The following is a 115,343-nucleotide window of genomic DNA, read 5'->3' as shown; positions in this document are numbered from 1 at the left end:
TCGCCCGGTACTCCTCGTGCATCGCGTCGGCGCAGGCGGCGAGCAGATCGACGTCGTCGTCGTAGTACTCGTTGCGCATGCGGGCCGCCGAGCCGGGCGACAGCGCGGCGATGAAGCCGTCGGACGGCGCCAGGCCGGCGTCGGCCAGGGCCTCGAGCAGCAGCCGGATGTCGGCCCCGACGGCGCCGGCGCCGGTGTAGGTGAGCGGACCGGTGATCCTGGGATTGCCCACCGCGGCCCGGCCGGTGAGGATGCCCGAGTCGGGGTCCTCGTAGGCGGCGCGGAAGGCCGCGCGGTCGCGGCGGTCGGGGAAGGAGGTCAGCCGCAGCCTCCCGGGTGTCGAGCGCACGATGTCGGGATTCGCCCAGCGGTCCTCGTCGGTCATCGTGAGCCCGCCGAGACGGGAGAAGGAGTAGTTCCACCAGGCGCCGTAGTCGACGGGGCCCGAGGTGATGTGACCGTACTCGCCCTCGTTGACGATGTCGAGGCCGGTCTCGCGCTGGCGGGCGACGACGCGCCGGACGCCGTCGGCCAGGACCGCGGCGAACTCCTCGTCGCCGATGGCGCCGCGGGCGCGCCGGTCGTTCGCCGCGAGCAGCTCGTCGGTGCGGGGCAGGGAGCCCACGTGGGTGGTCGGGATGCGATGGGCCATACCGTTCCTCCGGACGATCGTGCTTACCCGCCCCAGGGTATCCGGCTCCGGGCGGGGGACGGGCGCGGCGCGGTTCGCCGTCGCCGAACGGGTCCCGGGCCGGCCCCGTCGACCAACGGCTCAGCGGACCAGCCGTCCGTCGGCGAGGCGGATGAGGCGGTCGAGCACCGCGCCGCCCGAGGCGTTCGAGCCGTTGTGCTCGTACTCGCTCGTGATCCACACGTGCATGTCGGGCAGCAGCGCGGCGGTCTCGAGGCTGTGGTGCAGCGGCACGTAGGCGTCGTGGGCGTAGACGGCGGCGGCGCACGGCACGTCCGCCTCGCCGAGGGCCCGCGGGTCGTAGAGCCTCGGCCAGGCGTGCTCGGCGATGAGGCGGGCGCTGTCCTTCCAGGGGCGCAGCGAGGAGTCCTCGTCGAACCACTCGGGGAGGACGTGCTCGCCGGTCAGCAGGGTGGGGTCGGCCCGGAAGGCCCCGGGCAGCGTCCGGGCGGCGGCCCAGTTCGTCACGACCCCGTCGGCGTAGCTCGACTCGTGGAGGACCGTGTAGAGCACGTCGCGTCCGCCGAAGGGCAGCAGCCCGGCCAGGTCGTGACGGAAGCCGCGCGAACCCGGGTCGCGCTCGAGCAGGTAGTGCAGCCTCTCGGCCCCGCCGGAGGCGCCGAGCAGGTGGCCGAGCGAGCGCAGGCGCGAGGGGCCCACGAGGTCGCCGCCCGGCGTGCGGATGGCCTCCTGGCCGGCCAGCCCGACGAGGCGCGCGACGCGGTCGCGGTCGGACGGGAAGCGCCGGTAGTACTCCTCCGACTTGCCGGCCATCGTCTCGTAGCAGGCGGCGTAGATCTCCTCGGCGCTGCGGCCGACGGCGGGCAGGCCGCCGGTGAAGTAGACCGCCCGGAGCGCATCGGGACGGCTCGACAGGTAGTGAAGGGCGGTGAAGCCGCCGAAGGACTGGCCGAGGACGGACCAGCGCTCGATGCCCAGGTGGGCGCGCAGGTCCTCGGCGTCGGCGACGATCTCGTCGGCGCGCAGATGGGTGAGGTACTCGGCCTGGTCGGCGGCCGAGCCGAGCGGCTCGCTCACGGGACTCGACAGGCCGGTGCCGCGCTGGTCGAGCAGCACGACCTGGTGGTCGGCGAGGGCCCGGCCGAGCCAGCCGGGCCAGACCGGGTCGAGGCTCGGGCGCGGCGACTCGCAGCCCGGGCCGCCCTGGAGGAACAGCAGGTGGGGCCGCTCGGTGCCCTCCGGGGTCGCGACGACGCGGGCGAAGATCTCGATGCCGCGCTCGTCGTCGGGGTCCGAGTGGTCGAGGGGGACGTTGATCCGGACCTCACGGGTCAGGAGACCGGGAATGCTGCGCTGCCACGTCATGGACCCATGCTAGAGGGCATCTGCTGAACTGGCTGCGGGTGTTGGCCTGGGCCTGAACATGAACCCATGCTGGAGGGCACCCGCGCGGGGCGGGGGCCGCGGCACCCTGGGATCAGTCGGAGTCCCGGCCGGCGGCGAGCCCCGCGACGAGGGGCCCGATGAGGTCCATGGGCAGGGGGAAGACGACCGTCGAGTTCTGGTCGGCGCCGAGCTCGAGCAGCGTCTGCAGATAGCGCAGCTGGAGGGACGCGGGGCTGGCGGAGAGCACATCCGCAGCCCGCCTGAGCTCGTCGGAGGCCTGCAGCTCGCCGCGGGCGTTGATGACCTTGGCGCGGCGCTCGCGCTCGGCCTCGGCCTCCCGGGCCATGGCGCGCTGCATCCCCTCGGGGATCTCCACGTCCTTGATCTCCACCACCGAGACGTCGACGCCCCAAGGGGTGGTCCGCACCTCGATGATCTCGCGCAGGTCGTGGTTGAGGCTCTCGCGGTGGGCCAGCAGGGTGTCCAGGTCGGCGCGCCCGAGCACCGAGCGCAGCGTGGTCTGGGCGATCTGGCTGGTGGCCACCGCGTAGTTCTCGACGTTCATCACCGCGTCCATCGGATCCGTGACGTTGAACAGCACGACCGCGTTGACCCGGGCGGGCACGTTGTCGCGCGTGATGACCTCCTGCGGGGGGATGGTCAGCGTCACCGTGCGGGTGTCCACGCGGACGAGCCTGTCGAGCCCCGGGACGATGAAGGCCAGCCCCGCCCCGTGGAGGGGCCGCACCTTGCCGAGCCGGAAGATGACGGCCCGCTCGTACTCGGGAACGATCCTCAGACAGGTCACGAGCAGGCCCGCGACGAGGACCGCCAGGGCGATCACGGTGAAGAACCACTGGGTGGCGCCCATGACTCAGTCCCTTTCCTTGTCGGCTGCGGAGGCGTAGCGGGTGCGCCCGCTCGACCAGTGCGAGGCGTAGCGCTCGATGAGACGGGAGGCCTCGTCGGCCGCGCGTTCGGACTGCACCTGCCCGTGCGCGCCGCGGGCCACGACGGCACGCCCGTCCTTCGAGTCGGAGGCGGTCCCGGCCTCCTCGGGCGCCGAGGCCTCGAACGGCAGGTCCTCCGGCGCGTTCGTCGGCGTGTTGCGCAGCGAGCGGACCATCGGCCAGGCCGCCACGACGACGAACACCGCCGAGGCGGCCAGGGCCACGCGCTGGGCCGCGCCGGAGGCGACGAACAGCATCGCCAGGGGCAGGGCCGTGCCGGCGGCCATGATCGCCAGCGACATGCCCCTGTGGAAGACCCCGGCCTCGGAGTGGGGCCAGGGATCCACCGGTTGGGTGATCTCGCGGGGGCCGAGGTGCGGGGCGCACCCGTCCTTGACGGGGCAGCGCCCGCAGATCTCGTCCTGGCCCCGGTAGCGGATGACCCGCTTGACGGGGTCGAAGCTGGCCGGCCACAGCCACTGGTCCTCGTGGCACTTCCACGCCCCGTGGTCCTCGTGGAAGACGAAGTTGCCCGTCCGCCAGTCGCGCGAGCGCCGGGCGCTGCGCCGGCCCAGGACGTCCAGGACCCACGCGAAGCCGACGAGCACGACCGCGTAGAGGCAGGACAGGTAGACCTGGATGGTCGTGTCCTCGGCACCCATCGCCGTCAGTCCTCCCCTGCGAGCTCGGCGTAGCCGTGGTCCTCCCCGCCCACCTCGACGAAGAGGCGCTCGACGGGCAGCTCGTCGACGGTGCGCCCGTCGTGGCGGTGGATCCAGCCCTGGACGGCCATGACGAGGAAGGGCACGACCCCGCCGACGATGAAGACGACGTCGCCGGGCATGCGCAGCCACTCGAGCACGACGTTGCGGTGCTCGGTGATGTAGTTGAGCGACCTCGCCTCGAAGTAGCCCGAGCCGACCGAGCGGTACAGCTGCAGGGCGCCGAGGGGCAGCAGGGTGACGAAGACCATCCAGGCCAGACCGATGTTGGAGCACCAGAAGGAGACCTTGGCGAGCCTCTCGTTCCACCTGTCCTGGGGGATGAGGTAGCGCAGGGCGAACATGGCCAGGGCCATCGCCATCATGCCGTAGACGCCCATCATCGAGCCGTGCGCGTGGTTGGCGGTCAGCGCCGTGCCGATCTCGTAGTAGGAGACGATCGGCAGGTTGATGATGAAGCCGAAGAGGCCTGCCCCGACGAAGTTCCAGAAGCCGACGGCGACCAGGAACATGACGCACCAGCGGTGCGGGAACGGGGTGCTCGACCTCGCCTCGCGCCGGGCGCCCAGCTGGGTGAAGGCCCACGCCTCGACGGTCAGGAAGGTGAGCGGGATCACCTCGGCGGCCGAGAAGACGGCGCCGACGGCCATGTTCGAGCTCGGGGTGCCCGAGAAGTAGACGTGGTGCATCGTGCCGAGCACGCCGCCGACCGAGTAGAGGATGACGTCCATGTAGATGATCCCCAGGGCGACCCTCTCACGCACCACGCCGAGCATGACGAAGATGTACGCGACCATGACGGTGGTGAACAGCTCGAGGAAGTCCTCGACCCACAGGTGGACGACCCAGAAGCGCCAGTACTCGGCGACGGAGATCTGCGTCGTCGTGCCGGCGAGCATGCCCACCGCGTAGAAGGCCGGGATCGACAGGGCCGAGAAGAAGAAGACCCAGGGCAGATTGCCGTGCGACTCGGTCCTGAGCCGACCCCGGATGGCACGCACGATGATGAAGACCCACAGGAACATGCCCCCGGTCAGCGCCGCCTGGAAGATCTTCGGCAGGTCCAGGTACTCCCACTGCTGGCCGAGCAGCGGCCCCTTGGCCCAGGAGACGCCGTAGATCGAGAGCATCTCGCCGCCCAGGGAGCCGAACACGACGACGCACACGGCGACGAAGAGCACGCCCACCCATCTGCTCTGGTGCCTGGGCTCGCGGCCCGAGATGAAGGGCGCGAGGAAGATGCCGCCGGCCAGGAAGGACGCCGCCGTCCACAGCAGCGAGAGCTGGACGTGCCAGGTGCGGGCCAGGTTGTAGGGGAACCAGCCGGCCAGGTCGAAGCCGAAGAAGCTGGTGAGATCGGCGCGGTAGTGCTCGGCCGCCGCGCCGACGATCGTCTGGAGCAAGAAGAGTGCCGAGATGGCCGCCCAGAACCAGGCGGTGACGCGTTGGGACCTCGTGAGACCGACCCTGGCCGGTGGGACGAACAGGATGGCGGGCGCGTCGGAGGCGTGCCAGCCGATCCTGGCGCTCCAGCGCCCGTAGATGGCGAACATCACGCCGATGCCGCCGATGAGCACGAGCAGGGACAGCGCGGACCACAGCACCATGTCGGCGGTGGGGCTGTTCCCGACATTCTTCTCGGCGGGCCAGTTGTTCGAGTAGGAGTAGTCGTGGCCCGGCCGCTGGGCCGCCGAGCCCCACGCCGTCCAGGCGAAGAAGCTCACCAGCTGGTGGACCTGCTGCGGATCGGTGATGTCGTTGGCGAGCAGGCCGAGGTTGTGGGAGTCCTGCCCGAAGTAGTCGGCGTAGTGGTCGGTCAGCGTCCGGTAGGCGTCGGCCTGGTAGTCCGAGAGCCGGAGCGTCCCGCTCGCCTCGTCGAGGCGGTTGGTGCGCCAGTCCTCGATGTTGGCCGCCGTCGGGTCGGCGTCCCCCGCGTCCCGGTGGCGCTGCAGCGTGTCGTCGCTGGCGCGGCGCAGGTAGTCGGCGGTGAAGTCGGGGCCGAGGTAGCCGCCGTGACCCATGACCGAGCCGTACTGCATGAGGCCGCGGTTCTGGAACAGCTGCTGGCCGGCCGAGATGTCGTCGTGGGTGAACAGCACCTGGCCGGAGGAGTCGGTGACCCGGTCGGGGATGGGGATCGAGTCCGTGTACGTGCGCCAGGCGAGGACGCCCAGGACGGTGAAGCCGAGGAGCATCACGAGGGCGACGCCCTGGACCCAGCCTCCGCTCACCACCATGGGGCGTCGCGGCGCGGTCCCCTGTCCGACAGCTCTGCGCGAAGAAGACATGGCAGCCATGATAATTACCATGGCCGCTTCCATGTTTATTTCTCACCTGATTTCTCCCTGACCTCTTGTTTTTATTCCGAGGGCGAACACCGGTCGTCCGGGGACGACCCGGCCCCTCCCGGGAGGGGCCCCGGCGGGCGCCCCATAGACTTGCCCCCGTGCCGCACATCGATCTCGACTACCGCATCGCCCGGCAGACCCTGGCCAACGGGCTGCGCGTCGTCGTCAACCACGATCCCGGCGCCCCGGCCGAGGCGCTGAACATCTGGTACGCCGTCGGCTCGGGTGACGAGCCCCCGGGGGCGACCGGCTTCGCGCACCTCTTCGAGCACCTCATGTTCGCCGGCTCGGAGCACGTCGCCGCGAGCGAGCACCTGGCCCTCATGGAGTCGGTCGGCGGCAGCGCCAACGCGACGACGAGCTTCGACCGCACCAACTACTTCGAGACCGTCCCGGTGGGCGCGCTCGAGCTGGCGCTGTGGCTCGAGGCCGACCGGATGAGCACGCTCGCGGTCACCGGGACCGGCTTCCGGACCCAGGTCGAGGTGGTCGAGGAGGAGAAGCGCCAGCGTTACGACAACGTGCCCTACGGCGACCAGCTCGAGCTGCTGCTCGGACTCAACTTCCCGTCCGGGCACCCGTACGGGCACCCGACGATCGGCTCGACGGCCGATCTGGACGCCGCCGCCCTGTCGGACGTGCAGGACTTCCACCGGCGCTGGTACCAGCCGTCCAACGCCGTCCTGACGCTCTGCGGCCCGGTCGTGCCGGACCGCGCGTTCGCCCTCGTCGAGAGGTACTTCGGCGGTCTGGACTCCGAGCCCGCGCAACCGGCCCGGCCCACTGCCGCCCTGCCCCGGCACGAGGGCGTCCCCACCGTCCGGGTGCGGCGCGCCGTGCCGAGCACGATGGTGCACCTGTGCTGGCGCAGTCCCGACGCCAACTCCCCCGAGCGCTTCGCCGTCGAGCAGGCCCTGGCCGTGCTGGCCTCGGGCCAGTCCAGCCGGCTGCCGAACCTGCTCGTGCGCGAGCGCGAGAGCGCCGACGCCGTCAGCTCCGGCGACTTCGGCCTGGCCCGCGGCGTCTCGATGGCCTCGCTCAGCGCCCGGGTGCGACGCGGCCACGACCCGCAGGAGCTCGTCGCGACGATCCTCGAGCAGCTCGTCCGCCTCGGCGAGCAGGGTCCCGACGAGGCCGAGCTGACCCGCGTCAACGCCGTCTTCGACCGCGAGTGGCTCGCCCGCCTGGCCGGGGTCGAGGCCCGCGCCGACGAGATCAGCGGCTTCGCCAGCCTGTCCGACGACCCGGACCTGGTCAACACGCTGCTCGCCCGCATGCACGGGGTGACCGGCGAGCAGATCGCCGAGGCCGCCCGCAGCTGGCTGGCCCCCGAGCACCGAGCCGTGCTCGTCTACGAAGCGGAGGACACCCGATGAGTCCCCAGGCCCCGCGCCCGCAGGTCGACCCGACGAGCGACTGGCGCTTCCCGCTGCCGCGGGTCACCCGCCTCGACAACGGCATGAGCATCTGGGCGTACGACCTGCCCGGCCAGTACGTCATCACCGCCGAGATCGCCCTCGACGTGGCCCTCACCGACGAGCCGGTCGGCGGGGAGGGCGTCGCGCGGCTGGCCGTGCACTGCTGCGACGAGGGCTCGCTGGCCCACCCGGGCGAGGCGCTCGCCCGGCGCATCGAGGACATCGGCGCGCTCTTCGACGGCTCGGCCGGATGGTGGGGCACCCGGTGCGGCGTCGAGGTCGCCGCGCCCTACGCGCACGCCGGCCTCGAACTGCTCGACGAGATCGTCCGCACGCCCGCCTACGCCGACGCGGACGTCGCCCGCCACAAGGCCCTGCGCCTCACCGAGATCGCCCAGCAGCGGGCGAACTCGGCGGCGATGGCCGCGATCGGCCTGGCCCAGCGCACCTGGGTCGTCGGCAGCCGCCAGCGACTGGCCGCCGCCGGCACCTCCGAGTCGGTGCCGACGATCACCGCGGAGGACGTGCGGGCCTTCCACGACCGCTGGTGGCGTCCCGACGGCGCCGTCCTGATCCTCGCGGGCGCCCTGCCCGAGGGCCTCGTCGAGCACGCCGCCGAGGTCTTCGGCGCCTGGCCGGCGACGGGGGTGCGCAGCGGCGCGAGGGCCCCCTCGCCCGAGACGGAGCCCTGCCCCACCTACGTCATCGACCGTCCCGACGCCGTCGCCGCCGATCTGCGCGTCGGGCTCGTCGTGCCGGGCCGGGCCTGGCCGGACTGGGCGCCGATGCAGGTCGCGACGGGCGCCGTCGGCGGGCTGTTCGGCAGCCGGCTCAACATGGAGCTGCGCGAGCGCCGGGGTTACACCTACGGGGTGCAGGCCGGCCTGGCCGCCGGCCGGTTCAACGGAAGCTTCACCATCCAGGCGAGCTTCCGCACCGAGGTGGCGGCGCGGGCCTTCCGCGGCGTCTTCGAGCTGCTCGACCTGTCGCGTGCCCCGCTCGGGCGCTCCGAGGTCGACGACGCGATCCGCTACCTCGTGGGCGTCGCCCCGCTGCGCTACGACACCGCCGACGCGATCGCCGGCCAAGCCGGCGTGCTGGCCTCGCACCGCGTCGACCCGGACTGGGTCAACGTCCTGCACGACGGACTCGCGACGACCGACGCGGCCCATGCCACGGCGGCCTTCGAGGGCACCGTCGGCAGGGCCACCCACGAGGGGAGGATGCGCGCCGTGCTGTGCGGCGACGCCTCGAGGATCGTGCCCGAGCTGCGCGGCGACGGCTTCCAGGTCGAGGTCATCGACCCCGTCCTGTGACGACCCCACCGGTCCGGGTCAGCCGTTGAGCTTCTCGTAGGCCTCCCGGGTCTTGTCCTGGGCGGTCTGCATCTGGGCCTGGTACTCCCCCAGGTCGCCGTTCTTCAGCGCCTGGTCCGCCCTGCCGAAGGCGTCGCTCGCCTCCTGGAGCAGCTGCTTGGCCGCCTCCTCGTTCGACATCTGGCCGGTCCCCCCGCCCTGCTGCTCGGACGGCTGCCCCGCGGTGTCCTCGCCCGTGCTCGCGCCGGCATCGCCGGCGAAGACCGAGTCGAGAGCCTCCTGGAGAGTGTCCCCGATGCCGATGTGGGTGCCGAACCGGACGACGACGAAGCGCAGCACCGGGTAGGTGCCGGCCGAGGCCCCGGTGCCGGCGGACTTGCGCTGGGTGTAGATCGGCTCGACGTAGATGAGGCCGTTGCCCAGCGGCAGCGTGAGCAGATTGCCGTAGAGCGCGTCCGCCGAGCTCCCGGAGCCCTGGCCGATGAACGGGAGAAGCTTGTCGGCCACCTGCTGGTCGGAGACGATCGCGTTGTAGGTCTGGTTCGGGCCCGGCACCTGGGCCGTGTCGGACAGCTTGAGGACGCGCAGCGTGCCGTAGTCGGGGCTCGACGCGTCGGCCACGACCGACATGTAGGCCGCCATGTTCTCACGGTTCTTCGGCACGTAGACGGCCGTCTGGCTGAACACCGGGGACTCGTCGCCGGGCCACTTGATCGACAGGTAGTAGGGCGGCTCGTAGGCGCCGCTGGAGTCGCGCGGGTCGGCCGGGACCTCCCACAGATCCGACTGGTTGTACCAGCTGTCGGGGTTCTCCATGTGGTAGCGCCCGAGGATCTGGCGCTGCACCTTGAACATGTCCTGCGGATAGCGCAGATGACTCATGAGGTCGGAGGAGATCTCGCCGCGGTCCTTGAGCAGACCGGGGTAGACCTTCATCCAGGTCTGGAGGATCGGGTCGTCGGCGTCCCAGGCGTAGAGGTCGACCGTGCCGTCGTAGGCGTCCACGACCGCCTTGACGGAGTTGCGCATGTAGTTGACCTGGGTGTCCTCGCCGGAGGTCTGCCGGGCCGAGTCGGCGATGGTGTCCTGCAGGGTGACGTGCTGGGAGTTCGGGTAGTCGGCGCTCGTCGTGTAGGCGTCGACGATCCACACGACCCGCCCGTCGACGACGGCCGGATACGGGTCCTGGTCGACGGTCAGCCAGGGGGCGACCTGGGCGATGCGCTCGCGCGGCGTGCGGTTGTACAGGATGCGCGAGGCGCTGTTCACATTGCTCGACAGCAGGAGGTTCAGGTCGGTGAAGGTCGTGGCGTACATGGCGCGCGTCACGTGGTTGCCGATCGCCACTCCCCCGGCGCCGGTGTACGTGGAGTGCTGCTCGCCGCCGGACTCGGAGCCGCCCGGGGTGTCGAGCTCGATGGGCGCTGCGCCGGGCTCGTTGCCGGCGACGACCCACTGGTTCTCGGCCTCGCCGTAGTAGATGCGCGACTCGTCGACGTCGAGCCGGCCCTGGGGCGGGATGTCGCCCTCGGTCCACACCGGCTCCCCGTTGGACGAGCTGCGGTTGCCGTAGGACGCGACGACGCCGTAGCCGTGCGTATAGACGGTGTGCGTGTTGATCCAGCTCTGATCGGGCAGCCCGGCGATGTTGATCTCGCGGGCCGCGATGATCGTGTCGGTCGTCTTCCCGTCGATGGCGTAGCGGTCGACGTCGAGCACACCGGGGAACTGGTAGTAGCCGCGCACCTGCTGCAGCTGCTCGTAGGTCTCGGCGATCAGCGCCGGATCCATGAGCCGGATGCCCGGCAGGGCCTCCGCGTCGGACTTGAGCTGACCGGCGCTCACATTGGTCTCCGCCGAGTAGTCCGAGACCGTCACGTCGTCGACGTCGTAGGCGGCCCGGGTCGCCTCGATCTGCCGCTCGATGTAACTGCGCTCCTGGCTGACCTCGCTGGGGCGCACGGTGAACTGCTGGATGGCGACCGGGTAGATCGCCTGGATGATGAGGCTCGAGACGATCATGAGGACGATCGCCGTGCCGGGCACACGCCACAGCTTGAGCCTCACGTTGGCGAAGAACATGAGCGCGCAGATCCACGCGATGATCGCCACGATGAGGCGGGCGGTGATGCGCGCGTGGTCGTCGGTGTAGCCGATACCGGTGAACAGGGCGTCGTTGTCGCTGATCGCGAACTCGTAGCGCGACAGCAGCCGCTGGAAGCCGTAGACGACCATGATGAGGCCGAGCAGCACCGACAGGTGCACCTGGGCGGCCGCGTTGAGTGGGTTCCGCAGCTCGACCGTCGGCGGGTGGGCGCCGCCCTCGTCCCCGGAGCCGTGCCGGCGCACCGCCACCGGCGTGGCGTACAGGGAGCCGGTGACGACGTGGACGGCCGCCGCGGCGAGCGTGCCGATGACGAGGGCGGCCAGGACGGCGGAGAAGACGTCCTGGAGGAAGGGCAGCGTGAAGACGTAGAAGGAGGCGTCCATGCCGAAGTAGGCGTCGGACTGGCCGAAGGGGGTGCGGTGGAGGAAGGCCAGGGTCTCGTCGGTGTGCGACACGGCCAACGAGCCGGCGCCCAGCGCGACGAGCAGGGACGGGACGGCGACGATGACGGCCGTGCGCCGGGCCAGGGCCGAGCGGTAGTGGTCGAGGGTCGGCGAGTCGCTCACGGGGCGCTGGGGCCGGCTGCGCCAGGCGAGGGCCATGTTGAGCGCGCAGGCGCCGCCCAGCAGCACGCCCTGCGCCGCGGCGAGGACCGCGCCGGTGACCACCCGGGTGGTGAAGACCTGCCCGAAGTGCAGATTGCGGAACCACAGCCAGTCGGTGACGACCTCGCTGACGATCCACCACACGACGACGAGCACCACGAGGATGGCGAGGGTCGCGCCCAGGGCCGTGTGGCGGCGCGGCTGCTTCCTGACCTGCGATGCGCTGCTCATGACTGGTCGGTGTCCTCCCACTCGAAGGTGCGCACGAGTGCGCCGGACAGGGCCGGGACGAGCCCGTCCCCGGCCAGGAGCTCGTCGGGGTGGCTGGCCAGGCGGGCCACGCCGTAGGTGGTCCCGTCGCGCAGGGCGCCCATGACGACGCGGATGTCCTCGCGGGCCGGATGGGCGGCCACGAACTCGGCCGCCTCGTCCGGGTCGTCGGGGATGCGGTCCTCGACGCCGGCCGGCAGGAAGGAGCGCTCGGTGCACACCGCGCAGCCGGCCACCGTGTCGGGCCAGGCGATGGCGGCCAGCCCGGCCAGGACGTCCTGGCCGGGGTGGAAGTCGTCCTGCTCGATCGAGGACAGCTGGTCGGGGGCGGTCACCGTGAGCTGGCCGGCCAGGACTGGCTCGGCCTCCAGGAGCCGGGCGGTCGGGGCCAGCGCGAAGAGCCGGGACGGCTGGTCCCAGCCGGAGGCGCCCACGTAGCGCTCGATCTCGACGAGGGCGGCCGCGAGCAGCTCGTGGGCCGCGGCGAGACCGCCGTCGGGCGCCCCGGGACCGGTCTGGGACTGGGGACTCATCGGACAACTCCTCTGCTCTTGGGACGGGGATCCGGACGGGACCGGCGGCACGGGGGGATCAGCAGCGCGGCACCGTCTCGGGGTGGCCCTGGGCCAGGGCGTCCAGGGACGAGACCGCGTCGGACAGCTTCGCCACCCGCACGAGCTCCATGTCCGTGGCGACGCCCGCCGCATCGGAGCAGTTGGCCGCCGGGACGAGGAAGATCTGCGCCCCGTCCTGCTCGGCTCCGCGCATCTTCTCCGCCACCGCGGGGACGGCGCCGACGGTGCCGTTGGCTTCGATGGTGCCGGTGCCGGCGACGACACGCGAGGCCATGAGGTCCTCGCTGCGCAGCTTCGCATAGATGGCCAGCGAAAGCACGAGGCCGGAGCTCTCGTCGGCGACCCTGCCGGGCACGTTGAACTCGATGCGCGGCGCGTAGCGGTAGCCGGGGCGCATCGTGATGCCCACGCGCGGCACGGTGCGGTCGGTCGAGCTGGCCTGGGTGGTGACGGGGACGACCATCGAGGAGCCGCCCCGCACGATGCCGAAGGTCGCGGTGGCGCCGACGGCCAGCGACCGGACGATGCCGTTGACCTCGTCGGAGGTGGTCACGGGGGTGTCGTTGACGGTCTCGATGATGTCGCCGGTCTGCAGCAGCTCGTAGGCGGGCCCGCCGGTGGAGACCGAGTCGACGAGAGGGTTCTCCTGGACGGGGATGCCCGCCGCACCGAGCGCCGCGACGGTGGCGCCCTGCTCGGCCTCGTTCATCGACTGGGCCTCGTCGTTGGCCAGGTCCGAGTCGCTGCGCCCGACCGGGTAGGCCCAGTCGCGTGGCACGACGTCGTGGGAGCCGCGCAGATAGTTGAGGAACGCGGCGGGCAGGGTCAGCGCCGCGTCGGAGGAGGTGACCGACACGGAGGTGAGGAGCAGGCGGCCCGTCGTGCCGCTCGTCGCGACGTCGCTGATCGTGATCTCGTCGACGCCGTCGGAGGAGCCGAGCACGTCGTTCGTCACGCCCGGGTCCCAGGCCACGTAGGGGATCGGGGTGAAGGCGATGACGCCCGCGAGGACGATGAGGGTCAGCGCGGAGACGACCGCCGTCCAGGTCTGACGCGTCATGCCGGCGCCCCCGTGCGCCTCGTCGTCGGAACAACTGCCCTCATGGTCCCGCAGTCTACCCACCGCTCAGCGGTCCACCCACCGCTCAGGGGCCGATCGGGTGCACCGGGCCGGGCCCGGCGCGGTGGGACCGCGGCGAGGGTCCGGGCGGGGCCCGCCGCATTGATCGGGCGCGCTTGAATGGGGGCAGGCACGCAGCGGTCCCCCTCGACCGCGCCGCACCACGAGGAGTCCAGTGATGAGCGACGAGACCACCAGCCATTCCGCCGGCGCATCGGGCGAGGATCCGCTCAGCGAGCTGCTGCGTCGGCTGGGGCTCAACCCGCCCGGGGACGGGGTCGACCTCAACGCGCTCATGGGCCGGATCCAGGCGATGATGGCCCAGGCACAGGCCGGCGCCGACTCGGCGACGGGCATCGACTGGGCGATGGCTCGGCGGACCGCACGGCAGGTCGCCGCCTCGCTCGGCCCCGACCCCGTGCCGTCCCCGACCCAGCGTGCGCAGCTGGCCGACTCGCACCGCCTGGCCGAGTCCTGGCTCGGCCCGGCCGTCTCCTTCGAGGCCTGCCCCGCCCAGGCGCAGGCCTGGAGCCGTGCCCAGTGGGTCGAGGACACGATGGACTCGTGGCACGCGATCGTCGAGCCCGTCGTCACGGCGATCGCCGAGGCCATGAGCACCGGGCTGGGGGGCGAGGCCGCCGCCGAACTGCCCGAGATCGCCCAGCTCACCGGCATGCTCGCGCCCGTCATGCGCATGGCGGCCGGCCAGATGTACACCGCCCAGCTGGCACAGGCCATCGGCGAGATCTCCGCCGAGGTCGTCAGCGGCGACGAGCTCGGCCTCCAGCTCCTGTCGAGCCCGCGCGTCGTGCTCCTGCCGACCAACGCCGAGGCCTTCGTCAAGGGGCTGGGCCTGCCCGACGAGGACACGCTCATGTACGTCGTCGTGCGGGAGGCCGCCCGTCAGCGGCTGTTCTCGGCCGTGAAGTGGCTCGGCCCGCAGATGCTGGCGCTCATCGAGCACTACGCCCGCGAGATCACGATCGACACGACGGCCCTCGGCGACGCCATCGACATCGGCGACGTCTCGGAGATGACCCCGACCAGGCTCGCCGAGGTCTCCGAGCAGCTGCAGGGCAGGCTCTTCAAGCCGACCCGCACGCCCGAGCAGGAGAGCATCCTCGCGCGTCTCGAGACGCTCCTCGCCCTCGTCGAGGGCTGGGTCGACGCCGTCGCCCACGAGGCCTGCGCGCAGTGGCTCACCCACGAGCCGGCGCTGCTCGAGGCCGTGCACCGACGCCGCGCGGCGGGCGGGCCCACCGGGAAGATCACCAGCGCCCTGCTGGGCCTCCAGCTGCACCCCCGACTCGTGCGCGAGAGCGCCCGCTTCTGGCAGGTCGTGCTCGCCGACCGCGGCGTGGCGGGACGCGACGGCCTGTGGAGCCACCCCGACCTCATGCCCTCATCCGCCGACGTCGAGGACCCGATCGGCTTCGTCCGGGGCGAGCAGCACGAGGAGACCGACGCCGACTGGGACTCGGAGCTGACCAGGCTCCTCGAGCAGGGCGACCGCGGCGACGAGGACCGGGGCCGGGACGAGGGCCCCGGGGCCGACTGAACCGGCCGGGCCCTCAGCCGCCGCACCGCTCGAAGGCGGCGGTGGCGGCGTCCCAGCCCTCGAGGAAACCGCCGGCCCGCTCGGCGGGCCCGTAGCGGCGCTCGATGCGCCGGAAGGCCGGGCCGTGGTCGGGGTGCACGAGGTGGGCCAGCTCGTGGACGAGGACCGCGTCGATGACCCAGTCGGGCATGGCGCGCAGCCGGTCCGAGAGCCTGATCGTCCGCTCGGACGCGGTGCACGAGCCCCAGCGTGAGCGCTGGTTCGGGACCCAGCGGACGCTCGCCGGCTCGGGGGCCTCCGGGACGTAGGCGCGACGGAGCCCGGCGGCGCGGACCATGAGCGCGCCGTCGCCGGTGGCGCCGGCCCTGCGCCCCTCACGCCCGGCGAGGCGCCGGACCATCTCGCGCACCCACCGGTCCTGGTCGGCCTCCCCCATGAGGGCCGGGATCATGACGACGATCCGGCGCCCGTCCAGGCGTGCCGCCACGCTGCGGCGCCGACGGGTGCTGCGGCGCACGACGATCTCGTCGGCGCCCGGCGGCAGCTCCAGCCCGCGCGGCGTCGGGACGACGGTGTCGGCGGCACCGGCCCCGACCCGGGCCCCCGGCGCTCGGCTGCTGCTCACGCGGGCCAGCCTAACCGGAGCCGACGCCCGGGGGCGATCCCCGGTCGCCCCCGGGCATCCTCGCGGCGGCCGGCCCGGTCGATCGGTCGGGTTCCGCCGCGCCCGGCGCGGCGGGCGCGGGCTCGGCGGGTCCTCCCGGCGGAGCCCGCACAGCATCCTGACGATGGCTCGGCATCTCCTGCTGATCGAAGTAATCGTTCTGACCGTGGTACAGGATCGAACTGATCAATATTGATTGATTATTTGATTACATTGTGAGTACGGAGCACGAGGAGGCGCCATGGTCACGACAGGCAGCACCAGGGCCCCCGGATCGGGCAGGACCGGGTGGCGATGGGCGGTCGCCGCGGTCTGAGCGCTCGGTCTGGCCATCAACCACATCGACCGATCGGCGATCTCCGTCTCCTGCCGTACATGACGGCGGACTTCACCGTGAGCGCGACGCAGCGGGGACTCGTCCTCTCGGCGTTCTCGTGGTCCTACGCCCTCATGCAGATCCCCGCCGGCTCGCTCATCGACGGATTCGGCGAGCGCATCATGGTCGGCGCATCCGCATGGTCGGCGCATCCGCGTGCCTCTGGTCGATCTGCACCGGGTTGACCTTCCTCGCGAGCGGCTTCGGTACCCTCTTCGGTCTTCGCCTGGGGCTCGGCATCGGCGAGGCGGGCGCCCACCCGGCCTGCACCAGGGGGCACCCGAACATCTGCCGCCACCGAACGGCCTTCGGCTACCAGCTCGACGGCGGCCTCCCCCAGCACGTCCGCATCGGCCGACGCCCGGCGGAACCTCGTACCGGTCAACAACGTCCCGCCCCTCGAAGCGGCCATCGTCGAACCGGTCTCCTGCGCCCTGAACGGCCAGAACCTCGCAGAGGTGGCGGGTGCGCGGACGATCCTCGTCGCAGGGGCCGGGCCCCCTCGGTCTCATCCGCATGAGGCTCGCCCGGGTCCAGGGGTCCCCACGGTCGTCCCGGTCGAACCGAACCCGGCCAGGCACGCGATCGCCCGGGCGTCCGGCGCCGACGCCGTCCCGGCCCCGAGCGGCGACATCGCGGACCGGATCAGGGACATCGCCCCGGAGGGGATCGACGTCGTCATCATGGCGATCGGACGCCCCGAGGCCCTGACCCCCTACCTCGGGATCCTCGCCCCGGGAGCCCGCGTGTCCGTGTTCGCGGGATTCAACTCCGAGGCGGCGCTCCGGTTCGTCGCGAACGACATCCACGACAACGAGTACAAGATCGTCGGGGCCTCCTCCTGCCGACTCGAGAACCTTCAGCGGCTCGCCCCGATGATCGACTCGGGCCGACTCGTCGTGAAGGATCTCATCGGCACCCAGCTGCCGCTGGAGCGGGCCGCCGACGCCATCCGACTGGCCGCCTCCGGCTCGGACACGCGCGTCGGCGTCGACGTCCGGGCCCGACAGAGCACTTCTCCCACGTCGACTTCCACCCGACCTACGACGCCACCGTGGCCACGGTTCGCGACGCCATGAGGCTCGGGGCGGACGCGCTGGCCATCGGGATCCCGGGAGGATCGAGTCACCAGGCGGCCATGCTCGAGATGCTGTCGGCGGTGACCGAGGAGGCCCACACATGGGGCATGCCGGTGATCCGCCACTCCTACCCCTCCGGCGAGCTGTGGGGCGACCGCGAGGGATCGACGGAATCGGTCATGTGCACGGCACGGGCCGCCGCCGAGTGCGGAACCGACATCGTCAAGACCTGGTACACGGGCTCCGCCGAGGAGTTCAGGAGGATCGTCGAGGCCGCCCCCACGCCCGTCGTCGCCGCCGGCGGCGCACCCGCACCCGCGCCGACCAACATCCTCGAGCAGGCGGCGGTCATGGAGGCCGGCGGCGCCGGCATGACCTGCGGCCGCAACATCTGGCGGGCCGAGGATCCGACGAAGATGGTCCGGGCGCTCAAGGCGGTGGTCCACGATGGGATGACGCCCTCGCGGGCCGTCGCACTGCTGAGCTGAGCCCCCGCGGGAACTCATGGGACCGGGGGTTCGAGGATGAGCGTCTTCATCGGCATCGACCTGGGCACGTCCGCCACGAAGGCGATCGCCGTCGGCCAGGACGGGGAGGTGATCGCGCGGGCCCGGTGCTCCCATCCGGGCTCCCGGTCCGCCGGGGCCGGTCGCGAGGACCCGCGGGCATGGACCGAATCGATCCGCCGGGCCTGCAGCGATCTCGGGCCCGCACTGGCCGGGGCCGTCGGCGTCGGCATCGACGTCCACTGCCCTGTCGCCGTCCCCATGGATGACCGCGGCAGGGCCTGCGGTCTCGCCGTCGCATGGGACAACGACGTCCTGAACTACTACTTCAACAAGTACTCGGGCAGGCGCACGGAACGGGCCGTCGCCGCGACCGGCAACCACGCGTCGCAGTCGACCTTCCTCGCCGTCGCCGCCGCTGAGGCGCGGGGAGTCGCCGGATCGTCGGGGACGCCCCGCCTCAGACGCGTCCGCCGAGACTGGCCCGGATCCTCCCGGCGATCCTGCCGCCCTCGGGGCCGACGACCACGTGAACCACCCGGCCGATCCTCATCACGGTGCTCGCCCCGGCATCCCTCAGCGCCGCCTCGTCCACCCGTTCCGGGTCGGCCAGCACCGCGCGCAGCCGGACGATGCACGGCTCGAGGCCCATGACATCGGCGTCGCCGCCGAGGGCATCGAGGATCTGCTCTGGATCGATCGTGGAAGAGCGTTCTCCGGAGAACGAGGGATGCCCAGGCGGGGAGCGCCTGACGCCCCGGGCCCGGGATGACGCGTCCATGGTAGCCGATCGCGGCGGTCACGCCCGCAACGGTCGGCCCGGGCGGGACCGGACGGCCGGGACGGGACCTGGGAGCCTGCTGTCGGCGGCCGCGTCCCCGCCGCCGGCTTGACGCTCTGACGAGGAGCCCGGTATGGTTCACACCGAACCCCCGGTTCGGCGCTCTCTGCAGGGGAAGGCAGATGAGAGCTCGCCGGGGGTTCTTCCGCGCCCGGGGCCCTCGGCGCCCGGCCCACGAGCCCGCGCATCCCCGGGGCGCCGTCACCGCCGTCGGCCCCGCCCCGGGCCCGCGCGCATCGGACCCCTCGCGGCGGAGCCGTCCCCCGAGGGTCTCCCCGCCGCAACGCACCCCGGCCCGGGCCCCTTCCAGGCCGTCGGGCGCGCCCGACGGCGATGCCGGGAGGATCCAGTGGAATCCCTTGTCGGAGTGGATGGATCTTCTCTGAGTGAAATTTCGACGACCCCGAATGATCCCGTGCCCTTCCCTGACCGGGGTTCTGCACGGCGGATCGGTCCCACCGCTGTGGCTACAGTTATGCTCGCACGTCGGCCCTCAATGCTCCGTCTGGGGCAGGCCGGCACGACAACAACGAGGAGGAAGACATGGCAGAGGAGACCTACGAGGGCGAGTACTACTGCGTCAAGTGCAAGGCGAAGCGTCACGCCAAGGGCGCCGTCGTCGTGAACGACAAGGGCACCCGCATGGCCAAGGCGAAGTGCCCCGAATGCGGCACCAACCTGAATCGCATCCTCGGCAGGGCCTGAGACTTCACCCGGTCCGCCGTCCGGACCTGGGCCGAAGGGGTCGGAGCGCAACGCTCCGACCCCTTCGATCGTCTCCGGACCCCGAAGCGCCCCGCCGGCCCAGGCGGGCGGGGAGCGCCGGGGCCACAGGGTGTTGTCCCGGCCGCCCGACATGTTGTCCGCGCAGGGCCGGTTGTTGTCCTTCTCGGGGAATCCCCGGCGATCGTCCCGCCCGAGGAGGACGCTGGAGACATGCGAACCACCCCCGTCCCACCCGGCCGGTACGGCGGGGCGACCACGCGGACCCCGTCGGGCGCCGCGCCGAGGCGCCGCGTGCCGCCCCGGACCCTGCGCATGGACGCCGACATCGTCCGCCACTGCCCCGACTCGTACCGCCTGTACGGCCCCGGGCGCACCTGCGTCGAGCTGTCCGGCCGGTTCGCCGAGCGCCTCGTCGGGGCGTTGCGCCGACTCGACGGCACCGTCACCCTCGACGACGCCTGCCGGGGGCTGCTCCCCGACGAGCAGCGGCTCCTCGAGAACCTCCTGACGAGGCTGCGGAGGCTGGGCATGGTCCACAAGCTGCCCTACCTGCCCGCCCCGGCGCGCATCGGCGTCATCGGCGAGGGCGCGAGCGCCGAGCGTCTCCGGGCCATCTTGGCCGCCGACCACCGGGTGCGGGGCTTCACCGAGCCGCTGCCGCCCCGGGGCGGACGGGCCCGGCCCCCGAGGTACGGCGCCGCACCGGCCACCGATCGTCTCGAGCACTGGTTGTCCGTCGACGACGCCCGGCTCGACCTCGTCGTGGTCGCCGGCTCCCGGACGGCGCCTGACCCGGTCGTACCGTGGCTGCTGAGCCGTCTGGGGCTGGCGCATCTCATCGTCGGCGTGCACCGCCACGACGCCTGCGTCGGGCCGCTGGTGCAGCCGGGCATCACGAGCTGCGCCTTCTGCGCGGCCGGATCCCCCATCGGGCGCGGACACCGGCACTGCGCGGTGGCGGCCCCGACCCCGTCGGCGCTCGACTGGGCGGCGGCGATCACCAACTCGGTGTGCGCCGCCTACCTCGACGAGCGGATCGTCCCGCCCACCGTGGAGTTCGGCGGCGGCATCTGGCCGAGCAGGCGCCCGCGCCCGGACTGCCCGCTGTGCACCCGTTCGACGCAGCTGCCGACCGCGCCGCCGCGGGCCCCGACGGTCGCCGGACGCGGCGGCGGGTCTCAGCCGCCCGACGGCTGGTCGTCGCCGGGGGCCCGCGCCCCGGCGAGCACCTCGTCGACATCGAGGCCCCCGATGATGGCCAGCACGTCCTGCCCGTAGCGTCGGGCCTTGGAACGCCCGATGCCGCGGATCTCGAGCAGCCCGCGCTCGTCGGACGGCTCGGCCTGGGCCAGCGCCATGAGCGTCGCATCGGTGAAGACGACGAAGGCAGGCACCGACTGGCGCTTGGCGACGCCCAACCGCCAAGCCTTGAGCCGTTCGAGCAGCCCCTCGTCGAAGGGCACCTCGCACTCGGCGTGGTGGCCGAGCTTGATCTCAACGGCCCGGCCCAGCGCCCCGCCGCAGACCACGCAGTGGACGACCCGGCGGCGGCGCGGGCCGGGGGCCGGTTCTGCGGCCCGGTCGGCGCGCTCGCCCGTCCCGGCCAGGCCGCCGAGGAAGCGCGAGGGGCGGCGCCGGCCCCGCCTGCCGGTCGCGCCGGTCGCCCAGCTCAGTCGCAGGTCGTGCCGGGCGCGGGTGATGCCGACGTAGAGGAGACGGCGCTCCTCGGCGATCTCGCGCGGGCTCCTTGCGAGGGAGAAGGGCAGCAGGCCCTCCTGCACGCCGATGAGGGCGACGGCGTCCCACTCCAGGCCCTTGGCCGAGTGCAGGGTCGAGAGAGTGACCCCGTCGGCCACCGGGGCCTGCTGGTCGGCGACGCGCTGCTCGAGGCCGGCGACGGCCTGCGCCATGGTGGCGGCGCCCGCCTCGACGAGGTCGGCCACGAGGTCGTGCAGCGCCTGCCAGGACTCCCAGCGCTCGCGGACTCGGCCCTGACCGGCGGGCGGTTCGGGCGCCCAGCCGAGGGAGCCGAGCACCCGGTCGGAGGCCTCGAGGGCCGGCGTCTGCGGATCGGACCCGGCCGCGGCGCGCAGCCCGGTGAGGGCGGCGCGGATCTCGGCCCTCTCGTAAAAGCGCTCGGCGCCCCGCACCTGGTACGGGACGCGGGCCTGCGCGAGCGCCGCCTCGACGGCCGGCGACTGGGCGTTGACGCGGTAGAGGACCGCCATCCGAGACCAGGGCGCCCCGGCGCGGTGCCGGTCGACGAGCCAGGCCGACAGCCGCGAGGCCTCCTCGTCCTCGTCGGCGCACTCGGCCGTCCCGACGGCCGGGCCCTCGGGCCGCATCGGGCGCAGCACGACCCCGCGCCCGACGGCGGCCCGCCCGGGCGGGTGGAGCAGATCGTTGGCCACCCCGATGATCTGCGGGGTGGAGCGGTAGTTGCGGTCGAGGCGCAGCACCGTCGCGCCGGGGAACTCCCGCGCGAAGCCCGTGAGGAAGCGCGGATCCGCCCCGGCGAACGAGTGGATCGCCTGGTCTGGGTCGCCGACGACGCACAGGTCCCGGCCCTCGCCCAGCCACTGGGTGAGCATCGCGTGCTGGAGCGGGCTGACGTCCTGGTACTCGTCGACGACGAAGTGCCGGTAGCCGGAGCGGAACTCCTGGGCGACCTCGGGGTGCTCGTGCATGAGGGCGACGGCGCACAGCAGGATGTCGTCGTAGTCCATGACGCCGCGGCGGGACTTCACCCGCTCGTACTCGGCTGCGACGCGCGCGACCGTCTCGGGATCGGCGCCCGCCACGGCGCGCCCCGCCCGGGCCGCCAGCACGGGGTAGTCGGCCGGCAGGACATTGGTGGACTTGGCCCAGCCGATCTCGCCCGCCAGGTCGCGGACGAGGGCCGTGTCGGCGCTCCTGAGGCGTTCGCGCGAGGCGGCCTCGGCGACCAGGCCGTAAGTGGAGCTGGCGATCTCGGGCAGCTCGGCGCCGGTCACGCGCGGCCAGAAGTAGCGGAGCTGGCGCAGGGCCGCCGAGTGGAAGGTGCGGGCCTGTACGCGCGGCGCACCGAGACTGCGGAGCCGGGCCCGCATCTCGCCGGCGGCGCGCGTGGTGAAGGTGACGGCCAGGATCGCGCCGGCCCGCTGCTGCCCGGTGAGCACGGCGTGCACGATGCGGTGAGTGATGGCGCGCGTCTTGCCGGTGCCGGCGCCGGCGATGACGGCGACCGGCCCGCCGACCGTCGTGGCGACGAGGCGCTGCTCCGGGTCGAGGCCGGCCAGGACGGACTCGTCGAGCTCGGCGGACGGGGATGCGCTGGCGGACGACTGGCTGGTCATGATGGCAACCTTAGGCGGGCCCCGCCGACGGGGCCCGAACCGGGCGGCGGACGGGTCCGGGTCCTCTGTCGGTGGCGCTGCCTAAGGTGAGGGGCATGGTGAACACGCGATCGGTCCGGCAGGAGCCGGCCGGGCGCGCCGTGGGCGCGTCGGGCCGGACCGTCGTGACGGGCTGCCGCACCTGGTCCGAGATCCGCGCCCGGGCCGGCGCCTTCCTCTCCGAGCACGCCGCCGACCCCTTCGTCCTGCCGGTACTCGTCACGCCCGGCCCCGCGCACCGGCGCAGCATCGCGCAGGGGTTCGCGGCCTCCCCCGGCGGGCCGCAGGTCTTCGCCGGCGTCAGGACCCCGACGATGGGCGGGCTGCGAACCGAGCTCGAGCACGCGCTGCTCGGCCTCGACCCCGACGAGGACCCCTGGCGCACCGGCGCCCTCACCCTCCGCATCGCCTCCCTCCTGCGCGAGTGCGCCGACGAGCCGTGGCTCGCGCTCGTCCGGCGCCACCTCGACGGCCACCCGGCCCCCGAGGAGCCCCCGCGCCCCGCCCCGGGGCGCCTGGTCGCCACCGCCGAGGGCTGGGCCGGGATCCTGCGCGGCTACCTGCGGCACTGCCCCGGCATGCTCGCCGCCTGGTCCCAGGGCTCCCCCGTCGACCCGCTCGGCGCCCCGCTGGCCGACCGCGACCGGTGGCAGGCGCTCCTGTGGCAGCGCCTCACGACGGCCCTCGCCGGCTGGCCCCACCCGGGGCTGCGCCACGAGCAGCTCCTGGAGGGGGTGCGCGGGGCCGATCCCGCGGCACTGCCGGTCGCGCTGGGGGCGGCCTGCGTCGAGGCGCCCCCAGCGGCCGACATCGAGCTGCTGGCCGCCCTGGCCGAGCGGCTCCCCGTCGAGATCTGGCAGCTCGGCCCGCCCGAGGAGGCCGGCGCCGTCGGCTGCCCGCTGCGGGAGCGATACGGGGCGGCCCGCGCCGAGAGCTGGAGGCGCTGGGAGCAGGCCCCGGTCGACGTCGCGGACGGCGCCGGGCCCCGCGCCGACGGGCCGACCGTCGGCGTCGGGACCATGCTCGGGCTCCTCCAGCGCCGCATCCGCGAGGGCCGTACGGCCGACGCACCGGTCCCGGCCGACGGCACGGTGACCATCCACGCGAGCCACGGCCCCGACCGCCAGGTGGAGGTGCTGCGCGAGGCCCTGTGCGACGCCTTCGCCTCCGACCCGACCCTGCAGCCGCGAGAGGTCGCCGTGCTGTGCACCGACATCGCCGCCTACGCGCCGCTGCTCGAGGCCGACCTCGGGGCCACCGACGCCCCCGGACACCATCCGGGCCACGACCTGCGGGCCGGCATCGCGGGCCCCTCTCTGGCGCGGCCGAACCAGGTGATCGACGTCCTCCTCGTCCTCCTCGCCCTGCCGGCCTCGCGCGCCACCGGAGCCGACCTGATCGCGCTGGCCTCGCGCGAACCGGTCGCGCGCGCCCTCGGCCTCGACGCCGAGGGCCTCGAACGGCTCGGCCGCCTCGTCGAGCGCGCGCAGATCCGCTGGGGCATCGACGCGGGCCACCGCGCCGAGCACGGGCTGCCCGGGATCCGCCAGAGCACCTGGATCGCCGGCGTCGACCGGCTGCTCGCCGGCCTCGCCCTGGCCGACAGCCCCCTCGCCCGTCTCGGCACGGTCGTCCCGCTCGACCACGTCGACGGCTCCGACGCCGGGCTCGTCGGCGCGCTCGCCGAACTCGTCTCGCGGGTGCGCATGCACCTGCTGCGCTTCGCCGAGCCCGCCGGCATCGCCGCCTGGCGCGCGCGCCTGCTCGACGCGGCCGCCGACCTGACCGCACCCGGGCCGGACGACCAGTGGATGCTCAACCACCTCAGCAGCGCCCTGACCGGGCTCGACGGCGCCGGCGCCGACGGCGCGCTGCTCGACGCGGGCGACATCGCCGCGGTGCTGCGTCGACTCGTCGCACCGCGGCGTGGGCGCCCCAACTACGGCGCCGGCTCGATGATCATCTGCGGGCTGGGCGAGATGCAGGCCATCGAGCACCGCGTGGTGGCCGTCCTGGGCGTCGACGACGCCCACGTCCCGCCGCGCACCGCCGCGGCGGGCGACGATCTGCTCGCCCGCCCCGGCGTCCGGGACGAACTGCCCGTCCCCAACGCCGCACGGGCCGCCCGTCAGCAGCTGCTCGACGCGATCATGAGCGCCGGAGAGCGGCTCATCATCGTCGGCGCCGGCGCCGACCCGCGCACCGGGGAGGCGCTACCACAGCCGGTCGCCATGGCCGACATCATCGAGGCGTGCACCGGCCTCGAGCCGGGCGCCGTGTGGGAGCGGGCGCACGAGGGCGCGGCGAACGGCGGGGCGCCGACAGTGCTGCGCGTGCACCCCCTCCAGCCCCATGCGGCGAGCAACTTCGACCCCGACGCCCCCGGCGGCCTCCTCAGCTTCGACCCGATGGCGCTCGCGGGCGCCCGCGCCGGCGCCGCCCCGCCCGGACCCGCGCACCGGCGCAGCATCTGGTCGGTCCAGGGTCCGGCGCCGGGCGAGGAGGCCCGGGTGATGAGCATCGACGAGCTCGTCGCCTTCTTCCGGGACCCCATCCGGGCCTGGGCGGGCCGCACCTTCGGCTTCCTGCCCGACGACGGCGACGACGAGCCGCCCACCGGGCTGCCGATCGTCCTCGACGGCCTCGAGAACTGGGCGGTCGACGAGGCGATCACCGCGGCGCTCATCGCCGGCCAGCCCGCCACGACCGTCTCCGACGCCGCGCTGCTCGGAGGCCGGCTGCCCCCCGGCCGGCTCGGCACCGATCTGCTCGGCGCCCGGCTTCCTGCGCTCGAGGCGCACGCCACGGCTGTGCGGGCCCTGCTCGTCGAGCCCGCCGAGCACGACGTGCTCTGGCACGACGGCCCCTGGTCGGTCTCGGGCACTCTCGAGTCCCATGCGGGCCGTCTCGTGCGGCACCGCTGCGCGAGGCTGCGGGCCAGGCACCTGGGGGCCGCCTGGGTCGAGCTCGTCTGCGCCGCGGCGGGCGGCGCGGACGTCCGCGAGGCCCTCCTGCTCGGCAAGGGCGACTGCTTCCGGCTCGTCGCCCCGGACGCGGCGACGGCGCGCACCCTGCTGGGCCAGATGTGCCGGCTGCGTCTGGACGGGCTCAGTCGGTTCCCGCCCATGCCGCCCGACACCTGCCTCGAGTACGCCCGCCGCACCGCCGGCGGCCGACGCGGCGCCGGCGCCTTCCTGGCCCGCGACTACTCCCGGGAGGTCGCCTTCTCTCCGGTGCTCCAATGGGTGGGCGCCTCCTGGCGCGACATCGAGGCCATCGGCTCCGAGCCCGAGGACCCGCTGACCGCCTCCAGCAGCCGCATCCTCAACCTCGCCCGCTGGTTCTACGGCCCCCTCGTCGAAGCCCTGCATCTGTGGACCCCCGGAGCGCGTCATGACCACTGATCCGTCGACCGATCCGCTCGCCCCGGGCCCGGTCTTCGACCCCACGGCCGACCTGCCGGAGGGCACCACCGTCCTCGAGGCCAGCGCCGGCACCGGCAAGACCCACGCCATCGCCGCGACGACCGCGCGCCTCGTCGCCCTCGGCCGCTGCCGCATCGACCGCGTCATGCTCGTCACCTTCGCCCGCACGGCGTCCCTCGAGCTGCGCTCGCGCGTCCACGAACGGCTGGCCTCGAGCGCCCGTGTCCTCGAGCGGGCCGCCGCGGGCGGGACCCCCGACGGCCTCGACCCGGTCGACGCGCAGCTGTGCGGCGGTCGGGCCGACGAGCTGATCGAGCGCCTGGGCAGGCTGCGGAGGGCGCTCGCCGACTTCGACCGCGCCGTCATCGCGACGACCCACGAGTTCTGCTCCCGGTTGCTGGCCGAGCTGGGCGTGCTCGTCGACCACGACACCACCATGCGCTTCGTCGACGACCTGGACGAGGTGCGATCCCAGGTCGTCGACGACGCCTATCTTGCGCGCGCCACCGCCGGGACGGCGGGCATGGGCCACGAGCAGGCGGGCATCATCGGCCGGGCGGTGCTGGAGCACGCCGAGCCGAGGCTCCTGCCCGTGCCCGACGACGCCGACGACGAGCAGGGCCGCCTGGCCTTCGCCGCCGACGTGCGGACCCGCATGGCGCACCGCACGCGTCAGATGGGCGTCTACGGATACGACGACATGATCCGACGCGTCGACGAGGCCCTCGGGGACCCGGTCACCGGCGAGCTCGCCGCGCGGACGCTCGCCGCGCGCTTCGACCTCGTGATGGTCGACGAGTTCCAGGACACCGACCCGCTGCAGTGGCGCATCCTCGAACGCGCCTTCCACCACCGCACGAGCCTGGTCGTCATCGGTGATCCGAAGCAGGCGATCTACGGCTTCCGCGGCGCCGATCTGCAGGCCTACCTCGACGCGCGGGCCACGGCCGACCAGTGCTTCACCCTCGACCGCAACCACCGCAGCGACGCCCCCGTCGTCGAGGGCATCGCGCAGCTCTTCGGACGGGCCTCGCTCGGGCGGCCCGACCAGGCCATCGCCCTGGCGCCGGTCACGAGCACCCACACGCGGGCCCGTCTGCGGATCGACCGGGCCGACGGCGCGCCCGCCGTCCAGGTGCGGGCCATCGCCCCCGGTGAGGAGCAGACCGCGGCCGGGGCCCGCGAGACGATCGCCGCCGACCTGGTGCGCGAGTTCGGCGAGCTGCTCGCCCGCGGCCACCTCGACGACGGCGGGACCGTCCGCCCGCTGCGGGCGGACGACCTGGCGGTCCTCGTGCGCACCAGGCGGGTCGGTGAGCAGCTGCGCCGCGCGCTCACCGGGGCCGGCATCCCGGCCGTCTTCACCGGCGGGGCGGGCATCTTCGCCTCCGACGGCGCCCTCGCCTGGCAGCGGCTGCTCGACGCCATGTGCGATCCCCGCCCGCCGCTGCTGTTCCGGCTGTCCCTGACCGAGCTGGTCGGATGGAGCCCCGAGCGTCTGGCGCGCGCCGACGACGAGGCCCGCAACCAGCTGCTCGTCCTCGTGAAGTCGCTGCGCGGGACGATGGCCGACGCGGGCCCGTCCGGGATCCTCGAGCGCCTGTGCGCCCAGCAGGACGACGGAGGGCCCGGCCTCATGGCCCGGCTGCTCGCCGACGCGCGCGACGGCGAGCGACGGTGCACCGACCTGCGACACGTCACCGAGCTGCTCGAGCGCGAGCGCCGCCGCTCGGGACGCGACCTGGCGGGCCTGCGCGACTGGCTCGCCCAGTCGATCCGCGAGGCGGCCGGACGGGCGGACGACGACGCCGTGCGCCGCCTCGAGACCGACCGCAGCGCCGTCACCGTCATGACGATCCACCGGGCGAAGGGCCTGCAGTTCCCGGTGGTGGCGCTGCCCGACATGGCGGACAAGTACATCGGCGACAGGCCGGCCGACCGGCTGGGCCGCGTCCTCGTCCACGAGGGCGGCGAGCTCGGCCTCGACCTGTTCGGCGACCGCTCCGCCGCGCGTCACCGGGCGAAGCTCGCCGAGGAGCAGGCCGAGGACCTGCGCCTGCTCTACGTGGCGGCCACCCGCGCGCAGAGCCGCCTCGTCCTCTGGTGGGCCCGCACGAAGCGCAACACCTCGCGCTCGGCGCTGCACCGCCTGCTGATGAATCCCCCGGGCGACCCGGCGCCGGCCCCGTCCTTGCCCGTCGGCGCCGACGTCGAGCGGGCAGCCGCCGGCCGCGAGCATGTGCAGCTGGTCGTCGTGCCCCGCCCGACCGGGGCCCCGGCGGCGCCCGCGCCGCCGCCCGTCGACGGCCCGGCGCGCCTCGTCGGGCGCGAGCTCGCCGACACGATCGACCGCACGTGGTCGCGCACCTCGTACTCGGGGCTCACCGCCGGGCTGCATGGGACGGCGGGGCCCCTGCCCGGCCTCGACGAGCGCGGCACCGACGACGAACCGCCGCTGGAGGGGGCCCCCGCGGGGCCGCGGACGGCCGCGCCGGACCCGCACGACGACGCCACGCCGCTGTCGACGCTGCCCGGTGGCACCCAGTTCGGCTCGCTGGTGCACTCGGTCCTCGAAGTCGTCGACCCGGCAGGGCCGCGGCTGGCCGAGCGCACCACCGCCGCGGTCACCCGGATGCTCACCCGCTGGCCGATGGCCGGGGTGCCCGCCGAGCGGCTGGCCCGGGGCCTGCTGGCCGTCATGGACACGCCGCTGGGCGAGCTCACGGCGTGGGCGAGCCTGCGCCGCATCGGCGCCGCGAACCGCCTCGCCGAGCTCGACTTCGACCTGCCCCTCGGCTCGGCCTCGGGTTCGCGGGAGCTCGGGGCGATCGCCGAGCTGTGGGGCGACCGCTCGCTCGTACCGCCCGACGACCCGCTCGTCGACTACGGCGGGGCCCTGGCGGCCAGCGGCGCCGCCCACGCGGCCCTCCGCGGCTTCCTCACCGGCTCGATCGACGCCGTGCTGAGGCTCCCGGGGCCCGGCGCGGCCGGGGAGCCGGGGCGACCGGTCCCGAGCGGCACGGCCCGCTACGCGCTCATCGACTACAAGACGAACCGCATCCCCACCCGCCCGCACGAGTCGCTCGGCCCGCACGTCTACACGCCCGCGGCGATGACGCGGGCGATGATCGAGGCCCACTACCCCCTCCAGGCGCTGCTGTACTGCGTGGGCCTGCACCGCTACCTGCGCTGGCGCCTGCCCGACTACGACCCCGAGCGGCAGTTCGCCGGCGTCGGCTATCTGTTCGTCAGGGGCATGGCCGGCCCCGACGGCCCGGCCGGGACCGCGATGCCGCCGGGCGTCTTCACCTGGCACCCGCGCATCGGCCTCGTCGAGGCCGCCTCACGGGTCCTCTCCGGCTCCCGGACGGGAGGTGCCCGATGAGCGGCGTCACCGGCCGCGTCGTCTCGGCGCAGGGCGTGCTCGCCCGATTCAACGAGGCGGGCATCCTCGAGGCGCCCGACGTCCACACCGCCCAGCTCGTCGCCCGCACCGCGGGCGAGCACGACCCGGCGGTGCTGCTCGGCGCCGCGCTCACGATGCGCGCGCTGCGTGCCGGCTCGGTCTGCCTGCCGATCCGCCGGGTCCGTCGACTGGCCCAGTTCTTCGTCCGCGACGACGACGCCCAGGCGGGCCTCGCCCCGCAGCTCGACGAGCTCGGCTGGCCGGATCCCGACCGGTGGCTGGCGGCACTGGCCGCCTCGTCGCTCGTGGGAGACGAGCACTCCGGGCCCAACGAGCATCCGCTCCGCCTCGTCGACGAGGCCCTCTACCTCGAGCGCTACTGGCACGACGAGGAGTCGATCACCGCGGCCCTGCTCGGGCGCTGCGGCCCGTTCCCCGACGTCGACGAGGCACGGCTCGAACGGAGCCTGGCCGCATCGCCCGCCGCGGCCGACCGGCGCGACGAGGCGCAGCGCACCGCCGTGCGCACGGCGGTGCGGGCACGCACGGCCGTCATCTGCGGCGGCCCGGGCACGGGCAAGACGACGACGATCTCCCGCGTCGTCGCCGCGCTCGCCGACCAGGCGGAGGCCCGGGGCGTCCCGATGCGCATCGCGCTCGCCGCGCCGACCGGCAAGGCCGCCGCCCGGCTGACCGAGTCGCTCGACGAGCACGCCGTCGGGCCCGGCGTCGGCGCGGCGACGACGCTGCACCGCCTGCTCGGGGCCCGCCCCGACCGGGCCCCCCGCCACGGGGCCGGGCACCGGCTGCCGTTCGACGCCGTGGTCGTCGACGAGATGTCGATGGTCTCCCTGCCGCTCATGGCCCGCCTGCTCGAGGCGCTCGGCCCCGACACGCGCCTGGTCATGGTGGGCGACCCCGACCAGCTCACCCCGGTCGACGCCGGGGCCGTGCTCGCCGACATCACCGCCGCCGGGTTGCCCGGCCCGGAGCCGGGCCGGTCGGCCGTCGTCGTCCTCGACCACGGCTACCGCTTCACGAGCGGCATCTCCGACGTCGCCCGGGCGATCCGCGACGGCGACGCGGACCGCACCCTGGAGCTGCTGGCCACCACCGAGGCCGTCGAGTTCCACGACCAGGACGCCGCCGACCTCGATCTGGAGGCCTCGCTGGGGCTGCGCGACGCCCTGGTGCGTCAGGCCCGCGCCACCGAGCGGGCCGCCCGGCTGGGCAGGGCCGAGGAGGCCATCGAGGCGCTCGGCGCCCACCGCCTGCTGTGCGCACACCGCACCGGCCCCTACGGGGTCACCACCTGGGGCGCCGCCGTCGAGCGCCTCCAGCGCGCCGCGGCCGGCCAGCTCTCCGGCGACGAGTGGTACAGCGGACGGCCGCTGCTGGCCACCCGGAACCTCCCCGAGCTGGGCATCAGCAACGGCGACACCGGCGTCGTCATCGCCACCGGGCGGGGCCGACGAGCCGCGATGAGCAACCACCGCACCTACCCGGCGTACGCGCTGGAGGGCGTCGAGACGATGTACGCCATGACGGTGCACAAGTCGCAGGGCAGCCAGTTCGAGCGGGTCACCCTCGTCCTGCCCCCGCCCGGCTCGCCGCTGCTCACGAGGGGCCTGCTCTACACGGCCGTGACCAGGGCGAGGACCGGTGTGCGCATCATCGGCCCGGCGAGCTCGGTGCGCGCGGCCGTCACGACGGAGGCCCAGCGCGCCTCGGGGCTGACCGAACGGCTGGGCAGGGCCCTCGACCGCCCGCCGGGCGCACCCCGAGGCCGCCCGCTCAGGGCTCGGGAAGGGGCAGGCGCCCGTCCAGCCATGCCTCGATGAGCCGGTGGCCGACCGAGGCGCCGGGCGGCAGCACCAGGGAGCCGCCGTCCACGAGACGGTTCACCTCGTCGCGGCGGTACCAGCCGCCCCACGAGAGCTCCAGCCCGTCGACCCGTCCGACGGAGTCGCTGCGCGCGACGAAGCTCAGCATGAGCGAGCGGGGCATCGGCCACGGCTGGCTGCCGAGATAGCGCAGGGCGGCGATGCGCAACCCCGCCTCCTCGGCGATCTCCCGGTGCACGGCCTGCTCGGCGGTTTCGCCGGCCTCGACGAACCCGGCGAGCACCGAGACGCGGCCGCGCTCCCAGCGTCCCTGGTGGGCGAGGAAGAGGCGGTCGTCGTGGTCGAGCACGGCGCAGATGACGGCCGGATCGGTGCGGGGGAAGGTCTCGCGGCCGCACCGGGTGCACTCGGCGGAGAAGCCGCCGCGGGTGCGCACGAGCTCGCCGCCGCAGCTGACGCAGCGGCGCGTCGTGCGGGCCCAGTTGAGGACGGCCTGGGCGCTGCTGGCGACTTCGCGCTCGCCCGGGGTGAGCCGGGCGCTGCGCAGCACCGCCGGGTACGGGCCGGCGTCGCGCCGGGCGAACCACGGGTGCCCCTCGAAGCGGCCGAGGAAGACGTCCTCGGCGCGGGGGCTCCCCCCGTCGTCCGCCGTGATGGGCCGGCCGAAGGGGTCGTCGTCGAAGCGGCCCGCCTCGTCGAGGCAGACGATGCGGGCGCCCGGCTCGCGCCAGGCCCGCTCGACGGAGCGGTCCTCCTCGCGCAGGCTCGAGGCGTGGTCCAGCCTCGGCGGGCCGCCCCACGCGGCGATGTCCCAGGCGTAGGGGTCGCGACTGAGGTCCGGGCTCGAGGTCATGGGCCCAAACTAACGCGCCGGACGCGGTGCGGACGCCGGGCCGCCGGCCGCGGGACGGCCCCGCCGGGGCGCCGGGGCGCGCAGCCCGGCGATCATCCTCCGCAGGCCCTCGCGGTCGACGAGGTCGGCGGGGCGCTCGTCGGTGCCGCTCATGACGTGGTGGAAGACCGCGTCGATGCGGCCGGGGTCGGTCCCGGTGATGTCGGACCAGGCCAGCCGGTAGAGGGCCAGCTGGAGGGCGTCACCCGGCCCGTCGAAGGTCTTCCAGTCGACGACCCGGACGTCGTGCTCGGGGTCGTCGTCGAGGGGGAAGACCGCGTCGATGCGGCCGCGGATCTGCTGGCCGTCGACCACGAGGACGAAGGGCTCCTCGACGGCGCACGGCGCGCGCCGGGCGTAGGGGCCCGCCTCGAAGCGCTCGACGAGTCGACGGAGCCGGGCCCGGGCCCCGTCCGAGCGGCCGGCGCCGTACTCGCCGAACGGCTCGTCGGCGCCGAGGAGTGGGCTCTCGGCCCGGCGGAACCTGGCCTCGACCCATTCGTGGAAGAGGGTGCCGGCGCCCGCCCCGGTGCTCGCCCGCCGCGGCATCGGCCTGGCGAGGGCCGCCATGAACCCGGCCCGGTCGCGCTGGGACTGCATGAGCGCCGTGGCCGACAGGGACTCGGGCACGGCGACGCCGGTCCCCTCGTCCTGACGGCGCAGCGCCTGGGCGACGAGCAGCTCGGCCTCGCGCGCCCACCGGTCGACGAGCGCCTGCTCGTCGAGGTCGAGCGGCTCGACGGAGCCGAACTCCCCCGCCTCCCCGGCGGGCCCGGACGGCCCCGCGAGCCGCGCCCCGGCGCGATCGCGGACGAACGCCGCCAGCGCGTCGAGGCGCTCCTGCCCCCGTTCGTCGCCGCGGGGCCAGGCGGCGCGCCGCCGTCCGTCGCCGAGCGGGTTCTCGTCGGCGACCGGGCCGGGCTCGGCGACCACCTCCTGCGCCTGCCCGGCGAGGACCAGGTAGTAGGGGGAGGCCTCGCGGGGCCGCGCCCGCCGGGGCTCCCAGACGTGGCTGGTGGCCACGAGTGCGTTCCGGGCGCGCGTGATCGCGACGTAGGCCAGCCGGTCCTCGGCGAAGCCCGCCGCCGCCCGGAGCTCCTCGGCGTGGTCCCGCAGGCCGTCGCGCGAGATCTCGGGCAGCGACGGCAGGGCGTCGGCGTCGCCGCGCAGCGGCCCCGGCAGGAGCCTGGCCGAGGTCACCCAGTTGTCGGCGCGGTGGGCGGGGAACACCCCGTCGACCAGCCACGGAAGGTAGACGCGGTCCCACTCGAGGCCCTTCGCGCGGTGGACGGTGAGCAGTTTGACCGAGTCCGCGGCCGAGACGGCTGCCTGCTCGATGCCGTTCTCGTGCTCGATCCGCAGGTCGAGCCGGGCCAGGAAGGCGCTCAGCCCCACGCCCGGGTCGGTGTCGGAGAACTCGGCCACCACGTCGAGGAAGCGCCGCAGCTGCTCGCGCCGGCCCTGGCGGAAGAACGCGGGGTCGCCCTCGAGCTCGGCGTCGACGCCGCCCAGCAGGCAGATGCGCCGCACCAGGTCGAGGAGCGGCTCGCCGAGCCCGCGGCGCACCTGGGTGAACTCCCCGGCGAAGCGGCGCAGCCTGCGGGCGCCCTGCGCGGACATGCCGGGGATCTCCTGGTCGAGCAGGTCGAGCAGGCACGGCTGCGGGGCGGTGAGGCCCTCGCCGAGCGCGGCGTCGTCGGTGGCGCCGACGACGGACGACCCGTCCGCGGCGCGGGGCCCGGCGTCCTTGGCGGCGGCCCGACGCGCCGCCGCACCGAGGGCGGCCAGGTCGGCCGCCCCGATCCGCCAGCGGCGGGAGGCGAGCAGCTCGACGAGCGCGGGGTTGTCGGTCTCGTCGTCGAGCAGGCGCAGGGTGGCCACGATCTCGCGCACCGGGCTGAGCGAGACGAGGTCGCCGAGGCCGACGACCTCGACCGGCACGTCGGCCTCGACCAGCTCGTCGTAGACGCGCCCGACGGCGGCGTTCGTGCGGCAGAGCACGGCGAGGGAGGCCCAGCGCCCCGGGCAGCCGTGCGCGGCGACGTCGGACGCCAGCCACGCCAGCTCCTCGTCGACGTCGTCGAAGCGCCCGACGGTGACGCTGCCGGGCCCGGCCCCGGCGACGGCCCTCAGCCGCAGCCCGGCCCCGCCGACGGCGGGCATGGCCGGATCCTCGTCCAGACGCGCCAGGATCTCGTTGGCGCCCCGCAGGATGACGGGGCCGCTGCGTCTGTTCACCGTGAGCGAGAAGACCCTCGCGGGGTCGCCGTCGCCGCGGCGGAAGGTGCGCGGGAACTCGCCGATGGTGCTGATGGCGGCGCCGCGCCAGCCGTAGATGCCCTGGTAGGGATCGCCGACCGCCAGGACCGGATGGCCGAGGCCGTGCTCGGCGTCGGGGCCGGAGAACAGCCCGGACAGCATCGTCGTCTGGGCCGCGGAGGTGTCCTGGTACTCGTCGAGCAGGACGACCCGGAACTGCCGACGCAGCGCCTCGGCGACCTGCGGCGCCCGCCGGGCGATCCGGGCCGACCGGGCCATCTGGTCGCCGAAGTCGCCGCAGCCGAGGCGTCTCTTGCGCTCGCGGTAGGACCGCACGAGCCCGAGCAGCTCGAGCCGGGCCCGGGCCGTCTCGACGGCGTCGGCGACGTCGCGGTAGGGCCTGCCCCGGTGCAGCGGGGCGTCGAGCAGCCGCGCGACGAACGGGGGCGTGAAGGCCTCGAGGCGCTCGGGGTCGACGAGATGCCCGTTCAGCTCGGCGTCGAGCGTGACGAGCCAGTCGACCAGGACCGCCGGCGACAGCCCTGCGAGGTGCTCCCAGCCGCCCTCGGCCTCCGAGACGACCTGCCCGGCGAGCCGGTAGCGCGTCGACTCGTCGAGCACCCGCTCGATCGGGTCGACGCCGATGCGCGGCGCGTGCTCGGCGACGAGGCGTCCGGCGAAGGCGTCGTAGGTCATGACGGTCTGGCCCTGCAGGTCGTGCCGGGCCCGCTCGTCGACGGCCCCGGAGCGCTCCAGGGCCGCGCCGATGCGGGCCGACAGCTCGCCGGCGGCCTTGCGCGTGAAGGTGAGGCCGAGCACCTGGTCGGCGCGCACGGCGCCGGTGCCGACGAGCCAGACGACGCGCGCCGCCATGACGGTGGTCTTCCCCGAGCCGGCGCCGGCGATGATGACGCCGGGACCGGGCTCCGCGGTGACGGCCGCCAGTTGCTCGTCGGAGAGCGGGATGCCCAGGGCCTCGCACAGTTGGCCGGGCGTCCGGATGCGTGCGGGATTCGGCGGGGGCGCGCTCATCTCGGGTCCTCCGGGGTCCAGACGGGGCAGCCGCCCCGGTGCGGGCAGGTGCGGCACAGCTCGCCCTCCACGGCCGTCCAGTCCCCGTCGGCGGCATGCCCGAGGGCCTCGGCCATGACATCGTGCACCCAGGTGGGCCCGCCGCCGGGCCGCGGCTCGACCCGGGGCGGGTACGGGTGGTCCTCGATGTCCGGCTGGGCGAGCACCTTGGGCAGCCCGGGTGCCCGCGCGCCCTGCGGGATGCGCAGGTGGACGAGCTCGGCGCCGCCGAGTCGCGGGCGGGGGCCGGTCAGCTCGGAGCAGGCGCCCTCGGCGACGGCCAGCTGATAGGCGCCGAGCTGCAGGTGGGCCTGCGCCTGCCCTCGGGTGGGGGCGCGCCGCCCAGTCTTGAAGTCGACGACGTGGATGCGCCCGGTGGCGCTCTCGCGCTCCAGCCGATCGATGGTGCCGCGCAGGACGACGGTGCCGCCGGGCAGCTCGAAGCGGTGTCTCACGGGCACCTCGACGCCGACGACCTCGCGCCCCCGGTCGGCCGTCGACCAGGCGTCGAGCCGGTCGATCATCGCGTGGGCGGCCTCGCGCTCGGCCTCACTCCGCCATTCGACCTCGTAGCCGACGGCGCCCCAGGAGGCGTCGACCCGATCGTGCTGCTCGGCGGCGCCCCAGCCGAGGCGCATCGAGTTCTCGGCCATCGCGTGGACGAGCGTGCCGACCGCGGCCTGCGGGCCGGCGGCCTCCTGGGCCCCGACCCGGGAATCGAGGAACCAGCGCCGCGGGCACCGGGAGAGCTTCTCCAGGCCCGTGGCGCTGACGGTCAGCTCAGGGCGCCGCTGCGCCCCGGTCCGGCCGCTGAGCCCGCCGACGCCCCACCAGGTGGACGCGTCGGCGGCCGGGACGAGCCGGCGCCCCCGACGCGAGCGGAGGACGGCGAGCGCCGCGATGCGCTCCGCCGCTGCGCGGCGCAGCGCCGGGGACCCGGACGGGTCGAGGGCGGTGCGGCGCAGCTCGCCGACGAGCTCGTCGAGCGTGCTCGCGCGGCGCTCCGCCGGGGTCGGGCCGGGCCTCGGCTCGACGCCGAGCTCGGCGATGAAGCGCGACGGCTCGCCCCCCTCGGAGCCCTCCCCCGCCACCGCGGTGACGAGCAGCGACCGGGTGGCGCGGCTGGCTGCCAGGGCGAACAGCCGCCGTTCCCGGCGCACCCACTCGATGGCGGCCTCGAGCCCGTCCCGGTCGGTGGGGGCCGTGTCGCCGTCGGCGCCGATGGCCTCGGCCGACAGGAGGCCCTCACCGCCGCGTCGGCCCGGCCACTCGCCCTCGACGAGGTCGACGAGAGCGACGTGGGACCACTGGCGGCCCCTGACCCGGTGCGCGGTGATGACCTGGACGCCCCGGCCGCGCGGGTCGGACTCGCGGGCCTGGTCGCCGGAGATCTCCTGGCCCGCGATCTCGGCGACGAGGGTGCGCAGTCCCTTGCCGCCCCCGAGATCGTCGTGGCGGGCGGCAAGGTCGAACAGGGCGCACAGCGCGTCGAGGTCGCGGTGGGCGGCGGCGGAGCCCTCGCCACCGGCCAGCGCCTCCTCGCGCAGTCGCTCCGGCCAGTCGGTGCCCTGCCACAGGCTCCACAGCACCTCGTAGACGCCGACCCCCCGCCGGACGCGGCGGGCGGCACCGCCGAGGACGGCTCCGAGCAGGTCCAGCGCCGCGGCCGCGGCGGCCTCGTCGTCGGACCGGGCGGGGCCGGTGGACGGCTCGGCGGCCCCACCGCCCCGGTCCCGACCGTCACGAGGGGCCCCCGCCCCGCGGTCGGAGGTCATCGCCTCGACGGCGCGGCGGCGCACCAGCTCGAACAGGAGCGCGTCGACGTCCGGGGCGTCGCTGCCGCGCCGCAGCCGCCTGCCGAGGCGCCGCAGGCCCCTGGGCTCGGCGGGGCACAGCGGGCCGCCGACCAGCGCGAGGACGCGGGCCGGGTCGAGCGGATCTCCGGAGGACAGGGCGAGGCAGCACTCGGCCGCACCGACCAGGTGCCGGACGCACGGCTGTTCGCCCAGGGCGATGTCGTCGCCGTCGACGTCGACGGGGACGCCCAGCCCCGTGAGCGCTCTCGCGACGAGCGCCAGCTGGCCCCTGCCGGCGCGTCCCACGACGGCCATGTCGGACCAGGCGGCGCCGTGGGCGTGGCGGGCGCGCAGCCACCGGGCGACGGCGTCGAGCTGGGCCGCCCCGGTCGGATGGAGGAGGACGCTCACCTCCGGCCGGCCTTCGTCCGACCCGCTCGCCTGCGCCCGGCCCGCAAGCGGGCCGGGCGCAGGACCGGCGGCGGAGGGCAGGACCTCGGCCGGGTTGTGCGCGAGGACGGCGCCGACCGCCGCGAGCACGCCCGGGGCGGTGCGGTGATTGGTCCCGAAGGGGACGACCACCGCCGCCCCGGTGCCCGGGGCGGCGAAGCGGCACGGGAAGTCGGCGACGGCCCTCGGATCGGCCCCGCGGAAGGCGAAGACGCGGGTGGCGGGATCGGCGGCGGCGATCACCGGGACGCCGAGCCCGTGCACCTGCGCGAGGAGCCCGATCTGGGAGCGGTCGAGCTCGGCGAACTCGTCGACGTGGACGCCCCGCAGGCGCGCGGCGACGTCGGCGGCGACCTGCTCGTCGAGCAGCAGGAGCCGCGTACGGTGGACGAGCTCGGCGTAGTCCCAGACGCCCTGCCCGTCGAGGACGTCGAGATAGCGCTCGAAGAACCGGCCGAGCCCGACCCACTGCGGCCGACCGGTGCGCTCGCCCATCGCGATGAGGTCGTCGGGGTCGAGGCCGTGCTGACGGGCGCGGGCGATGCCGGTGCGGACCTCCTGCGTGAAGGCGCGCGTGCGCACGGCCGGGCGGACCTCGGCGGGCCACAACCACTCGCCCTCGCCCTCGAGGAGCTCGCGCACCTGCATCTGCTGCTCGGGGCCGGTGAGGACGCGCGGGATCCCGCCGTCGCCGCCGCGGGGTCCGTAGGCCGACTGGAGGGCGAGGCACCAGCCCGGCACGGTCGTCATGGCCGGGGCCCGCTGGGTGCGCCCGAGCCGGGCGATGATCTCGGCGCGCAGCCGGTGCGCCGCGGGCCGCGACCATGTGAGCACGACGAGCCCGTCGAGACCGGCGCCGGCCTCCGCTGCCGCGACGACGGACCGCACGAGCGCGGTGCTCTTGCCGGTGCCCGGGCCGCCCACCGCCAAGACGGCGGCGCGCGGCTGCGCGGCGGCCTCGAGGAAGGCCCGCTGGCACCGGTCCATCTGCTGCTGCGGCATGGACACAATGCAAGCACCGGCCACCGACATTTCCGCTCCGTGACCCGCTCGCGGGCCCTGCGGATGCCGGCATCGCCGCGGCGCCGACGAGCCCGTGGAGCACCGCGCCTTCCCCCCGGACCCGAATGTGTGGAAGGATGGAGGAACTGTTCGAGCCGGAACCACTTCGGCTGATCTCATTGGAAACGGTGTGTGACACGAGCAGCGGACCGTCAGACAGAGGTCCGAGAGCAAACGACAGGGAGTTCACATGACCACCGGAACTGTGAAGTGGTTCAACGCTGAGAAGGGTTACGGCTTCATCGCCGTCGACGGTTCGAGCGATGACGTCTTCGTCCACTACTCGGTCATCGAGACCAGCGGCTTCCGCTCGCTCGATGAGGGGCAGAAGGTCGAGTTCGACGTCACCCAGGGCCCCAAGGGCCAGCAGGCAGAACACGTCAAGCCGCTCAGCTGAGCACCACTCCTCGGATCCAGGAGGCCTTGCCCGACACCGCGGTGGGGCCTCCTGTCGTGCTCGTGGCGGGCCGCTCCGGGTCTCGCATAGGATGCTGGGGTCCACCTGAGCAGAGCCGCCGGTCCCGCGTCCCCACCGACGCGGTGCGGTGCCCCCGCCGGGCGCTGCGGGTGATGAACTGGAGTGCACACAGGCCGATCGGGGAGACCGGATGACCACAGAACCACGAGCCACGGGGCGCGATGATCTGCGCCGTGGCCCCGTGGCATGGGCGGGCGGCGCGTCGAACGTCGGCGCGAAGAGGTCCCCCAACCAGGACGCGCTGGCCATCGCGGCGACCAACACCGCCGCCCGCCACAGCGCGATCGCGGCCGTCTCCGACGGCGTCTCCACCTCGGCCCACTCCGAGCTGGCCAGCCAGATCGCCGTCGACGCGGCGACCGACTCCCTCATCGACGCGCTCACGCGCCATCCGGGCGTCAACGACCCCGACGACCTGTGCCTGACCATGCGCATGGCCTTCCTCACGGCGCAGGACGAGATCGTCGCCCGAGCCGGCGGGGACCCCGACGGCTACGCCTGCACCCTCGTCCTCGCGCTCTTCCACCGCGGACTGGTGATCGTCGCCAGCATCGGCGACTCGCGCGCCTACTGGTTCGGCGACGACGGCACCAACATGGTTCTCACCACCGACGACTCGATGGCCCAGCTGAGCATCGCGCTCGGCACGCCGCGCGAGGTCGCCGAGGCGAGCGCCCAGGCGCACGCCATCACCAAGTGGCTCGGCCCCAGCGCCCCGGGCCTCGACTCCACCGTCTCGGCCTTCCGCGTCGCCTGGCCGGGATGGCTCATGGTCTGCACCGACGGCCTGTGGAACTACGCCTCCGCCGCCGACGAGCTCCGCGGCGTCTTCGACCACCTGCCCGTCGAGGCGGACGCCAGCGCCGAGAGGCTGTCCGGCGCGCTCGTCGACTGGGCCAATGAGCAGGGCGGCCACGACAACATCAGCGTCGGCCTCATCCGCATCGACGAGGAGGACCTTCCCGCCGCCGGAGGCCGGGCGGCGTCCGCTCCCCCGCAGGGGCCCTCCGAGCCGCCGAGCCGCGCGCCCGCCGCCGGCCCGACCCGCCGGGCCGCCGATGACGGGGCTCGTGGTGGCGCCGACGACGGGACGACGGGGACGCGAAGACCCGCCGCCTCCCCTCCCCAGCCCGAGCTGCCCCTCTGAACGCTCCCCCGCCCCGGAGACGACATCCGCGAGGGGCGTCGCGCGCCCGGCACCGTGCGCTCCCCCGCCCCGGGAGCGACAGCGAGGCGCATGGCGGAGGCTCGCGGGATCGACGACGGTTCGGGAGCCCGGCCGGCACGGCGAGCGCAGGCCCCGCCCGGGCCGCCGGGTACGGTGGGTGCCGTGGATATCAAGATCGGCATCGAGAACGTCACCCGCGAGCTGTCCATCGAGACCGACCAGTCTCGCGAGGACATCACGGCGGCCCTCGGCACGGCGCTGGCGAGCGAGAACGGTCTGCTCACCATCGTCGATCCCAAGGGGCGTCAGGTCATCGTTCCCGCGGCGCGCATCGCCTACGTCGAGTTCGGCCAGGAGCACGCCCGCCAGGTCGGCTTCGGCGCGGTCTGAGGGCTCCGGCCGCTCCCCGCCGGCCCCGGAGCCCCTCGTCGCCAGCGTTCCGGCGCCCCGACAGGCGGCCGCCCCTCTCGGCCGTACGGCACGGGAGGACGGGGCGGATCATCATGGGCAGGCCCGGCTGCGGAGCAACGATGCCGGCCGCACGGGGGCTCGTGGTGATCTGGGCGCCGGCGCTCAGCCGCCGAGCCCCAGGCGCGCCAGCCGCTTGCCGTGCTCGGCCATGAGGTGCTCGAGGAGCTCGCTCACGACGCCCAGCTCGTCACCGGCCGATTCGACGGCGTGCCCCTCGCCCGCCCGGGCGGCGGCCGCGCGGGCGACGAGGGAGGTGAGCTCCACCTCCCGGGCGACGAGGCGCTGGATCTGGCCGACGGCCTCGGCCGCGAACCGGCGCCCGTACAGGGCCAGGGCGCCGGCCCCGGCGGGATCGGCGTCGAGGGCGTCGGCGAGGGCGCGCCCGGCGAAGTCGCTGATGCGCCACGCGGTGGGGCCCGGCTGGACGAGGGCGAGGAGCTGCTCGTCGAGGCCGTCGTGGATGGCCGTGACGAAGTCCGCGCGCAGCCCGTTGACGAGGAGGGCGCGCAGCACGCTGGACGCCCAGTCGCCCGCCCGGGTGGCCCCGGCGAAGGCGTCGAGGGCCTCCCGGTAGGGCCCGAGGACCTCGGGGACGACCAGCTCCTGCGCGGTGAGCTGGGCGCCGATGCGCTCGAAACGGCCCAGCTGGTCGGCCGCGAGCGTCGCCACGTCGATGCGCTGGGACAGGCTCGGGGCCATGGGCGCCGACGCCGTGAGCATCTCGAAGTCGACGAGGTCGGCCTGCGCCGTGAGGCCGAGGAGCTGGGCGCCGCCCTCGGGAAGGTCGATGGGGGCCGGTGCGCGGCCCTCGCCGGGGCGGGGCTCCGCTGCACTCCGCTGGGTGTCTGAGGTGGGACTCACGGGGTCCAGACTAGCGGCACCGGCCCCGCGCGGGATGCTCTGGGCCGGTGCCACCGGGTAGACTCGTTGTGGCGCACACCCGTGCGCCTCCTGCACGATGCGTCCCGGCGGCGCCGATCCTCCACATCGGGCACGCCCGGGCCCGCGGCGGAACCGCTCGGTCCCGCGCGACGCGCTCGCGGCCGTTCCGGCTCCGCGCGACGCGCTCGCGGTCGGCCCCGATCCTGCCCGACGCGCCCGCGCAGGCCACCGACAGCGTGTCCTCCGTCGACGCGGAGGCGGAGAACCGAGTACATGACCCTTCCCAGCACTGATCCCACCGACACCGACGGCGCGGACGCGCAGCAGCGGACCACCTTCGCCGATCTGGGCGTCGCCCCCGCGATCGTCGACGCCCTCCTCGACGAGGGCATCGAGCACCCCTTCCCCATCCAGGAGATGGCGATCCCGATCGCCCTGGGCGGTGCCGACATGATCGGCCAGGCCCGCACCGGCACCGGCAAGACCCTCGCCTTCGGCATCCCGATCCTCCAGCACGTCGTCCTGCCGGGCGACGAGGGCTTCGACGAGCTGCCCGCCTACGGCAGGCCGCAGGCCCTCGTCATGACGCCGACCAGGGAGCTCGCCATGCAGGTCGGCGACGACCTGGCCACGGCGGCGCGCGGGCGCGGCGCACGCGTCGTCACCATCTACGGCGGCGTCGGCTACGACGACCAGCTCGACGCCCTGGCCCGCGGCGTCGACGTCGTCGTCGGCACCCCGGGCCGCCTGCTCGACCTCGTGCACCGCCGCGACCTCGACCTGTCGCATGTGAGCATCGCCGTCCTCGACGAGGCCGACGAGATGCTCGACCTGGGCTTCCTGCCCGACGTGGAGGCCCTGCTCGACCGCGCCCCGGCGAGCCGCCAGACGCTCATGTTCAGCGCCACCATGCCGGCCGTCATCATGTCGCTGGCGCGCAGCCGCCTCGACCAGCCGGTGCACATCCGCGCCGAGAGCCAGAACGCGCAGATGACCGTCCCGCAGACGACCCAGTTCGTCTACCAGGCCCACGAGCTCGACAAGCCCGAGATCATCGCGAAGGTCCTCCAGGCCGAGGGCATGCGCAAGATGATGGTCTTCACCCGCACCAAGCGCTCCGCCCAGCGCCTGTGCGACGACCTGCGCGAGCGCGGCTTCGAGGCGGCCGGCCTCCACGGCGACCTGAACCAGGCCCAGCGCGAGAAGACGATGAAGCGCTTCCGCGAGAACAGGATCGCCGTCCTCGTGTGCACGGACGTCGCGGCGCGCGGCATCGACGTCGACGACGTCACCCATGTCGTCAACTACGAGGTGCCCGACAGCCCGGAGCAGTACGTGCACCGCATCGGCCGCACCGGCCGCGCCGGGCACGAGGGCATCGCCGTGACGCTCGTCGACTGGCAGGACGTCACCCGCTGGAAGGTCATCAACAAGGCCCTCGACCTCGACTTCCACGAGCCGGTCGAGACCTACTCGACCAGCCCGAACCTCTTCGAGGACCTCGACATCCCGGCCGGCGTCAAGGGCCGACTGCCCGGCGCCGCCTCGCGCGCCGAGATCGAGCGCAGGCACCGCGCCGAGCGCGACGCCGAGGACGAGCGCCGCGGCGGCCGGGGCGGTCACGACGGCAAGCGCCACGGCAAGCACGACGACAAGCACCGCGGCAGGCACGACGGCAGGCGCCGCGAGAAGGACGGCGAGCGGTCCAAGGGCAGGGGCCGCTCCGAGCACCCGCACCGCAAGCGCCGCCGCACCCGCAACGGCCGCCCCGTCGAGCGGGCGGGCAAGGGCGACGGCCCGAGGGGCGACGAGGACTGACGCCCCGTCCCGGGATCGGCACGAGGGCGGGGCGACGGCCATGTGCGCGCGACGGCTGGTCCGGGCCCCGTAGGCACGGGCCGGAGGCATGCCGGCGCCCCGTCGAGCATGTCGAGGACGTCCGGGCCTCGTGGCCGGAGCGTGCCCCGCGCCTCGCACCGGCAGTCCCCGCAGGCTCCGCAGCCGCGTGCGAGGACGCCGATGGCGGTCCGCGGGGTGCGCGCCGGGCGACGGGCCCGTCAGTAGTTCATCCGCATCGCGGTGCGCACGTCGTCGAGCGTGGCCTCGGCCACCTCGTTGGCGCGCTCGTTGCCGGCGTGCAGCACCTCGCGCAGGTGACCGGGGTCGGCCATCAGCTCGGCGCGCCGGGCGCGGATCGGCGCGAAGTAGTCGTTGAGGGCCTCGGTGCAGGCCTTCTTCAGGCCGCCACCGCCGCCGTCGCCGATGCGCTCGGCCACGGCCTGCGGGCTCTGCCCGCTGACCAACGAGGTGAGCAGCACGAGGTTGGAGACCTCGGGACGGTTCTGCGGGTCGTAGGTGATGCGGCGGTCCGAGTCGGTCTTGGCCCTCTTGATGAGCCGGGCCGTCTCGTCGGCGCTCATGCCGATCTCGATGGTGTTGCGACGCGACTTGCTCATCTTCTCCCCGTCGAGGCCCAGGATGGCCGGCGAGGGGCTGAGCAGGGCGTCGGCCTGCGGGAAGACGGGGGTCTCGGGCACGGCGCGGCCGTAGCGCTCGTCGAAACGGCGGGCTATGAGGCGCGTCACCTCGATGTGCGGCAGCTGGTCCTTGCCGACCGGCACGAGGTTGGCCTTGCAGAACAGGATGTCGGCGGCCTGGTGGACGGGGAAGGTGAGCATGAGCCCGCTCATCGCCCGGCCCCCCGAGTGCTCCAGCTCGTCCTTGACGGTGGGATTGCGGTGCAGCTCGGGCTCGGTGACGAGGCTGAGGAAGGGCAGCAGCAGCTGGTTGAGGGCCGGGACGGCCGAGTGGGTGAAGATCGTCGTCCGCGACGGGTCGATGCCACTGGCCAGGTAGTCGGCGATGCCGCTGAAGACGTTCTCCTGGATGTCGCCGACGCCGTCGCGGTCGTAGATCACCTGGTAGTCGGCGATGACGAGCATCGCGGGGACGCCGGCGTCCTGCAGGCGCACCCGGTTGGCGATGGACCCGAAGTAGTGGCCGATGTGCAGCTTGCCGGTGGGACGGTCCCCGGTCAGCAGGCGGTAGCGCTGCGGGTTCTTCGGGAGGTCCGCCTCGATCGCGTCGCTGCGCAACTGGCTGGCGCGCAGCGAGCCGTCGGGCATCGACGCGGCGGGCTCGCCCGCCGCACTCATGGTCGCTTCCGGCATGTTGTCCTTTCCCGGGGCCCGGACGGCCGCCGAGCATGACGAAGAGCCGCCTCGGGCGACCACTGTTGCGTGAAGGAGGGGGTACGGGATGGCCGCGTCAGCGGCGCCACCAGCACCGGGCGGCCGGCGCCCGGACCGCTGAGCGGCACCGGGCCGTCGGTGCCGGCAGGCTCGGGCTCATCCGCATGGCCGCAGTCTACCCGCCCGCCGCCCCGGCGTCCGGCACCGACCGGCGGGCGGCCCACCGGTCAGATCCGGTTGAGGATCGGCTCGACGGTGCCCAGGCTGCCTCCGCGGGCGGTGATGCGCGCGGCGATCTCGTGCAGCGCCGACGGCCGGCTCGTCTCGCAGCCGATGTCGTGCCCGGTCTTGCCCGTGCCGTGGTAGTCCGACGAGCCGGTGCGGATGAGGCCCAGCCGCCCGCCCAGGTCGAAGAGCATGCGGCGGGTCTCCTGGCCATGGTCGGGGTGGTCGACCTCGATGCCGTCGAGGCCGTGCTCGTGCACGAGCCGGGAGACGGCCTCGGGAGTCATCGCGTCGGCGGCCCCGCGGATCCACGGGTGCGCCAGGACCGCAACGCCGTGGGCCTCGTGGACGAGGTCGATCGCGTGGCCCAGCTCGAGCGTCTCGCGCTCGACGTAGGCGGGGCCGCCGTTGTACAGGTACTTCGCGAAGGCCTCGTCCCGATCGGCGACGCAGCCCTTGGCGACGAGCGCGTCGGCGATGTGCGGACGCCCGATGGTGGTGGCCGAACCGGCCTGCTCGAAGACCTCCGACTCGGTCAGGTGCATGCCGAGGGCGTCCAGTTTCGTCAGCATGTCGTCGACGCGCATGGCCCGTGAGACGCGCATGCGCGACAGCTCCTGGCGCAGCGGCTCGACCCACGGGTCGCAGCCGTAGCCGAGCAGGTGGATCTGGGCGTCCCCGCTGTGGGTGCTGATCTCGATGCCGGGCAGCACCGCGACGCCGAACCGGCGGCCGGCCTCCTCCGCCTCGGGCAGACCGTCGAAGCAGTCGTGATCGCACAGGGCCACGACGGCGACCCCGTTGTGCTGGGCCCTGCGCACCAGCATCGTCGGGCTGTCCGTGCCGTCGGAGACGTTGGAGTGGGTGTGCAGATCGATTCGCATGCCCTCATTCTGCCCCGATCGCGCCCCTCCCCCTCATCATGACCGCTCGCGGCGCCCGGCACAATGGACGACATGGATTTGAATGTTCGTCACGAGTACGCGGCCTCACCAGACGCCGTGCACACGATGCTCACCTCCCCCGACTACCTCTCCGATCTCGGGCAGGCCCATGACACCGCCATCACCGTCGAGAACGAGGGCGACGTCAGTTCGCTGACCGTCCAGGCCAAGGCCCCCGACCAGGTCAGGTCCATGGTGGGCGAGACCCTCAGCGTCGACGCCCGCGTCCTGTGGGAGCGCGACGGCGAGGGCTGGAGGGGCGTCGTCGAGGTCGCCAAGCTCAAGCTCCCGGCCAAGGTCTCCGCGCGGGCGGGCCTGCAACCCGGAGGCCCCGGCACCGTCGTCGAGTACGACATGGCCTTCTCGGTGACGGTCCCCCTGCTCGGCAAGAAGATCGAGAAGCTGGCCGAGCCGCGCCTGCGCAGGGCGCTCGACGCCCAGAAGCGCAGCGGCGACGCCTGGCTCGCCGAGCACAAGGACTGAGACCGGCCGCCGGACGAAGGAACCGTACGGGCAAGAGACCGTACGGAGAACGGTGCCGCAGGACCCTCGGGTCCTGCGGCACCGCGTCGTCCCGGTCGTCCTCGTCCCCCGGCGGGGCCGGCCCCGGCTCAGCGCCCCTGGTGCCCGGGGTGCCGGTCGAGCCAGCCGGCGAGCTCGCCGATGTCGTGCCACAGCAGCGGTTCGCCGAGCAGCTCCTGCACGGCGTCCCGTCCCCAGGCCCCGTCGACGTCCAGGCCGGCCGCGGCCCGCGCCGCGGCGGTGACGTCGACACGGTCGTCGTCGGTGAAGAACGCCTCGACCTGGCGGGGCGCGAGCCGCTCGAGCGAGGCGGCGCCGTTGGCCGCCTCGGCTGCCCCGAGCGGTCCGCCGAGGAGCGTGTCCGGGAGTCGGGCCGACAGGACGATCCGGCGCCCGCCGGACGACAGCGCCGCCACGGACGCCACCTGCAGGGCCGCGAGCTCGGCCTCCTCACTGCCCGGCTCGACGCCGAAGGTGCGGCACAGGGCCCGGTTCGCGATGAAGACGGGCAGCGGGCCCTGCAGCGGCCGGTGCTCGACCGCCAGCAGACGAGCCCAGGACCCGTCGACGGGCACGAGCACGACTCGGCGCTGATCACCCATCGTCGCCTCCTCGCTCCCGAAGTTTTCCACAATCGACGACGAGACGCTGGCGCAACGCCCCGCTCATCGGGCAGGCTTGACCCATGGCTGTTCCCACCCCGACGGCCGATGACCGCTGCACTGCTCGGCGCCCCGACGGCGCCGTGGATCCCGACGACGTCGTCCTGTCCATCAGTGAGCCCTCCTCGCGCCCTGTCACGGACCCGCGCACGGATCCCGCCGCCGAGGCGGCGTCCCGATTCGCCCTGGCTCTCGCCGAGGTCCTCGCCGGCCGGCGCCCCGCCTCCCAGCTGATGCCCCTGAGCTGCCCGAGCAGCATCGCCGAGCTCATCCGGGTCCAGGCCGAGTGGCCCTTCACCGGCGCCCGCCTCCATTCTCTGCACATCGGCACTTCCGCATCGGCCGGCTCCTGCGAGGTCGTCGCCTGCTACCGGTGGCGTCCCGGCGGCGGGGCCGGCGTCCGGCTGGTGTGCACGGCCTTCCGCATGACCCGCATCGACGACTCGTGGTCCTGCCGCGAGCTGACGATCGGTGTGCCCAACCTCGGCCGCTGAGACCGCGCAGCGGGCCCGCGGTCCGCCGCACTCAGCGCGCGTTCGGGTTCCTGCCGTGGCAGTGCTTGAACTTCTTGCCCGAGCCGCAGGGGCACGGCTGGTTGCGGCCGACCCCGGCGTAGGGGTCGGACCCGTCGCCGTCGTCGTCGCGGCGCTGCTCGACGTCCCCGTCCTCGCTCGGCGCGGAGTAGGTCATCCTGCTCGGACGCTGGTCCTCGAGGCCCTTGATGAGGGCGCGCGGCCTCGGACGCTCCTCGTCCTCGTCCGTCTCGTCGTCGTGCGACAGGAGCGACGAGGCGTCGACGACGTTCCCGTCGCCGTCGCGGCGCTCGCCGACGACCGGGGAGTCCTGCTTCTCGACCTCGATGTTGAACAGATAGCCGACGACCTCCTCGGCGAAGGCCTCGCGCATCGCGTCGAACATGTCGGCGCCCTCGCGCTTGTACTCGACGAGCGGGTCGCGCTGGGCCATGGCGCGCAGGCCGATGCCCTCGCGCAGGTAGTCCATCTCGTACAGGTGGTCGCGCCACTTGCGGTCGAGGACGGTCAGCCAGACCTGGCGCTCGAGCTCGCGCATGACGTCTTCGCCGAGGTTCTCCTCGCGGGTGTCGTAGGCCTTCTGGGCGTCCTCCTTGAAGTCGTCGATGAGCTCGGAGGCCTCCTCGACCTCGTCGTAGTCCGCCGGGTCGAGGCTGACCGGGTAGAGCTGCCTCATGTCGTTCCACAGCGCGTCGAGGTCCCACTCGTCGGCGAAGCCCTGGGTGTGGAGCCTGACGGTTGCGGTGACGACGCGGTCGACGGTCGAGCGCAGCATGCCCTCGACGTCCGCGCCCTCGAGCACCGTGCGACGGTCGCCGTAGATGACGTGGCGCTGACGGTTCATGACGTCGTCGTACTTGAGGACGTTCTTGCGCATCTCGAAGTTCTGCCCCTCGAGCTGCTTCTGGGCGCTCTCGATCGACCTGGTCAGCATGCGCATCTCGATGGGCTGGTCCTCGGGCAGGCTCATCGAGGTCATGACCCGCTCGACCGTGTCGGCCTTGAACAGGCGCAGCAGGTCGTCCTCGAGGGAGAGGTAGAAGCGGCTCTCCCCCGGGTCGCCCTGGCGGCCGGAGCGACCGCGCAACTGGTTGTCGATGCGTCGGGACTCGTGGCGCTCGGAGCCGATGACGTACAGGCCGCCGGCCTCGATGACCTCCTCGTGCTCGTCGGCCACCTGCTCGTCGAAGCGCTCGCGGGCCTTGTTCCACTCGACCTCGTAGGTGTCGGGGTCCGAGACGGGGTCGATGCCCTTCGTGCGCAGTTCCTGGTCGGCCATGAACTCGGGGTTGCCGCCGAGCATGATGTCGGTGCCGCGGCCGGCCATGTTCGTGGCGACGGTCACGGCGCCCTTGCGGCCCGCCTGGGCGACGACCACGGCCTCGCGCGCGTGCTGCTTGGCGTTGAGCACCTGGTGGGGGACGCCGGCCTCGCGCAGGCGCCGGGACAGCTCCTCGGACTTGACGACCGAGGCGGTGCCGATGAGGACCGGCTGGCCCTCCTCGTGGCGCTCCACGACATCCTCGATGACGGCGTCGAACTTGGCCTTCTCGGTGCGGTAGATCAGGTCGGACTGGTCGGTGCGGATCATCGGCTTGTTCGTCGGGATGACGAGGACGCCCAGGCCGTAGATCTTCTGGAACTCGTCCTCCTCGGTCTTGGCCGTGCCGGTCATGCCCGAGAGCTTGTCGTACATGCGGAAGTAGTTCTGCAGGGTGATCGTGGCGAGCGTCTGGTACTCGTCCTTGATCTCGACGCCCTCCTTGGCCTCGAGCGCCTGATGCAGGCCCTCGTTGTAGCGGCGGCCCTCGAGGACCCGGCCGGTGTGCTCGTCGACGATGAGCACCTGGCCCTTGATGACGACGTAGTCGCGGTCGCGCTTGAAGAGCTCCTTGGCGCGGATGGCGTTGTTGAGGTAGCCGATGAGCGGGGTGTTGACCGACTCGTAGAGGTTCTCGATGCCCAGGTCGTCCTCGGTCATCGTGATGCCGTGGGCCAGGACCGAGACGGTGCGCTTCTTCTCGTCGACCTCGTAGTCGACGTCGGGCCGGAGACGACGGGCCAGGCGCGCGAACTCGGGGTACCAGCGCTTGTTCTCGGCGGCCGGGCCGGAGATGATGAGCGGCGTGCGGGCCTCGTCGATGAGAATCGAGTCGACCTCGTCGACGATGGCGAAGTGGTGCTCCCGCTGGACGCAGTCGGACAGCTTGAGCGCCATGTTGTCGCGCAGGTAGTCGAAGCCGAACTCGTTGTTGGTGCCGTAGGTGATGTCGGCGCCGTAGGCCTTGCGGCGCTCGGCCGGCCTCAGGCTCGACAGGATGACACCGGTGCTCAGGCCGAGGAAGTGGTGCACACGACCCATCTGCTCGGACTGGGACCGGGCGAGGTAGTCGTTGACGGTGACGACGTGGACGCCCTTGCCCTCGAGGGCGTTGAGATAGCTCGGGGCCAGGGCGACGATCGTCTTGCCCTCGCCGGTCTTCATCTCGGCGATGTTGGCCTGGTGCAGCGCCGCGCCGCCCATGACCTGGACGTCGAAGGGACGCTTGCCGAGCACGCGGTTCGTCGCCTCTCGGACCGTGGCGAAGGCCTCGGGCAGAAGGCTGTCGAGGGACTCGCCGTTGTCGAGGCGCTGCCGGAAGTCGGCCGTCTGACCGCGCAGCTCCTCGTCGTCCATGGCGAGGTAGTCCTCCTCGATGCTGTTCACCTGGTCGGCGATGCGCGCCAGCCGCTTGAGGGTTCGGCCTTCACCGGCGTGGAGGAGGCGGTCCATGAAGCTCACGAGTCGGTTTCCTATCGTCCGTGCGTGTCGTCCGTGGGGCTGCGTGCGCGCACCCATTCCTGCTCATCCTATGCGCGTCCGGTCCGGGACCCGAGGGATCGCCGGCGCGCGGCTCGATCGGTGCGCCGACAGGGCGCCGGCCCGGCCCCTTGAAGGGCCGGGCCGGCGCGGCGGCCCGCGTCCGACGCTCGGCGGACGCGGAGCCGGTCACGTCACCTCGAGGTGGATGACGCCGTAGTTGTACGCCTTGCGGCGGTAGACCACGCTCGGCTGGCCGGTGGCGGCGTCCTGGAAGAGGAAGAAGTCGTGACCGACGAGCTCCATCTCGTCGAGGGCCTGGGCGAGCGTCAGGGGCGACGTCGCAAAGGTCTTCTCACGGACGACGAGCGGGCCGTCGCCCTGGACGGTCAGGCCGGCCACCTGACGGACCTCGGGCTCGGGCTCTGCGGCGGGGGCGGCGGGCCGCTCAACGGCGGGCAGGTCCTGGACACGCAGGCCGCGACGGTTCTTGCGGCGGTCCGCGGCGCGACGCAACTGGGAGCGCAACCTGTCGAGTGCCTTGTCGAAGGCCAGCATCTTGTCCTCGGCGCTGCCGCTCGCCCGGACGACCGGGCCCTTGGCACGCAGCGTGATCTCGCAGCGGACGGCGGAGGACGGGTCGCCCTTCGCGTCCTGCGCGGTGAACTCGACCTCGGTGCGGATCACGCGATCGCGCAGCTTGGAGATCGACTCCTCGAGTTTGCGGGCGACCACGTCGCGTGTGTCGTCATTGATGCTGCAGCGACGTCCGGTGACGATGACATCCATGTCAGTACCCTTTCGGTTGCGGACTCCATCCCGCCCGTCCGGGACGGCGGCGCACCAGGGAGTGCTGCGCCCGTGACCCGGGGACGGCGATGGCACGGAGGCCCGCGATCCGCGACCGGAAGCCGCTCGTCACTGCCCGCCGTGCCATGCCCCAAAGCTACTCACTTTCCCGGTGGAGCGGGTGCGGACGGGCTGTGTTTGCCCTATTTCCGTCCACCCCCGTTTCCGGCTGGCCCGCAAGGAGGTTTGCGCCGCGGTCGCGCAGCCGAGCACGTCCGCGCCGGCCCGGCGCAGCACCCGCACCGCCTCGGCCATGGTGGCGCCTGTCGTGACCACGTCGTCGAGCACCACGACGGCCGCACCCGGCGGAAGGGCCCTGCGCGCCCCGCGACGACCCAGCGTCATGGTCCCCGTCTGCGCCGACCTTCGCCGTCCGGAGTCGAGCCCGACCTGGTCGGGTGCCGATCGGCTGCGCACGAGCACCGGCCGGTACCGCATCCCGGTCCAGCGCGCCACGGCCCTGGCCAGCGAGGCCGTGTGGTCGATCCCCCGTTCACGGGCCCGCCCCGGGTCCGCGGGAACCGGGACGAGGAGCACCTCCTCGGGCTGGCGCCCCGAGGCGCCGACGGCGGCCAGGGCCGCCCGCGCGGCCAGCTCCGTCAGCGGCCGGCGCAGCGTCCAGGCCCCTCTGTCCTTGTAGGCGATGACGAGACGCCCCGCCACGGGCCGGTAGGGGGCACCCGACCAGACCGGCGGGGCGCCCGGGCCGGGACCCGGGGGCGGGGCGCGCCGCACGAGTGGTCCGGCCTCGAGCTCGGCGCGGCAACGGCGGCACAGCACGACTCCGGGCCGCCCGCACGCCGCGCACCGGGAGCCGAGCAGCAGGTCCAGACCGGCGTCGGCCAGCTCCATCATCCATTCCGTCATCCATTCGGCCCTCATGCCCCGATGGTGCGCGGCACGGGGCCGCCTCGATCCGATGCGCACGGATGCGCGCAGGACGAGTGCGCGTCGTCCACGCGTCAAGCCTCGGCGGGCCGCGCCCGGCGCCTAGTTCAGTTCGGGCGTGGCCGTGTAGGCGCTCAGCAGGGCGGCCTGCCCGCCGAGGCGCCGCAGCACCTTGCGCCACAGGTCTCCGGCATCGGCGCCGAAGATCTCCTCCTCGCGGGGGGTCGTGCGCACCCAGGCGCCGTGGCGCATCTCCTCGGCGAGCTGTCCGGGGTCCCAGCCGCAGTAGCCGGCGAAGACGCGCACGTCCGAGAAGGCGCCGGCGGTCAGCTCGACGGGCGTGTCGAGGTGGAGCACGCCGATGTCCCCGATGATCCGGCGCCAGCCGAGCGGGTCCTCGCCGGGGTCGAGCACCTTGGCCAGGCAGATGGCCCCGTTGGGCAGCACGGGGCCCCCCGCGAAGAGCACCTGCGGCGGGTTGAGCTGGGGCTCCCAGTCGGGCAGCACCTGCGAGACGGGCAGCGCGGACGGCTTGTTGAGCGCGACGCCGAGGGCGCCGTCCTCGTCGGATTCGAGCATGAGGATGACCGACTGGTCGAAGAAACCGGCACCGCTCGGCTGGGTGCTCACCAGGAGCTCTCCCCCGCTGACGCGCTGCTGACTGGTCACACGTCCAGTGTGGCACGACGCGCGGGCCGGCCTCCGGAGCCGGAGCCCGCGGCGCCGGTCCTCGAGGAGAATCGGCGGGCAGGCCGTCCGGTCCCGAAAGGCACGACCGTGCCGACCCGCCGCGTCCGGAGTCGTGCCGCTCGAACCCGTCGGAGGCGGACACGTGCCCGCCGTTCGACGCGTGACACGGAACCCTCACGCCCCACCCGATCGCTCAGCGACCGCGCCGTCTCGTTCTCCTGCGGTACCCGCGCCGCAGTAACGTCTCGTGGCACCCCGCCTCCGATGACGCGGTCGGCGACCTCCGGGTAAGAAGTGGCCGGCACGATAACCGGGATTCGTCACGTAGCGACGTCGGTTGCTGCGGAAGGTGAGAGGCTTCGCGTCCCACCGGCCGAAAGCCTCCACCCAGCCGCAAGAGCCTCCACCTCCCACAGATGCACCACTCGCATCTCGTTGGCGTCACGAATGTGGGTGAATCCGCCACCTCCCCCGGAGGCAGAGGGCGAATCGGGACACGGCTGAGACACGGTCTTCGTTGTCTCTCAACCCTCGGGGCCACTGGCTGAAGAGGTCACTCAGCGTTCTCCCGCACACGATCGGTCGGCGTCGAAGACCGTTCTGACTGCCCAGCAGCGCAGTCGTCCGCACTCGCCAGGCATGCGAGGCGGCGTGCGGCAATGACCCGGCCCTCGGCGTCACGGACAAGATCGTCGGGCCACACGAGGTCCGTCCTGTGCGGAAAATGCTCGGCCACCACGCGGCTCGTGAGGTACAGGGTGTGGGGCCGCGGCTCCGGCAGGGGCGGGTCCACGCCCTGCCAGGTCGCCCCGACGGCGAGCGGCAGCCCGACCGAGGCGCGCGGGCCGTCGGGGCGGGCCGGGTCGGCGACGGTGAGCGTCTCCCACTGCGGCTCGGACAGCACCAAGTGGGGGACGGTGCCGGACGCGGGGAACCGGACCGGTGGCGTGCCGTCACCAGGGTCGATGACGACGTCGTGCGGAGTGAGGTTGACCAGAACCGTGGCCGGTACCCGCAAGGCGGCATGATCCCCTGCTCGTGGCTCCCGGGCGCGGGCCCGGGACTCGAGATCAGCCATGAGGCGGTCAACGTCGTCCTTCCACGTCGACTGCGCCGGCTCAACGCCGAGGGCGCAGGCCGCTTCCTCGAGCTTCGTGCATGTCAGCCGCAGCATGTCCGGATAGGTCGGTTCCACGACCTCCTTGGAGCTGGAATCCGTCTGAATTCCCCTGCCCTCCAGATCCTTGAGAACCTCCCGCAGCGCGGGCTTGACGAGACCGTCTGCGTGCGTGACGACCAAGTGGTTCCGGACTCTGTAGAGGACCTCGAGCAGGTCGCGATGAGGGCCCTTGTCCCTCGTCTCCTTCTCACCGCGGTCCTTCGGGCAGGGCCGACCGAGGTCGATTCCGCCGCTCGCAGGCCCGAGGTTGTTGTTCCTGATGAGGAGCTTCCTCCCACTCGTCTTGAAGTTCAGCGCCTCGGCGACGACGACCGCCAAACGCATCCTCGTCAGTTCGGGGGCCTTCTCCCACAGGTCGGCGACCGTCTTGAGGAGGTCGATGAGGACGCCGACCCCGCGGTCCGGGTCCTCCTCGTCGTTCGCGACTTCAAGAAGCCTCTGACGCAGCGCGCTGCACTTGTCCGCCAACTCGTCCATGTCCCCGTCGCCGGCCGCGAGAACACGGGTCGCGCTGAGGAGGTTGAGACTCCTCAGGCTGTGGAGGGCAGCCTCACGCAGGGCGTGCTCGGCGTCGTTGTGCAATGCGAGCCGGTGGAGCTGGGGGACGGACCTCTTTCGGGCACCCTCATTCCTCTCATCGACGAAGGTCTGGAGGAAGAGCGGGGCGGCGTGCCCCGCGCACCACGCCTGGGCCGCCTGGAGCGCGCCGAGCACCGCCGCCTTCTGGCCGGTGCCGACGATGACGACGGCCGCAGGGCGCTTCGCCCCGAGCGCAAGAGCGATCTGGGCTTTGACGGTCCGCATGATCGAGGGTGTCGCGACGTACTCGCTCTCATCGTCTCCCCCGTAGTCGCACAGGTCGACGAGGACGGGAGTATGCTGTCTCTCCCATCCCGCGTCCACTCGGGCGGTGAAGGATGCTGCGGCTTCGTCGAGGGCCGTCTTCTTGGAACGAGGGTTGGAGGAGTGCAGGAGGAGGAACTCGGCCGTGAGAGCCCCCGCGCCGTCGAGCATGGCGCCGGGGACCGCTCGGCGGATCTCCTTGTCCGGTTCCCCGCTGAGGACCCGCTCGGTGACGTGCATGCCGCGCGGTGCGCCGACACCGCACGGAACGATGAAGAGCACTGCTCCTCGGCCGGGTCGCGCAAGCCAGTCCGGAAGACGAGGAGCGATCTCATCGAGGGCGAGCACCTTCGTCACCTCTGAGGCCGACGGCGCGGCGAGGTCGTGGACCGCCGCCGTCCCGATGTCGTTGAGCCAACCGTGCTCCAGCAGCCAGCGGACCGAGGCCGGGCAGTCGTCGCCGAGCTCGTCGGCACGCTCCGGGGCGAGGGCAATAACATGTCCGAGCTGCGGCGGCTTACCACTGCCCCTCTTCGTCGCTTCCTCAACAAGATTGCAAGGAGCGTCCTTGTCGTCCTTGGACTCCTGCTCGTGAAGCGTCAGATAGTGCTTCTGCGCCCAGGCTCGGGCGACGAGGCCGGCCCCGTTGTCCGCACGCGCCATGTCGAGCGCCAGCAGGGATGCCAGGTCGTCGGCCGTCAGATCAGCCGGCTTGCTCTCAAGACGTCTCATCAGGTCGCAGAGTCTCTTGAAACTGTCGTCATCAAGGAGTTCCGGCTGATACTCCCCAGCCCATGTTCGCGCCTGCTCGATGTATCCGAGGGAGCGCAGCCAGTGAAAGGGCGCGGTCTCGTACGAGGTGCGGTCGAGCAGGACGGCCGTGTCCTTCCCGGCGCCGGGCGCGACCGCTGCCCGCCAGTCCAGTCCGAGCCGGTCTGCGGCGCCCATCGCGCCGAGCGCGATCATGGAGGCGCCGGAGATCGCATTGACGACGACGTCCGGCTCGGTTCCCTCCTGAGCCTGCGAGGACACGAGGCTGCCGAGTCTCTCGGTGAGGCTCTTGATTCCCTCGGCCTCGCTGAGGTTCGCGTTGAGCATCTCCGCGCGGACATCCAAACGCAGTTTCCGCAGAAGCCCGTCATGGACGCCCTCAAGACCCAGCGCATTCCCGAGGAGCTCGCCGATCCCGCTGGTCCATGTCCCGGAACTGCCGCTCCGGCTGACGAGGAGCAGGACTGTCACCATGCGCGTCGGCCCACCCGCAGCCGGGCAGAGCGAGCGCAGGATGAGGGACAGCGGCGGGGCGCTGAAGCGCGAGTCCTTCGCGGGGGGCTCGAGCAACAGGCCGAGCAGGCCCTCGGCGTCCTTCGCGTCGAGAAGGTCCTTCGTCTTCTTCTGCGCCTCCTTCTGGGCATCCTGCCGCTCAAGGCTCGAGAGCCCGACGATGTCGTTGCGCAGGTCCCCCTGGCCCACCGGGTGGACGATGATGGTCATCCGCGCCTCCTGCTCGCTTCTGCTGCGCCGATGCCACCAACCAGCGGTGGCGTCACGGTTGCGATTGTGCACCCAGCCCCTCTGCTGCGCCAGCAACGCGCCAGCCCTGGACCTTCGCCTCACCCGTGCGCGTCACACACCCACGAAATGCGTCCACCGTCGCCAGTCGGGTGGCACACTGAGCGTGTCCCGCCCATCCGAGAGGATCCCCCATGTACCTCGTCATGCTCGAGACCAACGGGAACCAGCGTTACATCTTCTCCTCCCCGCGCCTGCGCGAGAGCATCGGTGCCTCGTTCCAGCTGACCCGTCTCGCCTCTTGGACCAAGGAGGCGCTCGGCGAGCCCAGCGTATGCCACCCGACCGATCCCTGGGTCTCCCGCTCCTCCGGCAAGGTCATCATCATGGTCGATGGCGAGTCGGACGCCGTCTCCCTCATCGGCCGGGTGACCCGCCGGGCGCTCGCCGAGGCGCCCGGTATGGACGTCTCGGGCGTCTACGTGGACATGGGTGGCAAGAAATACGTGGACGCCGCCGCGCTCAAAGAGGTGCACATCAAGGCCGCTGAGTACGCGCTCTCCCGCCCTCCGGCTCTCGCCCGCTTCTCCCAGATGCCCTTCCTGACGCGGGCGAAGGACTCCGTCCTCCCCGCGGCCCCGCCCCTGGGAATCCGCGACGAGGCCACGGACGATACGAGGACGGCCCTCTCCCTGCCCTCCCGAGTTAAACGTCACCTGGCACTCGCGTCCAGGGAGAGCCTTCTCGACCGGGCGCGAATCGAAGGCGGCCTTCCGGATGAGGAGCTCGCACGAGACCCCCTGAAGCTGGAACGCATGCTCCAGCCGCTGGGCGATGACGACTCACTCGCCCTGTCGAAGATCGCCGTCATCCACATCGACGGCAACGGCGTCGGCGCCATCATGCGGGACCTCGACATGGCGATGAAGAAGGTTCCGGACGGCGACTTCCGGAAGGAAGTCCGCTGCGAGCCAGACGACCCCGACGCTCTGCGCCGCTTCCTCCTGAAGGTCAACGAACGACTGGAGAACAGCGTCATCCAGGCCTTCGTCACCGCTTGGAGAGACGTCGCCAACTGGGCGTGTCGCCGGACGGGCCGCGAACACACGGCGATCCCTGTTGTCCCCGTCATCCTGGGCGGTGACGACGTCACCGTCATCACCTCCGGCGACTACGCTCTACCCTTCGCCGCTTCCTTCCTCGCACACTTCGAGAAGCAAACAGAAGAAGACGGCCTCCTGAAGTACCTCCACGGTGTCGACAAGGTTGCAACCGGGGAGCTTCAGCCCGAAGACGTCATCCCCGCCCCGATGACCGCTGCCGCCGGAGTGGCGATCGTGCGCCGCAACTTCCCCTTCCACATCGCCTACGAGCTCGCGGAGAAGCTGGTCGGTCGCGCCAAGGGCGTCGGCAAGAACGAGAATCCGCCGTGCTCCACCCTGGACTTCCACGTCCTGTTCGACACCACCGTCATCGACCCTGACGGCCAGCTGGGCGGGTATAAAGACTTGAGCACACGCCCGTTCTGCTTCGTCGAGCGCGCGCCGGACGCGGCGTCAGAGTCATTTCCGCAGGCTCCCGCCACGTGGGAGGACACGTGCCGCCGAGTCGCCCGGTTCAGGGGGTTCCGGGACCCCGACGACACAGACGACAGGACCGAGCCCTTCCCCCGTACCCGTGCCGCCCGGATCCGCAAGCTCCTGTCCGACGGTAAGCGCGACGAAGCAATGAAGCACTGGAACGCCGCGAAGGACAAGACCGGGACAGACCTTGACAAAGAGCTCGGCGACCTCACGGCCCTGTTCGACCTGCTCGAACTGGCCGACCTCCTGCCCGACTCCTACCTGCAGGAGACCACGGGACTCACACCACCCGAGGCCAGCACCAACCCCACGTCGACGCCAGCGGAGGCACTCTCATGACGCACACGCTCCCTCTCGCCGTCGTCTTCCGCTCCGCCTGGGGCGTTTCCACCGGCACGGGCATCGCCGGCGGCGTCGACTCCATCGTCGAGAAGGACGCAGCGGGCCGCCCCGTCGTCCGAGGAACCGTCCTGACCGGCGTCATCCGCGAGCGGGCGGTCACCGCGGCACAAGCACTCGATGACGGCGCAACCGACGGCCCGTGGAGCCGGTTCGCGCGCGACCTGTTCGGCCCCGGCCCCGACGACGACGGCCAGGACGACCGTCGTCAGCGCCACGTCATCTTCTCCGACGCAACCGTGGCCGGAGGCAGGGACGTACCGGTTCACGAGGTCGTCTCCCTGTCCATCGACGACGAGACGGGCACGGCCCGCGAGGACTTCCTGCGCTTCTTCGAGCGCGCGGGCGCGTGCCGCCTCCAGGGCACGGTCACCCTCGTTGACGAGGACGCCGAGGGGCGCAACCTCACGTGGTCCGACGAACAGCGCGACGCCGCCCGTCTGCTGCTGGCCCTGTCCGGACTGCTGGTGCGGGGCATCGGCTCCAACCGCTCCGACGGCGACGGCGTGTGCGACGTCCTCATCGGGGCCGACCCGGCCCGCCAGGCGGATGACGGCGAGCTCCTGACGAAGGTGCGCACGTGGTGCAGCACAGCGATGGACCGTCTCGCACCCGAGGCGGCCGCCGTTCCCGCGGCCACGGCAGCCGTCGTATTCCCCCGGGTCGCCGCGCAAACAGCGTCCTCAGCCAAGGCCGAGCCGCTGCCCGGCGGCAACCACGCCAGCACGGCCCCGTGCTCCCCGCAGTGGTGGTCAACGACCCTGACCATCGACCTGCTCACCCCGGTCGTGTCCTACGACGTGCCCATGTCCAACGAGGTGCGCTCGCTGGACTTCCTGCGCGGAACGGTCATGCTGCCCTGGGTCCACCGGCTTTTGCGGCGAGCGCTGACGGGCAACGGCGCCATCCGCGACGCCGTCGTGCACGGCCGGCTGCTGGTCTCCGACGCACTGCCGGTGGCGGGTGACATCGTCGGTCTGCCGACGCCGCTCGTCCTGTCCACCCCGAAAGTACGCAAACCGGACCAACGATGGCGGCAGGTCACCAACCGACTGGTTGCGGAGGAGCCGCAGGAGGTGCACTCGCCACTGCGCAGCGGCTTCATCTTCCCCGGGTGGGAGGCTCCGCCATCAGAACCGCCGGGCGAAGGCAGCAGGCCGGACGACGAGCTTTCCGGCGGGCTTGGAGCGCCACCGCTCACGGGCCGCCAGGCGACTGCGCACTCGGCTGCCACCGGCGCCGCGAAGGACGGGGCCCTGTTCCTCGTCCGGGCGCTTCCTGCCGGCCTGAGGCTCCGGGCAACGGTCACCCTGTCGAAGGACCTGGCCGACGTGCCGGGCGTGAGGGAGGCCCTCGCAGCGGGAAGCGCACGTGAGGCGCGCCTGGGATCGCGCCGACTGAGCGGCGCCTACGGACACGCCACCTGCACCTTCTCACCGCTGACCAAAGTGACGGCCCCGCCCGTCAGCACCGGGGAGACCACCCTGTGGTTCACCTCCGACGTCCTGGCGCGCTCGGCCGCCCTGGGCCCCGGCGGCAGCCAACAGGACCTGGTGAACAGCTTCGGCCGCGCAGGTGCGCGCATCGAGGTCTACCCGGCGAGCGATGACCGCTTCACTGCCGGCATCCGGCACCGCCGGGTGGACTCATGGTCGGCGGCAGGAGGACAGCCCCGCCCCACGCGCACGGCGATCCAGGCCGGTTCGGTGCTACGCGTCCTGGCCCCCGATGAGGCGGCTGCCCGCGCTCTGGCAGACCTGTCCGTCACCGGCGTCGGAGACCTGACGGCCCAGGGATTCGGACGCTTCGTCATCGGGCACCCCCTACTCGATCAGAAGCGTTTCCTCCTTCGGGACCTCCATCGCACCGACTTCATCAACCCCGCCGATGTCGCAGCCTCCCAGGAGGAGCAGTCATGAGCATCACCCGCTTTGAGCTGACGATCCACCTGACAACCACGTCGCCCCTGCACTCGGGCGGGGTGGATGCGATGGTCGACCCCACGCGCGAGGGCTTGGACCGGGAGGTCGTCGCCACCAGGTTCGCCCGCGACGCCCACGAACGCCCGATCCTCACCGGCCGTTCGGTCAAGGGGGCGGTGCGCGCCGCCTGCGCCAGGTACCTGGAGTCGAATCCCGAGTCCGACGTCGCCGCGGCACTGAAAAATGCGCAGGCCAGCCTGTGGGGCGACAGGGGCAAGAAGTCGCCAAGCGGCACGCCTCTGCGGGCCTCGGCCCTGACCTTCCACACCGTCGAGATTCCTCAGACGGCGCTGGTCGGCTCCGAGCCGGACGAGTCCTCCAACATTGAGAGGCGGGAGACCGGTTCAGGCGATCAGTCGCGCAGGCCGGCCCTGCCCCGCCGGGTCGGCATCGCCATGAACCGCTACTGGGGCGCCGTCGGGGATGGAGCGCTGTTTGAGCACGAGTTCGTGCCCGGCGGCACTGAGCTGACGCTTGTCATCACTGCGGAGGGCGTCGATGGCGAGACAACGGAGAAGCATGCGAGGAGCACGGGCAAAGCCGACAACGCTCCCGGCGGGGACACGACCGCAGCTGCAGCACCACGGCCCGCGACGGCGGCTGAGGTCAAGGCGCTCCTGAAGCTCATCGTCGGACTGTTCCAGGCTGGGCGGGTCTTCTTCGGGGGCAGGCAGGGGGCCGGCTGGGGACGGGTGGAACTCGATGAGAAGAATCCTGCGGAGTTCCGGGAGCTCACCCTCAGCAACCGGGCCGACCTGAAGGCGCTGCTGATCCCGACGGACTGCGATTCCTCGTCGTCCGGCACGCGGCTGACCCCGACGGACTGCGGTTCCTCCGCAGGGACTCGCATCACCATCACCTGGAACAGCCCCGCCGGGATCCTCGTGGCGGACCCGGGGCTGTCCCAGCAGGACAAGGCCAAGCGCAAGAAGGAGCGTGAGGCCGCGCTCGCTGAGGGCGGGGACGTCGATGACGAACCCGTCCCCACCGTGTCGCTGCGCGCCGACGGTACCGACGACGGCACGCTCGTTCTTCCCGGGAGCTCGGTGCGCGGGGCGCTGCGCTCACGGGCCTCACGAATCGCGCGCACGGTGCTGGTGGGGGCACTCGGACACGAGCTCGACGACTGGTCGAAGTCCGGGGTCGGGGTCCATGACCAGCTCGCGGCCGACCCCACTCTGGTCCGCGACCTGTTCGGCACCACCGAGCGGCGCGGAGCCCTGTCGGTTCTCGACACCCTCGCGTCTTCGGCGGGCACGTGCCGGACCATCACCCACAACGCGGGCGACCGGTGGACCGGCGGTGTGGCCGAAGGGGCCCTGTACAGCGAGGAGGTGCACGACGTCGAGTGGAACGCGATCACCCTGGAGCTGGACCCCAACAGGCTGCCCGCGGACGACAACCGCCGTCGTGCCGCCTGGTGCCTGTTGGGCCTCGTTCTGGCCGAGCTGGCCACCGGCACGCTTCCTCTGGGCAGCAGGGGAACCCGCGGACTGGGGCAGGTGGAGGTCAAGGGGCTCACCGTGACGGGCCTGGAATGGCTCGGGCTTCCCGATGGCGGAACCAAGAGCTTCAAGGCGGGCGCGGGCCGGAGCGGGCGCGACGTCGCCAAGGCGCTGCTGGAGCACCTGAGGGCCGTCAATGCGACGATTACGCCGAATGCTGGCGCAGACGCTGCTGGGTGGTCCTCCTACCTCATCGACACCGAGGAGAAGCGCAATGGCTGAGACACTCACGATGCCGCCGTTGAAGAAAGCGATGTGGTCCTGCTCGTCCGACGGCAACGGGACGCTTGACGGTCTCCTGGCGAAGGTTGCCTCCGTGGGTTCCCTTGCCGGGGTCGCCTACACGACGGCGAGGGCGCGCGCCATCACCTCGGTCTCCGACGGGCGCCTCCGGGCCTCCGATGGTGCGGTTGAGGAAGGAACCGTCTACGAAGTGAGGATATGGAAGACGTGTCCGCCACCGGACGGCCCCGTCCTCGCCCACGAATGGCGCTGGCTCAACGGGTCCGGCTCCGCCGAGATCACCGTCTGGGCGATGACGGAAGGACGGTCGGGAGGCGAGTCGTGCTGGTACCGCAAGAACGCATACCTCCAGCACGGCGCGACCGAACCCTTCAACAAACCCGAGGACACGATGACCAGCATCGAGATCTTCACCGACTCCGAGTACGGCAACACGGTCTTCACCGACGAGCTCATGACGGGAACATGGGGGCCCTCCAATGGCTGACTTCGCGTCCTTCCATTCCTCCGTCAACCGGATTCCAGTGCTGCGAGCCTCTGCGCACAGGCTTGCCCAGCACACGGTCCTGCCTGGTGACCTCTTCCTCGACGGACCCGCACCGTCGCACGACCACCTCGATCCGCAGCGCTGGTCCGGCTCGGTTGACCTGGAGATCACGGTGCGCACACCGCTGGTCTTCGGCGAGCAGACCACCACGGAAGTCCCCGTCCGGCCGGGCCGCTCAGAGCAACGTCACGTCGTCGATCTTCCGCTCGACGCCGATGGAACCGTCCGCGTGCCGCCGACCATGGTCAAGGGCATGATCTCCCGCGCGTACGAAACCTTCACCTGCTCGCGTTTCCGAGTCTTCGGGGACGTGGAGAACCAGGGCGGGTTCCGGCGGACGGCCGATGATCGCTCCGTGCCACTGACGTACCGGGCAGATCCGGCCGCAGCGAACCAGCTCCTTCCCGGACGCGTCTGCGAAATCGATGGCGGTCGACTCGGCGTCGAGGTTCTCGACGGATTCGGAAAGAACGCACGAGTTGCTCTGATCAGGGACGATCTCAATGACGGTCATGGGACGATTGTCCGCACAAATCATCCTCGTATTCAGGCCGGTCCCGGAGGGGCGTTGAGCGACAAGCAGGTCTTCGCCCGCTTCCGTCAGCTCACACGGCACGGGGAGCAGGTCGAAGTTCGCCTCACGCAGTGGAAGGACAGTAAGAATACGCCGCATCTCATGGTCACTGGAGTGTGGGATGAAGATGACTTGGAGGTGTTCTTCCAGGTCGAAGGCAGCAAAGTGACGCATTTCAACGTATGGGGATATCCCTGCCGGACTGCCCCTGAGACGAAGTCCGCGCACGATCTGTTCAAAGAGAAAACCTACGAACGATTCTTCTTCAAGTCTGCGCATGATGGCCACAGACTTGACGGCCTCGTGCTGCCCCTCACCGACGAGCATGTGGCCAGGTACGCCACGGTCCTTAGGTCCTACCGGGAGCAGCAGAAGGTGCACAGCGGAGACAAGCACCCGCTCAACCGTGCAGCCGAGACTTGGGCAACAGGCTCATCTCGGCCGCTCTCTGCAGGCGACTTGGTCTTCGTCAGGCTTGACATGCTCTCCACCTCCGCCCAGGACGGGATTCCCGACACGGCTCAGGTCATCGACGTCTTCCCGACAATCGTCGGCAGACGCTCCTACGATGCCTCGCCTCGAGAACTGGCAGACAAGCAGGGCGTTCTCCCGCTGGCGTCGCGGAAGCAGGCGTCGGCGGCCGACCGGCTTTTCGGTTACGTGGTCCCGGATGCTGCCGATGGCGCCAAGGGCGGGGACGTCGCCGCCCGCGGCCGGATCATCATCGGGCCGGTCGACGGTTCGCGAGTCCGCATCTGCACCAAGAAGAAGGTACTCACGCCTCTTCTGATGCCCAAACCGTCGTCGGCCAGACGGTTCCTCACCGACGCCTCCGGCGGTACTCCCAAGAACAAGAACGGCGGCGTCCTCCGGCGCGATGATTACTTCGCTAAGGGGCAGTTGCTTGGCACTGCGGCCTATCCCGTGCACCGCAGGCTCCTTGACGGCAAGGACCTCGACGCCGACGGTTTTCCACAGCCAGCGACGAGAGCCGCGGTCCTGGGCGGTCGGGAGCAGACCAATGACGCGGTCCGTCTCACCGTCCGCTCCTGGGTCGAGGCCGGCAGTGTCCTGCGCTGCACCGTGTCCTTCACCAACCTGTCCCAAGATGAGCTCGCGGCGCTCCTATGGGTTCTCACGCCGGAGAAGCTCGTCCCCTCGGAGGAGCGCGAGGTAGCCGGCCCCGATGCCGTGGGATGTCTGCGCCTGGGTCTCGGCAAACCCCTCGGTCTGGGCGCCGTCGAGGTCCGCATTGCGCCGAACGGACTCCGAGTGCGCACCGGTACGGACCAAGCCGAGGGTTACGCGTCTCTGAGCAATTGCCTCGGTTTGACCGAGCCGACCGTGCCCACGACTCGCTTCCCCCTTCCGAATGAGGCCGTTCTTCTCAAAACCCCGTGGGTGCGCGCCATGCAGCGCGCCGCCTTCGGCTACACCGATGGCCGGGAGGTCAGGCATATGAGCCTGGACGAGAACAAGGAGAACAACCAGACCAACGGCAAGACCGGTGAGCCGCATCCAGGCAAGGGCCTCTCCCCGCGCGACATGTTCGGCACCGACTCTGGAAAGCCGATTATCGTCACCGAGCGCCAGCGAGGTAGAGCTGAGCATCCACAAAGCGGGCGGCGACGTGGCGCTCGGCGGTAGCCGTGTCTTCGCGTAAGGGCAAATCGATGACAACCTGGCATCACGCATACAATGGCATTCCAACGGTCAAAGACTGGCACGCCGTTGGGCGGAACGGCTTCGTCGGCAACCGCCCGCCTTCCGGGCACGACTACCTCCGGCCGAATGATCTCTCGGGCGAGCTGCGCGTATCCCTCACAGTTGTGTCCCCGACCGTTCCCGGTCAGGGCACCAAGGACGGGCGGGTCGTCGTCGCCTCGCGCAGCGGAGCTACTGGCGGTGCCACGAACTGGGATGATGTGTCCATCCCGGTCAGCACCCTCAAGGGCGTCCTGTCCTCCGCCTACGAGGCGGTCACCGCCTCGCGCATGCGCGTCTTCGCGGGCCATGACCATGTGCTCACGCACCGCCGTACCACCCAGGAATCCGCGATTCTCTACCCCGTGTTCCTCGTCCCAGATCCAGGCGCTCGCAAGGGAACCGGCCTGCGAGCGCGCATCATGCTCGGAAAGAACCCAAGGCTCAAGCCGGGGCAGTGGGAAGAGCCGCCGTATCTGTGCGCGGTCGTCCTGCCGAACTCGGAGAACTCCCGTACATCCCTGTATAACCAATCAGGCGGGCTCATGTACTCCGGGGCCGTCAAGGATAGGAAGAAAAAATACCACGGCGGAACGAGCCGCGAGGACGTCGCGGCACGACTCAGCCTGCTCAGAACCGCGACGCCTCACCTCAGCAGGATCACCTTCACCATGCAGGAGGAGAGGTTTTACCAAACAAAGCGTCTCATCGTGGCTTCCATCAACGGCGAGCGCTTCTGCGGTGCTACCAAACGGGGCTCAAAGACCAACGGTCGCTCCTACACCGGCTACGTCGTCCGACTCACCCCCGAGGGCTCAGACCCTCTCATTGACACGAAGCACAACGAGTTCATCTTCTTCGACAACGATCAGAACCGAACCTACCGCGAGGTCTCCGAACGGGTTCTGGCGGGCCTCGTCGAGGTCATCCACAGCTACCTGGAGAACATCCGCACCCTCAAACGCCAGGAGGCGCGCCGCCATGAGGCCGGCGCACCGGACGAGTCCAAGACCCGCCGCTCCGACGCCCCGAACACCTGGCTCATCCACTCGATCCTCGACGCGTCCCACGGCGGGCCGGGCCTCAGCGCGGACCGCGAGGCGATCGAGCAGTACCTGAGAAGGCTGGCCGCCGCCGACCCTGGTGTCCCCCTCTTCGCCTCCATCGACTCCACGGGCACGATCACCGGACTCTCCCTGTCCCAGGTGGGCAGACGCGTCAGCAGCGGCGCGCGCACGCCCGCGGAGCTGGCCGAGGCCGGCGGTATCACCCCAGCGCGGGGCTATGCCGAGGCCTCCCTTGCGGACCGCATGTGGGGCTTCGTCGCCGACACCAAGGACGAGGGGCAGGACCAGGGAGCGGCAGTACGAGGACGCATCACGATCCACCCGATCACCCCAGCTCTGCAGCCCGAGGACGAGAACTGGCTCAGGTTGCCGGAGGGCGACAGCACGGGCTGGATCCTGCCGACGCTGGCCAGCCCGAAGCCATCGACCGGCGTGCCGTACCTCCATGGGAAGAACGGTAGGACACCCCCGGAAAAGACGACCCGGAGCGAGACCTACGCGGACGACCAGCGCCTCATCCGAAAGGTCTACCCGTCTCACCGTTTGCAGATCGATAAGTCGATCGAGTCCATCCCGAACGTCAAGCCCCTGACCGGCTCCCCGGGCCCCAGCGAGACCGCCGTCGGCTCCTACCTCGCGCCGGGAGCCGCCTTCACGACGACGATCAGCTTCGAGGGGCTGACCAGGCAGGAGCTCGCCGTCCTCGTGTGGCTGCTGACCCCCGAGCGTCTGGTGCCCGACGGCGAGCGACGGACCGGCAGGTCTCCCGTCGTCGGCTATCACAGGCTCGGCTTCGGCAAGCCCCTCGGCCTCGGGATGGTCGAGATCAGGGCCACCGCCGTCATCGTTCACAGCGGTGTCGAACTGGCCAAGACCTATCGGGACCTGGAGGGATGCCTGGGCCTAACCGCCCCAAGTGAGACGGCCGTCCCAGAGCTCCTCAAGGATCTGCCCGCAGACTTCGAGAGGAGCCTGGCAGTGCGGGCCTTCGTCCGCTCCGCCTACGGATGGAGTGACGATTCGCTCGTCCAATACCCCGACGCGGACTGTCCCGCCACAGATGACGAGATATCCCCCATCACGACATGGTTCAAGAACCGCGAGGAGAACCGGGTCAAGCACAAGACAAATCCGCAGAAGTACCCTTTGGACAACCGCTACAACCTTCCCGGCTTGGCCGATCCCCCGGCGAAATAATCCAATTCCTGAAGCGCCTCACATTTTTCGGACACCGATAAAGAGTAGTGTTCCCATGCATGAGGAGGCTTATGCAAAATTCAATTCCATGAGCCCGCCGGCTAGACGTTTCACTTGGATTGCGTCAAGGTTTTGCACAAGCCCCCCTGAGCGGACGAGGGCCGCCGCTTTCTTCGGGGGCTCGGCTCCCACCCGGACTTAACGGAGCTCCGCCTGCAACCGTCGTGACCTCCGGCGTCCTTCTTGTTCTCGCGCGCATAAAAACGCCCCAGCCAGGGGTTTTGATCCGAAATCAGCAACTCTCACGCGCAGGGCCGAAATGGCACATGCAAACGACAAAAGACCTGCTGGCGCGTCAATGCATCAACGCCAGCAGGCTCTTCGTGGAGGTGGCGGGAATCGAACCCGCGTCCTGACGAGGCGGACCAGGTCTTCTCCGGGCGCAGTCGACTTGACGGTCTGCTCGGCCCCCGCACTCACGTCGACGAGTTGCGGCCAGGCCCAGTCCGGGAGGAGTCCCCAGCGATCCCCCCGGACACAGACCACTGAGCAAGCCTTCTGAATGAGGCCAGGAACCGGACGGAAGGCTACGTCCGGGCTGACCCTTCGGTCACTGATCAGGCAGCGAGAGCGAAGTCAGTGCGATTGGTGTCGGCACTTGTTGGTTCCCAGAGGACATTAACGAGACGACTCTGGATTCTCGGCCCGCTTCTCCTGGAGCTACCACTCCAGTCGAAACCGATCACCCCCTGTTGAGTTGTCACCGACCCGGTGGCGAACCACGCGGAACGGCTGCACTGCAAGTGTACGCGCCGAGGCCACCGAACCGAAGCTCACTCGCAGGCGACGCCATCGCCGTCCCGGTCGAGCTCTGAGCGGTAGCCGGGCTCCCCGCGGTACAGCGGAGCCGCCCCCGCCGCGCGGGCCGCGCTGCAGTTCTTGTAGTAGGCGTACCCGCCGTCGGCGTCCGAGCCTCCACCGGTGCCGCCCCCGCCTGTTCCGGTGTCTGCGGTCCCGCCGCCCGCACCCTGGTCGGTGCCGGAACCGGCGCCGGCGTACTGGACCGGGGCGGTCACCGTGGCCGTCACCTGCTCGGTCACCGTGACGGTCGGCGCGGGAGTGGGGCTCGTACTCGGCGTCACCGTCGTCGTGGCGGTGGCCGTCCTCGTCACCGCCGGGGAGCACGAGGCCGACGACGCGGGCTCCGCGCTGCTCACCCCGCCCAGCACGCCGATGAACAGGGCCGTGATGCCGGTGCCGATGGCCACGGCGAGCGGATGCTCGTGGAGAAGACTCATGGTGACGCCGCTTTCCCTCAGGATGAGGACGGAGCGGCCGTGGCGCCCCGACCGCCGCCGCGAGAACCCCCATCGGCGCCACCAGATGAATTTTAAACAAGGGATGAGTGGGGGTTCCCCCTGATGTTCATCAGGTGAGACCCCACTGCTCCGTCTCGTCGCGGCGTGGCGCCGTGGCAGGGCCCCGGCGGGTGACGGAGAGCGCCGCTGCCGCGTTGGCCGCCGCCAGGGCATCGTCGAGGGCGGCGCCCTCGGCGAGCCGTGCGGCGAGCACTCCGGTGTGGGTGTCGCCGGCGCCGGTCACGTCGACGGCCTCGACAGCGCGCCCCGGGGTCGTGACGGGCTCCTCCGAGCCGCCGCGGGTCGAGGTGCAACCGGCCGCCCCGGCGCGGACGACGAGCACCGTCCCGTCCCGCAGCCCGAGGCGCCGGCGCACCGTCCGGTGCAGCTGCTCGTCCGGCGGCCCGGCCCCGGCGACGAGCACGGCCTCACGGGCGCTGAGCGTCAGGACGTCGAGCACACCGGTGAGGGCCCTCAGCGCCGCCACGGGGATGTCGAGCACGAGCGGGCCGGGGTCGAGGACGACCAGCGGAGCGGCGCCGCACTCCCCCAGCCAGCCCGTGATCGTCGAGCCGCTGATCTCGTACATGAGGTCGTAGCCGGAGACGCAGAGCACGTCGCCGGCGCCGGGGCGGATCCCGGCGAGGTCCGCCGGCCTCAGCATGCTCTCCGCCCCGGGCACCGTCACATAGGTGGGTTCGACCCCCGGCGCGCGGAAGGCGATGCAGAAGCCCGAGTCCTCGCACGTGTCGACGGGTCCGGCGACCGTGATGCCCTCCCCCGCCAGGGCGTCGGCGATGAGTCGTCCGTGGGGGCCCGATCCGATGCGTCCGGCGTGGACGGTGGGCGTCCCCTGCCGGGCCGCCGCGGCGACCAGGTTGAAGCCGCCGCCCACCCGGGCCCGTGAGCCCGAGGCGATGACGTCGCCGCCGGCTGGGGGCAGGTTCGGCACGTCGATGCCGAGGTCGACGATGATCGACTCGAGCGAGACGACCCGACCGGCGCGCGCCCCGCTCACAGTCGCTCCGTCTCGACGGGTCGCCCGACGAGGCGACGGCCGACCGCGTGGAGCGCCGCGCCCGTCAGACCGGCGACGAGCCAGCCCATCGAGTTCTCACCCAGCCAGGTGCCTGCGAGCGGGCCGGCGAACCACACGTCGTCGCCGACGGCGGCCGTGGTGAAGCACAGCCCGGCGGCGATGGCGATGAGCCAGGGGCCGAGGGCCGCCCAGTTCACGCCGCCCGTGTACCAGTAGGTGCTGCCCCTGGCGGTGTCGGTGAGGCCCGCCGTGTCGTAGACCCGTCGGGTGGCCAGGTCGACGGCGCAGACGCCGGCCCAGGCGGTGAGTCCCACGGCGAGGAGCGTGAGGAAGGTGGTGAAGGGGCCGTAGAAGTCCTCGGCGACGACGGTGATGTAGAGCCCGCCGGCGAGCACGAGGACGCCGTCGATGCACACGGCGGCCATGCGGGTGATCCGGATGCCTCCGGTCAGCAGGTTGAGCCCCGAGGAGTACAGCGACAGATCGGCGGCCGCGATGAGGCCGGCGGCAGCGGCGAGCAGATACGGGACGAGCATCCAGGCGGGCAGGCTGGCCCCGATGGCGGCGACGGGGTCGGACGCGGAGGCCAGCCCGGGGTCGGAGCCGGCCATGAGCGAGCCGGTCGTGATGAGGACGACGAGCGGGATGCCGGCGCCGCCGACGACGGCGGCGATCAGGCCTGCGGACGAGACGGTGCGGGGCAGATAGCGGGCGTAGTCGGCGCCGGCGGCGACCCAGCTCAGGCCGGTGCCGGCCGCGATGTAGCCCAAGGCGCCGAGCACGGACGAGGGGCCGCCGGCGGGCAGGGCGCCGACGGCCGGCCAGTCGACGGTCACCGCCAGCAGGACGACGACGGCCAGCGTGAGGGCGCCGAAGATCCATGTGAGCCACTTCTGGATCCACATGATCGTCGCATGGCCGAGCAGGCCGATGACCGCCGCAATGGTGACGACGAGAAGGATGCACCCGACGATGACGGGCGTCGTGACGGGAACGCCGAGGATCCCGAGCACGGCCAGCAGGGCGAAGCCCGCCGTGGTGCACATCGTCGTCTCCCAGCCGACGAAGCTGATCCAGCTGACGATCGTCGGCCCCCAGTTGCCCCGCACCCCGAAGACGGCGCGCGAGGCCGTGAGGCCGGGGGCGCCGCTGCGCCTGCCGGTGGTCGACAGCCAGCCGACCAGGGCGAAGGAGCCGCACGAGCCGGCGATCGTCACGAGCAGCGCCTGCGCGAGGTCGAGGCCGTAGAGGGTGACGAGGGCTGCGCCCATCGTGATGCCGAGCACGCCCATGTTGGCGCCGAACCACATCCAGAACAGGCTCCCGGGGCCGCCGCGGCGCTCGCTGTCGGGCACCGGTTCGATGCCCCGGGTCTCGATGCGGCCGACGCCGCCGGATGTCTGGTCGTTCATGCGGGTGTCCTCGGTGCGGGTCCTGGTCCGCGCGCCCCGTCCGGGGGGATCCCCGGGCGGGGCGCGGCCCACTCATTGTGCACCGCTCTTCGGAGGGCTGATGGCCCGCCCGCCGTGTTCGTGACACCGCCGACAGGATCGGATCATGCGTGCGGACCGGACCGCGTCGCACGGGCCTCCGCGGTGGTCATCACCAGCTGCTGGCGCCGCCGCCACCGCCGCCGCCTCCGGAGAAGCCCCCGCCGCCGCTGAACGACGAGCCGCCGCTGGAGCCGAAACCACTGCCGGAGCCGCCGCTCGAGGGGGCGGGGCTGGAACCGGCGCTCATGGACCGCACCATGTTCCCGGCGAAGTAGCCGTAGTTGAAGGAGGCGGGGTCGCCGTAGTACCAGGCCGGCGGCGTGGCGGGCAGGCGCCCCTCTTCGGCGAGTCGCCGACAGATCTGCGCCCAACGGTTGGTCAGGTTGAGGGCGATCGCCCACGGAAGATACTCGCTGAAGATGTCCCGACCCTCCTCGAACTGGATCTGGTCAGCCTCCGCCGTCGCCAGATACTCATGGAAGCCGTCGACCTGGTCGGTGAACGCCCTGCCGAGCGCGGTGCGCTGACCCCGGGAGTGGATCTGCCAGCAACCGATGCCGAAGACGACCGCCGGTATGACGAAGCCGAGGATCGCCGCTGCGCTGGGGTCAACTGACGCCGCTGCGGCGGACTTCGTCGGCGTGAACTGCATGCCCCCGGAGCCCACGAGGGAGAACATGCCCAAGAGGATCGGAAGGCCGATCATCCACCAGAGGACCGTCGAGAGCATGGCCGAGCCTCTCTCGCCGACCTTTCCGGCGCTTTTCATGAGGCGGCTTTTCGTGGCCGAGTAGGTGACGTCGGAGCTGAGTTGCTCGCCGGCCTTCAACAACGCGCCCGGCTTGTGCAGGGCGACCTCGGCGCCGGGCTCGGCCTTCTCGTTCGAGAAGATCGTGCGCAGGAACTCCTCCTCGAACGGCTGGTCGACCCGGGAGGCGTCCACGAGCCGCGCATATACCCTCTCCCCATCATCCTCGGCACGCAACTGGATGGCGCCACGCACAGCAAGATCCACGAGCACAGCCGAGGTCTCCCGCGCCCCGATCCGCCCGTCGATGAGCAGACCACCGACCGCCACCGGCACATCGGGCGGAACCACCCGCACCGGGATCGTCTCATGATCGGACTTCTTGTCAGGACGCACCGGAGCATCATCGGTGCCGGCCGGCACCATACCGGGCGGCACATCGGCGAAACGCTCATCCCGGCTGTTTCGCCAGAACAGGAGGAGTCCGACGATCGCCGCGATCGTGCAGGAGCCGCCCACGCCCAGAAAGGCGAGCGACGCCTTGGCGGTCTCCGACATCCGCGCCTTCTCCAGGTGGGGCTGGTTGTCGGAGACAAGCCCCGGAGCGATCTTCGCCCCGATCGTCGTCACCGTCCCAGCCGTCCTCGGCTCCTGCGTGAAGACCCCCCTGCCGTCCACGACGGCCTGACTCGTGCACTCCGTGCTCGTCCCCGCCGCACCCGAGTAGCACCGCGTCTCCTGCACACCGCCCGGCACCTCGACACTCACCGAGAGCCGGTCGATCGTGGGCGCCTCACTGCCGACGACATCCCAGTAGAGCTCGTCGTAGTCCCCCGAGCTGCGCAACGCCCCCGACACCGTGTAACCGATCGTGTACGTCGCCGTGGCCGAGGTGATCCTCGTGTTCGCATCACCGATCTTGAGCGTCTCGGAGCAGTCCCTGGGATCGCCCTGCTCACAATCAGTGCTCGTCGTGAACGCCGCCGACGCGTCCGGGCTCGTCACCGACACATCCGTGATGTCGTAGACGGCGTCCTTCTTGTCGGCCTCGTCACCGAACGGTTCCCGCGTCGGCAGCGTCCGCTTGATCCCATGCCGCCCCGAGTTCGACCCGAAGCGCCACACGATCGTCTCCGACACGCGGAGCAGGCCATCCGTGCCGACGGTGAACGTCGTGTCCCACGAATCGACGCTGTCGTTCGTCTGCGCCTGCGCCGTACCCGGCACCAGCGCCCCCGCAACCACGAGCACCACCACCGCCAACACCGCACCCACCCGACCAGACCAACCATGCGGGGCGCCGTCGCGGCGGCGAGACCGGTCGGCATGGGGATGATTCGAACTGCTCACATCGTTCCTTCCGTCGTCGGGGCGTTCGGGGTACGGACGAGATCACCCGAGGCGTGTCCGGGGCCAGTGGGGGTGCTCCTCGTCGTGCGGGCGCTCAGCGGCGGCCCCTCCTCGTGCGGTCGGCCAGCTCTCGCTGGGCCTCGCGGTTCATGTCGCGCTCGCGGATCGCCTGGCGCTTGTCCCACTCGCGTCGGCCCGTGCCGACGGCGAGCTCGACCTTGGCGCGGCCGTCCTTGAAGTACATGGCCAATGGCACGAGCGTGCGGCCCGAGGAGGCCAGCTGGCGTTCCAGACGTGCGATCTCCTGGCGGTGCAGCAGGAGCTTGCGCTTGCGCAGGGCCGTGTGGCTGCGCCGCCAGCTGCCCATGGAGTATTCGGGGATGTTGGCCTGGTGCAGCCAGACCTCGCCGTCGTCGATGGTGGCGAAGGCATCGGCCAGCGAGGCGCGCCCGTCGCGCAGCGACTTGACCTCCGTGCCGGTGAGGACGATGCCCGCCTCGAGGCGCTCGCCGATCGAGTAGTCGTGCGTCGCCCTCCTGTTGCGGGCGATCATCCTCTCGCCCTTCTCGCGCGGCATGCCCGCTCCCTCCATCGATGTCCGTCCGCCCGATCGGGGCGAGACCCGTGTCGCTGTCCGAACGGGCGGGGCCCGGTGCCGCCCGAACGGGTGAGCATAGCACCATCGGCCCCTGCCCGGCCCGTCTGCGGCACCACCCTACCGGCAACCGCAGGAGCGCGGGCGGGCGCGAGGGGCTCAGACGCGCAGATGGCGACGGGTGACGACGAGGGTCGGCAGGACGGACAGGGCCACGCCGACGGCCAGCACGGCGAGCATCGCCCGGCCGGTCTGGGCCCATCCGATCATCCCGAGCGAGATCGTGACCGCCTGCGAGAGCCGGTCGACGACGAAGTACTGCAGGCCCGCCATGACGCCGCAGGCGAGCAGTGAGCCGATCACGCCGGCGAACAGGGCCTCGAGCAGGAAGGGCAGCAGAACGTAGGTGGTGGAGGCCCCGGCCAGGCGCATGATGGCGATCTCACGGCGCCGGGTGAATGTCGACATGCGGATCGAGTTGGCGATCTGCAGGGTGCCGGCCAGCAGGAGCACGCAGGCGATGCCCATCGTGCCCCATTTGAGGGCGTTGATGACGCGGAAGAAGGGGTCGAGGATCGGGTGCAGGTCCTGGACGTTCTGCACCCCGTCCAGCGCCGAGAGCTCGGAGACGAGGCCCCGATAGTTCTGCGGGTCCTTGAGCTTGACGCGGAAGGACTCCTGCATCTGCTCGACGGTGAGGGTGTCCTTGACCGGGTTGTCGCCGTAGGTGGTCTGGAACTCGTCGTAGGCCTCCTGCTTGGTCTGGTAGTAGATCGTCTCGACGTTCGGGTCGGACTCGAGCGCGGTGCGGATGGCCTCGCGCTGGTCGTCGGCGACGCCCCCGCCCTCGACGCAGTTGCCCCCGACCCCGCTCGCCGCGGAGTCCTGGTTGCACAGGAAGACCGAGATCTCGATCCGGTCGTACCACTCGCCCTTGAGCTCGTCGACCTCGGCGATGGTCATGAGGCTCGCGCCGAACAGTGCCAGCGAGACCCACATCGTGACGATGACCGAGAAGGTCATCGACATGTTCCGACGCAGGCCCGACCAGGTCTCACGCAGGGTGTGACGCATCGATGGACTCCTTGTCTGTGTGTACGAGGTCTGTGTGTGCGGGGGCTCGGGCGGACGGTCCTGACCGCGCGGACGACCGGGGGCCCGCGGGCTCATGCGGTGCCGTAGGCGCCGGTGGACTGGTCGCGGACGACCTCGCCGGCGTCGAGTTCGATGACGCGGCGGCGCATCTGGTCGACGATCATCGCGTCATGGGTCGCCATGAGCACCGTGGTGCCGCGGCGGTTGATGCGGTCGAGCAGCTTCATGATGCCGACGCTGGTGGCGGGATCGAGGTTGCCGGTGGGCTCGTCGGCGATGAGCACGAGCGGGTCGTTGGCGACGGCCCGGGCGATGGCCACGCGCTGCTGCTCACCGCCGGAGAGCTCCTCGGGGAGTCGGTCGCCCTTGGTCGACAGGCCCACCAGGTCGAGGGTGGCGGGTACGCGCTGGCGGATCTCGGCGCTGGGGCGGCCGATCACCTGGAGGCCGAAGGCGACGTTCTCGTAGACCGTCTTGCCGGGCAGCAGCCGGAAGTCCTGGAAGACCATGCCGACCTTGCGGCGCAGCTTCGGCACGCGGAACTGGCCGAGCCGACCGACGTCCCGGCCGTCGACGAGGACGCGTCCGGAGGTGGCGCGGATCTCGCGCACGATGAGGCGCAGGAAGGTCGACTTGCCCGAGCCGGAGGCGCCGACGAGGAAGGCGAACTCCCCCCTGTCGACGCTCACGTCGATGTGCGACAGCGCGGGGGCCGTCTGGTTCTGGTGGACCTTCGTGACGTTCTCGAATGTGATCACGGCTGCTTCCTGACGGCTGGACTGAGGCGGGTCCGCCGCGGCCGCAGAAGCCCTCGACGGTTCCCCACGAGTCTAGGAGGAGCCGTTCCGGCGCCCGGCTCGACGCGCCCGGCGTGTCGCGCGGACGGGGCCTCTCAGCTCTCCTGCTCGACCCTGCGGCGCCAGCGGATGCCCGAGTCGATGAAGGCGTCGATGTCGCCGTCGAAGACGGCGTCGGGGTTGCCCGACTCGTGGTTGGTGCGCAGGTCCTTGACCATCTGGTAGGGGTGCAGGACGTACGAGCGCATCTGGGAGCCCCATGAGTTGCCATCGGACTTGAGGGCGTTCATCTCGGCCTCGCGCTCCGCGCGGGCCCTCTCCAGCAGCTTCGCCTGGAGGACCCGCAGGCAGGCCGCCTTGTTCTGGATCTGGGAGCGCTCGTTCTGGCAGCTCACGACGATGCCGGTGGGCAGGTGGGTGACGCGCACGGCGGAGTCGGTCGTGTTGACGCCCTGGCCGCCGGGGCCCGAGGCGTGGAAGACGTCGACGCGGATGTCCTGCTCGGGGACGTCGATGTGGTCGGTCTCCTCGACGACCGGCAGCACCTCGACGCCGGCGAAGCTCGTCTGGCGCCGACCCTGGTTGTCGAAGGGGCTGATGCGCACGAGTCGATGGGTGCCCTGCTCCACCGAGAGGGTGCCGTAGGCGTAGGGGCACTTGACCGTGAAGGTCGCCGACTTGATGCCGGCCTCCTCCGCGTAGCTGATGTCGTAGACCTCGTAGGCGTACTCGTGGCGCTCGCACCAGCGCTCGTACATGCGCAGCAGCATGGCGGCGAAGTCCGCCGCGTCGACGCCCCCGGCCTCGGAGCGGATCGTCACGAGGGCGTCGCGCTCGTCGTACTCGCCGGACAGCAGGGTGCGCACCTCGAGGGACTCGATCTCCTCGGCGAGGGAGCCGATCTCCTTGTCCGCCTCGTCCGCAGTGGCCTCGTCGCCCTCCTCGGCGGCCAGTTCGACGAGCACCTGCACGTCATCGAGACGCCCGCGCAGCCCCTCGACGCGCTCGACGTCGGACTGGAGGCGCGAGAGCCTGCTCGTCACCTGCTGGGCGTGCTCCTGGTCGTTCCACAGATCGGGGGCCGCGGACTCGACCTCGAGCTCGGCGATCTGCTCCTTCCTGGCCGGCACGTCGACGACCGACTCGATCGACGCGAGCGACTTGTCGAGCTGGGAGATCCGTTCGTTCAATTCATCCAGGGCCACGTCGAGCAAGTCTACGGCACCGCCCGCCGGAGCCCGGCGGGCATGGACGGGCGGTCCGCGCGAATGGTGGGAGGATGGATGGGCCGCCGGGCCCGTGGAGCGGGTCCGGGACGCGACAGTCGACAGGGAGTTCCCGTGGGTGCGTTGAAGAACCAGCTCAAGTCCGATCTCGTGGTGGCCATGAAGGCCAGGGACGAGCAGGCCAGGTCGACGATCCGCATGGCGATCGCCGCCATCATGAACGCGGAGGTCTCCGGGCCCGCCCACGAGCTGAGCGACGAGGAGGAGCTGCGCATCCTCACTCGCGAGGTGCGCACGCGCGAGGACTCGGCCCGCACCTATGCCGACGCCGGTCGCGCCGAACTGGCCGAGAAGGAGTCGGCCGAGGCCGCCCTCCTGTCGCGCTATCTTCCCGCCCGGCTGTCCGAGGACGAGGTGACGGCCATGGTCGCCGAGGAGATCCGCGCCGTCTGCGGTGACGAGGCCCCGACCATGAGGAGCATGAGCGCCATCGTCAGGGCCGTCAACGCCCGCGCCGCCGGCCGCGCCGAGGGACGGGCCGTCGCCGCGGCGGTGAAGAGGGCCATCACCGGCTGACCGACGGGTCCCGCCGCGGAAACGGCCCCTGGGCGGCAGGCGTGGAGCACCCGCGAGACCCGTGCGGACCCCGGGCGATGCCGCGGAGCAGCGCAGGGCCGCGCAGCGGGACGCGCCGGAGGCGCCCCGGGGCTCCGGCGCGGACCCCGCCCGGAGCGTCCGCGGGTCGGGCCGGGAGCACATGCCGGACGCGCGCGCCGCGGGGCCGGGCCGCGGTCGATAATCATGGGTGCATGCGCACGATCGATCGGCGCGTGCGCACGCATCGGTGGGTGCCCGGGGCCGAGGGCCCCGGGTCCACCCGGAATCACAGCAGGAGGGCTCGTGCGTTCACGGAGAGCCATCGCCGCTCTGGCGGCGGCGTGCGCGGTGTCATTGACGGCCTGCCAGTCGGCCGACGCCGTCATCGCCGAGTACAACGACTCGGGCACGACGGGCTACGACACCTCGACGGTGCAGGCGGATCCGGCCGTCCAGGCCCTCGTTCCCGAATCGGTCTCGGCGGACGGCAGGCTGGTCATCGGCTCGAACCTGTACTGGGCCCCGGCCGAGTTCCAGCAGGGCGGCACCCCGGTCGGCTACGAGATCGACATGATGGGGGCCGTCGCCCGGCGCATGGGACTGGAACTGGGCGTCGAGAACGCCGAGTTCGACTCGATCATGCCGGCCATCGGGACCAAGTACGAGGCGGGCGCCTCGTCCTTCACGATCACGAGCGAGCGCGAGTCCAATTTCACCATGATCCAGTTCTACTTCGGCGGCATCGCATGGGCCGTGCAGACCGGCAACCCGACCGGCTTCGACCCGACGAACGTCTGCGGCCGCTCGGTCGGCGTCCAGACCGGCACGATGGAGGACGACGCGGTCGCCGAGCAGGCCACGCGCTGCCAGACGCCGCCCGACATCCAGCGCTACGACAGTCAGGACGCCGTGACGCAGGCCCTCGTCGGCGGGAAGATCGAGGCCATGTCGGCCGACTCCCCCGTCGTCGACTACGCGGTCTCCAGGACCGGCGGCACGATCTCGGCCATCGGCGAGGTCACCGAGATGGCCCCGTTCGGCGTCGTCGTCCCGAAGGACGACCCGGCCATGACCAGCGCCATGCAGGCCGCCCTGCAGTCCCTCATGAACGACGGCACGCTGAAGCGGATCTTCGCGGCCTGGGGCATCGATGACAACGTCGCCGAGCAGGCGGTCGTGAACCCGGAGGTCGAAGGATGAGCAACGAGTCAGCGGCCACGAGCGCCGACGCCCCGTCCGCCGGGGACGCCCCCCAGCTGATCCACGCGGTCCCGCTGCGCCACTGGGGGCGCTGGATCGCCGTCGCGGTGATCGTCGTACTGGCGGCCATGGCGGTTCACGGCTTGGTCACCAACAAGAACTACCACTGGGGCCTCGTGCTGCCCATGCTGTTCACCTACGAGATCGGCCGGGCCATCTGCTGGACGCTGATCCTCACGGTCGCCGCCATGGCGATCGGCATCGTCCTCGCCGTGACGCTGGCCGTCATGCGCCGCAGCGACAATCCGGTGATGCGCGCCGTGGCCACCTTCTACATCTGGTTCTTCCGCGGGACGCCGATCTACACCCAGCTGATCTTCTGGGGCCTCGTCGGCGTGCTCTACCCCCGGCTGAGCCTGGGCATCCCCTTCGGGCCGGAGTTCTGGAGCTTCCGCACCTACGACGTCTTCACCGCCGGTGTGTGCGCCATCCTGGGCCTGGGCCTGAACGAGGCCGCCTACCTGTCCGAGATCGTCCGCTCGGGGCTCGGCTCGGTCGACAGGGGCCAGGAGGAGGCCGCGCAGGCGCTCGGCATGGGTCCGCGCACGATCCTCCTCCGCATCGTCCTGCCGCAGGCCATGCGCGTCATCGTCCCGCCGACCGGCAACGAGACGATCTCGATGCTCAAGACCACCTCGCTGGTCACGGCCGTCCCGTTCACCCTGGAGCTCACCAAGGTCGCGACCGACTACGGCTCCCAGACGCTGCTGCCGATCCCCTTCCTCGTGGTCGCCGGCATCTGGTACCTGGTCATCACGTCGATCCTCATGTTCTTCCAGTCGAAGCTCGAGGCCTACTACGGGCGCAGCGACTCGCAGGCCCCGGACCGGTTGTCGCGGCGCGGCAGGCGCAGGCAGCGCACCTCGCGCCAGGCCGCGATCAACGCGGCGCGCACGACGCCGGACGCGGCGCCGAACGAGTGGGTCGGCTGAGGAGGACGGACATGGCAATGGTCGAGGTGCACGAGGTGCACAAGTTCTACGGCGATCTGCACGTCCTCAAGGGCGTGAGTCTTCAGGTCGAGCGCGGCCAGGTCTGCACGATCCTGGGCCCGTCGGGCTCGGGCAAGTCGACGCTGCTGCGCTGCGTCAACGTGCTCGAGGAGATCCAGTCGGGTTCGATCACGGTCGACGGCACGCTCATGGGCTACGGGCGGGACGAGCGGGGCAGGCTCCACGAGCTGCGGCCCAAGCAGCTGGCGGCGCAGCGGTCGAGGATCGGCATGGTCTTCCAGCGGTTCAACCTGTTCCCCCACATGTCCGCCCTCGGGAACGTCATGGCAGCGCCGGTGCGGGTGGCCGGCAAGCCGAAGGACGAGGCCCGCGCCCGGGCCATGGAGCTGCTGGAGCGCGTCGGTCTGGCCGACCGCGCCCACCACTTCCCGGCGCAGTTGTCCGGCGGTCAGCAGCAGCGCGTGGCGATCGCCCGCGCACTGGCCATGGAACCCGACCTCATGCTCTTCGACGAGCCCACCAGCGCCCTCGATCCCGAGCTGGTCGGCGAGGTGCTGGCGGTCATGCAGGACCTGGCGGCCTCGGGCATGACGATGATGGTCGTCACCCACGAGATGGGCTTCGCCCGCGAGGTCTCCGATCTGGCCGTCTTCATGGACGACGGTCTCATCGTCGAGTCCGGCTCCCCCGCCGAGCTGTTCGACCACCCGCAGCAGGACCGCACCAAGGAGTTCCTCCAGAAGGTGCTCACGCACACCGAGTGAGGCCCGGCGAGGGCCCGGGGCGCCCCGGGCCGGTGGGCGCAGACGGGCTCGAACCGCCGACTTCATCCTTGTAAGGGATGCGCTCTGACCAACTGAGCTATGCGCCCCTGTCCAGCGATTGTAGCGATGGGCGGGGGCGGGCGGATGCGCCCGGACGGAGCAGTGGCCCCGCCGAACGCCCGGCGGGGCCACTGTCCGCATCACCTCCACCCGCGCGGGCTCCCCGGCGGGGCGCTCGCGCGGGCCTGCGGATTCATGCCTCCTTCTTCTCCTCGGGCGAGCCCTCGACCTGGGCCGGGACGCTCGTACCGGTGACGGAGATCTTGCGCGGCTTGGCCTCCTCGGCCACCGGGATCGTCAGCGTCAGCACGCCATCGGCGTAGTCGGCGTTGACGTTCGCCAGGTCGAGGCCGCCGCCCAGGGTGAGCTGGCGGGCGAAGCTGCCGGTGGTGCGCTCACGACTCACCCAGTGGTTCTTGTCGCCGGACTCGATCTCGACGGGCTTGCGCTCGGCGGTGACGGTCAGCGTGCGGTCGTCGATGCCGACCTCGATGGTGGCCGGATCGACGCCCGGCAGATCCAGCTTCGCGATGAAGTTGTCGCCATCGCGGTAGAGGTCCATCGGCATGAGCCTGGCGTCGCGGGCCACGGCCCTGGCCGCCTGGTCGAAGAAGCGATCCATCTCGCGGAAGGGGTTGTACAGCATGGTGCTCATCGTGCGCCGTCCTTTGTGCGTCCTCGCCGCCCGGGAGTCTCCCGTGCGGGCACGGTTCCCGCGCCTCGACCGGCCGCGCCTCGACCGGTCTCACCGCGTTCACCTTGAGTAACCTTGACTCAACTCTGATTATTCCACCTTGAGCGGGCCACGCTCAACCCTCGTCGAAGAATTTTCCGGGTGCGCAGCAAGGCGGCGGGGCGGAACCACGACCGGCTCCGGCCGGTGGACGCGACCGGGCCGACGAGGACGCACCTGCGCGGGAAGGCGCGACGGGAGCGCGTCCCTGCACGGAGTCGCCGACGGAACCGCACGAGGACGTCGCACCTGCTCCGCGCCGGGCCCCTCAGGAACGCCGGGCGCTGTGCGAACGGACGATCCGGCACGCCTGCCAGTCGGGGCAGACCTCGACGGCGCTCGTCGCCGTGAGACCGGCGACCGAGGCGCCCTCGGAGATGTCGATCGGCTTGACGTACCCGGGACGGCCGATCTTGGGCGTCAGCAGCCAGATGTACCCCGCATCGGACAGATCGCGGAGCGCGTCGACCAGCGCATCGGCGACGTCGGTGTCGTCGCGCTGCCACAGGATGACCGCATCGACGGCCTCGACGACGTCCTCGATGAGGTCCGCGTCGATGAGGTCCATGATGTCGGCGCGCAGCTCCTCGTCGACGTCATCGTCCCAGCCCAGCTCCTGGACGATCATGCCGGGACGCAGCTTGAGTAGTTCGGCTCCCCCCATCGAGGTGGATGACTTGTCAGTACTGCCTGCCATGGCACTACTTCACCACATGCGGGTCCGTCTGCGCGCACCGGGACGCACCCGATCCGGCGCCGTCCCGGCCCGCGCGCCCGAGAGCGAGGGATTGGGTGCGTCCCCGCCGGGCGGACCGCACGTCGCCCGGCGGGGACGCCCACGAGGCGAGAGCACCGCCGGCACCCGCCGGGACGTAGAAGCAGGGGCGCCCACGGGCCGGTGACGCCCCTGCTCCGCCCTGCCGCGCCGGGGGAGCACGACGACATGCGCTCCCCCGATCAGTGCTCCTCGACCGGGGCCGCCGCCGCGGAGACATCGAGCAGGCCGTACCGCTCGGCGGCCTGGGCGGCCCACTCGGCGGGCACCTCGCCGCGGCGGGCGAGGGTCTGCAGGGTGGCGACCACCATCGACACGGCGTCGATGTGCACCTCGCGGCGGGCTGCGGCGCGGGTGTCGGAGAAGCCGAAGCCGTCGGCGCCGAGCACTGTGTAGTCGGTCGGCACCCACTCGCGGATCTGGTCCTGCACGGCCTTCATGTAGTCGCTCGTGGCGATCACGGGGCCGGGACGCCCGGACAGGCACCGCGTGACGAAGGGCACGCGCTGCGGCAGTTCGGGGTGCAGGAAGGACTGCTCGTTGCACTCGAGACCGTCCCGGCGCAGTTCGCCCCAGCTCGTGACGCTCCACACGTCGGCGACGACGCCCCAGTCGGCCTTGAGCAGCTCCTGGGCCCGGAGGGCCCACGGGACGCCGACGCCCGAGGCGAGCAGCTGGGCGCGGCGGGCGTCCGGGTTGACGCCCTCCATCGACCCCTCGCAGAGCAGGTGCATGCCCTTGAGGATGCCCTCGACGTCGACGTCGGCCGGCTCGGCGGGCTGCTCCATCGGCTCGTTGTAGGCGGTGATGTAGTAGGCGATGTCCTCGGGCTCGTCGCCGTACATGCGGCGCAGGCCGTCCTCGACGATGTGCGCCAGCTCGTAGCCGTAGCACGGGTCGTAGCTGACGAGCGCCGTGTTGGTGCTCACGAGGATCGGCGAGTGGCCGTCCATGTGCTGGGTGCCCTCGCCGGTGAGCGTCGTGCGCCCGGCGGTGGCCGCGATGTAGAAGCCGCGACCCATCTGGTCGGCGGCGGCCCACATCGCGTCGCCGGTGCGCTGGTAGCCGAACATCGAGTAGAAGAGGTAGATCGGGACCATCGGCTGGCCGTGGGTGGCGTAGCTGGTGGCGGCGGCGGTCCAGGCGGCGACCGAGCCGGCCTCGTTGATGCCCGTGTGCAGGAGCTGTCCGTTGACAGCCTCGCGGTAGCTGAGCATGAGGTCGTGATCGACCGGTGTGTAGTTCTGACCGTTCGGGTTGTAGATCTTGTTCGTCGGGAAGAACGAGTCCATGCCGAAGGTGCGGGCCTCGTCGGGAAGGATCGGCACGACGAACGGGCCGAAGCTCTTCTCGCGCATGAGGTCCTTGAGGATGCGCACGAAGGCCATCGTCGAGGCGATCTTCTGATGGCCGGAGCCCTTCTTGATCGACCTGTAGGCCTTCTCACCGGGCAGCTGCAGCTCCTTGCCGGTGGTGCGCCGCTCGGGCAGGAAGCCGCCGAGGGCCCGGCGGTGCTCGAACATGTACGCCATGGCGTCCGAGTCGTCGGGCTCCTTGTAGTACGGCGGCTGGTAGGGGTCGGCCTCGAGCTGGGCGTCGCTGATCGGGATCCCGCAGCGGTCGCGCAGGCCCTTGAGGTCGTCCAGGGCCAGCTTCTTCATCTGGTGGGTCGCATTGCGGCCGGCGAAGTGGGTGCCGAGGAAGTAGCCCTTGATCGTGTGCACGAGGATGACGGTCGGGCCGCCGTTGAACTCGGTGGCGGCCTTGTAGGCGTTGTAGATCTTCTTGTAGTCGTGGCCGCCGCGGCGCAGCGACCAGATCTCGTCGTCGCTCCATTCAGCGACCATGGCGGCGGTGCGGGGGTCCTGGCCGAAGAAGTGCTCGCGCACCCAGGCGCCGTCGTTGGCCTTCATGGTCTGGTAGTCGCCGTCATTGGTGGCGTTCATGATGGCGACCAGTGCGCCCTCGGCGTCGGCCGCCAGGAGCGGGTCCCAGTTCTCGCCCCAGATGACCTTGATGACGTTCCAGCCGGCGCCGCGGAAGAAAGCCTCGAGTTCCTGGATGATCTTGCCGTTGCCGCGCACCGGGCCGTCGAGACGCTGCAGATTGCAGTTGACGACGAAGGTGAGGTTGTCGAGGCCCTCGTTGGAGGCCAGCTGCAGGGCGCCGCGCGACTCGACCTCGTCCATCTCGCCGTCGCCGAGGAAGGCCCAGACGTGCTGACGGCTGGTGTCCTTGATGCCCCGGTTCTCGAGATAGCGGTTGAACTGCGCCTGGTAGATGGCGTTGATCGGGCCCAGCCCCATCGACACCGTCGGGAACTCCCAGAAGTCGGGCATGCGGCGCGGGTGCGGATAGCTCGGCAGCCCCCGCCCGCCGCGGGGACGGGAGTACTCCTGGCGGAATCCGTCGAGATCGGCCTCGGTGAGGCGGCCCTCGACGAAGGCGCGGGCGTACATGCCGGGGCTCGCGTGGCCCTGGAAGAAGACCTGGTCACCCCGGTCGTCGGAGTCCTTGCCGCGCCAGAAGTGGTTCAGCCCCACCTCGTACAGGTGGACGGCGCTGGCGTAGGTGGCGATGTGGCCCCCGACGCCGACGCCGGGACGCTGCTGGCGATGCACCATGACCGCCGCGTTCCAGCGGAGCGTGTGACGGATCCGCTGCTCGAGCTCCTCGTCGCCGGGGTACGGCGACTCCTGGTCGGCGGGGATCGTGTTGACGTAGTCGGTGGAGACCAACGAGGGCACCCCGATACGACGTTCACGGGCCCGCTCGTTGAGCTTGAGCATCACATAGCGGGCGCGGTTCTGGCCGTCAGCGTCGATCATCCCGTCCAACGAGTCGACCCACTCGCGGGTCTCCTCGGGGTCGGTGTCGGGCAGGCTCGTGGGCTGGCCGTTGAGAATGGGTCCGGGTTCCTCGCGAGGGATCACGCTGTCGTCCTTTCAGCTCAGCTGTCCGGCGGCGAGCGGTGCCGACGGACTGCCCCCATCTTCCAACCGGCGGGGAGCTCCCCGTTGGAAAACGGAACCAGCCCTCAGCGTAATTGGCCCGACCACGACCGGTCGGACCAACCGGGCCGACCGGTCGGGTCCCGATCTCATCGGGGAACGAGGCGGCGGGAGGATCCGCGGGCCGCCGGTAACGTTCGCCGCGAAAAGGAAGGGAACCACAGGCATGTCCATCTTCGCCTCACTCGACGCAGCCCCGAACGACCCGATCTTCCACCTGACCGATCTGTTCAACCAGGACACAGATCCCCGCAAGGTGAATCTCGGAGTGGGCGTCTACCAGGACGACAACGGCCGGGTGCCGCTGCTCAAGTCCGTCGAGAAGGTGCAGAAGCAGATGGCCGACGACCCCGATCCCTGGACCTATCTGCCGATGAGGGGCTGGGAGCCCTTCAACGAGGCCGCCCAGGAACTGGTCTTCGGCGCCGACTCCGAGCCCGTCGCCTCGGGTCGGGTCGCGACCATCCAGTCGCTCTCCGGCACCGGCGCGCTCCTGCTGGGCGCCGACCTCTACCGCCACCAGATCGACTCGGACGCGCCGATGATCGCCTCCGATCCCACGTGGGCGAACCACCACTCGCTGTTCCGCTACGCCGGCTACCGCACGGGCAGCTACCGCTACTATGACGCGGACGCCCAGGACATCGACGTCGAGGGCATGTTCGCCGACATCCGGGCGGCCGAGCCCGGCACCGTCGTGCTCCTGCACGCCTGCTGCCACAACCCCACCGGCTACGACCTGGGCCCCGAGCACTGGGGCCCGCTGGCCGAGCTGCTCGCCGAGCGCGGGCTCATGCCCTTCATCGACCTGGCCTACGAGGGCTTCTCGCGCGGCCTCGTCGAGGACGCCGGCATGGTCCGCGCATTCGCCGCGGCCGGTCTGAGCTTCTTCGTCGCGAGCTCCTTCAGCAAGAACATGGCCATGTACGGCGGCCGCACCGGCGCCATCCACGCGGTGTGCGCCGACGCCGACGAGGCCGCCCGCGTCAAGAGCCAGCTCGCCCGCACCGTCCGCAGCCTCTACTCGAACGCCCCCTTCCAGGGCGCGACGATCGCCGCGACGATCCTCACCGACCCCGACCTGCGCGCCGGCTGGGAGGAGGAGGTGACGACCATGCGCACCCGCATCACCGACATGCGCGCCGCCCTCCTGGCGGCCCTCGTGGCCGCGGGGGTCGAGGACATGGGCTTCATCACCCGGCAGGCGGGCATGTTCAGCTTCTCGGGCCTGAGCAGGGACGAGATGATCCGTCTGCGCGAGGAGTACCACGTCTACGGGCTCGACACGGGCAGGATCTGCATGGCGGCCCTGAACAGCCGCAACGTCGAGTACGTCGCGTCGGCGATCGCGGCCGTCCACCGGGGCTGACCCGTCCCGGCCCGGGCAACAGCATGCATCGGCCCGGGCCCGGGGCCGCCGCGCCGACTAGGCTGTGCTGCACGCGCGCCCCGCCGGTGCGGACCCCCGGTGCGAGCGGCGCCGAAACGGACACCCGAGAAAGGCAACGCCATGCACCTGCGCGAAGACGCCCAGTGGAGCCTCGTCATCCCCACCAGCATGGGGGTGCGCATCAGTCCTGCCGCCGGTCAGCCGGTGCACGTCGCCAACCAGTTCATGCTCCAGGTGACGAGCGCCGAGTCCAATGTCGGCTCCATCTCCAGCCACCTCGGCCAGCCCGTGAAGATCCTCACGAACTTCGTCGCGGGCTCCCCCATCGCCCAGCTCATCAAGTCCGACCTGGCCGGACGCCACATGGCCTACGAGGGCCCCGAGGTCCCCCAGGGAGGGGCCTGGGGCTACCGCCACCAGTTCAACATCGCCGACTCGGGCTACGGCAACCGCGGCGCCCGCGTCTGGAACGACCGCGCCGGCGAGGTCGGCCGCACGCTGAGCGCCGAGGACTTCGATCTCGACCGCATCTTCGGCGACGAGGGCGTCCGGATCGTCCACATGTCCGGTCTCATCGCGGCGTTGAGCCCCGAGACCTGCCGGTTCTGCCTCGAGGTCGCCCGCGCCGCCAGGAGGCACGGCACCGCGGTGAGCTTCGACCTGAACCACCGGGCCTCCTTCTGGGAGGGCCGCGAGGCCGAGCTGCGGGAGGCCTTCACCGAGATCGCCGAGCTGTGCACCGTGCTCGTCGGCAACGAGGAGGACTTCCAGCTGGCCCTCGGCCTCCAGGGCCCCGAGGCCGGCGGCCGGGGCCTGGCCGGCAAGATCGACGGCTTCAAGGGCATGATCGGGAAGGCCCACGAGCGCTTCGGCGGCGTCGAGTACTTCACCACGACGCTGCGCGAGGTCGTCAACGCCAATGAGCACCTGTGGGGCGCCATCCTGTGGCACGACGGCGAGTTCCACGTCGCCGAGCCGCGTCCCATCGGGGTGCTCGACCGCATCGGCGGCGGCGACGCCACCGTGGGCGGCATCCTCTACGGCCTTCTCAAGGGCTGGGACGCCGAGCGCTGCCTCCGGTTCGGCTGGGCCTCCGGCGCCCTGGCCACCACCGTCCTCACCGACTACGCGGTCCCCGCCGACGAGGACCAGATCTGGACCATCTGGAATGGCAACGCCCGCATCAAGCGCTGACGGCGCCCCGTCCGGGCCCTCCGCGCGGGGCGCCTGGGGCCCGGACGGTCTCTCGCCCGAGCACCGCGACGAGATCGTCGCCGGTCTGAGGGAGCAGGTCGGCACGCTCACGACCCGGGTGGTCGGGGCCATGGAGGACCGGCACCGGTGGTTCCGGAGCCTCGGCGCCGAGGACCGCAGCTGGATCACCATCGTCGCCCGAGCCGGTATCGACAACTTCCTGGCGTGGTTCGCCGATGCCGGCCGCGCGGCCGACCCGGGAACCCTGTTCAACGCCGCGCCGCGCTCGCTGACCCGCAAGATCTCCCTGCACCAGACGGTCGACCTCGTGCGCACGACGGTCAACGTCGTCGCCGAGCGGGTCGGCGGGCTCGTCCCGCCGCAGGACCGGCTCGTCCTCGAGCTGTCGATCGTCCACTTCTCCCGCGAGGTCGCCTTCGCGACCGCCGAGGTCTACGCCCGCGCCGCCGAGCTGCGCGGCGGCTGGGACGAGCGCATGGAGGCGCTCATCGTCGACGCGATCGTGCGCGCCGAGACCGATGACCTCGTCGTCTCGCGCGCCTCGGCACTCGGTTGGAACACGCGCGGCCCGGTCTGCGTCATCGCCGGGCCGCGCCCCGACGAGCCCGACCTGGACGAGCTGCGCGCCGCGGCCGCCGGCCGGGGGCTCGCCGCGCTCGCCTCCGAGCAGGGCGGGCGCATCATCGTCATCATCGGCGGGGAGCAGCTGACCGGCACCGATGCCGCGCTGCGGGCCGCCCACGAGCTCGAGGCGCTCTTCGCCTCGGGGACGGTCATCGTCGGTCCGCTCGTCACCGGCCTGCGCGAGGCCGCCGCCTCGGCCCAGGGCGCCCTGTCGGCGGCCCGGGTCGCCCACGCCTGGCCCGAGGCCCCGCGCGTCGTCGCCTCGTTCGAGCTGCTCCCGGAGCGGGCCCTGGCCGGCCATCCGCTCGCGCGCCGCCGGCTCGTGGACGACGTCTACCGGCCGCTGGCCGCCGCCGGCGGTGAGCTGCTCGCAACGGCCATCGGCTTCCTCGACAACGGGTGCGCCGTCGAGCCCACGGCGCGGGCCCTGTTCGTGCACGCCAACACGGTGCGCTACCGCCTGCACAAGGTCGAGGAGCTCACCGCGATGAGCCCCTTCGACCCGCGTCAGGCCTATGCGCTGCACCTGGCGATCACGCTGGGCCGGCTCACGGTGACGAACCCCGCCGCCGACTCCCGGTGAGGGGCCGATCCTCCGGTCCCGATAAAATCCCGCACGGTCGAGCGGTACTCCCTCCGCCCCGTTTTGTGGAGTTCCTCCAACGGCCCGGTATCGTTTTTCGTCGGGATAAGTCGCACGGGCCCCCACCGCGCAGGGGCAGGATGGTTCCATGCTTGTGATCGTTGCCCCTGGACAGGGCGCTCAGACGCCAGGATTCCTGGCCCCCTGGCTCGAGATCGACGCCTTCGCCGAAGGCCTCGCCCGGCTCTCGGAGGTCACCGGCCTCGACCTGGCCCGTCTCGGCACCGGCGCCGACGCCGAGACGATCAGGGACACCGCGGTGGCGCAGCCGCTGCTCATGGGCGCCGGCCTCCACGCGGCGCTCGTGACGGCCCCGCGGCTCGACCACGGGCTGTTCTCGCTGGCCGACGTCGCCGCCGGCCACAGCGTCGGCGAGATCACCGCCGCCGCCGGCACGGGCGTCCTCGACCCGCTGCAGGCGGCGGTCTTCATCCGCGAGCGCGGCCGCGGCATGGCGGACGCCTCCGCCGTCGAGCCCACCGGCATGGCGGCCGTCGTCGCCGGGGACCCGGACGAGGTCCTCGCCCGCATCGAGCAGTGCGGCCTCACCGCCGCCAACAACAACGGCTCCGGCCAGATCGTCGCCGCCGGCACCCTCGACCGGCTCCAAGCCCTCCGCGACGACCCGCCGGCCCGGGCCCGCGTCATCCCGCTGTCGGTCGCCGGCGCCTTCCACACCGCCCACATGGCCCCCGCCCGGCCGAGGCTGGCCGAGCTCGCGGCCACGATGACGACCTCCGACCCGATCACCAGGCTGCTCAGCAACCGCGACGGCGAGGTCGTCGCCTCCGGCGCCGAGTACCTCGAGCGCCTGGTCGCCCAGGTCACCACTCCGGTCCGCTGGGACCTGTGCATGGACACCATGCGCGGGCTCGGCGCCACCGGTCTGCTCGAACTGCCCCCGGCCAAGACCCTCACGGGCATCGCCAAGCGCAATCTCAAGGGCGTCGAGCTGTTCAGCCTCAACACGCCCGACCAGATCGACGAGGCGCTGGCCTTCTGCCAGGGGCACGCCGGCACCACCGCCCAGGAGGTCTGACCCATGACGACACTGGCCACCTCTACCGGCGCGCGGTACGCGCGCATCCTCGGCACCGGCTCCTACCGCGGCTCCCGCGTGGTGACCAATGAGGAGATGTGCACGATGATCGACTCCACCCCGGAGTGGATCGAGCAGCGCACCGGCATCCGGGAGCGCCACTGGGCCGTCGAGGGCGAGACCCCTCTGTCGATGTCCGTGCAGGCCTGCCGCAGCGCCATGGACATGGCCGGCGTGCGCCCCGAGCAGATCGGCGCCATCATCCTGGCCTCCGTCTCGCACCACCACCCGTCGCCCGCCCTGGCCGACTACCTGGCCCGCGAGCTCGGCTGCACCGATCCGGCGGCCTTCGACATCTCCGCCGCCTGCGCCGGCTTCTGCTACGGCGTCGCGCTGGCCGAGTCGCTCATCCGCGCCGGGCATGCCGGCGACGACGGCCTCGTCCTCGTCGTGGGCGTCGAGCGGCTGTCCGACATGATCAACATCGCGGACCGCGGCACCGCGTTCATCTTCGGGGACGGCGCCGGCGCGGCCGTCGTCGGCCCCTCGCAGACCCCCGGCGTGAGCCCGACCGTCTGGGGCACGAAGCCCGAGAACGTCGAGACCATCGAGATCGAGCACTGGCTGAGCGGCGCCGGGCACGACACCGGCTACCCCTTCATCACGATGGACGGCCGCACGGTCTTCAAGTGGGCCCTGGCGGAGGTCACCCGGCACGCCGCCCGCACCATCGAGCTGGCCGGCATCCGGCCCGAGGAGCTCGACATCTTCCTCCCCCACCAGGCCAACGACCGCATCACCGATGCGCTGGTGCGTCATCTGCACCTGCCCGAGAACGTGACGGTCTGCCGCGACATCGCCGAGATGGGCAACACCTCGGCCTCCTCCATCCCGATCGCCCTCGACGACATGATCCGCCAGGGCCGGGCGACGAGCGGCCAGACCGCCCTGATCATCGGTTACGGAGCGGGTCTGACCTACGCCGGTCAGATCATCGTCATACCCTGACGGAACCGGCGCACGGCGCCGACAACGGACCTCGTCCGACGACCTGTCCCCCAACAACACCAACAAGAAAGGGCCGACCATGGCTACCAACGAAGAGATCCTGACCAAGCTCGCCGAGATCGTCAACGACGTCGCCGGTGTCCCGGTCGAGGACATCCAGCCCGACAAGAGCTTCATCGACGACCTCGACATCGACTCCCTGTCGATGGTCGAGATCGTCTACGCCCTGCAGGAGGCCTTCAACATCGACATCCCCGACGAGGACGTCAAGGGCCTGAGCACCGTCGCCGACGCCGTCGACTACGTCGAGAAGGCCCAGAAGGCCTGAGCCCGACCGACCGTTCCACGTCGCCCACCACACTCGAACACCCGCACTGGAGGACACATTGAGCACCATCGTCGTCACCGGCCTGGGGGCGCTGACCCCGCTCGGCAACGACGTTGCGAGCACCTGGGAGGGGCTCCGCAGCGGCCGCAGCGGCATCGGCACGATCGAGCAGGAGTGGGCCGCCGACCTGCCCGTGCGCTTCGCCGGGCAGGTCGACGTGGACGTCGACTCCCAGCTGACCCGCATCGAGCTCCGCCACATGGACCGCTCCAGCCAGCTGGCCGTCATCGCGGCCCGGCAGGCCTGGGAGGACGCGGGCCTCACCTTCTCCCCCGAGAACGAGATCGATCCGAACCGGGCCGCCTCGGTCGTCGGCACCGGCATCGGTGGTCTCCAGAGCACGATCTCCCAGTGGGAGATCTTGAAGACCAAGGGCCAGCGCCGGGTGAGCCCCTTCACCGTCCCGATGCTCATGTCGAACGCGCCGGCCGCCAACGTCGGCCTGCGCATCGGCGCCCGCGCCGGGGTCCACACGACCGTCTCGGCCTGCGCCTCCTCGAACGAGGCGATCTCCCTGGCCCTCGACATGCTGCGCGCCGGACGCGCGGACATCGCCCTCGTCGGCGGCGCCGAGGCGCTCATCCACCCGCTGCCCATCGTCTCGTTCGCCCAGATGCAGGCGCTGTCCAAGCGCAACGACGAGCCGCAACGGGCCTCCCGCCCGTGGGACCGGGGCCGCGACGGCTTCGTCATGGGCGAGGGCTCGGTCATGCTCGTCCTCGAGACCCTCGAGCACGCCACGGCCCGCGGCGCCCGCGTCCACGGCACGATCGCCGGGTCCGGCATCAGCGCCGACTCCTACGACATGGTCAAGCCCGACCCGAGCGGCCGGGGTCAGCGCGCCGCGATGCGCAAGGCCCTCGCCGACGCCGACCTGGCGCCCGCCGACATCAACCACATCAACGCCCACGCCACCTCGACCCCGGCCGGTGACGTCACCGAGGCCCACGGCATCCGCGAGCTGCTCGGCGACGACGCCGACCACGTCGTCGTCACCGGCACCAAGTCGATGACCGGCCACCTGCTGGGCGCCGCGGGCGCCCTCGAGACCATGGCGACCCTCCTGGCCCTCCACGAGCGCATCGTCCCTCCGACGATCAACCTCGACGATCCCGAGGACGACTTGGGCGTGACCATCGCCGCGAACGAGGCCGTCGGGCTGCCCTCCGAGGGCCGCCTCGCCGCACTGAACAACTCCTTCGGCTTCGGCGGGCACAACGTCGCCGTGGCCGTCACGAACGACAACATCACCGGGTGATCCCGGCCCGTCCGGTGCGGGACGAGGGGGGCGCGGGCCGTGGGATCCGCGCCCCCCTCGTCGTCCCGGGCCCGTCAGTCGAAGATCCTGCCGGTGCGGCGGCGCTCGAGCCAGTCGAGGAGGCCGGCGGTGACCTCGTCCCGGTTGGTCTCGTTGAGCAGCTCGTGGCGGGCGCCCGGCCAGACCCTGCCGACGACGTCGGTGAGGCCGGCGATGCCGTACTCCCCGACGACCTCCTCGACGGCGCGGCCGTTGCCGCAGACGGGGTCGGCGCCGCCTCCGACGACGAGCACCGGCAGCTCCCAGCCGACGAGGGCGACGTGGCTGCGCGAGTGGACGCGGATCTGGCCCTCGATGATCTCCGCGAAGAGGCCGTTGGAGCAGGTGAAGCCGCACCAGGGGTCGGCGACGTAGGCGTCGACCTCGGCCTCGTCGCGGCTGAGCCAGTCGAACGGGGTCCGGGCCGGCCGGAAGGCCCGGTTGTACGAGGCGAAGCCGAGCGCGTGGACGAGGCGGCTTGGACTGTCCCAGCCGCGCAGCCCGGCCTCGGCACGGGCCGTCTCTCGGGCGGGCACCCCGGTGCGCCCCATGCTCGGCGTCGTACCGGACAGGATGAGGCCGGACAGCTCCTGCGACCAGTGCATCGCGTACTCGCGGGCGAGGACCGAGCCCATCGAGTGCCCCAGGAGGAACTGCGGGGCGCCCGGGTGGCGGCGCACGGCCAGCTCGTGGACCGCGTGGAGGTCCTCGGTGACGACCGACCAGCCGTTGCGGGGCCAGATGCCGGCCCGTTCGAGGTGGCCGGCGGTGCCGCCGTGGCCCCGGTGGTCGCCGGCGTAGACGGCCCAGCCGGCCGCGGTGAGGGCGCGGGCGAAGCGGTCGTAGCGCTTGGAGTGCTCGGCCATGCCGTGGCTGATCTGGAGGACGGCCAGCGGCTCACCGACGGGGAGCCAGGCACGCACCAGGAGACGCTCGCCGTCGGGACGGTCGAGGCGTCCGACCTCGATGCGGGGTTCGGAGGCGCTGTGCTGCTGCGCTGTGATGTTCATCACCCGAGCATAAGGCCCGCCCTCCGCGTCCGAGGGCCCTTCGGGGCCGTCACACCGCGCGGTGGAGCCACCGCACGGGGGCCTCGTCCCCGGCGTGGCGGAAGATCTCGAGCTCGTCGTCCCAGGGGGCGCCGAGCAGGGCGTCGATGGCCTCGCGGACGTCCCGGCCGCCGGAGCCCCGCTCTGAGAGGGCCGCGCGCAGCCGGTTCTCGCTGACCTGGATGTCGCCGAACTCGTCGGTGACGGCGTGGAAGACGCCGAGGGCCGGCGTGTAGGAGTAGCGCTCGCCGAAACCGCCGGGGCGGGCCTGGGAGGTCACCTCGAAGCGCAGCCGGTGGCAGCGCATGAGGGCCGAGACGATCCGGGCGCAGACGCCCTCGTCGCCCTCCCAGATGCTCTCGGCGCGCATCGTGCCGGGCTGGGCCCCTTGGGGCGTCCACTCGAGGGCGACGGGCGCGCCGACGACGGCGCTGATCGCCCATTCGATGTGCGGGCACAGCGCCGCTGTGGCCGAGTGGATGAAGATCTCGCCACGTGCGTTCTGAGCCATGCCGGTTCCTCCCGTCATTCAGGTGTACCTTCCCCAGCAGCCTGCACGGGACGATCGTCACGGCGCGATGAGACCGGTCGGCGACCGGTGTTGTCGGTGCGATTGTGCACCAGTTCCGCCCGAGATGCCAAAGCGGAGCCCACCGGCCCCGGGATCCCCCGGTCCGGGGAGGGTCCCGGGGATCCGTTCCGGCGGACGCTCATCCGCGCGGATCGGCGAGGAAGAAGGCGTCGTCGGGAACCCTGCCTCCGATGACGTCGGGGTTCAGGACGGCCAGGCGCTCGTAGAAATCGGCCAGTCCGTCCCTGCACCGGGCCCCCAGGACCATCTGCTGCTGCAGACGGGGGATGACCTGCCCGACGATGGCAGCGTCCACCTGCGTGGAAGGCGGCGATCCGACCGATGATCTCCTCTCCGGCGGCGTTGACCGTGTTCACGGCCGATTCCATGTCGCCCAGGATGCCGCCGAGCAGGCTCTCGTCGCCGGCGACGGCGGTCGGCACGGCGATGCCCGCCATCGGGAAGCGGGCGTCCGAGCCGGTGACCTCGGCCCAGATCTTCTGCATGTCGACGACGCGCCCCACCTGGCGGCCGGCCTGGGCGGACTTGGCGACGGCGACAGCGGCGGGGCGCTCGGGCACACCGCCCAGTCGAGCTGTCCGCTCACGAAGGCGTTCAGCAGCTCCTGCGCGTCGGGGTACGGGACGATGTCGATGCCGGCCGCGTCGATGCCCTTTTGCGCGAGCAGATAGCGGAAGACCAGATCGGGCATGTCGTTCGGCGGCGGCACGCCGATCCTCCTGCCCGTGAGCAGGCCCATGTCGTCGGCCCCCTCGTCCTCCTTCGGACCGAGGACGTAGAGCATGCCCCACACGGTGATCGCCGCCAGCCGCAGATCGTCCCCCTTGGTGCAAGGATCGGCACCCACGTAGGAGGGGACGGCCGCGACATCCGCCTCGTGGTCGAGCAGCAGCGAGGTGAGCACGTCGACGCCGGCCCAGTTCCGGATCGTGACCTCCTCGACCGCGCCCTCGCTCTTGAGTTCGTCGCCGAACGCCGCCATGGGCGCCATGAACGCCAGCGTCGTGGGCACGTAGACGCGCAGATCGTCGATGGGGCCACTGGAGGTCGAGGACGACGAGGCCGCCCCGCCCTCCCTGGACGAGCAGCCGGCCAGCCCCAGGGCGGCCACCGCGGCGCTCCAGGCCAGGACGTCGCGTCGGGATGCTCTCATTGGTGCATCTCCTTCGATGGGGAACCCTGACCGGTTCGAGGGGATCGTATGGCGCCCGCGCCAGGCAGGGCCGCGACCGAAGGCGTGGGCCATCTCGAGCAGGACGGGGTCGACCTGGCCGATGGCGTCGCGCGTCGAGGCGGTGATCAGGGGCGCCGAGACGAGCACGACGACCAGCAGCACGACGCCGGCGGTCGGACCGAGGGCGAGCATGCCGATGACGACTGACGATGGGCGGCACCGCCATGAGCAGCGACAACCACGATCGGGTGAAGGCGTCGAGGATGCCGCTGACGGCGCTGAGCGCCCCCAGGCGATGCCGATGAGGCAGGCCAGCCCCAGCACCGTGCGCCGCAGCGTGATGCCCAGCGATCCCCACAGCCTGCCGGTGCTCGCCATGGACACCAGGGCCCGCCGCGGCCGCCGCCCTCATAGACCGGTCGGCCCCGTGCTCGCCATGGACACCAGGGCCCGCCAGGTGCCCCCGGGGCTGGGCAGCGCATAGGCCGGCTGTCTCCCCGAGGCCACCACCACGGTCCGATCAGACAGCCCAGGCCGACCAGGCCCGTGAGGGAACGGCCGGTCGGGCCCGGTCCTCTCGTTCCCACGCGAGCGTCCACGCCCCGTCCTCATCACCGCTCAGGCGCAGCCGCAGGCTCGAGACGGCCTCGGCCTCGCCGGGGTCGTGCGTCACCCGGACGGCGTCGATGTGCTCGACGGCGATGATCCCCACGAGCCGCCCGCGGAGTTCCGCGGCCAAGCGCCCCGTCAAGGGACGAGAAGGGCTCGTCCACCAGGAGCAGATCGGGCGCGGTGACCATGGCGCGCGCGATGGACACCCGCTGGCGCATAGCTGCCCGGCGTGCAGCCCGGCCGCATCACCCAGCCCCGCCCGGCCGAGCCACTCGTCGGCGGCCCGGCCGGCGTGCTCGCGACCGGCGTGCTCGCGATCGGCGGCCAGCAGGGCGACGTTCCTGTGCGCGGTGCGCCAGGGCAGTAGGCGCGGCTCCTGGCTCCTGGAAGACGTAGCCGAGCCGGCCGGAGCGCTCGACCGCTGCGGCGGCGATCGCCTCGGCCGCCGTACCCGCGATGGCTCGCAGCAGGGTCGTCTTGCCGACGCCCGAGGCTCCGGTGACGACGAGGACCCGGTCGGATCGCAGCTCGAAGGACAGCCCGCGCAGCAGCGTCGGGCCCCGGCACGACAGGGTCAGCCCGCTCGCACGCAGGGGGGAGCGCCGTCGCAGCGGGCGCGTGATCCATGCCCCGGGATGCGATCACAAAAGCCAGGCTAAGCTAAATGTTCACGGCTGACAAGAAAATTCGTCCTGGCTCTCCTCCGCCTCATCGGGACGTCCCGGCCCGACGGGGGCGACCCGCCGACGGGCGCGCGTACTCTCGAAGCATGAGTTCGCCGGCCTCCGACGCGATGACCACCGCCCCCCATGGATCGTGGGACTCCCCCATCGGTCTGGACGACGTGCTGGCCGCCGGGGTCGCGATGCGCGAGCTCGGCGGCGACGGCCGGAACGCCCTCTGGCTCGAGTCGCGCCCCGAGGAGGGTTCCCGCATGACGCTGCTGCGCCGGGCCGGCGACACCGTCGTCGAGCTGACCCCAGCCCCGGCCGACGTGCGGGCGCGCGTCAACGAGTACGGAGGCGGCTCCTGGGCCGCCGGCGACGGCATCGTCGTCTGGGTCGACGCCGCGGCCCAGCAGGTGGTCGGCACGCTCGAGGGCCGCGGGCCGGTGGCGCTCACTCCGGCCGATCCCCTGATGCGCTACGCGGCCCCCGCGCCGTGCGCCGCGTTCGGCGTCGTCCTGGCGGTGCGCGAGGACCACACCGACCCGCAGGACGTCGTCACGAGCCTCGTCGCCCTGCCCTGGCCCGGCGGCGCGCCCGACCCGGGAACCGTGCTCGCCGCCGGGCACGACTTCTACGCCGACCCGGCCGTGCGCGCCGACGGCGTCTGCGCCTGGGTGCAGTGGGACCAGCCGGCCATGCCCTGGGACGGGGCCCAGCTCGTCGTCGCCCGCCTCGACGACGACGGGACGCACCTGGTCGAGGAGCGGGTGCTCGTCGACGGCGCCGGCCCCGACCCGGCCTCCGGCATCGCCGTGCAGCACCCGCTGTGGGCCCCGGACGGCTCCCTGCTGTTCATGTCGGACGCGCACGGCTGGTGGGACCCGTGGCGCTGGACGGGCGGGCCCGCCGCCCCGCGGCCGGTCAGCACCGAGCCCCACGACGCGGACCTTCCCGTCTGGCAGCTGGCCCGCCGCCCCGTCGCCGTCCACGACGACCGGCTGTGGTTCGCCCGCTACGTCGACGGGGTGGCCGAGCTGGTCGACTGCCCGCTGACCGGAGGCCCGTCGCGGCGCCTCGGCGCGGTGGCCGACCTGGAGCAGGTCGTCACCACCGAGCAGGGGGTGCTGGCGCTCGTCCGCCGGGCCGACGCGCCCCCGGCGATCATCGACGTGGCCGCCGGCGGCGCGGTCCTCCGCTGCCCCTCCGCGCCGCCCGACCCGGCCCTCACGAGCGTCGGCGAGGTGCACCTGGTCGACGAGAACCGCCACGGCCGCTTCCAGTGCCTCCTCTGGCCGCCGCGCAACCCCCGCTTCCGGGGACCGGCGGGGTCCCGCCCGCCGCTCATCGTCACCGTGCACGGCGGGCCGACCGGCATGGCGGTCGACGACTACTCGACCGCCACCCAGTTCTGGACCAGCCGCGGCTTCGCCGTCATGGCGGTCAACTACTCGGGCTCGGCCGGCTTCGGACGCGCCGTCCGCGAGCGCCTGCGCGGCCAGTGGGGCGTCGCCGACGTGGACGACTGCATCGATGCGGCCCGGTGGGCGGTGCGGGCCGGGCTGGCCGACCCGCACCGGGTCGTCATCACCGGCGGCAGCGCCGGCGGCTTCACCGTGCTGAGCGCCCTGGAGCGCTCGGACGTGTTCGCGGCGGGCGTCTCGCGCTACGGCGTCGCCGACCTCGTCGCGCTGCAGGCCGGGACCCACAAGTTCGAGGCCCGCTACAACGACGGACTGCTGGGACCGTGGCCGCAGGCGCGGGCCCGCTACGAGGAGCGCTCCCCCATCAACCACCTCGACGGGCTCACCGCCCCGATGCTCCTGTTCCAGGGGCTGGACGACCCGATCGTCCCGCCCGACCAGTCGCAGGCGCTCGCCGACGCGCTCCGGGCCCGGGGACTCCCGGTGGCACTCGTCACCTTCGAGGGCGAGGGGCACGGATTCCGGCTGCCGGCCACGCGGCGCCGCGTGCTGGAGTGCGAGCTGGGCTTCTACGCCCGGCTCTTCGGCTTCGAGCCGGCCGATGGCGTCGCGGCGCCCCCGCTCGAGAACCCGCCGGCCCCGGACGGGCGGACCGGGGCGGAGGGCCTCGCTCAGTAGGCGCGGGGGCCGAAGAGGGCGGTGCCGATGCGCACCGTCGTCGCGCCATGGGCGATGGCCAGCGGGAAGTCGCCGCTCATGCCCATCGACAGCTCGCACCAGGTCGAACCGAGCACCGCCCGGCCGCGCAGCCGGTCGCGCAGCGCGACGAGCGCATCGAAGCAGGCCGCGACACGGGCGGTGTCGGGGCTGTCGACCGCCACCGTCATGAGGCCCTTCACGTCGAGCGCCTCGTAGTCGGCCAGGGCCTCGCAGAAGCCGAAGGCCTCGTCGAGGCCGACGCCGTGCTTGGTCCGCTCGCCCGAGGTGTTGACCTCGACGAGCACGTCCAGGGTGCGGCCGAGCTCGGTGAGCCGGCGGTCGAGGCGGGCGGCCAGCCGCAGGGAGTCGAGCGCCTGGAACTCGCGGATGCGCGGCAGCACGGCATTGACCTTGTTGGTCTGCAGATGGCCGATGAGGGTGAAGTCGATGCCCTCGTCGGGGCCGATCCGGGCGGTCTTGGCGACGATCTCCTGGACGTGGTTCTCGCCGTAGCTGCGGGGCCCGGCATCGCCGCTCACCTCGGCCAGGGCGGCGTGGACGGCGCGGATCTCGTCGACGTCGTGCAGCTTGCTGACCGGCAGGAGGCGCACCTCGTCGCGGTCGCGCCCGGCGGCCTCGCAGGCCCGCCCCAGCCGCTCCCACACCCGCTGCACACGCGCGCGGGTCGAACCGTCCACCGGCACCGGTCCATCATCCGACATCATGGCCACCTCGCAGCCAACGATATGACACCCGCCGAGGCGAGGACGGCGAAGATGAGGGCGACCCCGGCGAAGCGCGCGGTGATCTCGTGGTACTCGTCCACGTAGCCGATCTGGTGGGAGATCGTCTGGTAGACGGCCTGCAGGCTGCTCAGCGAGTCCGCGGAGTACTTCTTGCCGCCGGAGTCCTTGGCCACCTCGGACAGCTCGGCGTGGTCGACGGCCACCGACTGGCGGTGGCCGTTCTCGTAGACGTAGCCGCTCGAGGTGCCGTAGGCGATCGTGTAGACCGGCACGCCCTGCTTCTTCGACTCGGTCGCGGCGTCCGAGGAGGCGCGGCCCATGTTCGTCGCGCCGTCCGAGAGCAGGACGATCGCGCCGGGCGCGGTCTCGTCCGGGTGGTCCGGGTCCTGGGGCGCCAGCTTGAGGGCGTCGAGGGCCGTGTAGACGCCCTCACCGATGGCCGTCGACGGCGCCAGTTCGAGGGCGTCGATGGCGTTCTCGAGGGCCGAGCGGTCGGTCGTCGGGGGCATCTTGATGTCGGCCGTCGCGGCGAAGGACACGAGCGCGACGTTGAAGCTCTCGGGCAGCGAGTCGACGAACTCCTTGGCGCCCTCCTTCGCCGCGTCGAGCCTCGTCGGGGTGACGTCGGTGGCCATCATCGAGCGCGACACGTCGATGACGACGACGACCGTCGCGCGGTCGCGCGGCACCCGCGTCATCGCCTGCGGCTGCGCGTAGGCGATGACGAGCATGACGAGCGACAGGGCCGCGGCACCGACCGAGAGGTGGCGCCTGAGCCGCGTGTCGCGCGGCAGGATCGAGGCGAGCAGGCTGCTCGAGCCGGCGGCGCGGCGGTGCACGAGCAGCGCCGCGTAGAGCGCCACGACGAGCACCGGCACGACGAGCCACCACAGTCTGTGGGGGCTCATGAAGCTGAGCATCGGGATCATCACGACCACCTCGCGGCCATGCCCACCGCGCCGAAGGCGGCGACGACACCGAACATGAGCGAGACGAGCACCCAGCGGGCGGTCACCTCGGTCTTCTGCGTCTCGTAGCCCATGTCGGAGCTGAGGTCCTTGTAGACGGTGTTGAGCTCGTCGGAGCTGGAGGCGTCGAGGGCCCGGCCCCCGCTGGTGGAGGCGACCTGCGCCAGCAGGTTCGTGTCGGGCGCCACGTTGAAGCGCTCGCCGTCCAGGTCGACGTAGCCGTTCTGGGTGCCGAAGGCGATCGTGTTGATCGGCACCGAGGCCGCCGCGGCCTGCTGGGCCGCGGCGACCGGGTCGCCGCCCGAGGTCTCCGAGCCGTCGGACAGCAGCACCATGAGGCCGGGCGCCTGGGTGCCGTCGTCACCGGCGGGGGCCTGCTTCAGCGCGGCGAGGCCGTCGGTGATCGAGTCGGCGATGGCGGTGCCGTCCTGAAGGCTCAGCGAGTTGATCGCCTGGATGAGCACCCCCCTGTCGACGGTGGGCGGCACGAGCGTGTTCGGGTGGCCCGACAGGGTCACGAGCGAGACGTTGTAGGCGGCCGGCAGGCTCGAGACGAAGCTCACCGCGGAGCTCTTCTCGGCCTCGAAACGGCTCGGATCGACGTCGGCGGCCATCATCGACTGGGAGACGTCGAGCACGAGGACGATCGTCGCGCGCTCCCGCGGCACCTTCGTGTCTCCGACGGGGACCGCCCAGGCGCCGGTGATCGTCGCGAGCGAGCACAGCGTCAGGGCCACGCAGACGTGGCGGTGCCACTGGCGCTGGCGCGGCACGACGGCGCCGACGATGCCCGTGTTCGTGTACCGGATGCCGCGGTTCCTCGCGAACCGCATGATGACGAGATAGGCGATGACGAGCGCCGGGATGATGAGCAGCGCCCACAGGCGCCCCGGGTGGGAGAAGTCCCACCACAGCACGTGCGTCGTGCTCATGATGCGCCCGCCTCCCTCTGCGGCTGGGAGATCACGGCGGCCGTCCGCCGGTAGGTCAGGACGAAGCGGGCGATGTCGGCGACCCAGTCCCGGTCGGTGCGCAGCACGACGTGGCCGGCGCCGGCGCGGCGGATCGCCGCGGCGGTGCGCTCGCGCTGGGCCCGCGAGGCGGCGCTCACGGCGCGGCGGGCCCGGACGTCACCCGTGTCGACGAACCGCGTGAAGTCGGACTCGGGGTCGCGTACGAGCACCTCGCCGACGTCGGGGAAGTCGACCTCGGCGGCGTCGACGACCTCGACGCAGACCACCTGGCTGCGCACGCCGAGACGGCGCAGCGGGCGTTCCCAGGCCGGCGGGCGGGCCGGATCGATCTCGGAGTCGCCAGCGGTGAGGAAGTCGGAGACGACCACGCGCAGACCGCGGCGCTGCTGGGTGCGCACCATCGCCTCGATTCCGGCCGCCAGGTCGTACCCGCCGCCGGAGCGGTCGGTCTCGATCGGGTCCTCGAGCATCTTCCGGAGCAGCCCGTACAGGGCGTTGCGCCCCGAGCGGGCCCTCATGCGGGTGATGCCGTCGCCGTGCAGCACCATGCCCCCGAAGCGGTCGCCCATCTTCTGGGTGACGAAGCCGAAGGTGGCCACCGCGGCGATGCCCAGGTCGCGCTTCGTCACGGCGCCGGTGCCCCAGTTCATCGACGGGGTGGCGTCGAGCAGGGCCCACACCTCGAGCTCGCGGTCGGCGATGGTGTCGCGCACGTGCGGCACGGTGGTGCGGGCGGTGACCGCCCAGTCCATGCGGCGCACGTCGTCCTGGCCCGGCATGTAGAGACGGGCGTCGTTGAGGTCGGACCCGGGCCCCGGCATGAGGCCCAGGTGGTCGCCCTGCAGGTAGCCGTCGAGCCGGCGCACGATCGTCAGCTCGAGGTGGCGCAGGGCCGCCTCGGGCGCCAGGTGGCGCAGCGACACGGTGGGGCCGGCGGGCTCCTTGAGCACGGACAGCACGGCCTGCGCCCCGGACGAGGGAGCCGGGGCGTCCGTCTGCGGCGGCAGGAACTGCGGCGCGGCGGAATCCACTGCTAGCGCACCTCCGAGGCCACCGGCCGCCTCGGGGCGGCCGGGGCCCGGTTGTTCCAGACCGGGGTGGGCGCGGGGACCATAGCGAGGATGCGCTCGACGACCTGGGCGGCGCTCACGTCGTCGGCGATGGCGTCGAAGCTCAGCATGATGCGATGGGCCATGACGTCGGGGGCGATGGCCTGGACGTCGGTCGGCAGCACGTAGTCGCGGCCGTGGATGAGGGCGACGGCGCGCGCGGCGGCGACCAGACCCAGGGTGGCCCGCGAGGAGCAGCCGATGGAGATGACGCGCGCCAGGTCGGGCATGTTGAAGTCGGCCGGGTTCCGGGTGGCCAGGATGAGGCGGACGATGTACTCGGCGACGAGGTTGTGGACGAAGATGCTGGAGGCCCTGTCCTGGAGCGACCTGGTGAGCTCCGGGTCGAGGATCCGCGTGGCCGTGGGGGCCTTGACCGACATGCGGCGCAGGATCTCGAGCTCCTCGTTGCCCTTCGGGTAGGGCACGTCGACCTTGAGCAGGAAGCGGTCGCGCTGGGCCTCGGGCAGCGGGTAGACGCCCTCGGACTCGACCGGGTTCTCGGTGGCGATGACGATGAAGGGGTCCTTCATCGGGTAGGTCGTGCCGGCGATCGAGACCTGCTTCTCGGCCATGAGCTCGAGCATGGCGGCCTGCACCTTGGCCGGGGCGCGGTTGATCTCGTCGGCGAGGACGAAGTTCGTGAAGACCGGGCCGAGCTCGACGTCGAAGGTCTCCTTGCTGGCCTGGTAGACGCGGGTGCCGACGATGTCCGAGGGCACCAGGTCGGGGGTGAACTGGACGCGGGAGAAGGTGCCGCCGACGACGGTGGCGAAGGTGCGCACGGCGAGCGTCTTGGCGGTGCCGGGAACGCCCTCGAGGAGGATGTGGCCCCGGGCGAGCAGCCCGACCATGAGCTGTTCGACCATGTGCTCCTGGCCGACGATCACCTGCTGGACCTGGCTGATGGCCTTGCCCAGAAGGGTCGCCGTCTCCTCGGCGCTCGACGGGGCCTGGGTCTTCTCACTCACTCGTGTCTCCTGCAGGGCTCGGTTGAGGGGCTCGTCACGGGGTGCGGCGCACCCCAGGGCGTCGAGGGCCACCTTACCGCGGACCGGTGCGCGGGCCCCGGAGCCCGGCGGGCGCGTACCGGAGGGCCCGATCCGGGGTGCACGACCGGCGCCCGGGGAGGCCGATGCGCTTCGGTGGGCGCCGGATGTGTGATGAGATGGTGCGCGATGTCCGAGGACCAGTCAGCGCGGGGCGAGCCCGCGAGCGCGTCACCCGCCTCGGCGCCCATGGGCGTCGAGGCCTTCCCGCTGCTGTCCACTGACCCGCCGAAGATCGGCGACTTCTGGATCGACGCGCGTCTGACCGCCACCGAGGCCGGCGTCGCCTATCTCGCGCACGCCGACGCCGAGCACCAGGTGATGCTCGTGATCCTCGCCGACGGCGCCGCCCGTGACGCCGCCGCCCGCGACCGGTTGGCCGGCGAGGTCAACAAGATGAGTTCCCGGACCGTCGTCGCCCGCGGCGGTCAGGACCAGGACGAGGGCCGCCTCGGCCACCTCTTCCGCAGCGAGGACGACGACCCGGTGGGCCCCGACCATGCCCCGCTGGCCCCCTGGGTCGCGCTCGTGTGGGATGGCTCGCCGAACGCGCTGGCCGAGGCCGACCGCCTGCTGCGCAGCGTCGACCTGTCGGCGAGTCCGCAGTTGGGCACCCGCAGCGGCCCCGACTTCTCGATCCCCTGGTCATCCGACACGCGCCCCGGCGCCTGGCGGCTGTGGCCGCTGCCCTGGCCCGGACGCCGCGACCGCGCCGGCTGGCTGCCGCTGCTGGCGAGCTGGCTGCTCATGGTCCTCATGGCCTCGACGGCCCTGCTCGTGGCCGTGCTGCTGTTCCGGAACCAGCCGCCGGAGTCCCCGAACGCGCCGGTCACCGGTTCGGCCTCGTCGAGCTCGTCGAGCGACTCCAGCGACTCGAGCTCGGGCTCCCCGAGCGAGTCCGACTCCTCCTCCGGCTCCCCCAGCGAGTCCGAGTCCTCCGGGTCGGGCTCGCCCAGCTCAAGCCCCTCCGACAGCTCGAGCGACGCCTCGCAGAGCCCCGGCGGGCACGACTCGCCGACGAAGACGCCGTCGATGAACGTCTCCGGGTCCGGCACGCAGACGGCCACCGACCAGCCGACGCAGCAGCAGACGAGGCTGTAGTCATGGCCGGGCGCTCCCCGCGGGCCGAGGGCCGACCGGTCCGCGCGATCGTCACCGACCTGGACGGCACCTTCCTCAAGAGCGCGACCGAGCTGCACCCGCGCAGCGTCGAGGCCTTCCGCGCCGCCGCCCGCTCAGGTCTCGGCGTCGTCTTCGCGACCGGCCGCCCGCCCCGCTGGGTCGACGTCCTCGACCCGCTCGCCGACATCGAACCGGTGGTCATCTCGACCAACGGCGCCGTCCTCTACGACCTGGCCCGTCACGAGGTGCTCGACCACCACGACCTCGACGTCGCCGATGCGCTCGGCTTCGCCGCCGCCCTCGCCGAGCGCGTGCCCGACGTCTGCTTCGCCGTCGAGTACGCGCACGCCGAGTGGGGCACCGACCCGCGCTACGAGCGGCTGCTGGAGGAGGGCCGGCGCCGCCCGGCGAGCATCGCCCCGCTCGAGGAGCTGCTCGGCCTCGACGCCGCCGTGAAGTTGCTCGTCGTCTCGCCCGGCACGTCGACCGAGGCCCTGGCCGAGGCCGCGCGCCGGGCCGCCGGGGGCCGCATCAACGTGACCTTCTCGACGCTGCGCGCCCAAGGGCTCGTCGAGTGCAGCGCCCCGGGCGTCACGAAGGCCGCGATGCTCGCGGACGTGCTGGAGCGGATGGGCGTCGACCCGTCTGAGGCGATGGCCTTCGGCGACATGCCGAACGACGCGGACATGCTCGACATGGTCGGGTACCCCTACGTCATGTCGAACGCGCACCCGAGCCTGCTCGACGGGCGCTACCCCGTCGCGGGCGCCAACACCGAGGGGGCGGTCGGCGCCGTCGTCGAGCGCGAAGTGCTCGGCGGGCCCTGAGCCGGCCGGCTCAGACGTCCAGGCGGCGCTCCTCGCCGGACCTGAGACTGGCCGGGACGTCGACGAGGACCTGGTTGGCGCTGCCCCGCCAGGGCAGGGACAGGGTCCTCCTGGCCCGGACGTACGGCCCGGCGACCATGACGTCCACGAGGAGGAGGAGCTCGGCGAGCCCCGGGTCGCGGGCGGCCCTCCGCACGAGCACCTGCCAGGTGTACCCCGAGTAGCACCACACCGACCAGCCGCGGCCCCTGGCGGCGCGCGCGAGGACCGCGCAGTCAGCAGCCTGGACCGTCGGCTCGCCGCCCGACAGGGTCAGCCCCGAGGCGAGGCGCTCGTGCTCGATGACGTCGACGAGCTCGCCGACCCCGACCTCGCGGCCGCCGTCCACGGCGTGCGTCGACGGGTTGTGGCACCCGGGGCACCGCAGCGGGCAGCCCTGGCAGAAGACGGTGACCCGGACGCCCGGGCCGTCGACGATCGAGCTCGTCGTGAACCCGGCCAGTCTCACAGCGCGTGCGTCACCCGGTCGCGGACCTCGGCGCGCTTGGCGTCGTTGAAGCGCTCGAGCGTGCCGACGAGGTAGCCGGTGATGCGGCGGATCCGGTCGAAAGGGCGCCTCCCCTCGGCCCGCCCGCAGCCGGGGCACCGGTCGTCGATGACACCGGTGTACCCGCACACCGGGTCGTGGTCGACGGGGTGGTTGATCGCGCCGTAGCCGATGCCCGACCCGGCCATGAAGCGGACGATCTGCTCGATCGCCCCGACGTTCTTCGAGGGGTCGCCGTCGATCTCGACGTAGGTGATGTGCCCGGCGTTCGTCAGGGCGTGGAAGGGCGCCTCCTTGGCGATCTTGTCGGCGAGGCCGATGTCGAAGCCGACGGGGATGTGGAAGGAGTTCGTGTAGTACTCCTTGTCGGTGACCCCCGGGATGATGCCGTGGAGGCGCTGGTCCATCCGCACGAAGCGCCCGGCGAGGCCCTCGGCCGGGGTGGCCAGGAGCGAGAAGTTGAGACCGGTCCGCTCGGCGGCCTGGTTCATCCGCCAGCGCATGCGCACGACGATGGAGTAGGCGAGGTCCCACGCCCGCTGGGACTGACCGTGATGCTCGCCGATGAGGGCGTGCACCGCCTCGGCGAGCCCGATGAAGCCGACCGACAGCGTGCCGTGCTTGAGGACCTCGCGCACCCGGTCCTGGCCGCCGAGCCGCTCCGAGTCGATCCACACCCCCTGCCCCATGAGGAACGGGAAGTTGCGCACCCGCTTGCCGGCCTGGATCGTGAAGCGCTCCATGAGCTGGCCGATGACGAGCTGGATGCGCTCGTCGAGCGTGCACAGGAAGCAGTCGACGTCGCCGTCGGCCTCGATCGCCAGGCGCGGCAGGTTGATCGTCGTGAAGGAGAGGTTCCCCCGTCCGTGGGTGACGGCCCGGTCGGGGTCGTGGACATTGGCCATGACCCTCGTGCGGCAGCCCATGTACGCGATCTCGGTCTCGGGGCGGCCGGGGACGTGATGAACCCTGTTGAAGGGGGCGTCCTGGAACGAGAAGTTCGGGAAGAGGCGCCCGGCAGTGACCCGGCAGGCCAGCTGCAGCAGGTCGTGGTTGGGGTCGCCGGGGTCGAGGTTGACGCCCTTCTGGACGCGGAAGATCTGGATGGGGAAGATCGCGGTCTCGCCGTTGCCCAGCCCCGCCTCGGTCGCCAGGAGCAGCTGCCGCACGACCATCCTCGCCTCGGGCGAGACGTCCGTGCCGTAATTGATCGAGGAGAACGGCGTCTGCGCCCCGGCGCGGGAGTTCATCGTGTTGAGGTTGGCGATGAAGGCCTCCATCGCCTGGTAGGTGAGTCGTTCGGTCTCGCGCACGGAGCGCTCGCGGATCCGGGCGTGCAGGGCCTCCAGGTCGGCGCGCTCGCCGAGCAGGCCGCGCAGATAGGCGCGCTCGTCGCGCAGCTGGGCCGCGGAGGGCTCGAGGACGACGTGCGGCGGGTAGACCGCGACGGGTTCGACGCCCAGGAGCCGGGCGGCCGTGTCCGCATTCTCCAGGAACCGGCTCTCGAGGGTCCTGCGGACCCCGGGGGCCATGTCGACGTCGAAGTTGGGGATCGCCTGCCCGCCGTGCTGGTCGTTCTGGTTCGACTGGATCGCGATGCAGGCGAGCGCCGCGTAGGAACCGATCGACTGCGGTTCGCGCAGGTGGCCGTGACCGGTCGAGAAGCCCCCGCGGAACAGATCGGTGAGGCTGATCTGGCAGCAGGTCGTCGTGAGCGTGTAGAAGTCGAGGTCGTGGATGTGGATGTCCCCGAGCCGGTGGGCGGCCGCGTACTCGGGGGCGATGATCTCGGAGAGGTTGAGGTGCTTGGCGCTCTCGGTGCCGTAGCGGAGCATGGCGCCCATCGAGGACTGGCCGTCGACGTTGGCGTTCTCCCTCAGGGCGTCGTTGGCCGCGGTGTCCGCGGCGGCGATGCCGCGCAGGGACTCCATGAGGGCCGAGCCGCCCTGGGCGGGGCGGGGCGGGCGGCGTGTGATCGAGCCACCGGAATGCACGGATGTCGTCATCGACGGAGCCCCTCCTCGTGGCCCGTGCCGCGCGGCGGACGGGAGGACCCTCCCCCCGGCCGCCCGCGAGGCGGTGTCGAGTGCCGGGCCGCGGCCCGGTGCTGGCAGGTCTTCGGACTCGAAGGCGCTTCCCCGAGGGGGCTTCCTGGTCGGCGCTTCCCAGGCCGGGGCCCAGTGCTCATGCCGATGTCGTTCCTTCTCACCGCTGCGGGGCAGTCCCGGATTCGCACCGGCTTCCCTTTTCACTCCCCACCACAACATCTAGTGTCGAGGCGGGTCGACCAGCACCACGGAATGTATCAGGGGCGCTCGCGCGGAGAGCGCGACACACCCAGGGCCTCACCTTCTCACTGCCGGACCCGACCCCGCCGGGCCTCCGGGGAGTCGTCGGGCATCCGGTCGCCGGGGGCCCGACGAACCTCGGCCCCGGGGCCGCCGCCCCGGCCCCGCCCACAGGGCACGATCATCGGGGTACCGGTCACCGGGTCGTCGACGACGAGCACCGCCACGCCGAAGACCTCCTCGACGATCCGCGCGGTGACGACCTCGGCCGGGGTCCCCTGGGCGACGACGGCGCCGCCCCTCGTCGCCGCGTAGCGGGCGGCCTGGTTAAGAGGTCGTGAAGCACGGCCACCATCGTCCGGCCCTGCCGGTTGAGCTCCGCGAAGAGTTCGAGCAGGTCGATCTGGTGGGCGATGTCGAGATTGGGTGGTGGGCTCGTCGAGGAGCAGCAGAGGCGTCTCCTGGGCGAGTGCCATGGCCACCCAGACGCGTTGGCGCTGACCGCCGGACAGCTCGTCGACGGGGCGCCGGGTACGCCGCCGTCGCGGACGGTGACCTGTCCAGCCTCCCTCCCCCGGGAGCGATCGGCTCGATCGAGTAGGCCCTGCAGAATCCGACCCCGAGGAGCGGCGAGGCGTTCGGCTCCCGAGTCGGACGTGCAGGAGGGGTCCGCCGCACGCAGTGCGGCGGACTCCTCCCAAAGCATTCACATCATCCGAAGACAAAGCAGAAGGCGCTGCCCGCAGAACCGGTTCCCTTGTCGGAGTCGACCGTCTTACCGTTCTTGACGATCTCGCAGGTCATCACCTGGGAGTCTCCAGACATGGAGGTTCATTCAAAACTGGTTTTGAATGAACCTCTCGCTATCATCTCCTGTCTCTTACAGGTGATGAAGCCACATGTACCATGAGGGTTATTCAAAACTATGGCTGGCATGAAACGAAATCGTGTTTCGTGGGTTTCCTGTGCCGTTTCGGATGCGGTGGGGGCGTGCGGGTCGGGGTCGCCCCGGAAGGAGACCGCCGTCCTGGTCGGGTGGAAGAAGCGTTCCGACAATCATGTGCTGGTGCGGATGAAGGCAGAAGCGGTCCTGCACGCCTCCCGAGGCGTCGATACGGGCATCATCGCAGAGACGGTCGAGCGGACGGAGAGGACGGTGCAGGAATGGCCGGCCGACTGGCGGGCCACCAGGATGTGCCGGGTCCCGGCCGGGCACGCGGGGAACCAGAACGCGGCGGAACCCGCCCGCGCCCGGAAGCAGGAACCCGAGACCATCCTGGCCCGGCCGCCCTCCCGGTCGGGTGTCCGCGCCGGGTTCCGGGACGTCCCGGCGATACGTGAGGTCGTGAAGATCCTGTTCGACGCCGAACACCAGTCGGACTCCTCCCACCGGCTGCTCCTGCGCTTGTGCGGGCCGAGCCCCGAGCCGCCCGGACCCGTTCGACGGGCACCGCGACGAGAAAGCCACCACCAGACGCATGGCCTGGGCGACGACCCGAGTCAAGAGCTTGTCGGGCCAGGGCCGGGAGGTCCACACCGCAAGACTGAGGTCCGCTTGGAGCACGAGGCCGAGACCCGCCGCATGCAGCCCCCGAAAGGACAACGCACCAGACCGTCCGTGGACCGGCAGAAGACGTCCCAGTCCTTCCCCGGTGCGCTCTCCCCGACCAGCAGAACAGTCACGCCGTACCCGACCGAGCAGAACCGGAACACCTGGCAGACGACCCTCGCACCGGACCTGCTCCAACGAGAAACCGAGGCCGGCAAGACCGCGGTCGTCCCGGACAACGCCCGATCCCACCACGCCAAGATGCTGGCCGGCCTCTACGAGCCCGGCCGGCTGCTGGAGCGCATCACACCGATCCATCTGCCGCCGTACGCGCCCGACCACAACCCGGTCGAGCACGTCCGGAACACGGCCAAGAACAACACCGCCACCATCCAGCGCGAAACCCCCGAAGAAACCTTCGAAACATTCGCCTCACACGTCACCGGCCGCACCGTCGACTACGACTTCGAACACCTCCCACTCCGTGAAACCAGAAACGATTTTGTTTCACGACGGCCAGAGGTTCATTCAAAACTGATTTTTGAACGAATCTATCGCTATCATCTCCCGTCCCTTACAGACGATGAATCCACTTATACCATTTACCATTTTTGATAGATCCCTCCAGGTCAGACAGACTTCACCACCGCGGCAAGCTCATCGCTGCTGCGCCTGAGGAACTTGTGGCTACGGTTCAGGATTTTGATCATCTTTTTCGGGTCGATCTCGCCGTTGTCACCACTTTCACCATCGACGTCATCTTCGGACATTTCACCATCGGGTACGTAGCGTTTTATCGCCTCGATTTCTATCTCAAGTTTGAGGATCTTCTGGTTGAGGACGGCATGAATCTTCTCAACCGAGGCGACGTCACCATAACGCTTTATGAGGACTTCCTCGCAGAAGGCCACGAGCTTGGCACACTCGTCCAGCACATAGCTTCCGTTGGTCGCAAGCGCCATCGACGTTGCCGCAGAGATGCCGGACCCTCCAACAGCCCCGAATAGAGCGCCGCTGCCTGCGACTAGCATGGTGCCACCAGCCATGCCAGCACCACCAACTGCGAGGGATCCCCCTCCAAGGAAGGCAAGACTTGCGCTTGTGAGCGCGGCGCCAGATAGAGAGGCGGTCTCCGCTCCAAGAGCGGCGGCGAGTACGGGAGCGATTGCAGGCGCGAAGTAGAACGCGAGCCCGCCGGTCGCTGCGACGACGACCACCGTACCGGCAGCACCCACGACACGTTTGATAGCCGCACCATCAAGCTTGCCTCTTGCACTGTTCACAGCCTTGTCGAGTGCACGCAATTCTTTCTTTCCTACGATGCCTTGTCGTTCGCAGAACACATCCCCGAGGTAGTCGGTTTCAGGCTTGAGACCCTCGTAAATCTTATCGTTGTCGCCATGCAGAGGCATGTACGGTTTGAACCGTACTGCCTCCATGCCCACGAGCCACAGCCACGAGCTGTTCGAATCGACATCGTAGAGCTTGTCGATGGCGTCATAAAGGACGGCTCCTTCCAAGAAATACCCGGCATTGGCCACCCAAGCGAGACCCACGGCCTCGGCGATCTTCCGGCTCCACTCCTCGAGCCAGTCTTTCTTCTTGGCCGCCACCCTCGGGCGCGCCTCATACTCGATGTCGTAGGCTATTCTTGCACGCATGAGGGAGTGTAATATGCGGGCTCGCTGGAAGTCCAATTTGAGGCATCTTAAATCGGATAGCTCACGCTCGTACTTCTCCTCCTCACTCTCACCCCCTTGAGCTTCTCGCCTTTCTAGTGTCACGTCCGACACACAAGATATGACGAAGGTTGCCACCCCAACGTAGTTCACACGCAGGAAGAATTTAACCGGGTTCATGCTCTTAATTGCACGGACGGTGGCATCTGCAATGTCCACACCAGCAAAGACGCCGCTCGAAACGGTCACCATGCGCCGCATGGTCGGCGTACCCCAAGGCAGTATGTCCTCCGGCGCGATACGCCCGAGGTCACTGATCCCGAGTAGACCGAGGCTATTTACCTCGCGTGCAAGCCTGCGACAGAAGTAGAAACTTCGCACGACGCACTGGTTGACGAGCACGGGTAGGACCTGCCTGTCAATCTCTCCGAGGATACCTATCTCGGTGCGCAGATCGAACTTCTGAACGCTGCCCTTGATGATCTTGCCGGTCTCGTCTCGGTCTACGAGCAGGGTACCGTTAAAGAGCTTGGTCACCCACAGACGAAATTCCATGTCACCGTCGCCCGATTTTTTGAAGAACGGCAGCGCTGAGAGTTCCTTCATGAAGGACACAAGCGGCCCCGGTATACCAGTCCCCCCCATAAGAGACCCACTGGAACCAGCCATGTCGCTCACCATGTGGAAGAACCAGCCGATGACACCAAAAACGATTTTTTCCTGAAAATTCTTGCCGATGCACATCTTGTGCGACTCCGGCACGGACACGACATGCAGCATCCCGGCCTTGTCAGTTCCCACCACCAAGCCGGTGAACTGCGTAAGTATCGAGAAGAACAGCCCACCGATGCTAAAGTGGTGAGAGAAGTCGCGAAGGTGATGCTGCAGCCCGCCGCCGAAGTCATTGGTGTTGCCATCAGCGGCCAACGGATGCTTCTTCTCAAGCGTCTTGATAGCATCGTTCAGATTGTCTCCTGCGTAACCCTCGACGCGGGCAACCTCTATCACAACCTTCTCAATCTTGTCCCGACCCCACTCACTCGCTCGATCCAAAGAGAATTCTCCTGCGTAGAACACATCAATAAGACCAGCTAGGACACCGCTACCCACAGCCACGATGTAGTCGAGCTTATCAGCTTCATCAACGTGCCGTTCCCATTCTATTGAATGAATATTGGTCACACGCGTACAGTCACTATCCGAAGTTTCTTTTTCTCCAGAACCGGATTGCCTTATTGCACCCGTTCCGAGTAGTAAACGTTGTTCCGGGAAAACCATCTCGTATTGAACGAGAGGACCAGGGTATTCATCTATCATTTTGCTACTCAATTCCTGATGGCTCATGCCTCGGGGGTCATATGGTTTAGCGACCCCTGCAATCGAATTGGGCCTCCGAACGATCTTCAGGACAACTTACCCATTGAAATCGAAGCTGTATTTCAATATTGACCTGATCAGATTCATATCTGACAGCAAGACTCGTTCATGACTTTCAACTTATCTCATGAGTTCGAAGCCTATACAAGACTCTACTTCGTGAGATTTCTAGTCAAGAGTTTATTTGATATCATTCAAGTTTTGAATAAGCCTCCTTCATTCAGACGCACCATCCTTGACCACATCATCGCCTACCAGTATTGCGAACGAGCTTCTTTCCCGTGGGATGAGATTCATCATGGCGAGGCGAAGCTCATTCTCTGTCGATCTTGACCACCAAGGGTTGTGCACGACGCACCACCCACAAAATCCGTGACCCTGCTAAAATCAGCCCGCTCACCGTTTGGTGATATCACAGGCCATCTCTTGATCATCACCCGTCATGAATCCCCGAAACGAAAAAATAGTAATCAGGAGGCTCCCCACTCGTGAGAGTTCTATTCCACCCATCCCACAAGTCTTCGGCATTGGTTGATTCGCCAGAACCCCAGTTGACAGACCCGTTGCAACAGTGGCATGCAAAATCAACGTCAGTTCATCATCGACCCCTGTCGTCTCACCAATCACAGCGACCTCTACCTCCTCCGCCTCGGCTGCTTCGCCTTGTGAACACTTTTTCGTGTTGAGGTCAGTGAAGATGGGAAGTACAGACTTGCCCTTGAGCAAGGATAACACTATTCCCCTAGGGGCACCACAGTGGATGGCAAGAATCAGGATAGATGACCAACCCAGGGGCCGCACTCTGCACACCTACGATTCGACCGCGCCTGCCATGGTCCCATCGATCTGCACACAAATACCGTGTCTGATCTTGGACTTGATGATGAAGGTCTGGCACTCTGCGCCAAGATCGAACGAAATGAGCCACACATACAGCAACTGGGGTACCCCAGATCTCGAGCGTCGTCCGCAGCGGTGGGGCGCCTGGGGCTCGAACCAATGCCCCAGGGAATTATGAGTCTCCTGCTCTGACCTGCTGGCCAACGCTCCCTATCAAGCACCGCTTGGCAGCTCACAGGCTAGCCGATCGACGGCTCAGCGCGTGTTCCGGCCCGTCGACCAGTCGATGGGCCGGAACACGCCGCTTCGCCGCGAGCATGGGCTTCGGACACGAGCGACACGGCGACCTCTGGCCAGTGGCGCCGTCCCAGCGTTCCGCGCCGTACTGCCCGAGGATGAGCGCAGAAGATGAGCGCAATCAATCGGCGTGCACCAAGCTGCCGAATCCGCCCAGGTCGAGCACCGTGCGCACGGGGTGGCCGGTGACGACGGCGACGCATCGGACCAGCCCGGCCAACGCCGCCGGATGCGGCCTGGCATCCCCGGGATGCTCAACGATCGGCACCGGCGCCCCGTCGAAGTCGAAGCACAGCACCGAACGCCCCGGTGAGGCGAGAATCGCCTGCTGGAGGCGCAGGGCCCGGCCCATCATAGGCGCACGGCGGGGTTCTGCGAGGCGTACGAACTGCTCATTGGTTCACTGGAGTGCAGATGGGCACAGCAGGCGCGATCGAATACGTCCGCAGAACCCGATCCCGAAGATCAACGAGACACTCAACTCCCGCACGATGGACGAGGAATCATCCGATCACATCCAAGGATTGGCATAGACCTCATATGGCTGACATGAAACGAAACCGTATTTTTCGTGGATTTCCTGTGCTGTTTCGGATATGATTGAGGCATGCAGGTTGAGGTCACCCTGGAAGAAACCGCCGTCCTGATCAGATGGAAGAAGCGTTCCGACAATCATGTGCTGGTTCGGATGAAAGCAGAAGCGATTCTGTACGCCTCCCGTGGCGTTGATGTGGGTATCATCGCTGAAATGGTTGAGCGGGCGGAGCGGACCGTGCAGGAATGGCTGGCCGAGTGGCGGGCCACCAGGATGTGCTCGGTGCTGACCGGCCATGCCGGGAACCAGAACGCGGCGAAACTCAC

At 71.3% G+C, this 115,343-nt stretch carries 87 protein-coding genes, 1 tRNA gene, 1 other RNA gene, 4 pseudogenes and 1 riboswitch (1 of these 94 running past the window's edge); of the genes and pseudogenes, 40 read left to right on the top strand and 53 right to left on the bottom strand.

What is annotated here, in order from left to right; genetic code table 11:
- The 5 genes from K336_RS0100455 to K336_RS0100435 all read right to left on the bottom strand — a co-directional run.
- On the bottom strand, positions 1-652 hold the 5' portion of the coding sequence (locus tag K336_RS0100455; protein ID WP_028706010.1) for a cobalamin-independent methionine synthase II family protein. 560 nt of this gene lie to the left of the window's left edge; only the first 652 of its 1,212 coding nucleotides appear in the window; it begins with the start codon at positions 650-652; the stop codon falls past the left edge of the window.
- 120 nt (positions 653-772) lie between these two features.
- Positions 773-2,017 carry an alpha/beta fold hydrolase gene (locus K336_RS0100450; RefSeq protein ID WP_021797579.1) on the bottom strand — a complete coding sequence of 415 codons (1,245 nt, stop codon included), beginning with the start codon at positions 2,015-2,017 and terminating at the stop codon, positions 773-775.
- Positions 2,018-2,129: 112 nt separating this feature from the next.
- Complete coding sequence (locus K336_RS0100445) at positions 2,130-2,909, bottom strand: slipin family protein (RefSeq protein WP_028706009.1); 780 nt, start codon at positions 2,907-2,909, stop codon at positions 2,130-2,132.
- Positions 2,910-2,912: 3 nt separating this feature from the next.
- Positions 2,913-3,650, bottom strand: coding sequence for a hypothetical protein (locus tag K336_RS13310; protein ID WP_021797586.1), 738 nt, complete (start codon positions 3,648-3,650; stop codon positions 2,913-2,915).
- Between the two features lie 5 nt (positions 3,651-3,655).
- The gene (locus K336_RS0100435) at positions 3,656-5,998 is read right to left on the bottom strand and encodes a nitric-oxide reductase large subunit (protein WP_233418680.1); all 2,343 of its coding nucleotides are present in this window, start codon (positions 5,996-5,998) and stop codon (positions 3,656-3,658) included.
- Between the two features lie 158 nt (positions 5,999-6,156).
- Here K336_RS0100435 and K336_RS0100430 point away from each other — a divergent pair, with 158 nt between their 5' ends.
- The gene (locus K336_RS0100430; RefSeq protein ID WP_021797584.1) at positions 6,157-7,434 is read left to right on the top strand and encodes a M16 family metallopeptidase; all 1,278 of its coding nucleotides are present in this window, start codon (positions 6,157-6,159) and stop codon (positions 7,432-7,434) included.
- On the top strand, positions 7,431-8,792 hold the full coding sequence (locus K336_RS16660) for a M16 family metallopeptidase (protein WP_021797581.1): 1,362 nt from the start codon (positions 7,431-7,433) through the stop codon (positions 8,790-8,792). The genes K336_RS0100430 and K336_RS16660 overlap by 4 nt, the downstream gene beginning before the upstream one ends.
- Positions 8,793-8,810: 18 nt before the next feature.
- Here the strand turns inward: K336_RS16660 and K336_RS0100420 are convergent, their stop codons facing one another.
- The 3 genes from K336_RS0100420 to K336_RS0100410 are packed head-to-tail and all read right to left on the bottom strand — an operon-like array spanning position 8,811 to position 13,409.
- Positions 8,811-11,735, bottom strand: a complete 2,925-nt coding sequence (locus K336_RS0100420; RefSeq protein ID WP_028706006.1) for a UPF0182 family membrane protein — start codon at positions 11,733-11,735, stop codon at positions 8,811-8,813.
- Positions 11,732-12,307, bottom strand: coding sequence for a PPA1309 family protein (locus K336_RS0100415; RefSeq protein ID WP_028706005.1), 576 nt, complete (start codon positions 12,305-12,307; stop codon positions 11,732-11,734). Before K336_RS0100415 ends, K336_RS0100420 begins: the two co-directional genes overlap by 4 nt.
- Before the next feature lie 58 nt (positions 12,308-12,365).
- Positions 12,366-13,409, bottom strand: coding sequence for a YlbL family protein (locus K336_RS0100410; RefSeq protein ID WP_028706004.1), 1,044 nt, complete (start codon positions 13,407-13,409; stop codon positions 12,366-12,368).
- 238 nt (positions 13,410-13,647) lie between these two features.
- Between K336_RS0100410 and K336_RS0100405 the strand changes: the two genes are divergently transcribed.
- Positions 13,648-15,027, top strand: a complete 1,380-nt coding sequence (locus K336_RS0100405; protein WP_028706003.1) for a zinc-dependent metalloprotease — start codon at positions 13,648-13,650, stop codon at positions 15,025-15,027.
- Between the two features lie 13 nt (positions 15,028-15,040).
- Here K336_RS0100405 and K336_RS19080 read toward each other — a convergent pair whose 3' ends face one another.
- The gene (locus K336_RS19080) at positions 15,041-15,652 is read right to left on the bottom strand and encodes a M48 metallopeptidase family protein (protein ID WP_021797576.1); all 612 of its coding nucleotides are present in this window, start codon (positions 15,650-15,652) and stop codon (positions 15,041-15,043) included.
- A 414-nt stretch (positions 15,653-16,066) separates the two neighbouring features.
- Here K336_RS19080 and K336_RS19175 point away from each other — a divergent pair, with 414 nt between their 5' ends.
- From K336_RS19175 to K336_RS13295, 3 genes are all read left to right on the top strand, one after another.
- On the top strand, positions 16,067-16,252 hold the full coding sequence (locus tag K336_RS19175) for a hypothetical protein (RefSeq protein WP_051245264.1): 186 nt from the start codon (positions 16,067-16,069) through the stop codon (positions 16,250-16,252).
- A gap of 273 nt (positions 16,253-16,525) precedes the next feature.
- Complete coding sequence (locus K336_RS13300; protein WP_051245263.1) at positions 16,526-17,146, top strand: zinc-binding dehydrogenase; 621 nt, start codon at positions 16,526-16,528, stop codon at positions 17,144-17,146.
- Positions 17,122-17,634: a class I fructose-bisphosphate aldolase gene (locus tag K336_RS13295; RefSeq protein ID WP_051245262.1), complete on the top strand. Its 513-nt coding sequence runs from the start codon at positions 17,122-17,124 to the stop codon at positions 17,632-17,634. Before K336_RS13300 ends, K336_RS13295 begins: the two co-directional genes overlap by 25 nt.
- 478 nt (positions 17,635-18,112) lie before the next feature.
- Here K336_RS13295 and K336_RS20020 read toward each other — a convergent pair whose 3' ends face one another.
- Complete coding sequence (locus tag K336_RS20020) at positions 18,113-18,433, bottom strand: PTS transporter subunit EIIB (RefSeq protein ID WP_081660485.1); 321 nt, start codon at positions 18,431-18,433, stop codon at positions 18,113-18,115.
- 603 nt (positions 18,434-19,036) lie between these two features.
- Here K336_RS20020 and K336_RS19075 point away from each other — a divergent pair.
- Together K336_RS19075 and K336_RS0100370 are read left to right on the top strand one after the other, a co-directional pair.
- Entirely contained in the window at positions 19,037-19,198 is a 162-nt protein-coding gene (locus K336_RS19075) for a DUF5679 domain-containing protein (RefSeq protein WP_021797446.1), read from the top strand.
- A 231-nt stretch (positions 19,199-19,429) separates the two neighbouring features.
- Positions 19,430-20,497, top strand: coding sequence for a hypothetical protein (locus K336_RS0100370; RefSeq protein ID WP_043149905.1), 1,068 nt, complete (start codon positions 19,430-19,432; stop codon positions 20,495-20,497).
- Here the strand turns inward: K336_RS0100370 and K336_RS13290 are convergent.
- A complete protein-coding gene (locus K336_RS13290; protein ID WP_051245260.1) occupies positions 20,398-22,554 on the bottom strand; it encodes an ATP-dependent DNA helicase UvrD2 in 2,157 nt (718 codons plus the stop codon). The two genes, K336_RS0100370 and K336_RS13290, sit on opposite strands and share 100 nt — an antisense overlap.
- A 95-nt stretch (positions 22,555-22,649) precedes the next feature.
- Here K336_RS13290 and K336_RS0100360 point away from each other — a divergent pair, with 95 nt between their 5' ends.
- The 3 genes from K336_RS0100360 to recD are packed head-to-tail and all read left to right on the top strand — an operon-like array spanning position 22,650 to position 31,265.
- A complete protein-coding gene (locus tag K336_RS0100360) occupies positions 22,650-25,997 on the top strand; it encodes an exodeoxyribonuclease V subunit gamma (protein WP_028705999.1) in 3,348 nt (1,115 codons plus the stop codon).
- Positions 25,987-29,403 (top strand): UvrD-helicase domain-containing protein, encoded by a 3,417-nt coding sequence (locus K336_RS13285; protein ID WP_043149902.1) that lies wholly within the window; start codon positions 25,987-25,989, stop codon positions 29,401-29,403. Before K336_RS0100360 ends, K336_RS13285 begins: the two co-directional genes overlap by 11 nt.
- On the top strand, positions 29,400-31,265 hold the full coding sequence (recD, locus tag K336_RS13280; RefSeq protein ID WP_051245259.1) for an exodeoxyribonuclease V subunit alpha: 1,866 nt from the start codon (positions 29,400-29,402) through the stop codon (positions 31,263-31,265). Before K336_RS13285 ends, recD begins: the two co-directional genes overlap by 4 nt.
- Here the strand turns inward: recD and nudC are convergent.
- The 3 genes from nudC to K336_RS0100335 are packed head-to-tail and all read right to left on the bottom strand — an operon-like array spanning position 31,219 to position 38,738.
- Positions 31,219-32,121 (bottom strand): NAD(+) diphosphatase, encoded by a 903-nt coding sequence (gene nudC / locus K336_RS0100345; RefSeq protein WP_021798857.1) that lies wholly within the window; start codon positions 32,119-32,121, stop codon positions 31,219-31,221. The two genes, recD and nudC, sit on opposite strands and share 47 nt — an antisense overlap.
- Before the next feature lie 9 nt (positions 32,122-32,130).
- On the bottom strand, positions 32,131-35,451 hold the full coding sequence (locus K336_RS13275) for an ATP-dependent DNA helicase (RefSeq protein ID WP_155944934.1): 3,321 nt from the start codon (positions 35,449-35,451) through the stop codon (positions 32,131-32,133).
- Positions 35,448-38,738, bottom strand: a complete 3,291-nt coding sequence (locus tag K336_RS0100335; protein ID WP_028705997.1) for an ATP-dependent DNA helicase — start codon at positions 38,736-38,738, stop codon at positions 35,448-35,450. Before K336_RS0100335 ends, K336_RS13275 begins: the two co-directional genes overlap by 4 nt.
- A gap of 250 nt (positions 38,739-38,988) precedes the next feature.
- Here K336_RS0100335 and K336_RS0100330 point away from each other — a divergent pair, with 250 nt between their 5' ends.
- The 3 genes from K336_RS0100330 to K336_RS0100320 all read left to right on the top strand — a co-directional run bounded on the left by K336_RS0100330 (position 38,989) and on the right by K336_RS0100320 (position 40,834).
- Positions 38,989-39,195: a cold-shock protein gene (locus K336_RS0100330; protein ID WP_021796612.1), complete on the top strand. Its 207-nt coding sequence runs from the start codon at positions 38,989-38,991 to the stop codon at positions 39,193-39,195.
- A gap of 211 nt (positions 39,196-39,406) precedes the next feature.
- Positions 39,407-40,423, top strand: coding sequence for a PP2C family protein-serine/threonine phosphatase (locus K336_RS13270; protein ID WP_081660444.1), 1,017 nt, complete (start codon positions 39,407-39,409; stop codon positions 40,421-40,423).
- A gap of 183 nt (positions 40,424-40,606) precedes the next feature.
- Positions 40,607-40,834 carry a DUF3107 domain-containing protein gene (locus K336_RS0100320; protein ID WP_021797379.1) on the top strand — a complete coding sequence of 76 codons (228 nt, stop codon included), beginning with the start codon at positions 40,607-40,609 and terminating at the stop codon, positions 40,832-40,834.
- 183 nt (positions 40,835-41,017) lie between these two features.
- Here K336_RS0100320 and K336_RS18910 read toward each other — a convergent pair whose 3' ends face one another.
- Positions 41,018-41,776 carry a ferritin-like fold-containing protein gene (locus K336_RS18910; protein WP_021797376.1) on the bottom strand — a complete coding sequence of 253 codons (759 nt, stop codon included), beginning with the start codon at positions 41,774-41,776 and terminating at the stop codon, positions 41,018-41,020.
- Positions 41,777-42,070: 294 nt separating this feature from the next.
- Between K336_RS18910 and K336_RS13265 the strand changes: the two genes are divergently transcribed.
- Complete coding sequence (locus K336_RS13265) at positions 42,071-43,615, top strand: DEAD/DEAH box helicase (RefSeq protein ID WP_021797377.1); 1,545 nt, start codon at positions 42,071-42,073, stop codon at positions 43,613-43,615.
- A 239-nt stretch (positions 43,616-43,854) separates the two neighbouring features.
- Here the strand turns inward: K336_RS13265 and trpS are convergent, their stop codons facing one another.
- Positions 43,855-44,967: a tryptophan--tRNA ligase gene (gene trpS / locus K336_RS0100305; protein WP_021797380.1), complete on the bottom strand. Its 1,113-nt coding sequence runs from the start codon at positions 44,965-44,967 to the stop codon at positions 43,855-43,857.
- 248 nt (positions 44,968-45,215) lie between these two features.
- Positions 45,216-46,097 (bottom strand): PHP domain-containing protein, encoded by an 882-nt coding sequence (locus K336_RS0100300; protein ID WP_021797520.1) that lies wholly within the window; start codon positions 46,095-46,097, stop codon positions 45,216-45,218.
- A gap of 72 nt (positions 46,098-46,169) precedes the next feature.
- Here K336_RS0100300 and K336_RS17325 point away from each other — a divergent pair, with 72 nt between their 5' ends.
- Positions 46,170-46,640, top strand: coding sequence for a DUF2505 domain-containing protein (locus tag K336_RS17325; protein WP_162142539.1), 471 nt, complete (start codon positions 46,170-46,172; stop codon positions 46,638-46,640).
- 128 nt (positions 46,641-46,768) lie between these two features.
- Here K336_RS17325 and K336_RS17320 read toward each other — a convergent pair whose 3' ends face one another.
- Positions 46,769-47,281 carry a DUF6912 family protein gene (locus tag K336_RS17320; RefSeq protein WP_081660441.1) on the bottom strand — a complete coding sequence of 171 codons (513 nt, stop codon included), beginning with the start codon at positions 47,279-47,281 and terminating at the stop codon, positions 46,769-46,771.
- Between the two features lie 83 nt (positions 47,282-47,364).
- On the opposite strand from K336_RS17320, the gene K336_RS17315 reads away from it, so the two are divergent.
- Positions 47,365-47,835, top strand: a complete 471-nt coding sequence (locus K336_RS17315; RefSeq protein ID WP_123825769.1) for an Rv3235 family protein — start codon at positions 47,365-47,367, stop codon at positions 47,833-47,835.
- Positions 47,836-47,866: 31 nt separating this feature from the next.
- On the opposite strand, the gene secA is transcribed toward K336_RS17315, so the two are convergent.
- From secA to K336_RS19170, 5 genes are all read right to left on the bottom strand, one after another.
- Positions 47,867-50,656 carry a preprotein translocase subunit SecA gene (gene secA / locus K336_RS13250; RefSeq protein WP_155944933.1) on the bottom strand — a complete coding sequence of 930 codons (2,790 nt, stop codon included), beginning with the start codon at positions 50,654-50,656 and terminating at the stop codon, positions 47,867-47,869.
- A 207-nt stretch (positions 50,657-50,863) separates the two neighbouring features.
- Positions 50,864-51,463, bottom strand: a complete 600-nt coding sequence (gene hpf / locus K336_RS0100275) for a ribosome hibernation-promoting factor, HPF/YfiA family (protein WP_021797519.1) — start codon at positions 51,461-51,463, stop codon at positions 50,864-50,866.
- A 129-nt stretch (positions 51,464-51,592) separates the two neighbouring features.
- Complete coding sequence (locus K336_RS13245) at positions 51,593-52,405, bottom strand: ComF family protein (protein WP_081660440.1); 813 nt, start codon at positions 52,403-52,405, stop codon at positions 51,593-51,595.
- 108 nt (positions 52,406-52,513) lie between these two features.
- Positions 52,514-53,080 carry a YqgE/AlgH family protein gene (locus K336_RS0100265; RefSeq protein ID WP_021796950.1) on the bottom strand — a complete coding sequence of 189 codons (567 nt, stop codon included), beginning with the start codon at positions 53,078-53,080 and terminating at the stop codon, positions 52,514-52,516.
- A gap of 574 nt (positions 53,081-53,654) precedes the next feature.
- Complete coding sequence (locus K336_RS19170) at positions 53,655-56,618, bottom strand: hypothetical protein (RefSeq protein ID WP_211223405.1); 2,964 nt, start codon at positions 56,616-56,618, stop codon at positions 53,655-53,657.
- A 404-nt stretch (positions 56,619-57,022) separates the two neighbouring features.
- On the opposite strand from K336_RS19170, the gene K336_RS0100255 reads away from it, so the two are divergent.
- The 6 genes from K336_RS0100255 (at position 57,023) to K336_RS0100230 (ending at position 67,437) form a co-directional block, all read left to right on the top strand.
- Complete coding sequence (locus K336_RS0100255; RefSeq protein WP_211223404.1) at positions 57,023-58,558, top strand: Cas10/Cmr2 second palm domain-containing protein; 1,536 nt, start codon at positions 57,023-57,025, stop codon at positions 58,556-58,558.
- Positions 58,555-60,537: an RAMP superfamily CRISPR-associated protein gene (locus K336_RS0100250; RefSeq protein ID WP_028705992.1), complete on the top strand. Its 1,983-nt coding sequence runs from the start codon at positions 58,555-58,557 to the stop codon at positions 60,535-60,537. Before K336_RS0100255 ends, K336_RS0100250 begins: the two co-directional genes overlap by 4 nt.
- Positions 60,534-62,327 (top strand): RAMP superfamily CRISPR-associated protein, encoded by a 1,794-nt coding sequence (locus tag K336_RS0100245; protein ID WP_028705991.1) that lies wholly within the window; start codon positions 60,534-60,536, stop codon positions 62,325-62,327. Before K336_RS0100250 ends, K336_RS0100245 begins: the two co-directional genes overlap by 4 nt.
- Positions 62,320-62,835 (top strand): hypothetical protein, encoded by a 516-nt coding sequence (locus K336_RS13235; protein WP_021796953.1) that lies wholly within the window; start codon positions 62,320-62,322, stop codon positions 62,833-62,835. Before K336_RS0100245 ends, K336_RS13235 begins: the two co-directional genes overlap by 8 nt.
- Positions 62,828-65,116, top strand: a complete 2,289-nt coding sequence (locus K336_RS13230; protein ID WP_051245254.1) for a hypothetical protein — start codon at positions 62,828-62,830, stop codon at positions 65,114-65,116. Before K336_RS13235 ends, K336_RS13230 begins: the two co-directional genes overlap by 8 nt.
- Positions 65,117-65,298: 182 nt before the next feature.
- A complete protein-coding gene (locus K336_RS0100230; RefSeq protein WP_155944932.1) occupies positions 65,299-67,437 on the top strand; it encodes a hypothetical protein in 2,139 nt (712 codons plus the stop codon).
- A 381-nt stretch (positions 67,438-67,818) separates the two neighbouring features.
- On the opposite strand, the gene ssrA is transcribed toward K336_RS0100230, so the two are convergent.
- The 9 genes from ssrA to prfB form a co-directional block, all read right to left on the bottom strand.
- Positions 67,819-68,187: a transfer-messenger RNA gene (gene ssrA, locus K336_RS17310) on the bottom strand.
- 83 nt (positions 68,188-68,270) lie between these two features.
- The gene (locus K336_RS0100225) at positions 68,271-68,735 is read right to left on the bottom strand and encodes an excalibur calcium-binding domain-containing protein (protein WP_081660439.1); all 465 of its coding nucleotides are present in this window, start codon (positions 68,733-68,735) and stop codon (positions 68,271-68,273) included.
- A gap of 130 nt (positions 68,736-68,865) precedes the next feature.
- A complete protein-coding gene (locus tag K336_RS0100220; protein WP_028705988.1) occupies positions 68,866-69,813 on the bottom strand; it encodes a PfkB family carbohydrate kinase in 948 nt (315 codons plus the stop codon).
- Positions 69,810-71,246: a purine-cytosine permease family protein gene (locus K336_RS0100215; RefSeq protein ID WP_028705987.1), complete on the bottom strand. Its 1,437-nt coding sequence runs from the start codon at positions 71,244-71,246 to the stop codon at positions 69,810-69,812. The genes K336_RS0100220 and K336_RS0100215 overlap by 4 nt, the downstream gene beginning before the upstream one ends.
- A 190-nt stretch (positions 71,247-71,436) precedes the next feature.
- The gene (locus tag K336_RS0100210; protein ID WP_028705986.1) at positions 71,437-73,350 is read right to left on the bottom strand and encodes a DUF2207 domain-containing protein; all 1,914 of its coding nucleotides are present in this window, start codon (positions 73,348-73,350) and stop codon (positions 71,437-71,439) included.
- Between the two features lie 169 nt (positions 73,351-73,519).
- Positions 73,520-74,002, bottom strand: coding sequence for an SsrA-binding protein SmpB (smpB, locus tag K336_RS0100205; RefSeq protein ID WP_021796943.1), 483 nt, complete (start codon positions 74,000-74,002; stop codon positions 73,520-73,522).
- A gap of 177 nt (positions 74,003-74,179) precedes the next feature.
- Positions 74,180-75,094, bottom strand: coding sequence for a permease-like cell division protein FtsX (gene ftsX / locus K336_RS0100200; RefSeq protein ID WP_051245253.1), 915 nt, complete (start codon positions 75,092-75,094; stop codon positions 74,180-74,182).
- A 92-nt stretch (positions 75,095-75,186) separates the two neighbouring features.
- On the bottom strand, positions 75,187-75,873 hold the full coding sequence (gene ftsE, locus K336_RS0100195; RefSeq protein WP_028705984.1) for a cell division ATP-binding protein FtsE: 687 nt from the start codon (positions 75,871-75,873) through the stop codon (positions 75,187-75,189).
- A 134-nt stretch (positions 75,874-76,007) separates the two neighbouring features.
- Entirely contained in the window at positions 76,008-77,126 is a 1,119-nt protein-coding gene (gene prfB / locus K336_RS0100190) for a peptide chain release factor 2 (RefSeq protein ID WP_028705983.1), read from the bottom strand.
- 126 nt (positions 77,127-77,252) lie between these two features.
- Here prfB and K336_RS0100185 point away from each other — a divergent pair, with 126 nt between their 5' ends.
- The 4 genes from K336_RS0100185 to K336_RS0100170 all read left to right on the top strand — a co-directional run bounded on the left by K336_RS0100185 (position 77,253) and on the right by K336_RS0100170 (position 80,712).
- A complete protein-coding gene (locus K336_RS0100185; RefSeq protein WP_028705982.1) occupies positions 77,253-77,714 on the top strand; it encodes a GatB/YqeY domain-containing protein in 462 nt (153 codons plus the stop codon).
- A 324-nt stretch (positions 77,715-78,038) separates the two neighbouring features.
- Positions 78,039-78,935 (top strand): transporter substrate-binding domain-containing protein, encoded by an 897-nt coding sequence (locus K336_RS0100180; protein ID WP_021797187.1) that lies wholly within the window; start codon positions 78,039-78,041, stop codon positions 78,933-78,935.
- Entirely contained in the window at positions 78,932-79,927 is a 996-nt protein-coding gene (locus K336_RS13225) for an amino acid ABC transporter permease (protein WP_021797189.1), read from the top strand. The genes K336_RS0100180 and K336_RS13225 overlap by 4 nt, the downstream gene beginning before the upstream one ends.
- Before the next feature lie 17 nt (positions 79,928-79,944).
- The gene (locus K336_RS0100170) at positions 79,945-80,712 is read left to right on the top strand and encodes an amino acid ABC transporter ATP-binding protein (RefSeq protein ID WP_155944944.1); all 768 of its coding nucleotides are present in this window, start codon (positions 79,945-79,947) and stop codon (positions 80,710-80,712) included.
- A 33-nt stretch (positions 80,713-80,745) separates the two neighbouring features.
- Here K336_RS0100170 and K336_RS0100165 read toward each other — a convergent pair.
- From K336_RS0100165 to aceE, 4 genes are all read right to left on the bottom strand, one after another.
- Positions 80,746-80,819 (bottom strand) — tRNA-Val (locus K336_RS0100165).
- Between the two features lie 146 nt (positions 80,820-80,965).
- Positions 80,966-81,427: an Hsp20/alpha crystallin family protein gene (locus K336_RS0100160; RefSeq protein ID WP_028705980.1), complete on the bottom strand. Its 462-nt coding sequence runs from the start codon at positions 81,425-81,427 to the stop codon at positions 80,966-80,968.
- A 346-nt stretch (positions 81,428-81,773) separates the two neighbouring features.
- The gene (locus K336_RS0100155) at positions 81,774-82,202 is read right to left on the bottom strand and encodes a DUF3052 domain-containing protein (protein ID WP_021797184.1); all 429 of its coding nucleotides are present in this window, start codon (positions 82,200-82,202) and stop codon (positions 81,774-81,776) included.
- A gap of 260 nt (positions 82,203-82,462) precedes the next feature.
- A complete protein-coding gene (aceE, locus tag K336_RS0100150; RefSeq protein WP_021797191.1) occupies positions 82,463-85,213 on the bottom strand; it encodes a pyruvate dehydrogenase (acetyl-transferring), homodimeric type in 2,751 nt (916 codons plus the stop codon).
- A 244-nt stretch (positions 85,214-85,457) separates the two neighbouring features.
- On the opposite strand from aceE, the gene K336_RS0100145 reads away from it, so the two are divergent.
- From K336_RS0100145 to fabF, 7 genes are all read left to right on the top strand, one after another.
- Entirely contained in the window at positions 85,458-86,660 is a 1,203-nt protein-coding gene (locus K336_RS0100145) for an amino acid aminotransferase (protein ID WP_021797182.1), read from the top strand.
- A 141-nt stretch (positions 86,661-86,801) separates the two neighbouring features.
- On the top strand, positions 86,802-87,875 hold the full coding sequence (locus tag K336_RS0100140; protein WP_028705979.1) for a sugar kinase: 1,074 nt from the start codon (positions 86,802-86,804) through the stop codon (positions 87,873-87,875).
- A 130-nt stretch (positions 87,876-88,005) separates the two neighbouring features.
- Positions 88,006-89,103, top strand: a complete 1,098-nt coding sequence (locus tag K336_RS0100135; protein WP_051245297.1) for a PucR family transcriptional regulator — start codon at positions 88,006-88,008, stop codon at positions 89,101-89,103.
- 148 nt (positions 89,104-89,251) lie between these two features.
- Entirely contained in the window at positions 89,252-90,202 is a 951-nt protein-coding gene (locus K336_RS0100130; RefSeq protein ID WP_021797406.1) for an ACP S-malonyltransferase, read from the top strand.
- Positions 90,203-90,205: 3 nt separating this feature from the next.
- Positions 90,206-91,210, top strand: coding sequence for a beta-ketoacyl-ACP synthase III (locus K336_RS0100125; protein ID WP_021797399.1), 1,005 nt, complete (start codon positions 90,206-90,208; stop codon positions 91,208-91,210).
- Positions 91,211-91,289: 79 nt separating this feature from the next.
- Complete coding sequence (locus tag K336_RS0100120; protein WP_021797397.1) at positions 91,290-91,538, top strand: acyl carrier protein; 249 nt, start codon at positions 91,290-91,292, stop codon at positions 91,536-91,538.
- 58 nt (positions 91,539-91,596) lie between these two features.
- Positions 91,597-92,856, top strand: coding sequence for a beta-ketoacyl-ACP synthase II (fabF, locus tag K336_RS0100115; RefSeq protein WP_028705977.1), 1,260 nt, complete (start codon positions 91,597-91,599; stop codon positions 92,854-92,856).
- A gap of 74 nt (positions 92,857-92,930) precedes the next feature.
- Here fabF and K336_RS0100110 read toward each other — a convergent pair whose 3' ends face one another.
- The 4 genes from K336_RS0100110 to K336_RS13220 form a co-directional block, all read right to left on the bottom strand.
- Positions 92,931-93,905 carry an alpha/beta hydrolase gene (locus K336_RS0100110; protein WP_081660435.1) on the bottom strand — a complete coding sequence of 325 codons (975 nt, stop codon included), beginning with the start codon at positions 93,903-93,905 and terminating at the stop codon, positions 92,931-92,933.
- A 49-nt stretch (positions 93,906-93,954) separates the two neighbouring features.
- Entirely contained in the window at positions 93,955-94,455 is a 501-nt protein-coding gene (locus K336_RS0100105) for a DUF3145 domain-containing protein (RefSeq protein WP_021797395.1), read from the bottom strand.
- Between the two features lie 199 nt (positions 94,456-94,654).
- Positions 94,655-94,831, bottom strand: a complete 177-nt coding sequence (locus K336_RS19165; protein WP_211223402.1) for a hypothetical protein — start codon at positions 94,829-94,831, stop codon at positions 94,655-94,657.
- A gap of 57 nt (positions 94,832-94,888) precedes the next feature.
- Positions 94,889-95,902 carry a substrate-binding domain-containing protein gene (locus K336_RS13220; RefSeq protein WP_051245250.1) on the bottom strand — a complete coding sequence of 338 codons (1,014 nt, stop codon included), beginning with the start codon at positions 95,900-95,902 and terminating at the stop codon, positions 94,889-94,891.
- Positions 95,903-96,011: 109 nt separating this feature from the next.
- On the opposite strand from K336_RS13220, the gene K336_RS0100095 reads away from it, so the two are divergent.
- Positions 96,012-96,194, top strand: a complete 183-nt coding sequence (locus K336_RS0100095) for a hypothetical protein (RefSeq protein ID WP_155944931.1) — start codon at positions 96,012-96,014, stop codon at positions 96,192-96,194.
- 36 nt (positions 96,195-96,230) lie between these two features.
- Here K336_RS0100095 and K336_RS19525 read toward each other — a convergent pair whose 3' ends face one another.
- Together K336_RS19525 and K336_RS20015 are read right to left on the bottom strand one after the other, a co-directional pair.
- Positions 96,231-96,449, bottom strand: coding sequence for a hypothetical protein (locus K336_RS19525; RefSeq protein ID WP_028705974.1), 219 nt, complete (start codon positions 96,447-96,449; stop codon positions 96,231-96,233).
- 76 nt (positions 96,450-96,525) lie between these two features.
- Positions 96,526-96,849: pseudogene (locus K336_RS20015) on the bottom strand (ATP-binding cassette domain-containing protein); the annotation flags it as partial.
- 242 nt (positions 96,850-97,091) lie between these two features.
- Between K336_RS20015 and K336_RS13215 the strand changes: the two are divergent.
- Positions 97,092-99,089 (top strand): dipeptidyl-peptidase 5, encoded by a 1,998-nt coding sequence (locus tag K336_RS13215; RefSeq protein ID WP_155944930.1) that lies wholly within the window; start codon positions 97,092-97,094, stop codon positions 99,087-99,089.
- Here the strand turns inward: K336_RS13215 and K336_RS0100075 are convergent.
- Genes K336_RS0100075 through K336_RS13210 form a run of 5 tightly spaced genes read right to left on the bottom strand, consistent with a single transcriptional unit; the run spans position 99,083 to position 103,878 of the window.
- Positions 99,083-99,832 carry a YggS family pyridoxal phosphate-dependent enzyme gene (locus K336_RS0100075; RefSeq protein ID WP_314905646.1) on the bottom strand — a complete coding sequence of 250 codons (750 nt, stop codon included), beginning with the start codon at positions 99,830-99,832 and terminating at the stop codon, positions 99,083-99,085. The two genes, K336_RS13215 and K336_RS0100075, sit on opposite strands and share 7 nt — an antisense overlap.
- Positions 99,832-100,785 (bottom strand): VWA domain-containing protein, encoded by a 954-nt coding sequence (locus K336_RS0100070; protein ID WP_028705972.1) that lies wholly within the window; start codon positions 100,783-100,785, stop codon positions 99,832-99,834. The genes K336_RS0100075 and K336_RS0100070 overlap by 1 nt, the downstream gene beginning before the upstream one ends.
- Positions 100,785-101,756: a VWA domain-containing protein gene (locus K336_RS0100065; RefSeq protein WP_021797404.1), complete on the bottom strand. Its 972-nt coding sequence runs from the start codon at positions 101,754-101,756 to the stop codon at positions 100,785-100,787. Before K336_RS0100065 ends, K336_RS0100070 begins: the two co-directional genes overlap by 1 nt.
- On the bottom strand, positions 101,753-102,805 hold the full coding sequence (locus K336_RS0100060) for a DUF58 domain-containing protein (RefSeq protein WP_028705970.1): 1,053 nt from the start codon (positions 102,803-102,805) through the stop codon (positions 101,753-101,755). The genes K336_RS0100065 and K336_RS0100060 overlap by 4 nt, the downstream gene beginning before the upstream one ends.
- A gap of 26 nt (positions 102,806-102,831) precedes the next feature.
- Positions 102,832-103,878, bottom strand: a complete 1,047-nt coding sequence (locus K336_RS13210; RefSeq protein ID WP_021797403.1) for an AAA family ATPase — start codon at positions 103,876-103,878, stop codon at positions 102,832-102,834.
- Positions 103,879-104,085: 207 nt separating this feature from the next.
- Here K336_RS13210 and K336_RS0100050 point away from each other — a divergent pair, with 207 nt between their 5' ends.
- Positions 104,086-105,057, top strand: a complete 972-nt coding sequence (locus K336_RS0100050; RefSeq protein WP_021797393.1) for a hypothetical protein — start codon at positions 104,086-104,088, stop codon at positions 105,055-105,057.
- Between the two features lie 2 nt (positions 105,058-105,059).
- Positions 105,060-105,905, top strand: a complete 846-nt coding sequence (locus K336_RS0100045; RefSeq protein ID WP_021797392.1) for an HAD family hydrolase — start codon at positions 105,060-105,062, stop codon at positions 105,903-105,905.
- Between the two features lie 10 nt (positions 105,906-105,915).
- Here K336_RS0100045 and K336_RS0100040 read toward each other — a convergent pair whose 3' ends face one another.
- The 3 genes and pseudogenes from K336_RS0100040 to K336_RS17300 form a co-directional block, all read right to left on the bottom strand.
- Positions 105,916-106,413 (bottom strand): 4Fe-4S single cluster domain-containing protein, encoded by a 498-nt coding sequence (locus K336_RS0100040; RefSeq protein WP_028705967.1) that lies wholly within the window; start codon positions 106,411-106,413, stop codon positions 105,916-105,918.
- Positions 106,410-108,392, bottom strand: a pseudogene (locus K336_RS13205) (anaerobic ribonucleoside triphosphate reductase); the annotation flags it as partial. The gene K336_RS0100040 and the pseudogene K336_RS13205, both read right to left, overlap by 4 nt.
- Before the next feature lie 152 nt (positions 108,393-108,544).
- Positions 108,545-108,759, bottom strand: a riboswitch (cobalamin riboswitch).
- 46 nt (positions 108,760-108,805) lie between these two features.
- A pseudogene (locus K336_RS17300) lies at positions 108,806-109,270 on the bottom strand (ABC transporter ATP-binding protein); the annotation flags it as partial.
- 542 nt (positions 109,271-109,812) lie between these two features.
- Here K336_RS17300 and K336_RS17295 point away from each other — a divergent pair.
- Positions 109,813-110,904, top strand: coding sequence for a transposase (locus K336_RS17295; RefSeq protein ID WP_211223401.1), 1,092 nt, complete (start codon positions 109,813-109,815; stop codon positions 110,902-110,904).
- A 14-nt stretch (positions 110,905-110,918) separates the two neighbouring features.
- Here the strand turns inward: K336_RS17295 and K336_RS0100015 are convergent, their stop codons facing one another.
- The 3 genes from K336_RS0100015 to K336_RS16650 all read right to left on the bottom strand — a co-directional run bounded on the left by K336_RS0100015 (position 110,919) and on the right by K336_RS16650 (position 114,837).
- Positions 110,919-113,285: a hypothetical protein gene (locus K336_RS0100015; protein ID WP_028705966.1), complete on the bottom strand. Its 2,367-nt coding sequence runs from the start codon at positions 113,283-113,285 to the stop codon at positions 110,919-110,921.
- 456 nt (positions 113,286-113,741) lie between these two features.
- On the bottom strand, positions 113,742-114,071 hold the full coding sequence (locus K336_RS18250; protein WP_155944928.1) for a hypothetical protein: 330 nt from the start codon (positions 114,069-114,071) through the stop codon (positions 113,742-113,744).
- Between the two features lie 532 nt (positions 114,072-114,603).
- The gene (locus K336_RS16650; protein ID WP_028705965.1) at positions 114,604-114,837 is read right to left on the bottom strand and encodes a trehalose-phosphatase; all 234 of its coding nucleotides are present in this window, start codon (positions 114,835-114,837) and stop codon (positions 114,604-114,606) included.
- Positions 114,838-115,089: 252 nt separating this feature from the next.
- Here K336_RS16650 and K336_RS0100005 point away from each other — a divergent pair.
- A pseudogene (locus tag K336_RS0100005) lies at positions 115,090-115,343 on the top strand (helix-turn-helix domain-containing protein); the annotation flags it as partial.

Source organism: Propionibacterium acidifaciens DSM 21887, assembly GCF_000426605.1.
GTDB classification, from domain to species: domain Bacteria; phylum Actinomycetota; class Actinomycetes; order Propionibacteriales; family Propionibacteriaceae; genus Propionibacterium; species Propionibacterium acidifaciens.
This window is presented reverse-complemented; position numbering and strand designations above follow the sequence as displayed.

Coding starts and splice junctions, on each gene's coding strand:
- K336_RS0100225 (WP_081660439.1), bottom strand. CDS start 68,735: ATGAGTCTTCTCCACGAGCATCCGCTCGCCGTGGCCATCGGCACCGGC.
- K336_RS0100245 (WP_028705991.1), top strand. CDS start 60,534: ATGAGCATCACCCGCTTTGAGCTGACGATCCACCTGACAACCACGTCG.
- K336_RS0100445 (WP_028706009.1), bottom strand. CDS start 2,909: ATGGGCGCCACCCAGTGGTTCTTCACCGTGATCGCCCTGGCGGTCCTC.
- K336_RS17325 (WP_162142539.1), top strand. CDS start 46,170: ATGGATTTGAATGTTCGTCACGAGTACGCGGCCTCACCAGACGCCGTG.
- K336_RS13265 (WP_021797377.1), top strand. CDS start 42,071: ATGACCCTTCCCAGCACTGATCCCACCGACACCGACGGCGCGGACGCG.
- K336_RS13245 (WP_081660440.1), bottom strand. CDS start 52,405: ATGAGGGCCGAATGGATGACGGAATGGATGATGGAGCTGGCCGACGCC.
- K336_RS0100255 (WP_211223404.1), top strand. CDS start 57,023: ATGGTCGATGGCGAGTCGGACGCCGTCTCCCTCATCGGCCGGGTGACC.
- K336_RS0100130 (WP_021797406.1), top strand. CDS start 89,252: ATGCTTGTGATCGTTGCCCCTGGACAGGGCGCTCAGACGCCAGGATTC.
- K336_RS0100145 (WP_021797182.1), top strand. CDS start 85,458: ATGTCCATCTTCGCCTCACTCGACGCAGCCCCGAACGACCCGATCTTC.
- K336_RS13220 (WP_051245250.1), bottom strand. CDS start 95,902: ATGCTCGCCCTCGGTCCGACCGCCGGCGTCGTGCTGCTGGTCGTCGTG.
- K336_RS0100075 (WP_314905646.1), bottom strand. CDS start 99,832: ATGTCGGATGATGGACCGGTGCCGGTGGACGGTTCGACCCGCGCGCGT.
- K336_RS0100435 (WP_233418680.1), bottom strand. CDS start 5,998: ATGTCTTCTTCGCGCAGAGCTGTCGGACAGGGGACCGCGCCGCGACGC.
- K336_RS13285 (WP_043149902.1), top strand. CDS start 25,987: ATGACCACTGATCCGTCGACCGATCCGCTCGCCCCGGGCCCGGTCTTC.
- K336_RS0100065 (WP_021797404.1), bottom strand. CDS start 101,756: ATGAGCACGACGCACGTGCTGTGGTGGGACTTCTCCCACCCGGGGCGC.
- K336_RS0100450 (WP_021797579.1), bottom strand. CDS start 2,017: ATGACGTGGCAGCGCAGCATTCCCGGTCTCCTGACCCGTGAGGTCCGG.
- K336_RS0100095 (WP_155944931.1), top strand. CDS start 96,012: ATGAGGCAGGCCAGCCCCAGCACCGTGCGCCGCAGCGTGATGCCCAGC.
- K336_RS0100155 (WP_021797184.1), bottom strand. CDS start 82,202: ATGGCAGGCAGTACTGACAAGTCATCCACCTCGATGGGGGGAGCCGAA.
- K336_RS0100420 (WP_028706006.1), bottom strand. CDS start 11,735: ATGAGCAGCGCATCGCAGGTCAGGAAGCAGCCGCGCCGCCACACGGCC.
- K336_RS20020 (WP_081660485.1), bottom strand. CDS start 18,433: ATGGACGCGTCATCCCGGGCCCGGGGCGTCAGGCGCTCCCCGCCTGGG.
- smpB (WP_021796943.1), bottom strand. CDS start 74,002: ATGCCGCGCGAGAAGGGCGAGAGGATGATCGCCCGCAACAGGAGGGCG.
- K336_RS0100110 (WP_081660435.1), bottom strand. CDS start 93,905: ATGAACATCACAGCGCAGCAGCACAGCGCCTCCGAACCCCGCATCGAG.
- K336_RS13290 (WP_051245260.1), bottom strand. CDS start 22,554: ATGACCAGCCAGTCGTCCGCCAGCGCATCCCCGTCCGCCGAGCTCGAC.
- K336_RS0100120 (WP_021797397.1), top strand. CDS start 91,290: ATGGCTACCAACGAAGAGATCCTGACCAAGCTCGCCGAGATCGTCAAC.
- K336_RS13230 (WP_051245254.1), top strand. CDS start 62,828: ATGGCTGACTTCGCGTCCTTCCATTCCTCCGTCAACCGGATTCCAGTG.
- K336_RS0100140 (WP_028705979.1), top strand. CDS start 86,802: ATGCACCTGCGCGAAGACGCCCAGTGGAGCCTCGTCATCCCCACCAGC.
- ftsX (WP_051245253.1), bottom strand. CDS start 75,094: ATGCGTCACACCCTGCGTGAGACCTGGTCGGGCCTGCGTCGGAACATG.
- K336_RS17295 (WP_211223401.1), top strand. CDS start 109,813: ATGAAGGCAGAAGCGGTCCTGCACGCCTCCCGAGGCGTCGATACGGGC.
- K336_RS19075 (WP_021797446.1), top strand. CDS start 19,037: ATGGCAGAGGAGACCTACGAGGGCGAGTACTACTGCGTCAAGTGCAAG.
- K336_RS0100415 (WP_028706005.1), bottom strand. CDS start 12,307: ATGAGTCCCCAGTCCCAGACCGGTCCCGGGGCGCCCGACGGCGGTCTC.
- recD (WP_051245259.1), top strand. CDS start 29,400: ATGAGCGGCGTCACCGGCCGCGTCGTCTCGGCGCAGGGCGTGCTCGCC.
- K336_RS0100215 (WP_028705987.1), bottom strand. CDS start 71,246: ATGAACGACCAGACATCCGGCGGCGTCGGCCGCATCGAGACCCGGGGC.
- K336_RS0100135 (WP_051245297.1), top strand. CDS start 88,006: ATGGAGGACCGGCACCGGTGGTTCCGGAGCCTCGGCGCCGAGGACCGC.
- K336_RS0100330 (WP_021796612.1), top strand. CDS start 38,989: ATGACCACCGGAACTGTGAAGTGGTTCAACGCTGAGAAGGGTTACGGC.
- K336_RS0100300 (WP_021797520.1), bottom strand. CDS start 46,097: ATGCGAATCGATCTGCACACCCACTCCAACGTCTCCGACGGCACGGAC.
- K336_RS13310 (WP_021797586.1), bottom strand. CDS start 3,650: ATGGGTGCCGAGGACACGACCATCCAGGTCTACCTGTCCTGCCTCTAC.
- K336_RS0100050 (WP_021797393.1), top strand. CDS start 104,086: ATGTCCGAGGACCAGTCAGCGCGGGGCGAGCCCGCGAGCGCGTCACCC.
- K336_RS0100405 (WP_028706003.1), top strand. CDS start 13,648: ATGAGCGACGAGACCACCAGCCATTCCGCCGGCGCATCGGGCGAGGAT.
- K336_RS16650 (WP_028705965.1), bottom strand. CDS start 114,837: ATGATGGGCCGGGCCCTGCGCCTCCAGCAGGCGATTCTCGCCTCACCG.
- nudC (WP_021798857.1), bottom strand. CDS start 32,121: ATGACCTCGAGCCCGGACCTCAGTCGCGACCCCTACGCCTGGGACATC.
- K336_RS0100070 (WP_028705972.1), bottom strand. CDS start 100,785: ATGATCCCGATGCTCAGCTTCATGAGCCCCCACAGACTGTGGTGGCTC.
- K336_RS13275 (WP_155944934.1), bottom strand. CDS start 35,451: ATGAGCGCGCCCCCGCCGAATCCCGCACGCATCCGGACGCCCGGCCAA.
- K336_RS0100335 (WP_028705997.1), bottom strand. CDS start 38,738: ATGCCGCAGCAGCAGATGGACCGGTGCCAGCGGGCCTTCCTCGAGGCC.
- trpS (WP_021797380.1), bottom strand. CDS start 44,967: ATGCCGGAAGCGACCATGAGTGCGGCGGGCGAGCCCGCCGCGTCGATG.
- K336_RS0100105 (WP_021797395.1), bottom strand. CDS start 94,455: ATGGCTCAGAACGCACGTGGCGAGATCTTCATCCACTCGGCCACAGCG.
- K336_RS0100045 (WP_021797392.1), top strand. CDS start 105,060: ATGGCCGGGCGCTCCCCGCGGGCCGAGGGCCGACCGGTCCGCGCGATC.
- K336_RS0100410 (WP_028706004.1), bottom strand. CDS start 13,409: ATGACGCGTCAGACCTGGACGGCGGTCGTCTCCGCGCTGACCCTCATC.
- K336_RS13215 (WP_155944930.1), top strand. CDS start 97,092: ATGAGTTCGCCGGCCTCCGACGCGATGACCACCGCCCCCCATGGATCG.
- K336_RS0100360 (WP_028705999.1), top strand. CDS start 22,650: ATGGTGAACACGCGATCGGTCCGGCAGGAGCCGGCCGGGCGCGCCGTG.
- K336_RS0100250 (WP_028705992.1), top strand. CDS start 58,555: ATGACGCACACGCTCCCTCTCGCCGTCGTCTTCCGCTCCGCCTGGGGC.
- K336_RS17320 (WP_081660441.1), bottom strand. CDS start 47,281: ATGGGTGATCAGCGCCGAGTCGTGCTCGTGCCCGTCGACGGGTCCTGG.
- K336_RS13270 (WP_081660444.1), top strand. CDS start 39,407: ATGACCACAGAACCACGAGCCACGGGGCGCGATGATCTGCGCCGTGGC.
- K336_RS13225 (WP_021797189.1), top strand. CDS start 78,932: ATGAGCAACGAGTCAGCGGCCACGAGCGCCGACGCCCCGTCCGCCGGG.
- K336_RS17315 (WP_123825769.1), top strand. CDS start 47,365: ATGGCTGTTCCCACCCCGACGGCCGATGACCGCTGCACTGCTCGGCGC.
- K336_RS0100015 (WP_028705966.1), bottom strand. CDS start 113,285: ATGATAGATGAATACCCTGGTCCTCTCGTTCAATACGAGATGGTTTTC.
- K336_RS0100370 (WP_043149905.1), top strand. CDS start 19,430: ATGCGAACCACCCCCGTCCCACCCGGCCGGTACGGCGGGGCGACCACG.
- K336_RS13235 (WP_021796953.1), top strand. CDS start 62,320: ATGGCTGAGACACTCACGATGCCGCCGTTGAAGAAAGCGATGTGGTCC.
- K336_RS0100160 (WP_028705980.1), bottom strand. CDS start 81,427: ATGAGCACCATGCTGTACAACCCCTTCCGCGAGATGGATCGCTTCTTC.
- K336_RS0100170 (WP_155944944.1), top strand. CDS start 79,945: ATGGTCGAGGTGCACGAGGTGCACAAGTTCTACGGCGATCTGCACGTC.
- K336_RS19175 (WP_051245264.1), top strand. CDS start 16,067: ATGACGGCGGACTTCACCGTGAGCGCGACGCAGCGGGGACTCGTCCTC.
- hpf (WP_021797519.1), bottom strand. CDS start 51,463: ATGGATGTCATCGTCACCGGACGTCGCTGCAGCATCAATGACGACACA.
- K336_RS16660 (WP_021797581.1), top strand. CDS start 7,431: ATGAGTCCCCAGGCCCCGCGCCCGCAGGTCGACCCGACGAGCGACTGG.
- K336_RS19170 (WP_211223405.1), bottom strand. CDS start 56,618: ATGACCATCATCGTCCACCCGGTGGGCCAGGGGGACCTGCGCAACGAC.
- K336_RS0100125 (WP_021797399.1), top strand. CDS start 90,206: ATGACGACACTGGCCACCTCTACCGGCGCGCGGTACGCGCGCATCCTC.